This window comes from Streptomyces sp. NPDC037126, assembly GCF_055605965.1.
Map to the genome: position 1 here is coordinate 632,629 of NZ_JBVJTD010000002.1, position 114,365 is coordinate 746,993.

A 114,365-nucleotide genomic window follows, 5' to 3' on the forward strand; every position below is an offset into this window, starting at 1 on the left:
ACGCGAAGGATCGCCCCAGTACGGGCGGTTCACCCGGCGGACCCCCCGTTCACCGAGTGAACTCGCCTGCAAAGAAAGGACTTTGTTTGCTTCAAGCCTTGACGACCGAAGGGCCGGGGAGCACATTGGCGACACCGTGAGAGCGCTCTCAGAACCACGTCGGAGCGCTTGTCGAGGGCTCCCGCACACCCCCGTACCCGAGAGGCCCCCCCATGAGCGAATCCTCCGGCACACCCAGACCCCGCTCGTTGCGGCGCGCGCTCGTCGCGGTCGTCGCCACGCTCGGCCTGGCCGCGGCCGTCGCCACGGCCTCCTCCGCACCCGCGGACGCCTCCGCCCCCGCCCCGCCGTCGGGCTGGTCCCAGGTCTTCCTGGACGACTTCAACGGCGCGGCCGGCTCCGGTGTGAACACCTCCGACTGGCAGTACGACACCGGGACCTCGTACCCGGGCGGGGCCGGCAACTGGGGCACCGGCGAGGTCGAGAGCATGACCTCCAGCACGAACAACGTCGCGCTCGACGGCAGTGGCGACCTGCTCATCACCCCGCGCCGGGACGCCTCCGGCAACTGGACCTCCGGCCGCATCGAGACCACCCGCACCGACTTCCAGCCCCCGGCGGGCGGAAAGCTGCGGGTGGAGGCCCGCATCCAGATGCCCGACGTGACCGGCGACGCCGCCGCCGGGTACTGGCCGGCGTTCTGGATGCTGGGCGCGCCCTTCCGGGGCAACTACCAGAACTGGCCGGGCGTCGGCGAGCTGGACATCATGGAGAACGTCCAGGGCCTGAACAAGACGTGGGCCACCATGCACTGCGGCACCAGCCCCGGCGGCCCGTGCAACGAGACCACGGGCCTCGGCAACTCGACCGCGTGTCCCCACTCGACCTGCCAGTCGGGCTTCCACACCTACACCATGGAGTGGGACCGCTCGGTGAGCCCGGAGGCGATCCGCTTCTACGTCGACGGTGTCAACTACCAGACCGTCACGGCGAACCAGGTGGACGCGGCGACCTGGGCCAACGCCACGAACCACGGCTTCTTCGTGATCCTGAACGTGGCGATGGGCGGCGGCTTCCCGGGCGCGTTCGGCGGCGGTCCGACCAGCGCCACCGAGTCCGGCCACCCGATGGTGGTCGACTACGTGCAGGTGCTCCGGTCCTCGGGTGGCGGGGGCGGCACCACTCCCCCGCCCCCGGGCAACCGCGACGCCTACAGCGCCATCCAGGCCGAGTCCTACGACGGCCAGTCCGGGGTGAGCACCGAGGCGACCACCGACAGCGGCGGCGGGCAGGACGTCGGCCACATCGCCAACGGCGACTGGGCGCTGTACAAGGGCGTCGACTTCGGCTCGACGGCGGCCACCCAGTTCGACGCGCGGGTGGCGAGCGGTGCGGCGTCCGGGGTGAGCGGTCTGGTGGAGGTACGGCTGGACAGCCGCAGCAACGCACCCGTCGGAAGTTTCGCGGTGGGCGACACCGGCGGCTGGCAGTCCTGGCGGACGGTGCCCGCGAACATCGCCTCCGTCACCGGCACGCACGACGTCTACCTCACCTTCACCAGCGGCCAGCCGGCCGACTTCGTGAACGTGAACTGGTTCGACTTCGGCCACTGACCCGGCACCCCCGCGCCCCCGGTGCCCCGTGCCCGGCCGGAACCCACCGGCCGGGCACCGGGCTCTTCGTGCGGGCCGTGCGGCCGGGCAGGCACCGGCTACCGCAGCTCCGCCCTGAACGCCACCGGGGTGTGACCGGTGTGCAGGTGGAAGAACTTGGAGAAGTTGGCCGCGTCGGGGAAGCCGACGGCCGCCCCGACGCGGCCGGTGGGCAGGTCCGTGTGGGCGAGGAGGCGCTTGGCCTCCAGGACGACGCGTTTGTCTATGAAGCCCTTCGGGGTCTCGCCGGTGGCCGCGCGGACGGCGCGGACGAGGGTGCGGCGGGAGTAGCCGAGGGCGTCGGCGTAGGCGCTGACGCTGTGGTTGGCGGGGAAGCCCTGCTCGACCGCTTCCCGGAAGCGGGTGAAGGTGCTGTCCGTCTGCTGCCGGGAGGACTGTGCCGCGCCGGCCGCGAGATGGGCTAGGCGCAGCAGAAACGCCGTCAGGTTGTGGCGGAGGACCGCCGTGTGCAGGCCTAGCGGGAGCGTCGCCGTGTCCTCGTACTCGCGGCGCAGCTGGTCGAGGGCCGCCTGGAGGCCGGTGAGCTGGGCCGGGCCGGGGTGCAGCAGCGGCGGCAGGTCGTAGCGGTACAGGCCGGTGGTCTCCACGGTGGCGCGGGGCAGGAAGCCGGGTTGCATGGTCAGGACGGTTCCGCGGTACACGCACTCCCGGGAGAAGCGGTGGACCTGCCCGGGACGGATCCACAGCAGGTCGCCGGCCGTGGCCACGTACTCGGCGAAGTCGACCATGTGCCGTACCGGGCCGCCGGTGAACAGCATGACCACGTGGAAGTCGATGCGGTGGACGCGGTCCAGCGGGGCGTCGGCGTGCCAGGTGCGGTCGGCGTCCATGGGGCCGATCTGCATCCCCACGCCGCCGACGGCCAGCTCGGCAGGGAAGGGGAACGTTCTGATTCCGTCGCCGTCAGCGCCGGCGCCCCCGGCTTGGGGCCTTGTGTCAGCCATGTCCTTTTCGCGCCGTCCCTGTCCCGCGATCACTGTCCCAGATTCACCACAGACTGACACACCCCGACCTTCCTTCGAAAAAGTCAGACTTTTAAGTTTGAACGCGTCCGGCCAGGAATCACCCACTGAACGAGGACTTCTTGAAGATGAGCACGCAGACCTCCGACGGCTTCGAGTGGACCGACCTCGACCGGCGTGCCGTGGACACCGCCCGCCTGTTGGCCGCCGACGCGGTGCAGAAGGTGGGCAACGGCCACCCGGGCACCGCGATGAGCCTGGCGCCTGCCGCGTACACGATCTTTCAGAAGGTGATGCGACACGACCCGGCGGACCCGGAGTGGGCCGGCCGTGACCGGTTCGTCCTCTCCCCCGGCCACACCTCGCTCACCCTCTACACCCAGCTGTTCCTCGCCGGGTACGAGCTGGAGCTGGACGACCTGAAGGCGTTCCGGACCCACGGCTCCAAGACGCCGGGCCACCCCGAGTACGGGCACACCGCCGGGGTGGAGACCACCACCGGTCCGCTCGGCCAGGGTGTCGCCAACGCGGTGGGCATGGCGATGGCCGCCCGCTACGAGCGTGGCCTGTTCGACCCGGAGGCACCCGTGGGCGCCTCCCCGTTCGACCACATGATCTGGGCGATCGTCTCGGACGGCGACCTGGAGGAGGGCGTCTCCGCCGAGGCCTCCTCGCTCGCCGGCCACCAGAGGCTCGGCAACCTGGTCCTCGTCTACGACGACAACCACATCTCCATCGAGGGCGACACCGCGACCGCCTTCTCCGAGGACGTGCTGAAGCGGTACGAGGCCTACGGCTGGCACACCCAGCGCGTCGAGCCCGCCGACGGCGGCGACATCGACGTACCCGCCCTGCACGCGGCACTGGAGGCGGCGCGGGCCGAGACCGGGCGGCCCTCGATCGTCGCGATGCGCACCGTCATCGCCTGGCCCGCCCCGAACGCCCGGAACACCGAGGCCTCCCACGGCTCGGCGCTCGGCGCCGAGGAGATCGCGGCCACCAAGCGGATCCTCGGCTTCGACCCCGACTTGAGCTTCCAGGTCGAGGACGAGGTGCTCAGGCACGCCCGCCGCGCCCTGGACCGGGGCGCCGAGGCGCACGCGGCCTGGGACAAGAGGATCGCCGAGTGGCGCACGGCCGAGCCGCGGCGGGCCGGGCTGTTCGACCGCATCAGCAAGGACGAGCTGCCGCGGGGCTGGGAGGACGCCCTGCCGGTCTTCGAGGAGGGCAGGTCGGTCGCCACGCGCGCCGCCTCCGGCAAGGTGCTGCAGGCGCTCGGCCCGGTCGTCCCCGAGCTGTGGGGCGGCTCCGCCGACCTCGCCGGGTCGAACAACACCACCATCGACAAGGACAGCTCCTTCCTCCCCGAGGGCAACCCCCTCCCGGAGGCCGACCCGTACGGCCGTACCGTCCACTTCGGCATCCGCGAGTTCTCCATGGCCGCCGAGATGAACGGCATCGCCCTGCACGGCAACACCCGCGTCTACGGCGGCACCTTCCTGGTCTTCTCCGACTACATGCGCAACGCCGTGCGCATGTCGGCCCTGATGCAGCTGCCGGTGACCTACGTGTGGACGCACGACTCCATCGGCCTCGGCGAGGACGGCCCCACCCACCAGCCGGTCGAGCACCTGGCCTCGCTGCGCGCGATCCCGGGTCTGAACGTCGTCCGCCCGGCGGACGCCAACGAGACCGCCGCCGCCTGGGCCGAGATCCTGAAGAGGCACGCCACGAACCCCGCCCCCCACGGGCTCGCGCTCACCCGCCAGGGCGTGCCGGTGTACGCGCCGAACCCGGACGCGGCCAAGGGCGGCTACGTGCTGCGCGAGTCCTCGACGGAGGTCCCGGAGGTGGTCATCATCGCGACGGGCTCCGAGGTGCAGCTGGCCGTGGCCGCGCGCGAGCGGCTGGAGGCCGAGGGCGTCGGCACGCGGGTGGTGTCGATGCCGTCCGTGGAGTGGTTCGAGGAGCAGCCCCGCGAGTACCGCGAGCGGGTGCTGCCCCCGGCCGTGCGGGCCCGGGTCGCCGTCGAGGCCGGCATCGGCCTGACCTGGTACCGCTACGTCGGCGACGCGGGCCGCATCGTCTCCCTGGAGCACTTCGGCGCCTCCGCCGACGCCGGGACCCTGTTCGACGAGTTCGGCTTCACCCCCGAGAACGTCGCCGCGGCGGCCCGCGAGTCGCTCGCCGCCGCGCGCGGCTGATCCGAACGCGACAAGACAACGCGACAGAAACGCGACTAGAAAGATGAGTACCGTGACCGAAGCAATCGCCACCGCCGGAGCCCTCAAGCGCCTCGCCGACGAGGGTGTCTCCGTCTGGCTGGACGACCTGTCGCGGGGGCGGATCGCCTCGGGCAACCTGGCCGACCTGATCGAGAACCGCAACGTCGTCGGCGTGACCACCAACCCGTCGATCTTCCAGGCCGCCATAGGCTCGGGCGAGGGGTACGAGGAGCAGCTCAGGGACCTCGCGGTGCGAGGTGTGACGGTCGACGAGGCCGTACGGATGATGACGACCGCCGACGTGCGTGCGGCCGCCGACGTCCTGGAGCCCGTGTACCGCGCCTCCGGCGGCCGTGACGGACGGGTGTCCATCGAGGTCGACCCCCGTCTGGCCCACCGCACCGCGGCGACCGTCGCCGAGGCCCGGCAGCTCGCCTGGCTGGTGGACCGGCCGGGCGTGATGATCAAGATCCCGGCGACCAGGGCCGGCCTCCCGGCGATCACCGAGGTCATCAGCCTCGGCATCAGCGTCAACGTGACCCTGATCTTCTCCCTGGAGCGCTACCGCGAGGTCATGGCCGCCTACCTGGCCGGCCTGGAGAAGGCGCGCGAGCGCGGCATCGACCTGTCCACCGTCCACTCGGTGGCGTCCTTCTTCGTCTCCCGCGTGGACAGCGAGATCGACAAGCGGCTGACCGCGCTCGGCACCGACGAGGCGCTCGCGCTGAAGGGCCGCGCTGCCCTCGCCAACGCCCGTCTGGCCTACGAGGCGTACGAGGAGGTCTTCGGCTCCGCCCGCTGGCAGGCGCTGGCCGGGGCCAAGGCCAACAGGCAGCGTCCGCTGTGGGCGTCCACCGGCGTGAAGGATCCCGCCTACAAGGACACCCTGTACGTGGACGACCTGGTCGCTCCGGGCACGGTCAACACCATGCCGGAGGCCACCCTGAACGCCGTCGCCGACCACGGCGGGATCACCGGTGACACGGTGACCGGCGGCTACGCGCAGGCCCGCGCCGACCTGGCCGGCGTGGAGCGGCTCGGCATCCCGTACGACGAGGTCGTGCAGCAGCTGGAGGACGAGGGCGTGGCCAAGTTCGAGGCGGCCTGGCAGGACCTGCTGGACGCCGTGGCGAAGTCCCTGGAGAACAAGGGAGTTGACGCGTGATGACCGAGAACGCAAGCCCCGCCCAGGCACCCGAGGAGGTGCGCGTGCCGGTCGTCCCGGCCGCCGACTGGGTGAATCCGCTGCGGGACGCCCGGGACCGCCGGCTGCCCCGTGTCGCGGGCCCCTCCGGGCTGGTCATCTTCGGGGTGACCGGTGACCTGTCCCGCAAGAAGCTGATGCCGGCCGTGTACGACCTGGCCAACCGCGGTCTGCTGCCGCCGGGCTTCTCGCTCGTCGGCTTCGCCCGCCGGGACTGGGAGGACCAGGACTTCGCCGAGGTCGTGCACGACGCGGTGCGCGAGCACTCCCGCACCCCGTTCCGCGAGGAGGTGTGGCAGCAGCTCGCCGAGGGCATGCGCTTCATCCCCGGCGACTTCGACGACGACACGGCCTTCAAGCAGCTGAAGGACGCCGTGGACGAGCTGGACTCCTCCCGGGGCACCGGCGGCAACTTCGCGTTCTACCTCTCGGTGCCGCCGAAGTTCTTCCCGAAGGTCGTGCAGCAGCTGAAGAAGCACGGCCTCGCGAGCCCGCCCGAGGGCGCCTGGCGGCGGGCGGTCATCGAGAAGCCGTTCGGCCACGACCTGGCCAGCGCCCGCGACCTGAACACGATCGTGCACGAGGTGTTCGAGCCGGACCAGGTGTTCCGCATCGACCACTACCTCGGCAAGGAGACCGTCCAGAACATCCTGGCGCTGCGCTTCGCCAACCAGATGTACGAGCCGATCTGGAACCGGTCGTACGTCGACCACGTGCAGATCACCATGGCCGAGGACATCGGCATCGGCGGCCGGGCCGGCTACTACGACGGCATCGGCGCCGCCCGTGACGTCATCCAGAACCACCTGCTCCAGCTGATGGCGCTCACCGCCATGGAGGAGCCCATCGCCTTCGACGCGGAGGCGCTGCTCACCGAGAAGCTGAAGGTGCTGAAGTCGGTGCGGCTGCCGGAGGAGCTCGGCAGGCACACCGTGCGCGGGCAGTACGCGGACGGCTGGCAGGGCGGCGAGAAGGTCGTCGGCTACCTGGAGGAGGACGGCATCGACCCGAAGTCGAAGACCGACACCTTCGCCGCGATCAAGCTGGGCATCGACAACCGCCGCTGGGCCGGCGTGCCCTTCTACCTGCGCGCCGGCAAGCGCCTCGGCCGCCGGGTCACCGAGATCGCGGTGGTCTTCAAGCGGGCCCCGCACTCCCCGTTCGACTCCACCGCCACCGAGGAGCTGGGCCAGAACGCGATCGTCATCCGCGTCCAGCCGGACGAGGGCATGACCGTGCGCTTCGGCTCCAAGGTGCCGGGCACCTCGATGGAGATCCGGGACGTGTCCATGGACTTCGCCTACGGCGAGTCCTTCACGGAGTCGAGCCCCGAGGCGTACGAGCGCCTCATCCTGGACGTGCTGCTCGGCGACGCCAACCTGTTCCCCCGCCTCCAGGAAGTGGAAGAGTCCTGGAAGATCCTCGACCCGATCGAGGAGTACTGGGCGGCGCACGGCAGGCCGGCGCAGTACTCCTCGGGCAGCTGGGGACCGAGGGAAGCCGACGAGATGCTCGCACGAGACGGACGGAGCTGGCGCAGGCCATGAAGATCGACCTGACCGACACCACGGCAAGCAAGATCAACAAGGCGTTGGTGCAGGGCCGCCGCGCCATCGGCACGCCCGCCGTGGGCATGGTCCTGACGATGGTGATCGTCACGGACGAGGAGAACGCCTACGACTCGATCAAGGCCGCCGAGGAGGCCTCGCACGAGCACCCCTCGCGCACCCTGGTCGTCATCAAGCGGCACGCCCGCACCCTGCGCGACCGCACCCACTCGCGCCTCGACGCCGAGGTCCGCGTCGGCTCCGAGGCCGGCACCGGCGAGACGGTCGTGCTGCGCACCTACGGCGAGGTGTCCGACCACGCCGACTCGGTCGTCCTGCCGCTGCTGCTGCCGGACGCGCCGGTCGTCGTGTGGTGGCCGGTGGACGCGCCCGACACCCCGTCGAAGGACCCGCTGGGCGCGCTGGCCCAGCGGCGCATCACCGACCTGTACGCGATGGAGCAGCCGATGGAGGTCCTGGGGACCCGCGCCCGCAACTACGCCCCCGGCGACACCGACCTCGCCTGGACCCGGCTCACGCTGTGGCGCTCCATGCTGGCCGCCGCCCTGGACCAGGGCCGCGCGCGGATCACGTCGGCGGCCGTCGAGGCCGAGGCGGACAACCCCAGCGCCGAGCTGCTGGCCCGCTGGCTGGAGGTCCGCCTGGGGGTGCCCGTGAACCGCGTGGTCACCGCCGGACCGGTCGTCACCGCCGTCCGGCTCGGCACCGACAGCGGCGAGATCGTCATCGACCGGCCCGAGGGCCCCCTCGCGTCGCTGACCCTGCCCGGCCAGCCGCCGCGCACCCTCGCCCTGAAGGTCCGCCCCACCTCCGAACTCATCGCCGAGGAGCTGCGCCGCCTCGACGCCGACGAGATGTACGCCATCGCCCTCAAGGGCGAGGCCGCCAAGGAGAACGCCTGAGATGGCCGACGCAGATTTCCCGAACCTCACCCGCCGGCCGCAGTGGACGGCGCTGGCCGACCACCGTGCCGAGGGGCAGCCGCACCTGCGCGACCTGTTCGCCGCGGACCCGGGCCGCGCCGAGCGGTACGTCGTCGAGGTCGGCGACCTCCACATCGACTACAGCAAGCACCTGATCACCGACGAGACCCTGGCCCTGCTCCAGGAACTCGCCACCGCCACCGGGGTGTTCGCGCTGCGCGACGCCATGTTCCGCGGTGAGAAGATCAACGTCACGGAGCAGCGTGCGGTCCTGCACACCGCGCTGCGCGCCCCGCGCGACGCGGTGGTCGAGGTCGACGGCGAGAACGTGGTGCCGAAGGTGCACGCGGTGCTCGACAAGATGGCCGGCTTCGCCGACCGGGTGCGCTCCGGCGAGTGGACCGGGCACACGGGCAGGCGGATCAGGAACGTCGTCAACATCGGCATCGGCGGCTCCGACCTCGGGCCCGCGATGGCCTACGAGGCGCTGCGCCCGTACACCGCACGCGAGTTGACGTTCCGGTTCGTGTCGAACGTGGACGGCGCCGACCTGCACGAGGCCACCCGCGACCTGGACCCGGCGGAGACCCTGTTCATCGTCGCGTCCAAGACGTTCACCACCATCGAGACGATCACCAACGCCACGTCGGCCCGCTCCTGGCTGCTGGCGGCCTTCGACGGCGACGAGAAGGCGGTCGCCCGGCACTTCGTGGCCCTGTCGACGAACTCCGGTAAGGTCACCGAGTTCGGCATCGACCCGGACAACATGTTCGAGTTCTGGGACTGGGTCGGCGGCCGGTACTCGTACGACTCCGCGATCGGCCTGTCCCTGATGATCGCCGTCGGCCCGGACCGCTTCCGGGAGATGCTCGACGGCTTCCGGCTGGTCGACGACCACTTCCGCACCGCCCCCGCCGAGACCAACGCCCCGCTGCTGATGGGCCTGCTGGGCATCTGGTACGACAACTTCCACGACGCGCAGTCGCACGCCGTGCTGCCGTACAGCCACTACCTCTCCAAGTTCACCGCCTACCTCCAGCAGCTGGACATGGAGTCCAACGGCAAGTCGGTGGACCGGCAGGGCCGCCCGGTGGAGTGGCAGACCGGCCCGGTCGTGTGGGGCACGCCCGGCACCAACGGGCAGCACGCCTACTACCAGTTGATCCACCAGGGCACCAAGCTCATCCCCGCCGACTTCATCGGCTTCGCCCGGCCGGTCGCCGAGCTGAGCGGTGAACTCAAGGCGCAGCACGACCTGCTGATGGCCAACTTCTTCGCGCAGACCCAGGCGCTGGCCTTCGGCAAGACCGCCGAGGAGGTCCGCGCCGAGGGGGTGCCCGAGGAGCAGGTGGCGCACCGCACCTTCCGCGGCGACCACCCCACCACGACGATCCTCGCGCGCGAGCTGACCCCGTCCGTGCTCGGCCAGCTGATCGCCCTCTACGAGCACAAGGTGTTCGTGCAGGGCGCCGTGTGGAACATCGACTCCTTCGACCAGTGGGGCGTGGAGCTGGGCAAGGTCCTCGCCAAGCGCGTCGAGCCCGCCCTCAGCGAGGGCGCGGACGTCCCCGGTCTCGACCCGTCCACCACGGCCCTCGTCGCCGCCTACCGTTCTCTCAGGAAGTGAACTGACAATGCAGCTCGGTCTCATCGGTCTCGGCAAGATGGGCGGCAACATGCGCGAGCGGATCCGCCGCGCCGGCCACACCGTCCTCGGCTACGACCGCAACCCCGAAGTGTCCGACGTCAAGAGCCTCGAAGAGCTGGTCGAGAAGCTGGACGCGCCCCGCACGGTCTGGGTGATGGTCCCGGCCGGCACCGCCACCCAGGGTGTCGTCGACGAACTCAAGGACCTGCTGTCCGAGGGCGACACGGTGGTCGACGGCGGCAACTCTCGCTGGACGGACGACGAGAAGCACGCCGCCGAACTCGGCGTCAAGGGCATCGGCTTCGTCGACGCCGGTGTCTCCGGCGGCGTGTGGGGCCTGCAGAACGGCTACGCGCTCATGGTCGGCGGCGACAAGGAGCACGTGGAGCGGCTGCAGCCGATCTTCGAGGCGCTCAAGCCGGAGGGCCCGTACGGCTACGTGCACGCGGGCCGGGTCGGCGCCGGGCACTTCTCGAAGATGGTCCACAACGGCATCGAGTACGCCATGATGCAGGCCTACGCCGAGGGCTGGGAGCTCCTGGAGAAGGTCAAGTCGGTGGACAACGTCCGGGAGGTGTTCCGCTCCTGGCAGGAGGGCACCGTCATCCGTTCCTGGCTGCTCGACCTCGCGGTCAATGCCCTGGACGACGACGAGCACCTCAACAAGCTGCGCGGCTACGCGGAGGACTCCGGCGAGGGCCGCTGGACCGTCGAGGCGGCCATCGACAACGCGGTGCCGCTCCCGGCGATCACCGCCTCCCTGTTCGCCCGGTTCGCGTCCCGGCAGGACGACTCGCCGCAGATGAAGATGATCGCCGCGCTGCGCAACCAATTCGGCGGCCACGCGGTCGAGAAGAAGGACTGAGCCGCCGTGGGGGACCTCCTGCTGGTCCGCCACGGTGAGACGGAGTGGAGCCGGTCGGGACAGCACACCAGCTGGACCGACCTGCCCCTGACCGAGCGGGGCGAGGAACAGGCCAAGTCGCTCGCCCCGCTCCTCACCGGCCGGACCTACGCGCTCGTCCTGGCCAGCCCGCTGGGCCGTGCGATGCGCACCGCCGAACTGGCGGGCCTGCCCGGGGTCGTGGCCGACCCGGATCTGCACGAGTGGGACTACGGCGGCTACGAGGGCATCACCACCGACGAGATCCACCGCACCCGCCCCGGCTGGGACCTGTGGACCGACGGCGTGGCGCCCGGCCCCGAGAAGCACCCGGGCGAGTCACCGGCCGAGGCCGGCGCCCGCGCCGACCGGGTGCTGGCCCGCATCGACACCGCCCTCACCGAGGCCGAGGACGACGTGGTCCTCGTGGCCCACGGCCACTTCCTGCGGGTGCTGACCGCGCGCCGGCTGGGGCTGCCGCCCGTCGAGGGACGGCTGTTCCAGCTGGCCACCGGCACGGTCGGCCGGCTGTCCACCGAGCACGGCCGGCCCGTGATCGCCGAGTGGAACAGACGGCCGTAGCAGGTGCCTTCGCGGCCCGGGTCACCCTGTGTGGCCCGGGCCGCAGTCGTACAGCAGCCGGATGCGGTCGCCGGGGTCGTACGCGGCCGGCGGGACGGCCGTGCAGTGCGCGGCGGTCCAGCGCAGCAGCGCCCCGGCCGGGGTGCGCGCCCGCAGCGAGCGGTGCGACAGGACGACGTAGCGCAGCCGGCCGGTGGCGACGAGCCGGTGGAAGAGCGCGGGCGCCGGGTACGGGACGCGGCCGGTGAAGCCGCCCATCGGCAGGACGGGCGCGTCGGCGGCGAGGACGTACGGTGCCGCGGACTCCCAGCCGGGCACGGCGGCCAGGTAGCGGGCGCCGTCCCGGTACGCGCTCAGATAGGCGAGCAGCCGCCGCCGCTCGGGGCCGAGGGTGGCGAGCGCGGTGCCGGCGCGGGTGCTGGTGGGGCCGACCCGGCCGAAGCCGCCGGGCTGGTTGTAGCGCGGGGAGAGGGCGGAGGCCGACCAGACCGCCGGGACGAGGAGGACCGCGCCGAGGCCCGCGGCGAGGGCGGCCGGCCTGCGCAGGCCGAGCAGCACCAGAGCGAGCAGGCCCAGGGCCGCGGCGCAGGGCGCCGCCCAGGGGAAGAAGCGCGGGTACCACAGCGTCAGGGCGGCGCACCAGCCGACGCCGGCGGCCAGCACGGCCGGCAGCGCACGGGAGCGGCGGGCCCGGACGACCCCGGCGGCGGCGAGCGCGGACAGGGCCACGGCGACGACGCCCATGTAGTAGGTGTGGCCGGTGACGCTGCCGAACGAGAACACGGCGAAGAACGTCGTGAGCCACCCGCCCCACAGCACGTACCCCGCCAGGTGCCGGTCCGTGCGCGGCACCCGGCGCCGCCGCAGCGCCAGCAGCCCGCCCACGAGGCCGAACGCGGCCAGCGGGTAGAGCCAGCCCGTCTGGGTGGCCAGGCCCGGGCTGAACATCTTCCACATGCCGTCGCCCATGCCGGGCCCGGCGTGTCCGGCCGTGTGCGCCGCGCGGCTCGCGACGATGCTGCCGGTGCCGGCCGCGTCGACGCCGACGGCGTGGAAGCGGGTCAGGAAGTTGTAGCCGACGACCAGCGAGAACGGCGAGTCGTCGGTGGTGCCGTCGAGATAGGGGCGGTCGCCGGCCGGGGTGAGCGCGGCCACCAGCATCCACGACAGCGACACGGTCACGGTCACGGCACCCGCCAGGGCCAGGTGCGTCACGCGGCGGCGCAGCGCGGTGGGCGCGGTGACGACGTAGGTCGCGGCCAGGGCGGGCAGCACGGCCCACGCCTCCAGCATCTTGCACTGGAAGGCCAGGCCCACCCAGACGCCCGCGAGCAGCAGGGGGCGCGGGCGGGCCCGCTCGGCCGCCCGCCAGGTGGCCTCCGCGGCCAGCAGCAGGAGCAGTACGAAGGGGGCGTCCTCGGTGACCGAGCGGCCGAGGCCCACGGTCACCGGGGTCAGCGTCAGGAAGCCGGCCGCCAGCAGCCCCGCAGGGATCCCGGCCCAGCGGCGCACCAGCAGGTGCAGCAGCAGGACACAGGCCACCATCTCCAGTGCCTGGGGCAGCACCAGTGCCCAGGGATGGAAGCCGAACAGCAGCGCGGACAGGGCCTGCGGCCACAGGAACCCGGGCAGCTTGTCCAGGGTGATGGAGCCCGCCGGGTCGAAGGAGCCGTAGAAGAAGGCGGCCGGGCCGCCGGTCATGCTGCGCACCGCGCTCGCGTAGAACGCGTGGTAGGTGCTGCGGTCCAGGCCCCACAGGCACAGTACGGCGGCCAGCGCGGCGATGCCCGCGAGCACCGGGCGTTCGCAGCGCTCGGCACGGCCACGGACGGCGGGGGCGGGGTCGGTCGGGCGTTCGGGGCTCAGCAGCGGACTGCTGGCGGGGCTCGGCATGGACGGCCTTCCGGCGTTCCGGGGGCACCGCGTCCGGGACGCCGGGCGCGTCCAGGACCGGTACGAGGATCAGCCGTTATGACCGGTGGTGGCGGGCGCGGGTTCCGGATCTCACCGAGGTCTCACCGCACGCACACCCCGTGCTTCACCGGGTGCGCCGCCCCGCGTGCCGGGCCGCCGGCCCCGAGGGGGCCGGCTCGCGAAAAGCGTCGTACCGGCCACCGCCGCCTCGTGGCGGAATGCCTGACAGAGCGGCCGTAACCCTTCTCCGGGCAAGGCGTTCGGTGGACCGACCCCCCTGGCCCTTCGGAGGGCTGCTTCTACAATCACCCGCACGCGAACGAGTGCGCCCGCACCCGGCGTGCCACGGCCCGAAGGAACCCGATGACCAGCGTCGAGAAACCGGTACGACCCTCCGGCCGCGTGCGCGACGCTGCCCGCACCCAGGCCGAGATCCTCGACGTGGCCACCCAGGAGTTCGCGCGGGCCGGCTACGACGGCGCCCGGGTGGACGAGATCGCCGCCCGCACCCGCACCACGAAGCGGATGATCTACTACTACTTCGGCGGCAAGGAGCAGCTGTTCACAGCGGTTCTGGAGCGGGCGTACGGCGTGATCCGGGACGCCGAGCAGCAGCTGGACGTGGAGCACCTGGATCCCGTCGCGGCGATCCGGCGCCTCGCCGAGCTGACCTTCGACCACCACGAGCAGCACCCGGACTTCATCCGCCTGGTGAGCATCGAGAACATCCACGGCGCCGAGCACATCGCGGCCTCCGAGCGGCTCGGGAGGATCGGTTCCCCGGTGCTCGACGTGATCCGCCGCATCCTCGCCGCCGGGCAGGAGTCCGGGCTGTTCACGGCCGACGTGGACGCGGTCGACCTGCACGCGATGATCAGCTCGTTCTGCTTCTTCCGGGTCGCCAACCGGGCCACCTTCGGCGCCCTGTTCGGCCGGGACCTGGTGGCCCCGGCCCAGCGCGCGCGCTACCGGACCATGCTGGGCGACATGGTGATCGCGTACCTGACGGCCGAGCGGGCCGAGGACTGACACACCGGCACGACTCCCCCGCGGACGCGCACGGCAAGGCGGCCGGGGACGCGTGCACGCCCTCTTGACACGCAGGAGACGCGGACGCAGCATCCCACCCACTGCCGGGGCCCTCCCCGCTCAGCCCGTGGGGACCACGGCCGCGTCGAGCAACGGTCCGAGTTCGCCGGCGACCGTGGTCAGGGGCCGTACGTCGCGTTCGGCGCGGGCCATCAGGATCGCGCCCTCCAGTGCGCTGATCATCAGCGTGGCCAGGGACTCGGCGCGGGCGGCCGGAACGCCCATGCCGGTGAGGGCCTCTGCGAGCGGGTTCCGCCACGACGTGAAGGCGGCGGCCACGGCCTCGTTGGCCGAGTCTGCCGTGGAGGCGCGGTGGACCGTGGCGGCGGCCACCGGGCAGCCCGCGGCGAAGCCGTCCTTCTCGTACTCGTCGGTCCACTGCGCGACCATCGCGGCGAACAGCGCGCTCGGCGTGGGCTCCGGGAGGCCCGCGCGGAAGCGCCCGATCCGCTTGCCCGCGTACCGTCCGGCCCAGCCCACGGCCTCGTTGACCAGCTGTTCCTTGCCGCCCGGGAAGTAGTGCTGCAGGGAGCCGCGCGGCGCCCCGGCGTGTGCGGCGACCTCGCGCATGCCCGTCGCGGCGACCCCGTCGCGCCGGATGAGCTGGGCCGCGCTGAACACCATCCGCTCACGCGGTCCCCGCTGCGCCTCGGTCATCCTCGCCCTCCTGTCTTCCCCCCAGTCTATGACCGTCGTCATAACGGTCGCTACTATGACGACGGTCATAGTCGATCCACGGAGGAAGGGCGGCCCCCATGCACGTCGGTTTCATCGGCCTGGGAGTGATGGGCCGGCCCATGGCGCTGCGCCTGGCGGCCGCGGGCACCCCGCTGGTGGTGTGGAACCGCACCCCGGAGCGCGCCGAGCCGCTGCGTGCGGCGGGCGCCGAGGTCGCCGCCGGCCCAGGGGAGGTGTTCGCGCGGGCGGACGTGGTGCTGCTGATGCTCGCCGACGAGGCGGCGGTCGACGAGGTGCTCGGCCGGGGCACCCCCGAGCTGGCCCTGCGCGTCGCGGGACGCACGGTCGTGCACATGGGGACGACCTCGCCGGAGTACTCCCAAGCCCTGGAGGCCGACGTCCGGGCCGCGGGCGGCCGCTACGTGGAGGCGCCCGTCTCCGGATCCCGCGTCCCGGCGGAAGAGGGGCAGCTGGTGGCCATGCTCGCGGGCGAGGAGGGCGCCCTCGACGCGGTACGGCCGCTGCTCGCGCCGATGTGCCGCGACACGTTCGGGTGCGGCGCGGTGCCCGGCGCCCTGCTCATGAAGCTGTCCGTGAACCTCTTCCTGATCACCCAGGTGACCGGGCTCACGGAGGCCTTCCACTTCGCCGAACGGCAGGGCCTGGACCGGCGGCTGTTCCTGAGCGTCCTCGACGCGGGCCCCATGGCCAGCGGGGTCTCGCGGATGAAGGCGCCGAAGCTGCGCGAGCGGGACTTCGCGGTGCAGGCCGCCGCGCTCGACGTGCTGAAGAACAACCGGCTCATCGCCGAGGCGGCCCGCAAGGCCCGTCTGGCCTCGCCGCTGCTCGACGTCTGCCACGCGCTGTTCGGGGAGACGGTGGCGCAGGGGCACGGCGGCGAGGACATGGTCGCGGTCCTGCGCGCGATCGAGGCGCGGACCGCCGAGGCCCCCTGAGCCGTCCGGCCGTCAGCGCTTCGGGACGCCGTACACCCGGTCGACGTGCAGCCGTACCACCAGGCGGCGGTCACGCACCATCGCGGCCCGGTAGTCGTCCCAGTCCGGGTGTTCGCCGAGGAGGTCGCGGTAGAGCCCGACGAGTTCCTCGACCGTCTCGTCGTGCGGGTCCTCGGCCACCGGGGACAGCTCGGCCGTGCCCTCCGCGACGGCGTACGCCCAGCGGTCGGCGCTGGTGACGTGGTACGAGGCGCGGGGGTCGCGGCGCAGGTTGCGGGTCTTGGCCCGGTCGTCGGTGACCGAGACACGGATGATCCGCTCGTCGGGGTAGTAGGCGTGGCTGACGTTGGACAGCTGGGGGCGTCCGTCGCGCCGGAGCGTGACCAGCACGCCGCCATGGCTCTCGGAGATCAGCTGGAGCAGCGCGTCCTGCGTGGAGTCCTGGGTCATGACTGGATCAACTGCGCGGAACCGCGGCCGCATTCCCCGCAGGCCAGGAGAGTAGACAGTGTCTACGTCGACTGGTGGACACGGTCTATGACCGATTCCGCCACGAGCCTGCGGGAGATCGCCCGGCGCGCGGGCGTCTCCCACGGGGCGCCGCGCCGCTACTTCCCCACCCATCTGGAGCTGCTGTCGGCCATCGCCCGGCGGGGCTTCGCCGACCTGGCCGGCCGGGTGGAGACGACCCTGGCGACGGCACCGGCCGGCCCCCGCGCACGGGTGGCCGCGCTGGCCCGCGCCTACCTGGAGTTCGCGCTGGACGCTCCCGGGATGTACGAGCTGATGTTCCGTCATGACCTGCTGGAGAGCGGTCGGCTGGGGCTGCGGGACACGAGCCTGCCGCTGTTCGGCCTGCTCGCCGCTCTGATCGGCGAGGTCCGGCCCGGCGCCGACGCCCGGCGGGCGGCGGGCGCGCTGTGGGCGAACCTGCACGGGACGGCCCAGCTGTGGCACTGGCGCAGCCTCCAACTCGCCATCGACAGCGATGACTTCGGCCCACTGCTCGACACGGTGCTGACCGCGCACCTCGGCCCGCCGGCCGACCGGTGAACCGGCGGCCGACGCTGACGAGCAGCATCGCCGGCGCGGTGGTCGTCGCCCTCGACGGCACGGTCCTCACGGTGGCGCAGCCCAGCCTGCAACGGGACCTGCACGCCACGATCGCCGAGGTGCAGTGGACCAGCACGGCGTATCTCGTCGCGGTGGCGGCCGCCCTCATCGGCACCGGCACCGGGCCGGCGCTGACCGTCCTGGCCGCCGTCGCCGCGCTCGGTGTGCCCCTCGCCCGCGCGCTGCCCGGGCCCGCCGGTGTCGCGTCGCTCACCAAAACCCCTGACGGGGCGGTCCCGGCCGGGGCTCCTGCGCGACGATGAGGACGGGTGTGTCCCCTCGGGGCTGTGGGGACACACCGGTGACGACGCGACCGGAGGAGAGCGATGGCACAGCTGCGACAGGAAGTCGACCCGGCCGAGGCGGGGCTGGACCCGAAGGCGCTGGACCGCCTGGACCGGCACTTCGCCCGCCTCGTCGACGAGGGGCGCCTGCCCGGCTACCTGGTGGCCGTCGCCCGCGGCGGCCGTGTCGCCCACCTCACCACCCACGGCCTGCGCGACCTCGCGGCCGGGCTGCCGGTCGAGCCGGACACGCTGTGGCGGATCTACTCGATGACCAAGCCCGTCACCGCGGTCGCGGTGCTGCAACTGGTGGAGGAGGGCGGGCTCGCCCTGGACGACCCGCTCGACCGCCATCTGCCCGAGTTCGCCGACACCCGGGTCTACGACGGGGGTTCGGGCGCGGACCTGCGCACCCGGGCGGCCGCGGGACCGATCCTGATCCGGCATCTGCTCACCCACACCGCGGGGCTGACCTTCGGCTTCTACCACCGTCATCCGGTCGACGCCCGCTACCGCGAGTCCGGACTGGAGTACTCGGTGCCGCCCGGCGCCGACCTGGCCGAGACGGTCGCGGTGTACGCGCGGATGCCACTGCAGTTCGAACCGGGCACGCAGTGGAACTACTCGGTCGCCTCCAATGTGCTGGGGCGGGTCGTCGAGGTGGTCTCCGGGCGGCCGCTGGACGCGTTCTTCGCCGAGCGGATCCTCGGCCCGCTCGGCATGACCGACACCGGCTTCCACATCGGGCCCGGGCAGGCCGGCCGGCTCGCCGAGCTGTACCGGGAGACGGAGGCGGGAGGCATCGAACCGGTGGCCGGACTCCCGGTGCACGGCCGGCCCCGGTTCCTGTCCGGCAGCGGCGGCCTGGTGTCCAGCGCCCACGACTTCCACCGGTTCATGGAAATGCTGCGCCGGGGCGGCGAGTTGGAGGGCACCCGACTGCTGTCCGCCGACACCGTCGCCCTGATGACCCGCAACCGGCTGCCGGGCGGCGCCACCATGCGTGCCTTCGGCGCCCCCGTCCACCAGGAGCCCGGCAACGACGGCCTCGGATTCGGATTCAACGTCTCCGTCGTCGTCGACCCCGCCCGCACCTTCGCCCCGTCGAGCCCCGGCACCTACGGCTGGACCGGCGCGGCTACCACCGCGTTCTGGGTCGACCCGGGCCACGAGCTGACCGTCCAGTTCATGACCCAGGTACGCCCCAGAACCCTGAAGGTCTTCCCCGACCTGCGCCGGCTGGTGTCCGAGGCACTGCCGGCCTGACCGGCCAAGGTCCGCCTCACGAACCGTGCGCGACGGCGTCCAGGTGGGGCAGGTGGTGGTCCATCCGCTCCCGCTTGGTCCGCAGATAGGTGATGTTGCTCTCGCACGGCTCGATCAGCAGCGGCACCTGCTCGGCGACCTCGATGCCGTGCTGCACGAGCGCCTCGCGCTTGCGCGGGTTGTTGGACATCAGCCGTACCGAGCGCACCCCGAGGTCCTGCAGGATCTGGGCGGCGACGCCGTAGTCGCGGGCGTCGACGGGCAGCCCGAGCGCGAGGTTCGCCTCCACGGTGTCCAGGCCCTCCGCCTGCAGGGCCATCGCCCGCAGCTTCGCGAGCAGCCCGATACCGCGGCCCTCATGGCCCCTCAAGTAGACGACGATACCGCTGCCTTGGGCGACGACGGCGCGCATCGCGGCCTCCAGCTGGTCGCCGCACTCGCAGTGCCGGGAGCCGAACGCGTCCCCGGTCAGGCATTCCGAGTGCAGCCGGGTCAGTACGTTCTCGGTGCCGATCTCGCCGTGCACCAGGGCGACTTGCTCGTCGCCGCGGTCGTGGTCCAGGTAGCCGATCGCCTGGAATTTCCCGTACACGGTGGGCAGCGGAGCATTCACGACGCGTTCCGCGCCCGAACGCCGCGGGGACTTCTTGCCGAGTACGCCGATGTTTTCTGTCATGATCTGATTCCTAAGCAGAGACGAAAGGCCGTGAAAAGATGAGTGGTTCGGGCGCGCGTACGGCGGCATACGGGGTGATGCCGGCGGACACTACGGAAGACGTACGGACGCGGGGGGCGGGCGTTTCAACACAGGTCGCGGTCCTTCCCGTCGGGAGCTTCGAACAGCACGGTCCGTTCCTTCCGCTGGCGACCGACACGCTGGTCGCCTGTGCCGTGGCGCGGGAGATCGCCGCGGCGTACCCGGTGCACCTCCTTCCTCCGCTGACCATCGCCTGCTCGCACGAGCACGCCGCCTGGCCGGGGACCGTCAGTATCTCCGCCGTGACGCTCCACGCGGTGGTCCGCGACATCGCCGAGTCGCTGCGTCGTTCGGGGGTCGACGCGCTCGTCGTGGTCAACGGGCACGGCGGCAACTACGTTCTGGGCAACGTGGTCCAGGAGGCCTCGGCGCGCGGGGAGAAGGCGGCGCTGTTCCCGGCCGCCGAGGACTGGGAGGAGGCGCGGGAGCGGGCGGGGGTCGTCACCTCGCTGCTCACCGACATGCACGCGGGGGAAATCGAGACCTCGATTCTGCTGCACGCTCATCCCGAATTCGTCCGCCCTGGTCACGAGTCCGCCGATTTCACCGCTGACGACCGCCGCCATCTGCTCACCGTGGGAATGTCCGCCTATACCGAATCCGGTGTCATCGGCCGTCCTTCCCTGGGCTCGGCGGAAAAGGGGAAGGAACTCCTGGCGAGCCTGGCGGATTCCTTCGAGCCGTATTTCAGGCTGCTCACCTCCACCGGCGTTCGCGCGTAGTCCACCTGGGGGGTACGACCGGGCCCCCGCGAGCCGGCTCCGGCTCGCGGGCCGGATTCCGCGGGGGCAGCCTGGACGCGAACCGCCTCGGATGCCCGCGCCGCCGGTTCCGGGCCGCTCGCCTCCGGCCGGCCCGGCTCGGGCGACTCGGTCGCGTCCGCCGTGGCGGCTCCGGGGCGCAGGCCCGCGTACCAGCGGGCGACGAGGACGACGGCACCGGGCAAACTCGCCACCAGGCTCAGCACGCCGTACACGACGGCGACGGCGACACCCGTGCTCGCGCCGAGCCCGGCCGCGCCGAACGCCCAGGCCGTGACGCCCTCGCGGGGGCCGAAACCGCCGACGTTCAGGGGCAGTCCCATGGCGACCAGGGCGAGGACGGCGAGCGGGACGAGCACCGCCACCGGCGCCGGCGAGCCGGCGACCCGGGCGGCCACGACGAACATCGCCAGGTGCCCGGCCAGCACGACGGCGGAGGACAGTGCGACACCCGGCCCGGCCTGCCGGGACAACAGCCCCTCGCGCGCCTCGCGCAGCGCCTTGCCGAGCGCGCTTCCCCGGCGTGCGGGCGCGCGGTTCATGCGGACGGCGAGTACGACGGCGAGCGCTCCCGCCGCCGCGAGCGCCACCAGCGGGGCGAAACTGCGGGTCTCGGCACGGACCGGCGAGGGCAGGGTCAGCAGCGCCGCGGCGCCGAAGACGGCCAGCGCGATCTGCCCCGCGACCCGCTCCAGTACGACCGCCTTCACCGCCCGCCGCAGGTCACCCGCGCTCTGCCCGTGCCGGACCGCGCGGTGCACGTCGCCGAGGATTCCCCCGGGCAGTGCCGCGTTCAGGAACAGCGCCCGGTAGTAGTCGGCGACGGCGGACCCCAGCGGCAGCCGGATGCGCAGGCCCCGGGCCACCAACTGCCAGCGCCACGCGCTGAGTACGGTGGTGGCCGCCCCGATGCCCAGGGCGGCCACCACCGTCACGGTGTCGATCCGCCTGAGCCCGTCGAGGAGGGCGCCGGTCCCGAGCCGCCATAGGAGCACGGCGACGATGACCACACCGGCGACGGTCCCCAGGTGGGTGCGCAGGGCGCGGGAGTCGAGACGCCGGGACGAGGGCGCGGAGGGCTCCTCCGGCGCCGGGACGAGGACGGCCGTACCGGCACCGGGTGCGGGGACCTGAGCGGCGGGGCGACCCGCGCGCTCCCTGTCCCGGCCCCGCGTTCCCACGGACTCCCCGCCCGTGCCCCGGACCTCCGGAGGCGTCATGCGCGTGTGCTGCCGGACGGCCGTCGCCTCGCCTCCCGCCCCCCGCGCGTTCATGACGTGCGGTCCGCCGGCCGGGGCAGGGCCAGCAGGTCGGTGTGGTGGACGACGGCCCGCAGCTCGCCGGCCGCGCAGGCGGCGAGCCGCGCCCGCAGATAGGGTTCGGCGCTCGCGCGCAGTTCGGGCCGCTGCTCGACGGCCGCGCCCACCCAGCCGCGCAGCCACTGCTCGGTCAGCGCGGACTCCTCGGGACCGAGGCGCCACGCGCTCGGGTGCAGCCGCACGGTGGCCCCGCGCTCGGAGAACGCCTCGCAGGCCACGGTCACCGCGTCGGGCCCGAGCAGCCCCTCGCGCCGCTGGTGGGCGTTGAACGCCTCGGCGATCTCGGCGTCGAGCGGATCGGCGGGGGTGAGTTCGACGCGTCCGGCGACGGAGAGGGTGAGCAGCGCGGAGCAGCCGGCACCGGTGCAGGCGTCGGCGAGGGCGGCGATCTCCTCGCGGGTGAGGACGTCGAGCAGCGCGGAGGCGGTCACCAGCGACGCGCCGGCCAGCGCGTCCGGAGTCAGCCGGGCCACGTCCCCCCGCCGGGTCTCGACGGTGACATGGCTGCCGTCGGCGGCGGAGCGCGGGGAGGCCACGGCGGCGAAGTGCAGGAGGTAGGGGTCGCGGTCGTGCAGGATCCAGTGCTGGGCACCGTCCAGCCGGGGCGCCAGCCAGCGGCCCATGGACCCGGTACCGCAGCCCAGGTCGTGCACGACGAGGCCGCCCGCCGGGCCGGGCCGCTCGGCCAGCCGGACCCGCAGCGCGTCGAGCGGTTCCTCCGCGCGGGCCGCCGCGTCGGCGCCCTCCCGCAGCTGCAGCCACTCCGGCGCGTACCGCGGCGGCTCCTCCGGGTCGCCGTCCCGCAGCCGTACGGTGGCCCGCTCACCGGGACGGGCGACGGGGCCGGCCCCGGCGATGACGGGCGCGGCCGCGTCGTCGTCACCGGGCCGCGGGGCGCCGCCCCCGGCGTCGGCGAGGACGAGCGGGCGGGCACCGCCGGCATCGGCAGCGACGGCCTCCCCCGCACCACCGGCCGGCCGCACGTCCTCATGGCCCCTGACGACTCCGGTCACGCGCTCCACCACCCTCGCTCCGGGCTGTGCCGGAATCGATCCGCTCGCCTCCGACGGTGCCGGAGTCGGTCCGCCGGTCGCGGTCCTCGGGCCGGTCATACCGCACTCCTCGGTGCTTCGGGGAGTCGCTGGAGGACTCCGGCCAGGCTGCGGGCGGTGGCCGCCCAGCCGTCGAGGGCCGCACGGCGGCCCCGGGCCGCGGCCTTCAGGCGGCGGCGCACGTCGGGCTCGCCGAACCAGCCGCGCAGTTCGGCGGCGAGCGCGGCGGGCTCCTCCGGCGGGACGAGAATGCCGGGCACGCCGCCGTCGGGGGCACGGCCGACCGCCTCGGGCAGGCCGCCGACGTCGGTCGCGAGGACCGGGATGCCCCGGGCGAGGGCCTCGGTGACGGCCATGCCGTAGGTCTCGGCGTAGGAGGTGAGGACCATCAGGTCGGCGGACGCGTAGGCGGCGTCCAGGTCGGCGCCGGAGCGCGGGCCGGTGAGCTCCAGCCGGTCGCCGAGGCCGTACCGCGCGATCAGTTCCCGCAGGTGGGCGACGTACTCGGGGTCGTGCCCGAGGCCGCCCACGCAAGCGCAGGTCCACGGCAGGTCCCGTACCGTCGCGAGCGCCTCGACGAGCCGGTGCTGGCCCTTGCGCGGGGTGACGGCGGCCACGCACAGCAGGCGGGAGACGCCGTCGGTGCCCGGCGCGAGGGGCGCGATGTCGGCGCCGGGCGCGGCGACGTGCACCCGTCCGGGGGCGAGGCCGTGGTGGGAGACGAGCCGGCGGACCGCCCAGTCGCTGGTGGCGATCACCGCGCCCGCCGCCCGCAGCACCGCGCGTTCGCGGGTGTCGAGGTCGGCGGCGACGGCCGGTTCGAGGCCGGTCTCGTCGCCGAGCGGCAGATGCACCAGGACGGCGAGCCGCAGCCGTTCGGCCTCGGGGACGACGATCTCGGGGACGCCGCAGGCGACCAGTCCGTCGATCAGGACGGCGCTGTCGTCGGGCAGTTCACGCAGCGTGCGGGCGAGCCCCTCGCGGTCCGCCGTGCCCGGGCGCGGCCAGGTGCCGGCGACGGCGTGCCGGGTGACCTGCCAGCCGAAGCCGGGCAGGTCCAGGCAGACCCGGCGGTCGTAGGCGTTGCCGCCGCTCGGGGCCGCCTGGTCGTCGACGCCGCCCGGCATGAGGAAGTGCACGGTACGCAGGGACATGGGCACGATTCCGGCGTTCTCGGCGGGGACGGGCTGCGCGGGCACGTAGGTCAGCCGCGCCTTCTCGGCCTTCCGCAGGGTCACCTCGGTCACAGGTCACGCTCGTAACTCGCCCAGGCGACGTGCGACTCGTGGAGGGTGACCGCGATACCGGAGAGTCCCTTGGCGCCCTCGCCCAGGGCGCCCTTGTGGACGCGTTCGGCGAGCCGGTCGGCGACGACCTTGGCCAGGAACTCGGTGGAGGTGTTGATGCCGGCGAACTCGGGTTCGTCGTCGAGGTTGCGGTAGTTCAGCTCGGCGGTGATCGCACCCAGTTCCTGAGTGGCGAGGCCGATGTCGACCACGATGTTGTCCTCGTCCAGCTGTGTGCGGCGGAACGTGGCGTCCACGAGGAACGTGGCGCCGTGCAGTCGCTGCGCGGGCCCGAAGACCTCGCCGCGGAAGCTGTGGGCGATCATGATGTGATCGCGGACGGTGATGCTGAACAACGGACGACCCTCCAGGTGCGGCGCGTCTGGTCCCCCTTGCCCTTGCCTGCCGGGGGATGCCGAGTAGTACGGCTCTTCGCTTCCCCGTGTTCAGCCTTCTCTCACTCTTTTCTCAGGTCAGACCGTCGGCGGCGTACCGGATGCGGTGGCACAGCGCGGGGATCTCCCCGGAGGCGAGTTTCGGCATGATTTCAGGGAGTTCGCCGAAGGCGCTCTCCCCGGTGATGAGCGCGTCCAGCGCGGGGTCGGCGAGCAGGTCGAGGGCGAGGGCCATCCGGTCGGCGTAGGTGCGCCCCGGACGGGCGGCCGGGGACACGGTGCCGACCTGGCTGCTGCGCAGACCGAGGCGCCGGGAGTGGAAGGCCTCGCCCAGCGGGAGGCTGACGCGCCGGTCGCCGTACCAGCTGAGTTCCACCACCGTGCCTTCGGGGGCGAGGAGTTGGAGGGCGCGTTCGAGGCCGGCGTCGGTGGCGCTGGCGTGCACCACGAGGTCGCAGTCGCCGAGGGCGTCGGCGGGGGCGGCGAAGTCGACGCCGAGCGCCTCGGCGGTCTTCGCGCGGGCCGGGTCGGCGTCGACGAGTTGCAGCCGTATGCCCGGGAAGCGGGCGAGCAGCGCGGCCACCGAGCAGCCGACCATGCCGCCGCCGACCACCGCGATCCGGTCGCCGATGAGCGGGGCCGCGTCCCACAGGGCGTTCACGGCGGTCTCCACGGTCCCGGCGAGCACGGCCCGTTCGGCGGGCACCCGCTCGGGCACCACGGTCACGGCGCTCACCGGAACGGCGTAACGGCTCTGGTGCGGGTAGAGGCAGAACACCGTACGGCCCCTCAGGGCGGCCGGGCCCTCCTCCACCACGCCGACGTTCAGGTAGCCGTACTTCACCGGTCCCGGGAAGTCGCCCTCCTGGAACGGGGCCCGCATCACGGCGTGTTGGCTCTCCGGCACCCCGCCTCGGAAGACGAGGGTCTCCGTGCCGCGGCTCACCCCGGAGTACAGCGCGCGGACGACGACGTGGTCCTCACCGGGCTCTTCGAGAGTGACGTCGCGCAGCTCGCCGTGGCCGGGTGAGCTGAGCCAGAACGCGCGGGCCGACCGGTTCATCGGCATCCTCCTGAACGATCGGGAAGTTGTTCACGTACCGAGAAGTGCACAGGCCGCGCACAGTACGCGGCGTTGATCGACTCTGTCACTCGGCCGGAGGGTGTGCGGTGGCCCTGAACAACACTTATGACGCGAGGCTCCAGCAGGAGACCGCTGTGGGAGCGGGCGTGCAGATCCTGCTGCTGGCCCTGCTCGGCACGGCGATCGGCATGGGGCCGGCCGGCTGGCTGACGGGGCTGGCCTTCGCGTTCGCCACCTGGGCGGTCCTCTCCCGCGCCCTGCACCGCTCCCGGCTCAGCTCCTTCGGCCCGGCGAACCGGGTCACGCTCGGCCGGGCGACCCTGGTCGGCGGGGTGACCGCGCTGGTCGCGGACTCCTTCGAGAGCGCGCCGCCGGTGACGCTGCTGGTCGCCCTGACCGCCGTGGCGCTGCTGCTGGACGGCGTGGACGGCAAGGTGGCCCGTCGCACGGGCACGTCGAGCGCGCTCGGCGCACGCTTCGACATGGAGGTCGACGCGTTCCTGATCCTGGTGCTGAGCGTGTACGTGTCCATGCAGCTGGGCCCGTGGGTGCTGCTGATCGGCGGGATGCGCTACGGCTTCGTCGCCGCCGCCCGCGTCGCCCCCTGGCTGAACGCGCCGCTGCCGCCGTCCTTCGCCCGCAAGACCGTCGCCGCGATCCAGGGCGTCTGCCTGCTGGTGGCGGGCGCCGGGCTCCTCCCCCATCTGGCGAACCTCGCGATCGTCCTGGTGGCCCTCGGCTCGCTGCTGTGGTCCTTCGGCCGGGACGTGCTGTGGCTGTGGCGCACCTCCCGCACCATGCCCGAGGCCCCGGTGGAGCCCCGGCTGCTGGAGCTGGCGACGCGCTGAGGGCATCGCCGGCGGAGCCCCGGCGGGGGCTCGGACATGGGCAGGGGCCCGGACCGACTGTCGGTCCGGGCCCCTGCCGTCGCGCCCTCGCCCCTGGGCGGGACGAGAGCCTTACTGCTGCCGGCCCCGGCTGCGCACGATCGCGAACGCGGCGGCCGCGAGGCCGAGTACGCCGACGACCAGGCCGGCGATGCCGAGCCCGCGCGCGGTGGAGTCGCTCGCGGCGGCCGTCTTGGTGACGGCGCCGCTCTTGGCGGTGGCGGGGGCCGCGGAGGTGTCGGAACTCTCGGCGGCGGTGAGCTTGAGCACCGGCGCCGGGTTCTCCGGCTCGTCGTCGCCGGAGGCCGGCTCCTCGATCCAGCGGACGACCTTGCCGTCGGAGTAGGTCTGCAGCGTCTTGAACACCAGCTGACCGGTGTTGTCGGGCAGCTGGCCGAAGGCGACGTCGAAGTCCTCGTACTGCCCGGGGCCGATCTTGCCACCGGTGAAGGTGATCTCGGAGGCCGCTTCGGTGATGGTGCCGTCGTCGGTCTTGACCGGCGTCTTGAGCTTGGTGGTGGTGACCTTGGCGGTCCAGCCGTCCTGCGGGTGGACCAGGACGCCGAGGACGGGGTGGTCGGTGGGCAGGAAGACCTGGACCTTGTTGGTGGAGGCGCTGTCCTCCTCGTTGGGGACGCGGAAGGTCAGCACCCCGTCGGTGGCGCCCTTGGCGTAGCTCTCCGGGTGGACGGTGACGTGCGCGGAGGCGGCACCGGCGGCGAGCAGGACCGAGGCGGCGGCGACGGCGGCGACGGTTCCGGCACGGCGCGGCGTGATGCGTGGCATGGACATGAGTGTGTCGATCTCCGTACGAGTGACGTGTGAGGGGTGTCAGAGCGAGTACGGGATCGCGGCGGGAGGCCCGCGCCGGGTGACCGCGTGCCGCAGCGGGGCCCGGCGGGGCACCTCGGGACCGGCCGCCACGCACCGGACCGGGCCGGCGGGAGCGGGCAGCGGGGCGGCCCGCCACCAGGCGACGAGCCCCGGCACGAGCGCGGCGGTACGGCGCAGCAGGGACCAGAGCGCGGCCTCACCGCGCCGCAGCCACCAGGAGGCGACGAGAGCGGCGAGGAGGTGGGCGACGGTGGCGTGGGCGGTCGTGTGGGCATGCATCGCACCAGCGGGCATACCCGGCATGCCGGGCATGCCCGAACCTGACGGGGACACGCTCCGGTGGGCGGCGCCGAAGGCGAGGTGCAGCCCCGCCTGGGTGAGCAGCATGGCCGCCCCGATACCGGGCAGCGACCGCTCCCGCCCGCCGAGTGGCCAGCCCATCGCGAAAACGGCCAGGAAGCCGGCACCATCGGCCCACAGCGGCGGCATGTCGCCCATGGCGAGCCCGTGCCCGGCGGCAGCGAGCAGCACACACACCGCGGCGAACACCGCGGCACGCAAACCTCTCACCGCCGGCGACGCGCTCACGGTGAGCGATCCTCCCATGCTCGGCATATACGTGCGGCGCGGACGTACGGTTCAGTCGCCGTGTGTCGGCCGGTCGCCGGCACCGTGGCCGAGTGGATCACCCGCCTCACGGGCGGGCCGTGAGCGCCGACCTCAGCGCGTCCCTGTCCATGGCCACCCATCGCGGAATCTCCGCGTTCCAGGTGGCGGCCATGTCGTCGAGCGTGCGGGCCACGGATCGGCGGATCCAGCGGCCGGCCACGCCGAGCACGACGGCCGCCAGCGGACGCAGGAGCCCTCGCCCGTGCACGGACACGGTGACCCGTATGTCCCATCCGTCGCCGTCGCCGTCACTGCGCGGATGGGGTACGGCGCGCACCTTCACCCGAGCCCAGCGGTGGTCGACGCATGCCGTGGCCGGAGCGGAGTGCGGGGCCCGTGCGGAGTCCGCCACGGCCCACCAGTCGTCGAGTTGCACGCGCGCCCGCCCCTCCAGCCGGGAGAACCGTGGCGGCACACCGTCGAGCAGCGACCGGCCGCCGACCTCGACGTGGCGGGGGCGGTCGAGGCTCTTCAGGACGGTGTGCAGTTCCGTGTTCCCGCCGTCCGAGGCGACGGCGAGGGCCAGCCGGACGGCGCGTCGGCGGTCCCACTCCTCGATGCGGACAGTCACCGTTTCCCCGGTGCCCTCGCCTTTCGCTTCCTTGCACCCGTCCGAGTGCTCGCCCTTCTCCCCCTTCTCCCCCTTCTCGCCCTCCTCGTCCTCCTCGTCCGAGAGCAGGTATTCGGCCCCCGGCCGCAGGTGCCGTCCACCGGTGAGCCGAACGCCCGGGATCGGCCGTCCGTCCGGCAGTACCAGTCGGGGCCCTTCCGCCCGGCTCTCCTCCACCAGGGTGCGGACCTCGGCGAGGGCGTCGACGAGCCAGGCGAAAGGGACCGCTCGGACGAGCACCGTGTGGTTCATGGACACCATGGGGGCAGCATGCTCGACCGGGGTCCGGCCATCCAGGTCCGGGGACGGCCGAACTGCACGTCAAGGGGTAGCAGGTCGGGGGCACGGGCTCCCGCTCCCGTGCCCCCGGCGTCCGGGCCGGGCTCAGGCGGCCCGGCGTCCTCGGCCGCGGTGGACGCGGACGATGTCCGCGTACCGGTGTCCGCTGCCCTTGATGGTGCGCACCTGGGTGCGGTAGTCGACGTGGACCAGGCCGAAGCGCTTGTCGTAGCCGTACGCCCACTCGAAGTTGTCGAGCAGGGACCAGGCGAAGTAGCCGGCCAGCGGGGCGCCCTTGCGGACGGCCGAGGCGCAGGCGGCGAGGTGGCGCTCCAGGTACTCCTGGCGCTCGGGGTCGTCGATGCTGCCGTCGGGGCGTACGACGTCCGGGAAGGCGGAGCCGTTCTCGGTGACGTAGATCCGCCGGGCTCCGTACTCCTCGGTGAGCCGCAGCAGCAGCGTCTCGATGCCGCCCGCGTCGATCTCCCAGTCCATGCCGGTGCGCGGGACGCCCTCGCGGCGCACGGAACGGGCGTACGGCGCCGGGCCGTCGGGGTCGTCGGCGACGTACGCCGGGAAGTAGTAGTTCAGGCCCAGCCAGTCCAGCGGCGTCGCGATGGTCGCCAAGTCGCCCGTGCGCAACGGGAGTTCCACACCGTAGGTCTCGATCATGTCGGCCGGGAAGCCGCGGCCGTGCACGGGGTCGAGCCACCAGCGGTTGACGTGGCCGTCGTGCCGGCGGGCCGCCGCGGCGTCCTCGGGGCTGCCGGTGGCGGGGTGCACGGTGGAGAGGTTGTTGACGATGCCGACCTGGGCGTCCGGGACGGCGGCGCGTACGGCCTGCGCGGCGAGGCCGTGGCCGAGGAGCAGATGGCAGGAGGCGCGCACGGCGGCGTCGAGGTCCGTCCAGCCGGGCGCCATCTTGCCCTCGTGGTGGCCGATCCAGGCCGAGCAGGACGGCTCGTTGAGCGTCGTCCAGAGCTTGACGCGGTCACCGAGGCGGCCGGCGACGGCGGAGGCGTACTCGGCGAACGCGAAGGCGGTGTCGCGCTCCGGCCAGCCGCCGCGGTCCTGCAGCACCTGCGGCAGGTCCCAGTGGTAGAGGGTGACGGACGGGGTGATGCCCGCCTCCAGGAGGGCGTCCACCAGTTCGTCGTAGAAGGCGAGCCCCTCGGGGTTGACCGGCCCCACGCCGCCGGGCAGCACGCGGGGCCATGCCACGGACAGCCGGTAGGCGTTCAGGCCCAGGCCGCGCATCAGGGCGATGTCCTCGCGCCAGCGGTGGTAGTGGTCGCAGGCGACGTCGCCGTTGTCGTCGTTCGCGATCTTCCCGGGGGTGTGCGAGAAGGTGTCCCAGATCGAGGGCGAGCGGCCGCCCTCGGCGACGGCCCCCTCGATCTGGTACGCCGCTGTCGCCGTGCCCCACAGGAAGTCGTGCGGGAGTGCGGCGAGGTCGATGCGTTCGGACACGGAAGTCCCTTCGGGATACGGGGAGTCGGTCACTTGACGGCGCCCGCCGTCAGTCCGGCGACGAGATAGCGCTGCAGCAGCAGGAAGCCGGCCACCACGGGCACGCTGACGACCAGCGAGGCGGCCATGATCTGGTTCCAGTAGACGTCGTTGAGGGTGGAGTAGCCCTGGAGCCCGACGGCGAGGGTGCGGGTGGCGTCGTTGGTCATCACGGACGCGAAGAGCACCTCGCCCCACGCGGTCATGAAGGCGTAGACGGCGACCGCGACGATGCCGGGGATCGCGGCCGGTACGACGATCCGCAGCAGCGCGCCGAGCGGGCCGCAGCCGTCCACCAGCGCCGCCTCGTCCAGGTCGCGCGGCACCGAGTCGAAGTACCCGATCAGCATCCAGATCGAGAACGGCAGGGAGAAGGTGAGGTAGGTGAGGATCAGGCCGCCGCGGGAGCCGAACAGGGCGATGCCGGTGGCGTTGCCGATGTTGACGTAGATGAGGAAGAGCGGGAGGAGGAAGAGGATGCCGGGGAACATCTGCGTCGACAGCACGGTGACCGTGAAGACGCGCTTGCCCCGGAAGTCGTAGCGGCTGACGGCGTACGCGGCGAACACCGCGATCACCACCGAGCAGACGGTCGCGGACCCGGCCACGACGAGCGAGTTCACGAAGTAGTGGGCCAGGGGGACCGTCGACCAGATGTCGATGTACGGGCGGATCGTCAGGCCGCTCGGCAGCCAGCGGAACTTGCCGGTGACGTCGGCGAGCGGCTTCAGCGAGCTGGAGACCATCACGTACACCGGGATCAGCACGAAACCGGTGAGCAGGGTGAGGAAGACCCGGCGGGACCACAGGAACGAACGGGGCGGTGCCATCGGCGAGTCATGCATCGGTGGCACTCCGTCCGCGCGAGGTGAACAGCAGGTAGCCGCCCGTCACGACGAGCAGGAAGAGCAGCAGCAGGACGGACATGGCGGAGCCGGTGCCGAAGTTCCAGGTGACGAAGGAGGCCTGGTAGATGTGGACCGAGATCAGGTCGGCGGCCTCCGGGGCGGACCTGCCGAACAGGACGTACGGCGTGTTGAAGTCGTTGAACGTCCACAGGAACAGGACCAGGACCAGCACCTGGTTGACCGGGCGCAGCGACGGCAGGGTGATGCGGCGGATCTGCTGCCACATTCCGGCGCCGTCCAGCGCGGCCGCCTCGTACAGCTCCCGTGGGATGTTCTGGAGGCCGGCCATCACGATGAGGAACGCGAACGGCCAGCCCTTCCACACCGACACGGTCAGCAGGGCGTAGAAGCTGTTGTCCCCGATGAGCCAGAAGGACGGCTTGGAGGTGAGGTGCAGCTGGTCGTGCAGGACGTGGTTCACCAGCCCGTTGTCGTGCTGGAACATGAACACCCAGGTGATCACGGCCGTGTAGACGGGCAGCGCGTACGGCACCAGGAAGAGGGCGCGCAGCAGGCCCCGGCCGCGAAAGGCGTCCTGCATGTAGACCGCGGCCGCGGTGCCGACGAGCCAGCACAGGCCGACGGAGAGCAGGGTGAAGCCGACGGTGACGGAGAAGGAGTGCAGCAGGGCCTCGCCGACGGGCGCGTCGAAGTCCACGGACACCTTGTAGTTGCCGAGGCCGGACCAGGGGGCGCTCCCCCAGTCCCGGATGTAGAACTGGGTGAGTTCCTTGAAGCTCATCACGATGCCGATGACCATCGGCACCAGGTGGACGAGGAGTTCGAGGAGCAGGGCGGGCAGGAGCAGCAGGTACGGCAGCGAGACGCGGCGCAGCCGCCCGGTGCGGCGGCGGGGTTCGCGCGCCGTCGCACCGGGAGAGGTCCCGCCGACCGGCTCCTGCTCGCGCAGTGCGGTCGTGGTCATCGGGTTCACGCCGCCGGCATCTGCTGCTGGGCCTTCTGCAGCGCGGCCTTGACCGATTCGGTGGTCACCGGGCGTCCGGCGGCGGCGTCGGCGAACAGGTCCTTCACGGCCGTGCCGACGGTCGTCTCGAACTGCGACTCGGAGGCGACCTGGGGCAGCGCGGCCGCGCTGGTGGCGAGGGTGTTCTTCAGCACGGCGTTGGAGGGCGAGTTGAAGGCCGCGTCCTGCTGGGCGCCCTTGACCGGCGGGATGGAGCTGTACGCCGTGTTGAGGACCTTCTGCTCCGCGTCGGAGGTCATGAACTTCACGAACTTCGTGGCGCCGTCGAGGTTGTGGGTGTTCTTGAAGACGGCGATGTTGATGCCGGCGACCATGGAGTCGACCTGGGTGCCGGTGCCGGGTATGCCGGACTGCACGGGCACGGGGGCGACACCGTAGGCGTCCGGGTTCATGCCCTGGGACTTGAGGTTGGCGGAGGCGGACTGCCACAGCAGCATGGCCTGCTTGCCCTTGGCGAAGTCGCTGACGGACTGGTTCTGCGCGTACTCGGCGTCGCCGGCCGGGATGACCTTGTCCTTGGCCATCAGGTCGACGTAGCCCTTGACCGCGTCGACCACCTTGGGGTTGGTGAAGTCGGGCTTGCCGTCGGGGGTGAAGAAGTCGGCGCCGTGCTGCTTGGCGAAGACGAAGACGTGGTGGATGTTCTCCGACAGGTTCGAACCCTCGGCGCCGAGCGGGGACTTGCCCTTGGCCTGGATCTTCTTGCCGTCGGCGATCAGCTCGTCCCAGGTGGTGGGCGGCTTGGCTATGCCGGCGTCGGCGAAGATCTGCTTGTTGTAGTAGAGCGCGTAGGCCATCGAGTACAGGGGCACCGCGGCGGGGTCCTTGCCCTGGGCGCCGGTGGAGCCGAGCGCGGAGTCGACGAAGCGATCCCTGCCGCCGATCTTGTCGAAGTTCTTCGCGTCCCAGGGGAGCAGCGCGCCGGTGGCCTGCAGCGAGGCGCTCCAGGTGTTGCCGATGTTCAGCACGTCCGGGCCCTGGCCGGAGGTGGTCGCGGTCAGGATCCGGTTGAGCAGGTCGGACCAGGGCACGACCTCCAGCTTCACCTTGATGCCCGTCTGCTTCTGGAACCTGTCGAGTTCGGGCTGGAGGACCTGCTTGTCGACGGCGATGCTGGCGCCCTGGTTGGAGGCCCAGTACGTCAGCGTCTTCGGCGAGTCGTCGGACCCGCCGCCGCTGGACGAACCGCCTCCGCAGGCCGTTGCCGCGAGGGCGAGAGACAGGGTGACGGCGCCGGTGGCCGCGGCTCGGATGCTGCGCATGGCTCCTGGTGTCCCTTTCCGGGAGTCGTGAACCCTTCGGGGCTGCTCAGGAGGGCCGGCGACCGGTCCGACCCGAAGCCCCTCACGGCTTAATTTAGGACGTGAGTTAAACCCCTGAAGACATGCGCGTCAAGGGATCCCGCAGCGGTATCCCCTCCGGTCGGCTCCGGGATGGCCGGAACACGGAGTGCGTTGCCGTGCATTCACGTGCCCGCAGGGCGTGTGACCTGCGGTCGGAGAGCGGGCTCCGGGTTGTACAACGGTTGTGTGTCGGTGGGGGGTTGGGGCGGCCCGGGGCGGGTGACGGCGGCTCGGCCCGGCGCCGGGACCCGAATCCGGCCAAGCGCCGGGCGGAGCCCCCGTCAGCGACGCCCCGGCCGGTCCGGAGCCGAAGCTTCGGACCGGCCGGCCACCCCCCGCTACCGGCCCGGCGCCTGCGCGTAGCCCGTGGGCCGGGTCGTGAAGGTGCCCCGGCCCTGGGTGCGGCTGCGCAAGCGGGTGGCGTAGCCGAACAGTTCGGCCAGGGGAACGGTCGCCGTCACTACGGCCGCGCCGCCGCGCACCTCGGAGCCGGCGACCCGGCCGCGCCGGGCGGACAGGTCACCGAGCACACCGCCGACCGCGTCCTCGGGCACGGTCACCGTGACCTCGGCGACCGGTTCCAGGAGCGCGAGCGCGCAGGCGCGCAGGGCATCCCGGAGCCCGAGCCGGCCGGCGGTGCGGAACGCCGTGTCGGAGGAGTCCTTCACATGGGTGGAACCGTCGGTGAGCGTGACCCGCAGCCCGGTCACCGGGTGCCCGTCGAGCGGCCCCTCGGCGAGGGCGTCCCGGCACCCGGCCTCCACCGCGCGCACGTACTCCTGCGGCACCCGCCCGCCCACCACGGTGGAGCGGAACTCGAAGCCGGTGACCCCGGTCTCGGGGCCGAGCGGCTCCACGTCGAGGACCACATGGGCGAACTGCCCCGCCCCACCGTCCTGCTTGACGTGCCGGAACACGAACCCGCGTACTCCCCCGACGACGGTCTCGCGGTACGAGACCCTCGGCCGGCCCACGCCGACCTCCGGGCCGCCGTCCCGGCGGATCTTCTCCACCGCGACCTCCAGATGGAGTTCGCCCATCCCGGACAGCACGGTCTGCCCGGTCTCGGCGTCGGTGCGCACGACCAGCGAGGGGTCCTCCTCCGCGAGCCGGGCCAGGGCCGTCGCGAGCCGCCCGGTGTCCGTACCGCGCCGGGCCTCGACCGCCACGGACACCACGGGCTCGGCGGCCACGGGCGGTTCCAGGAGCAGCGGGGCGCCGGGGTCGCACAGCGTGGACCCGGTCCGCGCCGACTTCACTCCGGCGAGCGCGACGATGTCACCGGCGACCGCCCGCTCCAACTGCACGTGCAGGTCGGCCATGACGCGCAGGATCCGCGCGGCACGCTCGGTGCGCCCGGTGCCGGGGTCCCACATGGTGTCTCCCTTCTCGATCGTGCCCGAGTAGACGCGCACGTAGGTCAGGCGCCCGGTGGCGCCGGCGTTCACCTTGAACACCAGTCCCGCGAACGGCGCTTCGGGGTCGGCTGCCCGCCGCTCCTCGGCGCCGCCGTGCACTCCGCGTACGGCGGGCACGTCGAGCGGCGAGGGCAGATAGGCCACGACCGCGTCCAGCAGTGGTTCGATGCCGCGGTTGCGGTAGGCGGAACCGCACAGGACGACCACACCGTCCCCGGTGCGGGTGAGGTCGCGCAGGGCCCCGGCGAGCGTGGCGGCGCAGAGCGTCTCCCGTTCGCAGAACTCCTCCAGGGCGGCCGGATGCAGCTCGGCCACCGCCTCCTCCAGTGCCCGGCGCCGTCGTACCGCCTCGGCCGCCAGTGCCTCGGGCACCGGCCCCTCCGACGCGGCACCCTCGCCGTCGGCCCAGGTCAGGGCGCGCATCCGGACCAGGTCCACCACACCGGTGAAGCCGTCCTCGGCGCCGATGGGCAACTGCACGACGAGCGGGGCGGGATGGAGCCGGTCGCGGATGGAGTCGACGGCCCGGTCGAGGTCGGCGCCCGCGCGGTCCAGCTTGTTGACGAACGCGATCCTCGGTACGCCGTGCCGGTCGGCCTGCCGCCACACCGACTCGCTCTGCGGCTCGACCCCGGCGACGGCGTCGAACACGGCGACCGCCCCGTCGAGCACGCGCAGCGAACGCTCGACCTCGTCGGCGAAGTCGACGTGCCCGGGGGTGTCGATGAGGTTGACGCGGTGCCCGTCCCAGGCGCAGCTCACCGCGGCCGCGAAGATGGTGATGCCGCGGTCGCGTTCCTGGGGGTCGAAGTCGGTGACGGTGGTGCCGTCGTGCACCTCGCCCCGCTTGTGGGTGGTGCCCGTCGCGTACAGGATCCGCTCGGTGACGGTGGTCTTGCCGGCGTCGACGTGGGCGAGGATGCCGAGGTTGCGGACGGCGGTGAGGGTGCCGAGAGTGGTGGTGCGCACGGCCCGTGGCCTTTCTGCGGTTCAGAGAAATGGGCAGCGCGATTCCCCGTGCGCCGGGGGGACACGACGGTACGGCGGGGCCGCACGGGCTCCGGGCCGGGTCCGGCAGGAGGGCTTCCGGGAGGGATACCGGGTGTCAGCGGGGCGTCACGGGCGTCCGGTGCCGGCCGCGCAGCGGGCACCGGACGGACGAGGACACCAGGATCACCTCGGACCGCGAAGGGGGAACGACGACGGCGGTACGGTCACGCACGGCCCGCTCCCCTCTGTGTCCTGTGTCTTGACGCGCGCGGCGGTTCGGTCGCGGCGCCCGGTACGCGACGACAGTACGAGAGGCCCGCGGGCGGGGCACGTCATTTTTCGGCTGTGGCGCCCGGGGCACGCCGACGGCCGTGCGCCGGCCCGTGGTCTCTCCCGGCGACCGTCGTCCCGAACGGTCGCTGCCCGCCGATCCGTACCAGCGCCCGGGCGAGCCGGAGCAGCCAGTCCGCCGCCGTTCCCGTCACCCATGGGTGCCGCTCCCGGAACGCGGCCCGGTCCACGTCCCAACGGGCCACCGCCGCCGGGCCGAGGGCGTCCGCCTCCAGGGGCGCCGTGCCGCGGAACACCGCCCGCAGCAGGCGCGGCGGGAGCGCGGCGCCCTTCCCCTCGACCAGGAGTACGCGTCGTACAGGTCCTTGCCCTGTGCCCGGCCGCCGCCGCGGGTGTCGGTGTGCAGCCACAGCAGCTTCCACGCCAGGGACAGCTCCCGGCTCGCGGTGCGCACCGGGGTCGGCGTGCCGCCGTCGCCCCGGGGTATCAGGGTCCACACCGGGGGCTCGGGAAGCCGTTCGTCGCGGGCGAAGTCCAGTCGCACCTCGCCCGGTGGCAGTCCCTCGGCGCGCCCCTCACCGAGGACCACCTGTTCAACCTGGTCGACGCGGCCGCGCCCGTCACCTCCGCCGTCCGCCCGCCCGCACCGGGCCGGCGACTGGTCTGCGTGGGCGGCGGCGTCGTACTCGCCGTGTTCCGCGGTGAGTTGGAGGACCACGAACCCCATGTGGAGCTGGAGCACTGGTCCTTCGCGCCACCGGATCCCGAGGGCGACTGGGAGGCATACGCGGAGGAGCGGCTCACCGTGGAGGGCGGCCGGCTCACCCTCGCCTCGGTGTGAACGCGCTGGCCGTCCCGCCGGGCCCGTACCGGCTCGGGGTCTGGTGCCGGGGCCGCGCCGAGGCGCGCGCCGCCGAACCGGCCGCGATCGGCACCGGCACGCTCCCCCGAGGGGTCGAACGGTGGGTCGTACGGCTCTGGCCCGGCCGGTGACGTGACCCGGACGGGACCCCGGGCCGCCCGCTCAGCCCCGTTGCCCCCAGCGGATCGCCGCCGCGCCCGCGTAGTCCCCGGCGTGGGCGAACCCGGCCAGCACCACGAGGTCGCCCTCCTTGACCTGCTTCGCACGGACGGCGTCGTCGAGGGTGACGGGCATCGCCGCGCCGAAGAGGTTGCCGCACCGGTCGAAGGTGTCCGGGTGGCGATCGGCAGGAACTCCCAGCGCCTCGTGCCAGTTGTGCAGGAAGGTGCGGTTGGGCTGGTTGGTGATCAGGCAGTCGATGTCCCCGGCGTCCGTGCCGACCTGGCGGCACAGCTCCCGCACGACCTCCGGCACGAGCCTGTTGCCCCGCTCCAGCACGTTGGCGACCCCGGACTCGGTGAACCCGATGCGCACCTGCGCGTCGCCCGCCTCCCAGTACTTGCGCCCGTCGTCGCGGACCATCGTCATGTCCCCGGCGTGGTCGGCGACATGACGGCTCACGGTCCCGAGGACGGGGGCGTGCGCGGAGGCCGTCAGATAGGCGACTCCGCACCCGTCGCCCGGGATGGCTGCCTGGGACAGACCGCGCACCTGCGACTGGGTGAACAGCTGGCCGGCGGCGCTCTGGGCGTTGCAGATCAGGGCGGTCCGGGCATCGCCCGCGCTCATGATGCGCCGGGCCAGCTCCAGCATCTGCACGAAGGAGGCGCACCCGGCGTTGGCCACGTCGATCAGCCACCGGGGCGCCAGCCCCAGCCGTCGGGCCACCTCGGTGCCGGCGCCCACGAAGGGCTTGTCCGGCAGCTGGCTGTGCACGAGCAGGACGTCCACGCGGCGGATCTCCGCCCGCCCGTGCCGTTCGATCAGCGGCTCGACGGCCCGCTCGACCATGTCGGCGTTGGTCTCGTCGGGTGCCACGTGGTGGCGGTACGGCGGGACCCTGAACATCGGGCTGTCGCGCAGCCTGTCCTCGGCGGCCGGGTGCTCGGTGAAGTACGCGGCGGGAACGGGGTCGCCGGGCAGATAGGCGGAGACGTCGGTCAGGCTCACCGGCGTCATCGGGCGACCCGCTTCGCCGGGCCGGTGGAGACGGGCAGGCCGTTGCGGTGGCGGTGTTCGAGGATCGTCTTGAGGTTGTGCATCTCCAGCTTGTGCCCGGCGTAGAACAGGTCCCAGTAGTCGCCCACCCAGCGCCGGTCGGGGTGGGGCGCCAGGTCGGGGCGCGGGTTGTCGCGGTAGTACGGGTGACGGCAGTTGGTCCAGGTGATCACCGACCCGGCACGGCCGAGGACGCGCGCGGCCGGGACCACCCGCATCAGGTAGACCATCCACAGCTCGTCGCCCTGGTCCCAGGCGCAGTGGTAGTCGACCGTCATGGGACCGGGGTGGGCCTCGGTCCGGCAGTAGATCCTGGTGCCCTTCTCCAGCAGGTCGTTGCCCACCCACAGCCCCGGTTCGCCGGCGGGCTCGAACCCGCGCAGGCTGCAGGTCCACTCCTCCAGGTGGTGGCCGCGGCTGAGGTATTCGTAGGCCGCCTCCGGCGGACAGTCGACGTACTCCTGGATGGTGCAGTACTCGCCGTAGACCTGCTGGTGCGGGTAGGCCGCGGAGGTCATCTCCAGGCAGCGGGCCGCCAGTTCCTCGGGGCTGGTGTTCTCCACCCGGACGAGGCCCGGGATGTCAGCCAACGTGGATCGCTCGGTCATGCGCGTGCTCCTCGTGTCGGTTCGGGTGGCGGCCGTTCGCGGATGTGCCCGGACCGGTCCGGGAGGACGTCGCGGCGGCCAGGAAGGGCTGGAACGGCGGTGTCTGACGGTGGTCGAGGTCCATGGCGACCAGGGACGGGCCCGCGTGGTCGTTGCTCCGCAGCAGCGCGGTGCGCAGCTGTGCCGCGTCGTCGGCCGCGGCGACGCGCAGCCGCGGGAACATCGCCGCGGCGCCCGCGGCGATGCGGGAGGGGTGGAAGACGTTCTCCGTGCGGGCGCCGCCCTGGAAGATCTCCTCCCGGGTGACGCACATGGCGTGCGCGTTGTTGTTCAGGACGACGAAGGTGACCGGCGCGTCGTACTCGAGGGCGGTGTGCACCTCCATGCCGTGCATGAAGAACGCCCCGTCGCCCGCCACCACATAGGTCCGCCGTCCGGTGGCCAGGGCGGCTCCGATCCCGGCGCCGAAGGTGTAGCCCATGCCGCCCATGCCCACCGCGACGACGAAGCGTCCGTCGCGCGGGGCGGGCAGGCCGTGGATGGCGGTGGCGCCCACGTTCCCCGCGTCCACGAAGACATGGGCGTCCTGCGGCAGCGCCTCGGCGATCGCGGCGACCGCCGAGGTGTGGTCGGTGGCAGGTCCGGAGACGGGCGGTGGGCGCAGCAGGGACGGGGGACGGTGGTCCGGGCAGGCCGGCGGCCGCGGCCGGACGCGGTACCGCAGCGTGCGCAGCGTGCCGGCCACCGCGCCGAGCAGGGCGATGCCGGGCACGAAGGGCGGCTCGGGGTCGGCGCAGACCACGGGCATCCGGCTGAGCAGCGGTTCCATCGTGCCCCGCGCCATGACGGGCAGTCGGGTGCCCACCAGCAGACAGGCGTCGGCGCGGCGCAGGCAGTCCTCGACCTCGGGGTGGCCCATCACCCCCGCCACGCCGACGAACCGGGGGTCGCGGTTGTCGTGGACGTCCTTGGCGTCCGGGGTCACGGCCACACAGGCGCCCAGGTGCCGCGCCAGGCCCTTCAGCTCCGCCCGCGCCCTCGTCCCGGACACGCCCTCCCCGGCGATCACCATGACGCGGGAGGCGCCCTCCAGGACGTCCACGGCCGCGGTCAGGGAGCCGGGATCCGGGTACGGCGGTGCCGGCGGGCGCGGAGCGGCCTCCTTGACCGCATCCGCCGTGAGGCGGCCCTGCTGGACGTCCTTGGGCAGGAGCAGTACGGCGGGTCCGCGGGGCTCGGTCTGCGCCGCGCCGATCGCGCGGGCGAGCAGCTCCGGTATCTCGTCGGGGCCGGTCACCCGGGCGCAGAACCGTGAGACGGGCGCGAAGACGTCCCGGGCGTCGAAGGAGCCCGCCTTGCCGCTGGAGTCCTGGAAGGCGCCCCGGCCCTCCTGGCCGACGGGCGGCTGCCCGACCAGGGCCAGCAGCGGGACGCGGGAGGCGTGCGCCTCGGCCAGCCCCGGCACCAGGTTCATCGCGCCCCCGCCCGAGGTGGCGGCGACGACGCCCAGGCGCCCGGTGGCCCTGGCGTAGCCGTCCGCCATGGTCGCGGCGGAGAACTCGTGCTTGGCGACGACCCCGCTGATCGGGCCGGGGGCGCGGTGCACCGCGTCGTACAGGTCCTCGATGTTGGCGCCGCCGACCCCGAAGACGTATCGGACGCCGAGTCGGTCCAGCTCGGTGGCCACATGGTCCACCAGGCGCATCGGGTGCGTCATGCCGTCCTCCGTTCCGCCCAGGCCGGCTCGGCGAACGGGCCGGGGGGTGTGTGGAGCTGGAAGTGATGCCGGTACTGGGCGGGGGTGAGGCCGAGGTGGGCGCCGAACGCACGAAGGAACGTCTCGACGTTGGTGAACCCGCACCGGCTGGAGATCTGGCCGACCGACAGCTCGGTGACCTCCAGGAGCTGACGGGCCCTTGCGACGCGCAGCCGGCGGACGTACGCACCGGGCGTCATCCCCACCGCGCCGCGGAACACCCTGGCGAAGTGCCGCGGGCTCATGCTGGCCCGCTCGGCGAGTTCGGACACCGGGAGCGCGCGGTGGAGGTTCTCCTGGATCCAGTCCTGCACGGCCCGGATCGGCTCCTGGTCGGACAGCTGCGCGTCCAGGACCATGCTGAACTGCGCCTGCCCGCCCGGGCGTTTGTAGTAGAGCACCAGGAACTTCGCGACCTCCAGGGCGCACTCCGGCCCGTGGTCGCTCTCCACCAGGGCGAGGGCCATGTCGATGCCCGTGGACACGCCCGCCGAGGTGACGTACGGGCCGTCGCGGATGAAGATCGGTTCGGGGTCGACGGTCACCTCGGGGTAGCGGCGGGCCATCAGCTCCCAGAACGCCCAGTGCGTGGTGGCCCGCCGCCCGTCCAGGAGGCCGGCCTCGGCCAGCAGGAACGCCCCGCCGCACACGGACGCCACGCGCCGCGACCGCCCCGCGGCGCGCCGGATCCACGCGACGAAGGAGCGGTCCAGCAGCGCCTGCTTCAGGCCCGGACCGCCCGGAACGAGCAGCGTGTCGATCGCGCCCTCCGCCGCCTCCAGCGGCTCCGCCTGCACCACCAGGCCCGCGGAGGTGGGCACCGACGGGGCGTCGGGCGAGACGCACTGCAGGCGGTAGGCGCCGTCCGGCCCGGCCAGCAGCCGGTTCACGCTGTCGAAGACTTCGAGCGGTCCGCTGACGTCCAGTGCCTGTGCGCCGGGGTAGACCGCGATGACAACACGTCGTTCCTTCACGGTCACAGACTGTTCCCAGCGGAGATCCGTCCACAAGGACAGCCTGTTGACGTTTTCTGCCACGCCCGCGCTCACCGCGCTCACCAGGCAGAAGAATCAGACGAGTTGGGGGTGAGAACGGTCACTTCCGGGGTGACACGTGACTCCGCCTCCCGCTCGCCGTGGCGCCGGCGGGGCCGTGTAGCTCACTTGCCGAAGCCCTCCTTCCGGATGACGTCGAGGATGCCCGGGGTGTCCTGGACGGTGCGCACATCGAGAAAGGCGCGCACGTGCCCGTCGGTGACGGCCTCGCGTACGAGGGCGTGCGCGAGGTCCGCCCGGGAGGTGAACCGGCCGGGCAGCCGGCGGGCGCCGAGCCGGTACTCGCTCACCTCGTCCGTGTCGAAGAGCCCGGCGGGCCGCAGCACGGTCCAGTCGAGGCCGCTCGCGCCCACGATCTCCTCCATGCGGCGCATGTCGTCGTAGACCGTGCGCCCGACGACCCGCGCGAAGAACGGTTCGAGCACCTTCCGGAAGAAGACCCCCTCGCCGGGCGCGGGCACGTCGAAGAGCACGGTGGAGGTCACACAGACCAGGCGCCTCAGGCCGTGGCGGGCCATGGCCCGGGTGATGTGGGTGATGCCCGCCGAGTACACCGTGACGGGGGCCCGGCCGTACGGGACGCCGAGCGCGGAGACCACCGCGTCGTGACCGGCGACGACGCGCTCCACCGCCGTACCGTCCAGGACGTCGGCCTCCTCGACCCGCAACCGGGCGTGTTCCAGCGGGAATGCGTCGGGGTGCCGGGTCACCGCGGTGACGGTGTGACCCGCGGCGGTCGCCTGCGCGGCGGCCTGCCGGCCGGTCGGACCGTTCGCGCCGAAGACGACGAGTCGCATGTGTTCTCTCCTTCGCTGCCTGGTGCTGCTGCCTCGGACCGGGAGGAGGCGTGCGGCGGTGGGTGTGACAGCGCGGGGGCGGGGTGAGACGTACGGCACACTCCGGGGGCTCGATGTCACACTCCGGGGGTCCGGGTCCCTCTGGGTGGTGAGCCGTCGTGAGGAGATGCCATGGCCGACCATCGGACGCCCGCGGGGACGGACACCGCCACCCGGGCGTTCCTCGACCACCGCGAGCTGCTGTTCGCGGTGGCGTACAACATGCTCGGCACCGTCGCCGACACCGAGGACGTGCTCCAGGAGACGTGGCTGGCCTGGGCGGGGCGCACCGGTGCCGGGGAGGCGGGCCGGGCACCGGCGGTCGAGCATCCTCGGGCCTACCTGGTACGGATCACCGTGCGGCAGGCGCTCGCGCGGCGGGCGCGGATCGCACGGCGGCGCGAGACGTACGTCGGACCGTGGCTGCCCGAGCCCCTGCTCACGGACGCCCTGCCCGGCCCGGCGGACGCCGGGGACTCCGCCGAGCACGCCGTGCGCGCCGAGTCGGTGTCACTCGCGCTGCTCGTCGTCCTGGAGACCCTCACCCCGCTGGAGCGGGCGGTGTTCGTCCTGCACGAGGTGTTCGGCTACGCGCACCCCGAGATCGCGGACATCCTCGGCCGCAGCCCCGCCGCCGTACGACAGCTCGCCCGTCGCGCCCGTACCCACGTCCGGGCCCGGCGTCCCCGCTACGAAGCGCACCCGCGGGTCCGCCGGCAGGCGACGGAACGGTTCGTCGCCGCGACCCTCGGCGGCGATCTCGGAGCGCTGCTGGAGATCCTGGCCCCGGAGGCCGTTCTCTGGACCGACGGCGGCGGCAAGGCGCAGGCGGCACCGCGGCCGGTCCGCGGCCGGGACAAGGTGGCGCGGACGCTCACCGGCTACGCCGCACGCTCGGCCGCCGGCCTGGAATTCCAGCACCGGGACGTCAACGGCGACGCGGCCGTCGTGGTCTTCGAGGACGGCTCCCCGCACGCGGTGATGGTCATGGACCTCGACCCGGACGGCGAGCGGGTCCACGCGGTGTACCTCGTCACGAACCCGGACAAGCTCTCGACGGTGGAGCGGGACGGAACGGCATGACCGCTCCGGGCCCGCGTCTTCGCGGTGATCGTGATAGGCAGGGCGGATGCTCGGCAGACTTCCGCTCACCGAACAGCTCGACGGCCTGCGGTCCGTGCTCTCCCGGAACGAGGTCCTGACGGACGTGCTGACCGGGGCGGCGGCACTCGACCTGCCCGGCTGGTACGTGACGGCGGGCTGTCTGTTCCAGACGGTGTGGAACGTGGTCACCGGCAGGCCCCCGGCCAACGGCATCAAGGACTACGACGTCTTCTACTTCGACGACCGCGACCTCTCCTGGGAGGCGGAGGACGCGGTGATCGAGGCGGGCCGGGAGCTGTTCGCCGGACTGCCCGCCGAGGTGGAGATCCGCAACGAGGCACGCGTGCACCTCTGGTACGAGCGGAAGTTCGGGGTGCCCTGCCCGCCGCACGAGTCGACCGAGTCCGCCATCGACTGCTTCGCCGCGACGACGTGCTGTCTCGGCGTACGCCTCGAACCCGACGGAACGTGGCGCGTCTACGCGCCGCACGGACTCTCCGACGTGTTCGGTCTCGTCCTCCGGCCCAATCCTCGTCTGGCTCCGCGGGAGGTCTACGAGACGAAGGCGGCGCGGTGGAAGGAGGAGTGGCCGGAGCTGACGGTCCTGCCGTGGCCGGGCTGAGCCGCGCGCGCCAACTCCTTCTCGCGCACATCCGGTCCGGCTTCTCACACAAGTCGGGCCCGGCCGTCCCGGCCGGGCCCGACTCATGTGCGCCTGGATGAAAGCCGGCGCCTACCAGCGATACCAGCGGCCCTTGCGGCCGCCGCTGCCCGCGGGCCGGATGACGAAGCCCAGGATCCACACCACGAGCACGATCACCGCGATCCACCACAGGGCCTTCAGCGCGAAGCCGGCACCGAAGAGGATCAGGGCCAGAAGAAGAACCAGAAGCAAGGGAACCATTGTCATCAACCTCCTGGCCACCGAATGCCCTTGCCGCTTCACCGCAAGCACACGGGATGCGAGTTATTTCCGCGCGATGAAGGGCATTCGCGTCTCCCGCGCCATTCCCCCGCTTTCGCGTCTCACGCACCGCGACCCGGTAATGCGGAACGCCCGCCGAGTCGTATTGCCCGTACGTTTACGGGTGGCGTGAGCGGTCATGCGCACGGCCCGCACCTGATACCGGCACCCGAGGAAGGTGAACACCATGGCCGTCGGCGAGAAGGCCCGGGCCAGGCTCGAACAGGCAGTCGGCAAGGCCGCCCAGGCAGCCGGGCACGCCCTGAACAACCACGAGCTCATCGCCAAGGGCCGCGCCGCCCAGGCGGCGGGCGAGGCCCGGGAGTCCAAGGAGTCCCTCAAGGACACGGGACGCCGTTGACGGGCGCGGGGGCACCGACGCAGTGCCCCCGCGGCTCGGCTCGAAAGCGCTCGGACTAGGCTTCGGCCATGGTCAACCAGCACCAGTCAGCGGCCTCCGTCGAAGACGAGTTGTCGGCCATCGACACCTTGTCCGCACTCCCCTTTCCCGAGCAGGAGACCAGGCCCGGGAGGGGCGGCAGATGGGGCGGGCCCGGATTCCACCTGGCGGTGCTCCGCGAGAGCCGGGACTTCTGGGACGACCGGAGCGAGGACGCCGTCGAGGCGGCCGAACAGCAGCTGAACGCGGACCTGGCCGCGTTGGCCGCCATCCTGGCCGGCCGTTGGGGAGAGCACGAGACGGTCGACCTGTCGCGCTACCTCGAATCCGGCGCCACCGGCGGCGACTTCGACGTCCCGGAGCCGCTCGCCTTCCTGTCCGGTGTCGCCGGCAGCATGCGCGTGTGGCGGCTGCCGGACTCCGGGCGCTGGATCGCGCTGACGATCGGCCAGGCCGACCCGGAGTGGCCGCTGCAGTTGCTCGTCGCGATCAGTGAGGCACGGGTTCACTCGTAGTGCCGCGCGGCGCAGAGCGCGCGGGCGAAGAACGTCCAGTCACCCTCGGCCGGCAGAAGCTGCTCGTGACGGGCGTACCAGCCCGGCGCGTCCGACACCCAGGCCTCCAACGCTTCCAGGAAGGCCCCCAGCGTCCCGTTCTCCCACCGGTCGCCCCCCCTCTCGTCGAACTCGGCCCGCAGACGCCCCAGAAAGGCGCACATGGCCTCACGATCGCCCGATCATTTCAGGTGGCCGTGGTTCGGAGGCGTGTCTCGCTGGCCTGAATTCGACTGTTCGTGGGATCAAGGCAGGCCATAACTCCCCTTACCCGTGGGGAAAATGAGAACCTGAGGGTTCGGTACGCCCACCGGGCGTGCGGGCACGGCACGGGGGAAGAGCACATGGGCGAGGTGCGGATCAGTCCGGGGAGCGCCGCGGGCGCCGGCTCGCTGGCCGGATGGCTGCGGCGCGACCCCGCGGTGTCCCGGTCCGGCGTGGAGATCGTCGCGGCCGCGGCAGCGCACCCCACGGGCGCGATGGGCACCGTCGACACGGTCACCGCTCTGGTCGACAGCACCGTCGGCCTGTGCGGCCTCTTGGTCTCCGTCGCCGCCTGGCGGCGCCCGCACGGCACGCCTCCCCCCGGCGTGCGGGTCACCGAGAGCGACGGAACCCTGCTGGAGGGCACCGCCGAGGACGTCCTCAGGGTGCTCCGGGCACGCCAGGAGCAAGCCCTGATGCCGGGCCGGGACCCGGACAGGGAGCCGGCGCCCGAGCACGGTGACGCATGACCACACGGCTGTCCGATCCGGCCGCGTCCCGGGCGGTGCTGATCGGCGTCCACAGCTACGCCCCGGACTCCGCGCTCGCCCAACTGCCCGCGGTACAGCGGAACGTCACGGCCCTGCGGGAAGCGTTGTGCGACGAGGCGGTGTGGGGCCTGGCGGAGCCGGACTGCAGGGTACTCGGCCCGGAGGCCGACCTCGGCACCGTCATGACGGCGATCGACAGCGCCGTGCACCAGGCCACGGACACACTGCTGGTCTACTTCGCGGGACACGGACTGCTGCATCCCGACCGGCCGACCGAACTGCACCTCGCCCTGCACGACTCCAACGACCACCAGATGTGGCGCTCCCTGCCGTACGCACACATCCGCGACGAGGTGCGGGCGGCACACCGTCGGCGTGGCCTTAAATGTGCCGTCGTCCTGGACTGCTGCTTCAGCGGTGCCGCCCTGGAGGGTGCCATGGGCCGGCACGACGCGGTGCTCCAGCAGGTCTCCGACATCGACGGCGTCTGCGTGCTCACGTCGAGCGCGGCCACCGAACTCGCCTTCTCGCTGCCCGGCGAGGAACTGTCCGAGTTCACGGGCGCGCTGTTCGGCCTGCTCCGCACGGGCCTGCCGGACGCCGGCCCCGTGCTCGACTTCGGCACCCTGCACGGCCGGCTGCGGCGGGACCTGGGCTCGCGCGAGCAGCCCCAGCACCCGCAGCTCGGTGCGCACAACTCGGGTGAGCGCATCGCCATCTTCCGCAATCCCGCGTACGTACCCCTCGCGCCGCCCGCCGAGCGGCACGGTCCGGCCGTACCGTCGCCGCCCGAGCGGCTGTTCGGCCGCGAACGCGAGCTGCGGGACCTGGCCGCCGAAGCGGCGCGTGGTCCCGGCGCGCTGATCGTCCACGGGCCGCCGGGCGTGGGCAAGTCGACGCTGGCGGCGGAACTGTACCGGCGGCTCATGGCCGACCCGGCCTTCGGCCCCGCCGAGGGCGCCGTCGGTCACCGCCCTCCTTCCGGCGCGCCTGTGGTGCTGCTCGACGACATCACCGACGCCGGGGAGGTCGCGCGGGCGGTCGCGGCCGCGCCGCACGCGCTGGTCGTGGTCACCAGCCGCACCTCCCTCACCGAGGCCGTGGGCCGCCGGCACGCCCTGGCTCCACTCGACCTCGGTCACGCGGTGGCCATGCTGCGGGACCTCAGCGGGCTCACGGGGCACGACGCGGAACTCGGCGAGATCGCCCGGCTGCTCAGCTGCTTCCCGCTCGCCCTGCGCCCCATCGCCGCCCGGCTCCGCCGCACCCCGCCCGACCTGCTGCTGGAGGCGATGCGCGAGTCCGAACGGCCGTTGCAGCACCTGCACTCCGACGACGACCGGGTGCGTACGGCCTTCACGGTGTCGTACAACGCGCTCACCGAACGCCAGAAGCAGGTGCTCGACGACTGCGCCAGCCATCCCGGCCCCGACTTCGACCGCCACTCGGCCGCCGCGATCAGCCAGATGTCGCCGGGCATCTGCGGGCTGATGCTGGAGGAACTGGTGGACGCGGGGCTGCTGCAACGCGCCGCCGGCCGTTACGCCTTCCACGCCCTCTACCGCAGCTACTCGCACACCAGGGCGGACACGAAGGCCACCCGGCGCTCCCTGCTCTATCTGCACCTTCGCCGTGCCCTGCGGGACGCGCGCGAGGGGGGAGCCGCCCGCAGGTCATGGCGGTCGGCCGCGCTGGCCGAGCTGCGCGCGGCGGGCCGGGCCTCCCGCGAGGACGGCTGGCGTCTGGCGACCGACCTGAGCTGCGAGATCGCCGACGCCCTGCGCGAGGAGCAGCAGCTCGCGCAGGCGAAGGAGGAAGCGGACGCCGCCTACCGGCACGCGACGGCCCTGCGGGACGGCCGCGCGATCGCACGGGCCCGCGGCTGCCTGGCCCTGCTGGGCGACGCGACCGGCCCCGGGCAGCCCCCGCCCGACCTCGACGTACCCGCCGCACGCAAGGAACTGGCCGAGGAACTGGAGCGGACCGCCCGGACGGCCCGCACGTCGTCCGAGCACACGGCCGAACGCGGGCGCCGGCTGACGTCCCTGGCCGAACGCGCCCTCGCCGCGGGCCTCGTCGAAGAGGCCATGCAGTACCAGGCCGACGCCCACGCCTGCCTGGAGGAGGCCGGCGACACGGGGCTGCTGGCCGAGTGCCTGGTCGGGCAGGCCGCGCTGCACATGTACGTCGCTCAGTACCCGGAGGCGTCGGAACTCGCCCGGAGGGCGGCCGCGCTCCTTGACGAGCAGGGTGACCGGGAAGGCGCCGCGCACGCGTACGCGGCCGCCGCCGAGGCCCTGCGCAAGTCCGGCGAGCTGGACCCGGCCGCGCACCACGCCCGTCTGGCCCTCGACCGCTTCGCCGCCCTCGACGACCCCGCCGCCCTCGGCTACGCCCACCGCCTCGCGGCCAAGATCGCCTGGGCGCAGGGAAACGACGCCCAGGCACATCGCCTGATGGGACAGGCCCAGGAACTGCACCGCATGTCCCGTGCCGAGGAAGGCCCCTCCACCCGCGCCATCGCCCACCCGTCGCGCTCCCTGCGCCCGGATCCCCAGGCGGGCCAGGAGCCGAGATCGATTGTCAGTGGTGCGTGAGACGGTGAGGACATCGGTCGGAAACAGGGGGAGCTGGTCATGTCCGGAAGCCAGAACTACATCAACCACGTCGCTCTCGTGCTGGACGCCAGTTCGTCCATGTCGCACCTGAGCCGCAAGGTCGTCGAGGTCGCCGACCAGCAGATCGCCTATCTCGCCCGCCGGTCGAGGGAACTGGACCAGGAGACCCGGGTCACGGTGTACGTCTTCGCGGACAAGGTGGAGTGTGTCATCTACGACAAGGACGTGCTGCGGATGCCGTCGCTGCAGCAGCTGTACCGGGTCGGTGGCATGACGGCCCTGCTCGCGGCCGCGCTGAAGTCGCAGCGGGAGCTGGCCCGGACGGCTCAGCTGTACGGCGACCACAGCTTCCTGACGTTCGTACTCACCGACGGGCAGGAGAACGCGAGCCATCGCTGCCCCGACGCCCCGACCAGGGAACCCCGTGAACTGGTCGCGGCTGTCGCCGAGATGATCGAGACACAGGACGACAACTGGACGCTGGCCGTTCTCGTGCCGGACCAGGTGGGCAAGCGCGAGGCCATGCGGTGCGGGTTCCCGAAGGACAACATCGCCATCTGGGACGCCACGAGCACACGGGGACTGGAGGAGGCCGGGCAGGTCATCCGCGAGGCCACCGAGAAGTTCATGGTGGGCCGCACCCAGGGCATCCGCGGCTCCCGGGCGGTGTTCTCCATGGGTGCCGAGGCGGTCAACAGGGACACCATCGAGGCGGCCGGTCTCACCCCGGCGGACCCGTCCCGGTACCAGCTGATCCCGGTGACCCGTGACGCGGCGATACGGGAGTGGGTCGTCGAGTGCGGGCACACCTACCGCACGGGCGGGGCGTTCTACCAGCTGAGCAAGTCGGAGAAGATCCAGGCGCGGAAGCAGGTCGCCGTGCTGGAGAAGAAGACCGACCGGGTCTACACGGGCCCCGAGGCCCGCGCCCTGCTCGGCCTTCCCGACACGGAGGTCCGCGTCAAGCCGGACCACAACGACGACTTCACGATCTTCGTCCAGAGCACCAGCGTGAACCGCAGACTCGTCCCCAACACCCGCCTCCTGCTCATGTCCTGAGGCCTTCCCGGCCGATCCCGGTGCATCGGCCGGTCACCTTGATCCAGGCGACGCAGTGCAGGGCGACGAGGACCTCGACCGTGCGGTCGAGGTCCTCTCGCTGTGGTGCCGTGGGCCGTGTGGCCGCCGTTTCACGCCTCGTCGCGCAGGCGGGTCGCCAGGGAGGTCAGTGGCTTGGCCTCTTCGGTGTGGCCGAGGGGGGTGAGGCGGGCGACCGCTTCGTCGAGGCGGGTGAGGGCGGGGGCGGGGCGTTCCAGGTAGATGCCCTCCACGGCGGCGGCGAGGCGGACGCATTCCGCCCACTCGCCGGCGAGGTCCTCGTCGGGGCCCGGTTCGCCGAGGAGGGTGAGGGCCTTGTCCAGGGCGGCCAGGGCGGCCTCGTACTCGCCGCCGTAGGCGTTGACCCGTCCCTGTTCGTAGGCCAGGGCGCTGTCCAGGGAGCGGCCGCGGGCCTCGTACCCCGCGGCGCGGGCCTCGTCGGCGACCTTCTCGGCGTCGGCGAGTACGGCGAGGGCGTCGGCCAGACCCTCGGTGCCCTCCTGCTGCGCCTGGAGGCGGGCGAGTTCACGCAGGCAACCGCTGAGCTGCTCGAAGCGCGGGGACCGCGCGTGGGCGGCGAGCGCCTGGTTCGCGGCCTCGCGGGCCCGGCCGAACTCGCCTGACTCGGCGAGGATCACGGCGGTCTCCGCGGCGATCATGGCGTGGCTCCCCGGGTCGTCGTCCCAGTCGCCCGACTCGGCGGCGAGGGCGGCGAACTCCGCGGTGGCGGCCTTGAGGTCCTCCCCCGCGTGCAGTGCGCGGGCCCGGGTCAGCCGCAGCTGGGCGACCAGCCGGTCGTCCCTCTCCCCGGCGGCCACGTCCGGTTCGGCCAGGAGGGAGTCGAGCAGAGCGATGCAGTCCTCGACGCGGCCCAGTTCGAGGCTGAGTTGGGCGGCTCGGCTGTAGACGCAGAACGCGTCCGTCCTGCTGCCCCGGCGCAGTTCCAGTTCCGCGGAGCGCGTCAGGTGCCGAAGTGCCTCTTCGGGGTGGTCCAGGTGCATGGCGGCGTCGGCCAGATCGCCGTGGAGGCGGGCGGTGTCGACCGTGTCGGACGGCCAGTCGGCCGCCAGTCGCAGGGCCTCCGTCAGGTCCGCGTGCGCTGCCCGCGCGTCCTTGAGGCCGAGCTTGATCCGGCCGCGCAGGCCGAGCGTGCGGGGCAGGTGCCAGGCGGGGCCGTGCGCCGTCAGCCGGTCGACGAGGGCGTCGATCTCCGTGACCGCCGCGGGCAGATCGCCGGAGAGGGCGTACGTGCTGGCCCGCAGCGTGTGGGCGCCGGAGACCTGTCCGGCGATGTCGTGCCGGGTGGCGAAGGCGAGCAGCAGGTCGACCTCGGCGAGGACCGGCGCGACGTGCTCCTCGTTCCGCGTCGCCTGCAGACGCAGGCCGAGCGTGGTCGCCCGCAGCCGTAGCAGACGGGCCTCCTCGTACGGGGCGAGGCCGGGCGTCTCCTCGTGCAGCCGGACGAGGGCCGCGTGGGCGTCGGTCAGCGCGGCGGCCTTCGCCTCGGCTCCGTCGTCGTCGCGGTCGCCGTCGGGGAACTCGGCCGCGGAGAACACGGCGCAGCCGCGGGCCACCGCCGCACGCCCCGGCGCTCCGGCCTCGTCGTACAGGCTCGCGGCCTCCTCGTGCAGGGCGACCGCACGCTCGAACTCGTGCTTCTGGCCCAGCCGGCTCGCGTCGTCGCCCAGCAGATCCGCGCGCAGTCGTGCCGGCGGTCCCACGGCCGGGTCGTCGGGGTGGACGTAGCCGGGGGCGTCGACGAGCGTGCGCAGCCGTGCCCAGCAGGCCGCCGCGTCCGGATGCCCCTCGTCGTCCAGCGTCCGTGCGCGGGCGATGAGTTCGGGCAGGGACTCGGGTACGGCCGGGGCCGTGCGGGCGGCGGGCGCGGCCTTCGGGGCGGCGGGGGCCAGGTCGTCGAGACCGCGCGTGCGCAGGGTCAGTTCCAGTGCGTCCAGGAGGGGAGCACGGTCGAGGCGGGCCCTGCGCCGGTCGGTGTGGGCCGTGGTTCCGTTGCGGGCGTCGAAGCGGGCGGCCAGGTCGTCGGCGCGGCCGCGCACCTCGGCGCGCAGGCCGGCCACCGTCCAGGTGCGGCCCGCGTGTCCGGCGGCGGGCAGTTCGCCGTGGCCGAGGAGTTCGACGCGCTCGAGGAGGACCTCCACACCGGTGAGGAAGCCGAGCAGGTCGAGCGGCGAATCGACCTCGTCGAACAGGTTCCGGTTCTCGGCGAGCAGTTCCAGGCCGCGTGCCTCGTTGCCGGTGAGGGCGCAGAACTCCAGGTGCCGGCCGATCTCCGCGGACATGGAGGGATTGCGGCGGCAGCCGCGGTAGCCGGCCAGATGCAGCTCGCGGGCCTGTTCGGTGCGGCCGGTGCGCAGCAGGGGAAGCAGCGCGTACGAGATCGTGCGGGCGGGCTCCTCCTGGCAGGACTCCTTGCCGGCCAGGACGGGTTCCCAGGTGCTCAGCGCCCGCTCGTCGTCGCCCGCCGCGAGATGGTACAGAGCACGCTCGCAGATCTCACAGGCCTCGCAGTCGCTGAGCCCGGTGCGGCTGCGGCCCGCCCACAGCTCGTAGGCGAGGGCGGTGTCCTCGCCCACGTGGGCGGCGAGCTGGTACGCCTGTCCGTAGTAGGGCTGGAGGCCGAGGCCCGCCTTCTCGTACCGGTCGCGCATCTCCGTCAGCCACTGGCGGAGGGCGGCCAGCGGTACCTCGGGCAGCGCGAGCAGGGCGTGGGCCACCCACTTGAACCGCCAGAACAGCGCGTGGCGCAGGGGTTCGTCGAAGACGTCGGGCTGCTCGTCGAAGAGGTTGAGCAGGCGGGCGAAGACGACGGGCGACTTCCTGGGTTCGGAGCCGTAGTTGTACGCCTTCTGGAGTTCGAGGAGTGCGCGCACGAGCAGGTCGGGCTCCGTGAACTGCTCGGCCGCGTCGACCAGTTCCTCGGCGGTGACGGTGCGGGTGCGCCCGTAGGAGCGCCGGGCGTTCTCCTGGAGCGCCTGGTACAGCTCGTCGGTGGTCTGGGGTGCGGTCGGCATCTCAGCTGTCCTTGCGGAGGGCGTGGGCGAGGAGGTCGAGGAAGGAGCGGTTGATGAGGCTCGATTCGGCGGGCCTGAGCGGACGCCTGGACAGCATCGCGGCCTGCCCGTAGAGGGCTTCGGCGCTGGTGCGGGCGAGTTCGGGTTCGTCGATGGTGACGGCCGTACGGACCAGTGGATTGAGCTGGTTGAGGATCAGCTGGGCCCGTGGGGCCTCCTGCCGCAGGTGGCCGAGGATGTCGCCCCACAGACCGCCCTGCTGCTCGCGGGCGAGCTGGGAACGGGTGCGCTCGTGCCGGGCCTCGCGGCTGTCGAGGAGGAGGGCGGGCGCGGAGGCGGGCTGGAAGGTGCGCAGCGCGACGTCGCAGTCGAAGAGGGCGAGGGCGTCGCGGGCCAGGGTGAGGTAGGCCGCGGCGGCCAGTTCCGTCTCCCGGTCGACGGGGTCGAGGTGGGCGGTGAGCGTCGCGGGGTCGAGGTCGGCGACACCGACCTCCGGCCTGATCTCCGGCAGCCGGTGCACCAGTTCACGGTCGTACGTGTAGCCGCCGTTGACGACGCCGAGCCCGGCGGCCGAGGCGATCGCGGCGACCTGCCGGAACTCCTCCACGCTGGACGTCACGAGCACGGTGCGGTGGGTGCGCGCGAACTCGTCCAGCGTGGCGTGTCCGTCGGTGGTCTCGAACGGCAGCCACGGCAGCAGCATCCGCAGGATCTCGTCGTCGTGCACCGCCAGCGACTTCACTGCCAGGTGGTGGGCCTGGAGGAAGCGGCCGAGGAGGTCCGGGTCGCTGGCGGCGGTCCGGGCGATCCACGCGCGCAGGCGCTCCGCGAGGGCGTCGCGGACCGCGGCGAGGGTGTCGTCCTCGTACAGGGACTCGCGGGAGGCCGTCGGCCGAAGGCTCTCGGCGTCCACGACGCAGCGGACGAAGAACGCCCACTCCGGCAGGATCTCCTCGGCCTGCTCGGACAGCAGCATGCCCTTGACGTGCACGCGGTGGCCGTGGCGGCGCCCGGCCGGTACCGCCTCGGGCAGCACGCACGCGATGCCCTTCAGGCCCACGGCCGGCAGGTCCAGCTCGATGGTGTCGAGCGGCGTGAATCCGAAGGTCTCCTCGCCGTACGCGGCGAGCGCGCGGGAGCGTGCTCCCGGCGTGGGGTAGGTGCGTACCCAGGGCGCGGGCTCGGGGTTGACGGATGCGCCGCGGCCGCCCGTGCCGTCGTCGAAGGTCACGGGGTGGCGCAGCAGGGAGCCGAAGTGACGGGCCAGCGCGTGGACCTGGGCCGGCCGGGTCCACTCGCCCGTGTCGACGCGGGGCGTCAGGGTGACGGTGGTGCCGGGCCGGGGGCGGGCGGAGGCGGGGAGGGTGCGGAGGGTGTAGCTGCCGTCGCCGCGTCCCCGCCATTCCACGACGGGGGCGTCGGGGGTGCGGGCGGAACGGCTCAGGACGTGGATCTCGTCCGCGACCAGAAAGCAGGAGAGCAGTCCGATGCCGAACTGGCCGATGAAGTCGCCGCGTTGCTCGGCGATCTTGTCGGCGCGCTTGCTGCTGCGGCCGATCGTAGCGAGGAAGGTGTGCACGTCGGCGTCGGTGAGGCCGACGCCGTCGTCCTCGACACGTACCACCGAGCCGTCGGCGTACAGGCGGATGCCGAAGGCCCCGGCGGGGGCGGACGGTTCGAGGCCGTGCCGCGCGGTCAGCGCGTCCACCGCGTTCTGCAGGAGTTCGCGCAGGTAGACGCGGGGGCTGGAGTAGAGGTGGTGGGAGAGGAGGTCGACGAGGCCGCGCAGATCCACCTGGAAGGTGCGGTCGGCGCCGGCCGGACTCGAAGGGGTGTCGGGCAGAGTCATCGGGCAGTCCGGGGTGGGGTGGTCGACGGGTGGCGGGGGGGGTGGCGGGTTCAGGCGTTGCGCCGGGCGCGGGCGTACATCTGCTCCGGCTGCGCCATGTACCTCCACGGCCATGTGGTGTAGGCGCCTTGGAGCTCGTGGAAGACGCGCGGCAGCGCGATGCGCTCGGAGGCCAGCGACAGGGCCATGGCGAACGTGTTGAAGTCCTCCTGCCAGCCCGGGCGTCGCTCGTAGGCGGGGTGGAGGACGCTGTGCTCGGCCGCCTCCAGCAACTCGTCCTGGATCTCGGGGGTGATGAGGCAGTTCTTGTTGTCGGACTCGACCCAGTCCTCGATGTGCGCGACGGCAATGACGCAGCCGAGGCGATGGCCCTCGGGCGCACCGGCGAACGCCTCCCGGGCGAACGCCAGTGCCTGGCCCGGCTCACCGCTCCAGCGGGGCTGCAGCTGCGACACCCACTCGACATGGGTCTCCAGGTCCAGCGGGTCGCGGCGCAGGGCGGCGTCGAGCCGGGCCTCGTTGACGGCGGGGCCCAGCGACATGCCGCGGCCGGAGGTGAGCAGGCGGCGCCAGGGGGTGACCCATTCCGGCCGCGACTCGGCGGCCTCCAGCAGTTGTTCCTCGGCGACGTGCAGCCGCTCGTGGAACACCTTCCACTGCTCCCGCGTGACGTCCGCGGCACGCGCGCGGGTGCGCGCCTCCCAGCCCCAGATGACGTGGCGCGCCCCGGATATCAGCAGGGCCGTCGCCCGGTGCTCCTTGTCCTCCTCGACGGCACGGCCGATCCAGTCCTGCACACCGTCCAGGTCGGACAGCTCGGCGAGGACCTGGTGGTCGCGGCCGAGATCGAAGGGGGCGAGCGCCGACCTGACCGCCGCCCAGTCACCCGTGCCGGCCGCCTCCACCAGCGCGAGCACCCGCGCGTCTCCGAGGGCGCGCAGCGTGTACATCCCGTTCTTCTGCCTGCGGGGGACGGGGAGGGCGTGCGGATCCGCCTCCGGTCTCCTCGCCCCTCTGCCGAACAGCTTGTCGAACATGCCGCGCCCTCCCCAGGTCCCGCGTGATCGTCCGGTGCAGCATAAGTGGCCCCACCGACACCACTTCCACAGGGTTTCCGCCGGTGATCTCCACTCACCCGGGGGCGGGACGCGGGCGGTCCTCACCGAAAGGAACCAAGTGATCCCTGGGGACGTTCTTTGACTGTCGAGATCTTGACCGGACGAGAGGATGGCCTTGGACTCCGTGCGAAAGTCCCCGTCCCGGCGCAGGGTGCTCACTTCGGGAGCCGGCGCCGCCGTGGCCACTGTCCTGCCTGCGAGCGGGAGTGCCTACGCCTCGCCGCCCGATGGCGGCGGCGAGACCGTGCGCCGGCTGAAGGAGCTGGAACAGCGGTATTCCGTCCGCCTGGGTGTCTGTGCCGGGGACACCGCCACCGGCCGGATCGCGCGGTACCGGGCGAGCGAACGCTTCCCCATCTGCTCGGTCTTCAAGACGCTGACCGCCGCGGCCGTGCTGCGCGACCTCGACCGCGACGGGGAGTTCCTGGCCAGACGTATCCGGTACTCCGAGAAGGACGTCACGGACTCGGGCTACGCACCGATCACCGGCAAGCCGGAGAACCTCGCCGACGGCATGACCGTGGCGGAACTCTGCGCCGCCTCGATCCGCTACAGCGACAACGCCGCGGAGAACCTCCTGCTGCGGGAGTCGGGAGGACCGCGGGCGATCACGCGGTTCTGCCGCTCGATCGGGGACAGGACGACGCGGATCGACCGCTGGGAGCCGGACCTCAACTCGGCCGAGCCGTGGCGTGTGACCGATACGACGAGCCCGGGCGCCATCGGGCGGACCTATGCGCGCCTGGCGCTCGGCTCCGCCCTCGACCCCGAGGACCGTGAGCGGCTCACCGGCTGGCTGCTGGCCAACACCACGGGCGGTGAGAAGCTGCGCGCCGGGCTGCCCTCCGGCTGGACCGTCGCGGACAAGACGGGGAGCGGGAAGTACGGGACCAGCCATGACGTGGGCATCGTCTGGCCCCCGGGGCGCGCGCCCCTCGTGATGGCGGTCCTCACGACGAAACACGAGCCCGACGCCTCGTCCGACGACGCCCTGATCGCCGAGACCGCCAGACTGCTGGCGGGAGCGCTCACCTGACCCTGGATCGGGCGATGACTCGCGCTCCTCGGCGGCCGCACGCTCAGGGGCGTTGCGGGTGTGGGCCGTGGGCCGCCTGGGCGGGGGCGGTTCGCGTGCGGAAGGTGCGCCGGTAGGTGTCCGGGGGCACGCCGACCGTGCGGTTGAAGTGCCGGCGCAGTGTCGTGGCGGTGCCCATCCCGGTGGCCTCGGCGATGATGTCGACACTGTCGTCGGTGGTCTCCAGCAACTGCTGGGCGTGGCGAATCCGTTGGGTCAGCAGCCATTGGAGCGGGGTGGTTCCGGTGACCGACTTGAAGTGGCGTCCCAGGTGGCGCGAACTCATCCGTGCCTGGCGGGCCAGGTCCTCCACGGTCAGCGGCTGGTCCAGGCGTTCCAGCACCCAGGGGAACAGGCCGGCGAGCGGGTGGTTGCCGGGGGCGGGCACCGGGGTGGTGACGAACTGGGCCTGGCCGCCGTCGCGGTGCGGTGGCACGACCAGGCGGCGGGCGACGGAGTTCGCGACGGACGCGCCGCGATCGACGCGGACCAGGTGCAGGCACAGGTCCATGGCGGCCGCCTTGCCGGCCGAGGTGAGGACGCTGCCGTTGTCCACGTACAGGACGTCCGGGTCCACCGTCACCTTGGGGTAGCGGGTGGCGAGTGCCCGGGTGTGCGCCCAGTGCGTGGTCGCCCGCAGGCCGTCGAGCAGGCCCGCGGCGGCCAGCACGAACGCGCCCGTGCACAGGGAGGCCACGCGTGCGCCGGCCTCGTGGGCCGCTCGTACCGCGTCGACCAGGTCGGCGGGAGGTTCCTCGTCGACATCGGCCCAGCCCGGGACGATCACGGTGTCGGCGCCCGGGAGCCGGTCCAGGCCGTGGTCGGGCACCAGTCCGAACCGGCCGGCCCGCACCACGCCGGGCCCGCAGACGGCGAGGTCGTACCAGGGCCCTGCCACGTCGACCGGGCCGGATCCGAAGACCTCGTGGGCGATGGACAGTTCGAAGTGCAGCATCCCGTCGGTGACGGCCAGCGCGACAGTGGTCATGTCCGGAATTGTATGGGGCATGTCGTTCCGGACACTCGTGCACGCCGGTCGCCCTCGGCAGGATGGTCCGCAGACAGGTCGACGGAAGATCGACGCGGATCATTCGAGTACGGGGGCGGACCCATGGGATCAGGACTCGAGGTGGCGGTGTTCGGCGCGTACGGGCACACCGGGCGCTTCGTGGTGGCCGAGCTGCTGGACCGGGGGTACGTCCCGGTGCTCTCCGGGCGCGACGCCGAGAAGCTCGACGTGCTCGCGGCATCCGGATCCGGACTGGAGGCCCGCCCGGCCTCGGTCGACGACCCGGCCTCGCTCAACCGCGCACTGGCCGGCACGGTCGCCGTGGTCAACTGCGCCGGGCCCTTCGCCACGACGGCCGCCCCCGTGATCGAGGCGGCACTGCGCGCCGGAATCCCGTACGTGGACGTGGCGGCCGAGATCGAGGCCAACGTCGACACGTTCGCGCACTTCGGCGACCGCGCCCGGGCGGCGGGAGTGGTGGTCGTCCCCGCGATGGCCTTCTACGGCGGCCTCGGCGACCTGCTGACCACCGCGGCGCTGGGTGACTGGACGACGGCCGACGAGGCGCACATCGCGTACGCGCTGAGCAGTTGGCACCCCACGGCCGGGACGCGCGCGGCGGGCGTGGTCTCCCGGCAGCGGCGCGGCGGCAGCCGTGTCCGGTACGCGAACGGGCAGTTGGAGTACCGCCACGACGAACCGCCGACCCTTCGGTGGCCGTTCCCCGAGCCGATGGGTCCCCGGCCCGTCATCGGTGAGTTCACGATGGCGGACGTCGTCACCGTTCCCAGCCACCTGGCCATCCCCGAAGTGCGCACCTACATGACGACCGAGGCGGCCCGGGAGGTCTCGGCCCCGGACGTGCCGGCCCCGTCCGCGGTGGACGAGCGCGGCCGGTCCGCGCAGACCTTCCTCATCGACGTCGTCGTGCGCTCCGGCGGCGGCGAACGGCGCGTCGTGGCGAAGGGGCAGGACATCTACGCCGTCACCGCGCCGCTCGTCGTGGAAGCGGTGGACCGCATCCTCACGGGACGGACCACGACGGTCGGTGTCGCCTCCGCCGGAGCACTCTTCGACGCGTCGGACTTCCTGCGCGCGTTGTCCCCGCACATCTCCATGGAGGTGCACGCGTAGCGGGCGGCCGGCCCACCGTGCCCGCAGCACGGGCGGGCCGGCGCCGAACCGTGGAACCTCGCGGACCGTTCGGCGGTGAACGGTGATTGACTGGCTCCGGCAACCGCAGCAGCGACCCACAGGAGAACCCCGCAGCCATGAGCCAGCCCTACGCGTACGAGTACAAGGTCGTCACCTTCCGGGAGTCGCTGATCGGCGACGCCCTCGACAGCGACAAGCTGGAGAAGGTTCTCAACAAGCACGCCGAGGACGGCTGGGGACTGAAGGCGATAACGTCCGCCGACGTCAAGGGCCGCATCGGGCCCGGCGCGGTCGAGGGACTGCTGCTCACCTTCGAGCGACCGCGCCGATAGCGGCCGAGCTCCCCCGCCGCCCCGGGAGACTGCCTCCACGGGGCGGCGGGGGCACGCCGGGTGCCTCCGCCCGTCTCACGAGGTCCGCTTCAGGGTCGCCGTCAGCTCGCTCCGGCGTCGTATGCCCAGCTTCTTGTACGTGCTGGTGAGGTGGGTCTCCACGGTCCGGCGTGCCAGGTGCAGGAGTTCGGTGATCTCCGCGTTCGTGCGGCCCTCGGCCGCCAGCTCGGCGATGCGGCGTTCACTGGTGGTGAGGGCGGCCGAGCCGGTCCGGGGCGTGGCGGTGCGGCGGGCCCCGGTCGCGCGCAGGGCGTCGTCCGCCCGGGCCCGCAGCCGGCGGGCGCCGAGGCGCTCGGCGACGTCGGCGGCCTCGCGCAGGGCCTCCCGGGCGCGGCCGCGGTCGCCGCCGGAGGCCAGCCGGCGGCCGTGGGCGATCAGGGCGGCCGTCAGATCGCGTTCGGTGCCCGGCGGCCCGTCGCGCAGGAGCCGTACGGCCTCCTCGGTGAGGTCGAGACCGCGGTTGCCGCCGGTCGCGGTGCCGAGGACGCGCAGGGCGCGGGCCACCGTGCGGGGGGTGTTCCAGACGCGGGCCAGGCGGAGTTCCTCCTCGGCGAGCGCGAGCGCCTCGCGGGGCAGGCCTAGGGCGAGCCGGCACTCGGCGGCGGCGGTGCGCCAGGGAGTGACGACGGGGCTGACGACCTCGCGCGCGGACTGGCGGCGTCCGCACTCCAGGAAGTCGTGCAGGGCACCGGTCGGGTCGCCGGTCGCCGCGCGCAGCACGCCCCGGGCGTACAGGAAGCGGTTCAGTTCCCAGTTGTCGGGCGCCTCGCTCAGGTCGAAACCGTCCGCGAGGCGTCTGGCCTCCCCCTGCCGGCCGGCCTCGACGAGCGCGATCACGGCGTGGGCGTGCGCGTTGGTGGGGGCGGCACCCGACGGCAGGGACGCGGACAGCAGGGCCGCGTGATCGCCGCGGGCCCCCGCGACGTCGGCGCGGGTGTTGCGCAGGGCGTCGTACATGGGGTGCAGCAGGCCGGGGCGCTGACCGGCCAGGCCCCGCTCCACCAGGCGTTCGGCGTCGGCGAGTTCGTCGGCCCACTGGGCGACCGCGGCGGCCGTGCCGACCAGGAACGGCTCGCTGAGCGGGTCGGCCGGCTCGGCGAGGAGGGCACGGATCCGCCGCATCGCCTCCTCGGCCGACGTCAGCCCGGCCGAGGAGGCGTAGCGGACCAGCAGGGCCTGGCCCGCCGTGCCGACCAGGCCGGGAGAGCGTTCGGCGGTGTCGCTCAGCCAGCGGTAGACCTCGCGGCGGACCGCCGGGTCCTGGTCGGACAGGAGCGCGGAGGCCGTCTGGAGGGTGCGGACCAGGTCGGGCCGGTCCTTCAACTGGCCGTCCATGGCACGCAGTACGTCCATCGCGGCCCGTGTCCTGCCGCGGCCGGCCAGGGCGGTGCCGAGCGCGACGGCCGTACGGACGCGGTCCTGCGCGGGACCGGGCAGGCGCAGTGCCTCGTAGAGGTGGCCGATGCTCCAGGCGGACTGGTGGTCGGCGTACTCGAGGGAGCCCAGCTCGGTGAGCATCCGCTGGCGGCGCTCGTCGGGCAGCGGCTCGTCCAGGGCCCGGCGCAGCAGGGCGACGGCCTCCTTGCGGCGGTCGTCGCGCAGGGCGAGCAGCACGGCGTCCTGCAGGACGGCCGGGGCCCAGGGCCGGCCGACGGGGCCGGTCAGCAGCAACTGACGGGCCACCGCCTCGGTGGGCGCGCCGCTGTGCAGCATCGCCTCGGCGGCCTGCCGGTGCGCGGCGCTGCGCCGTTCCGCGGGCACGCCGATGAGCATGGCGTCCCGCAACAGCGGGTGGGCGTAACGCGGACGCCCCTCCCGGTCGGGCCGCAGCACGCCGAGCCCCGTCATCGCGGTGAGCCACCCCGCCACCCGCGGGGCGTCCGCCCCGGCCAGCTCGGCGAGCAGCGCCGCCGGTCCCTCGTGCGAGCAGACTCCGCCGCCCGCGGCCACCACGGGCACGCCGACCACGGCGCCCGACACGACGGCCGTGTCCGGTCCTACGGCCGAGGGCGCACCGTACGGTCCGGCGGCGCCCCTGCGGGACGACTCGCGGACACCGGGCACCGGGCCCGACGCGGAGCCCCGCGGCGCCAGGCCGGACGCGGCGGCGGCAACGGCTGGAGTCTCGCGAGCTCCCGCCAGGGGCGCTACGGCGATCTGGCGGGAGCCGTAGGGCTCCGCGGGTCCGGTGCCCGGGAGAGCGGGCGAGGCGAGTGTCCCGGCGGGTCCGGGGATGTGCGGCGAGCCGGCCGGCAGGCGGGCGTTCGACGCCCGCCCCGGCCGGCCCCCCGCGGCGGCCCGGGCCGTGAACCGGTCCTTCTCCTCCCAGCCCTCGTCCAGTACGGCCAGGGCCCGGGCGACCTCCGCCGTCGTCGGGCCGGCGCTGTCCAGCCACCACGAGACGGCCGCCGGGTAGGCGCCCGGGTACAGCGCGGCCGTCGACGCGGGCACGGTCGCGTGCGGCCCGGCGCCGAGGTCGTCGAGGAGGGCGCGCAGGAGCAGGGGGTTGCCGGCGGCGGCCCGTACGCAGGAGTCCACCCAGGGCGCGGGCGCGTCCGGGAACACCGAACGCACCCGGCGCGCGGCGGACTCGTCGGTCAGCGGCACCAGGGTGTGGGTGCGCACGAGAGCGGGCGAGAGGGTGTGGGTGAAGCCCGGGGCGGGCGCGTCGATGTCGTACTGGCTGCGTTCGGTGACGGCCAGCAGTACCGGCAGCGCTAATCGGCCCACGTGCCGTGCGGACTCCACCAGCCAGCGGTGCGAGGGCGCGTCGGCGAGATGGACATCGTCCACGGCGACCAGCAGAGGTGATTGTTCCGCGTGCGCACGCAGGCGCTGCCACAGCCGGGCGGCCTGTTCCCGCTCGCTACCCGCGGACGCGTCGAACTCCTCGTCCGGACCGAGGAGTTGCAGTGCCGCGGCGAACGGCGCCCCGGTGTCGCCGCGCGAGCAGCGGGCCCGCAGCACGCTCATGCCGTGTGCGGCCGCGTCCTCGGCGGCGGCCTCCAGGACCGTGGTGCGCCCCGTTCCGGTGGCCCCCCGCAGCACGACCAGCCGGCCCTCGCCCGACCGGGCGCGGCCGGCCTCCGCCGCCAGCAGCGCCAGTGCGTCGTGGTGTTCCGGCGTTCGGGACATGTCTGCCTCCCCAGGCTGTTCGCTCGCCCGTTGAGATGCCCGTATGTGCCTTGCGGGTTCTGTCGGGGTGGTCACGGGTGACCTCCGTGGTCGTGGTTCGGCCGATCTCGTGGTGCTGCTCGTGGTCCTCCACGATTGCCCGCACCACACCCGCCCCGGGAGTGTGGACAGCACACGCCCGTCAGCGACCCCACAGAGGTGACGGGCACGTGGACATGGGGGAATCGATTGCTCAGCTCACTGCGGACCCCGCACCCCGGCACGGCCGGCTCCGGGAAGCGGATACCGGTGGCGGTGCACGCCGCCGACCCGATCTCGCGGGAGGGCGCGCTCAGCCAGCTGCGCCGGTATCCGGAGATCGACCTGCGCGACGAGGCCGGCACCGGCCCGGGCACGGTTGCGCTGCTCCTCGACGACGCGCTCGACGAGGCGGGGCTGACCCGGTTGCGCCGGGTGGTGCGCAGCGAGGGCGCGCGGGCCGTGCTGGTGGTGGGCACCCTCAGGGAGTCCGAACTGCTCGACGTCATCGAGTGCGGGGTCGGTGCGATCGTGTGGCGCCGTGAGGCGACCGCGACCCGTCTGGTGCAGGCCGTGATCGCCGCGGCGCGCGGGGACGGTGACCTGCCCGCCGATTTGCTCGGCAGACTCATCAGCCAGGTGGGGACGATGCACCGCAGCACCACCGGCCGTCCTGGTGCGCCCGCGTCGGGCCTCACGGCACGCGAGGTCGATGTCCTGCGGCTGGTCGCCGAGGGACTCGACACCGGGGAGATCGCCGGCAAGCTGTCCTACTCCGAACGCACGGTCAAGAACGTCATGCACGGCCTGACGACACGACTCCATCTTCGCAATCGCGCACATGCTGTGGCCCATGCCCTCCGGGAAGGCTACATCTGACCGAACAGGCATGATCAACCGCCCCCTCGGGCAACCTCCGGTGCCCTCCGCACGTCCCCGGCGCGCCTGTCCGGCGGCCGGGCGGGGCGGGGACGATGGACGGCAGGCAGAACCGAGCACGGCAGGGCGGGAGCGCAAGGGTGATCCACGAGGTGGACGAGGTGCTCAAGCGCCTCCTCACCGGCGGCGCGCTCGCCGGCTCCGGTATCGACATCTCCTTCGACGCGCCGACCCGCGACTGGGCCGCCCGGCGCAACGCACCCGCGGTCAACGCCTATCTCTACGACATCCGCGAGGACGTCCAGCGCCGTCAGCGGGGGCACATGCCGGTGCGGGACGAACGCGACGCGATCGTGAAGCTCCGGCAGCCGCCGCGCTGGTTCCGGCTGTCGTACCTGGTGACGGCCTGGACGAAGCAGCCGCAGGACGAACACCGGCTGATCTCGGCGGTGCTGGCGACGCTGATCCCCAAGGAAGTGCTGCCCGCGAGCGAACTCCCCGGCTCGCTGGGCGCCCTGGGCATGTCGGTGCCGGTGTCGGTGGCGGGCATCCAGACCGAGTCGCGCTCGCTGGCCGAGATCTGGTCGGCGCTCGGCGGGGAACTGAAGCCGTCCCTCGACGTCGTGGTGACGGCGCCCTTCCCGGCCTACCCCGAGTACGACGCGGGTCCCCCGGTCACCGAGGGTGCCGCGATCCGCGTCCGCAACCTGGACGGCGCCCCGGAGGAGCCCGAGGAGCGCGCGCACCGGCCGCGACAGGTGGCGGCGGCCAAGGAGGCCCGCCGGGCGGCGGCCCGTGCCCGCGGGGCGGGGCCGGCACGGTGACGGCGGACACCACGGCGAACGCACCGGCGGCGCAGGAGACACCGGACGGCGACCGGGACCGCGGCGCGTCACACGCCGGCACCGGCGCGGCCGACGACGCGCACGCCGCCCGCATGCTCGGCCGTCTCGCCGTGCTGCGCGACCGGACCGCCGCGCTGGTGGCGCACCGGTCCGCCGAGGACCCCACGGCCGGGGACCCGTTGCGCGGGCTGTACCTCTCCGAGGAGGCGGTACGGCATCTGCTGCGCCCGGTGGAACAGGCGAACGCGTTCCGCACGGCGCGTGGCGGGACCGCCGAGGACCGGCTGGCGGCGCTGGCGGCCCGGCTCCGGCTGACCGAACTGGACGCCACCCTCCTGCTGATCGCCCTCGCCCCCGACGTCGACCGCGCCTTCGAGCCGCTGTACGGCTACCTCAACGACGACGTCAGCCGGCGCAGGGCCACCGTCGGCCTCGCCCTGGACCTGTGCGGCACACCGGCGCACGTGGCCGGCGCGCGGGCCCGCTTCCACCCGGCGGCGCCGCTGACCGAGCTCGGGCTGCTGACCGTCGAGGAGCCCGAACGTCCGTTCCTGGGCCGGTCGTTGCGGGTGCCCGACCGGCTGGTGGCCCATCTGCTCGGCGACGACTCCCCCGACGTGGCGCTGGCGGGACTGGTGCGGCCGATGTCCTACGAGGGCGACGCCCCGGACCACGGCGAGGACGACGGCGACGAGTTCGGCGCCTTCGTGCGCCGGCTGGCCACGCTGCTCGACGCCGGTCCGCCGCTCGCCGTGCACCTGCGGGAACGCCGGGAGGGCGACGGGCTGGCCTGCGTCGCGGCCGCGCTGCGTGCCTCGGGGCTGCCGGCCCTGCGCTTCTCCGGGCCCGCCGAACGCGTCCCTGACCTGCTGCGGGAGGCACGGCTGAGCGGCCGGGCCGTGGTGATCCGTGACCTTCCCGAACAACCGGCCGACCTGGTACGGGCGTTGACTGCCTCCCCGGACGTGCCGGTGCTGATCACCTCCCCGCGCCCCTACGACCCCCACTGGTCGGACCGCGACCCGCTGGTCCTGGAGGCGCCCGCGCACCGGGCGGGCGCGGTCGGGGCCTGGGCGCGGGCGCTGGGCGTCGAGGAGGACGAGCCCGGACTCGAACTGGCCGCGACCGTCGCCCCGTACCACCTGGCCGGTCACCGCATCGACCGCGCCGCGCGTGCCGCGCGGGCGCTCGCCGGGTTCGACGGCACCCCGCTCACCGCCGCCCACGTACGGCTGGCCGCGCGCCAGCAGTCGGCGTCCGGGCTCGAACGGCACGCACGCCGGATCAGGCCGGCCGTGGACTGGCGGGACCTGGTGCTGCCCGAGGCACCCCTGACGCAGCTGCGTGAACTCGCCCTGCGCGCCCGGCACCGCGACCGCGTCCTCGGCGACTGGCGGCTCAGTGCGGGCGGCGGCCGGGGCCGCGGGGTACTCGGCCTGTTCGCGGGCGAGTCCGGTACGGGCAAGACCTTGTCCGCGGAGGTGGTGGCCGCCGAACTCGGCCTGGACCTCTACGTGGTGCAGCTGTCGTCCGTGGTCGACAAGTACGTCGGCGAGACCGAGAAGAACCTCGAACGCATCTTCACCGAGGCCGACCGCACCGACGCGGTGCTCCTGTTCGACGAGGCCGACGCGGTGTTCGGCAGACGGTCGGAGGTGAAGGACTCGCACGACCGGTACGCCAACATGGAGAGCGCCTATCTGCTCCAGCGCCTGGAGTCCTTCGACGGCATCGCGCTGCTGACCACCAATCTGCGCGCCAACATCGACGAGGCCTTCACCCGCCGGCTGGACCTGGTGGTCGACTTCCCGTTCCCGGAGCCGGCCCAGCGGCTCGCGCTGTGGCGGCACGGGCTGTCCCACGTCCCGGCCGCCGACGGGGTGGAACTCATTTCCCTGGCCGAGCAGTTCGAGCTGGCGGGCGGTTCGATCCGCAGCGCCGTCGTGACCGCCGCGTACCTGGCCGCGGGCCGCGGTGAACCCGTCACCGCGGCCGATCTGCTGGAGGGCGCCCGGCGCGAGTACCGCAAGGCGGGACGCCTGGTGCCCGGCGAGGGCACCTGGTGACCGCGGGTGCCCGTCAGCCCTCGGAGGGGTGCACGACCTCCCACTCCTGGTCGTCCGTGTTGGTGCAGTTGAACAGGGTGAGGTTGGTGCCGTCGCCGCCCGTGCTGTCACCCGCGACGTCGAGGCACTTGTTGTCGCTGGCGTAGTTGCGGATCCAGTAGGCGCCGCTCGCCTGCTTGTCGATCCACCACAGCTGGTTGTCGGCGGTCGTGCCGTCGCAGGCGTACTCGGTGATGGGGCTCTGCAGGGGCGCGGCGCCGTAGTCCGGCAGGTCCATGCAGAGCTGGTCCTTGACGTTGCGGATCTGGAAGAGGGCGCTGCCGCCGGGACCCTGCTTGGGGTACTTCACCTCGAGGTTCCACAGCTGGTTGTCGTTCGAGGTCCCGTCACACGTGTACTCCTGCACGGGTCCGTTCGACGAGCCCTGGTCGTACCCGGGGATGTCCGCGCACTTCTTGGTGGTCGTGTTGCGCAGCAGGATGCTGCTGGCCGGGACGACCGGCTTGGGTCCCTTCTTCTTCGGCTGTACGTCCCCGCCGCCCCCGCCGTCCCCGCCACCACCGGGTGCCGGCTGCTGGGGCTGGGACGGGCTCGGTGGCGGCACGTTGGCGCTCAGCGACGGTGAGGGGGCCGGGGTCAGGGCGGTGCCGGCCTCGGCGACCTTCTCGTTGGCCCCTGTGTTGACGGCGGGTTTGTAGGCCATCCACAGCATGAGGAAGGTGAAGCCGAGGGCGAGCATGGCGCCGAAGAAGGTGGCGAGCCAGCGCGGCAGGAAGCCCCGCTGGATGTAGGTGCCCTCGACGGCCAGCGGGTCGGCACCCGAACGCTGCACGGCGAGGGTGTACGGCCGCTGCTGCTTGGGCCCGAACCAGATGATGCGACGCGGCTTGAGCGTGGTCCTGATGAAGGCCGCGCGGCCGGGTTCGATCTGGACGTTGGCGGGGTTCAGGTCGTAGGCGAGGTTGTCCCCGTTGTCGGATCCGTTCAACGACGCGGTGAGCCTGGTGTTGCCTAGGTTGTCGACGGCGAGCCGCGGCCTCCCCCGGAACCGCCCCTTCACGGTGACGGGCACGAGTTCGGCCCGTACCTCCGTGAAGGGGGTGATCGTCAGGTTCCCCTCCGGCACGGTGGTGGCCTCGGGGTGCTCGGTGGGCGTGATACGGACGGCGTACGGGTTCGGTCCCGCGGTGGCGTCGGGGGTGCGGGGCGGGGCGAAGGTCAGCTCGACGGTTCCGGTCGTGCCTGGATAGAGCCGTAGGGAGGGTGGCTCGACCGTCGTCCAGGGGGCCACCGGGCCCACCGGTTCGAAACGGTACTCGTCGACGACGTCGCCGGTGTTGCGCAGCCGCAGCCGCACGCGGGTGCTGCTGCCGGGGTCGACGGTCGCGGAGGCGGGTTCGAGAGAGGTCCACAGGCTCACACGCCGACGCTAGCCGCAGGACTTCGCGGGCACACGGGCCGCTGGGGCACAGCCTGCTGCCCGAGATGTCAGACGGTGGTGTCCATCGGTTCCGACTGCTCGTGGTCGCTGGAGGGGGCCGACGAGTCGGAGGAGGTGTCCGCCTCCCAGTCGACGGTGTGCTTCTCGTCGCAGACGACGGAGACGAAGGTACCGCCCGCGGCGATGATCGCGTTGTGCATGCGGGTGGCCAGCTGCGTCGCGTGCTCGACCGTGTAGTCCGCGAACTCGGCGTTCGCGGAGGCGCTCGCCCAGGCCGGCCCGGGATGGCGGCCCGAGCCCTGGTAGATGTCCAGGAAGCAGCTGACGCAGGGGCGTTTGATGCCGGCGAGGTCGTGGTGTCCGATGCTGCCCTCGGGGGCGGCATCCTTGATGGTGCGCTCGGCGTGCTTGCCCTCCGTCGTCGGGACCGGCACCTCCAGCGTCCCGGACAGGGCCCGTACGATGGGCCAGAAGTCCTGGTGGTGCACCTCCTCCTCGGCCTCCTTCGCGAGCAGTGCGCGCAGTTTCTTCTCGTGCCGCTTCTCGCGCGGGCTGTTCGGGACCATCTTCTCCAGCAGGCCGGTCAGATAGGTCGCGGCGGCGTCCTCACCCGCCTCGCCGCGCACGATGGCGTTCACCCGGGTGTGGTTGCTGGAGACGTACAGCTTGAACGTCTCCTCCTCCTCTTCCCGCATCGTGGCCATGCCGGCCTGCACCTCCGTGGGCTTGTGACCGGATTTGATCAGGCAGCGGTTGACGACCGTGGAGATCCAGCGCAGCACCTGCTTGGTGCGGTCGCCGTCGTAGCTGCGCTTGCCCATGACGTTGGCCGAGCCGCCGTAGAACCTCGCCGCCTGCTTGGGGTCGACGACGGCTCCCTCCTGCCCTTCCTGCGGGGCCTGCGGCAGGTGCAGGGTGAGGCTCTGGTTCGCCCCGTGGCGTTCCCAGCCCAGCGCGATCAGGGCGTCCTTGACCGCTTCGGCCGGCGAGGGCCCCTTCGCCTTGGCCTTGCCGCGCCCCTTGTTCTTGGTGACCCGGCCGCTGCCGGTCGCGGGGGCGCGCTGGACGACGGCGCCGACGCGGCCCGTGGCACCGGCGGCCTCCCCCGACGCGGCCCGCTGCACGGCCGGCGCCGGTCCGCTCATCACGCTGCGGGCGACGTCCCGCGCCTCGACCTCCGCCCAGTCGTCGTAGTCGGAGATCCGCAGGCCGGAGCCGTTGTCCGTACCCGGCACGTCACCCCTCGCCTGCTGGCGGGTGTGATGCAGCTCCTCGGCGAGCACGGTCTTGTCCCGGCCGTCCCAGACGATGTGCGTGCCCGAGGCGTACGCGGCCGCCCCGATCTGCGCCGCCGAGTCCAGCGCCGCCCGGTCCGTGTGCTGCCGGATGCCGCTGAAGTCCTCGCCGTCGAACCGGCTCTCCATCTCCTGCCTGAGCGGCTCGGCCAACGGCTGCCCCGGCAGGCTCAGTACGTCGTGCACGGCCGACCGCTGCACCGACGGGCCGTGCCCGCAGTGCGCATCGTGCACATGCCGGTCCTCCGCCACGGCACGGGCCACGGCGGCATTGCCCGCCGCCCGCTGGAGTGCCAGGATCCGCTGCGCGGGCGTGCTCGGCGCCGCCGCGGGACGGGGCCCCTCCCGTCCGCTGTCCCGCTCGTCCCTCGTCCCCTGTGCGCGCACGGCACTTCCCTTCGCCTCCGGCCGGCTGACCCTCCAGCCCTACCGGAACCCGGCGGCCGGCGGGATGTCCGAAAGGGCAGGACCAGGGGCAGGACCAGGGGCAGGACCCGCGGCGCCGGGGACGACGGGCCGAGCGGACTGTCCGCGGGGGCATGTGGTTGCCCCCGCCACGGCACCGAAGGCCGTTCCGGCGGGCGCGCTGTGGGCGGGAAGGTGTGAAGCGTTCCTGTCTCGTACCCCGAGGAGAGCCTGGCATGCCGTCCTACCTGTCGCCCGGCGTCTATGTCGAGGAGGTGGCCAGCGGCTCGCGCCCGATCGAGGGAGTGGGCACTTCGGTGGCGGCCTTCGTCGGACTTGCGCCGAGCGGACCGCTGAACGAACCGACCCTGGTGACCAACTGGACGCAGTACGTCGCGACGTTCGGTGAGTTCACCGACGGGTACTACCTCGCGCACTCCGTCTACGGCTTCTTCAACAACGGCGGCTCGGCCGCCTACGTCGTCCGCGTCGGAGGCGCCCCGGACGGGGCCGGCGCCGACGCCGCCTCCCCGGCGGCCGTGGGCGGTCCCGCGACACCGGCCGCGCTGCCCGCCGGTGAGGCCCGGCAGCTCGGCACCTTCAGTGTCAGCGCGGTGGCCCCCGGCGACCTGGCCGTCGAGGTCGCCGACCCGGAGGGCGAGGGACCGGCCGAACGCTTCAGGCTGCTCGTCAAGGACGGCGGCAAGACCGTCGAAACCTTCGACGTGACCGCCAAGAAGGGCGGCCGCAACTACGTCGTCACCCAGGTCAAGGAGCGTTCCAGGCTCATCACCGTGACCGAGGCCGCGCCCGCCGCGCAGCTGGCCCGTCCGGAGAACCAGACGGTGGCCCTCGCGGCCCCCGCCCCTGCCCCGGCGTCCGCTCCCCCCGTAGCGGACGCCGGTTCCCACCCCGGGCCGGCCGAGTACCTCGGCGACTCCGCGGACCGTACCGGCTTCGGCGGTCTGGAGGCCGTCGACGAGGTCTCGATGGTCGCGGTGCCCGACCTGATGGCCGCCTACCAGCGCGGTGCCATCGACCTCGAGTCCGTCAAGGCCGTGCAGCTGGGCCTGATCGCGCACTGCGAGCTGATGGGCGACCGTGTCGCCGTCATCGACCCGCCGCCCGGCATGAACGCCCGTCAGATCCGGGTGTGGCGGCAGGAGACGGCCGGTTACGACTCCAAGTACGCAGCCCTGTACTACCCCTGGATCAAGGCCTTCGACCCGGGGACCGGCCAGACGCGGATGGTGCCGCCGTCCGGCCACATCGCCGGCGTCTGGGCCCGCAGCGACTCCGAGCGCGGTGTGCACAAGGCGCCCGCCAACGAGGTCGTACGCGGCGCCGTGGACCTGGAGTACCAGGTCACCCGGGGTGAGCAGGACCTGCTCAACCCCATCGGGGTCAACTGCATCCGCGCCTTCCCGGGCCGCGGCGTACGGGTGTGGGGCGCGCGGACGCTGTCCTCCGACCCGGCGTGGCGCTACCTGAACATCCGCCGGTACTTCAACTACCTGGAGGAGTCCATCCTCATCGGCACCCAGTGGGTGGTGTTCGAGCCGAACGACCACAACCTGTGGGCCCGCATCCGGCGCAACATCTCCGCGTTCCTGGTCAACGAGTGGCGCAGCGGCGCCCTGTTCGGGCAGCGGCCGGAGGACGCGTACTACGTCAAGTGCGACGAGGAGACCAACCCGCCGGAGTCGGTGGACGTCGGCCGGGTCATCTGCGAGATCGGCATCGCGCCGGTCAAGCCCGCCGAGTTCGTGATCTTCCGCCTGGCCCAGTTCTCCAGCGGCAGCGGGGAGCTGGAGGAATAGCAGCCGGCCCCGAGCTCCTCCGGCACCACCCCGTCAACACCCTTAGAAGGACAGCGAATCCATGAGTCTCCAGCCGGGTGACAGCCTCACATCGCACAATTTCGGCCTGCAGATCGACGGTGTCATGGTCGAGTACCTCGCCGAGGTCAGCGGCCTGTCGATGGAGCAGGACGTCATCACGTACACGCAGAACAGCCAGAACGGCCAGAACTCGGTCAAGAACCTGCCGGGTACGAAGAAGAACGGGTCCTGCACGGTCGTCCGCGGTATGACCCAGTCCGACTCGTTCACCCAGTGGATCAACGAGTCCATCGCGGGCCAGATGTCCACCGCCCGCAAGAACGCCACGATCATCATGATGGACTACATGAGCAACCCGGTGAAGCGGTACAACCTGCGCAACGCCTGGTGCAGCAAGATCGACGCGAGCAGCGTGAAGGCGGGCGAGGCCACCGCGCTCACCGAGACCGTGACCATCGTGTTCGAAGAACTGGTCATCGAGTAATGCGTCGTTCGGCTGCCAGGGCGGGGGCCGCCACCACGTTCCCCGGTGCGGACGCCACGGCGCCCGCACCGGAGGCGCCCGCGGCGGCGGCCCCCGCCGCCCCCGCCGCGGACCAGCAGCCCTACCAGCAACAGCAGTTGCGGACGGAGTTCCCGTTCCAGCTGCCGCGCGGGTACGTCGACGAGCAGGGCACCGTCCACCGGGACGGCACCATGCGCCTTTCGACGGCCCGCGACGAGCTGATCCCGCTGCGGGACGTGCGCGTCCAGGAGAACCCGGCGTACCTGTCGGTGGTGCTGCTGGGCCGGGTGATCTCCCGGCTCGGCACGCTGCCGATGGTCCACGACGGGATCGTGGAGAACATGTTCGCCTCCGACCTGGCGTTCCTGCAGGACTTCTACCGCCAGATCAACGCGGAGGGCCACACCCGCGCCGCGGTGCAGTGCCCGCACTGCTCCGAGCCCTTCGAGGTGGAACTCGGCGGGAGCCGCCTGGGGGAATCGTGACGTACGCGACCGACCGGCTGCACGAAGAGATCGCGTACGTCGCCTACCACTTCCACTGGAGCCTCGACGACATCCTGGACCTGGAACACCACGACCGGCGCCGCTACGCGAACGAGATCGCGTCCATGGTGACGCGGGCGGAAGCGGGGGGCTGAGGCGTGGCATTCCTGGATCGGTTGCGGGGACGTGCGGCGTCCGCGGGGCCGGCGGACGAGACGGATTCGACGGATTCGACCGTGCCGGCGGACGGGATCGGGCCGGCGGACGCTGCGGGTACGGCCGTCGTCGGGAACGGTGCGGATACGGGGCGGGCCGCGGTGGCCGCATGGCCGGGGCTGCCGCCGATCCAGCGTGCCCTCGCGCCGCGTACGGCGACGGGTGGAGCGGCCGTCGCGGACGCGGGGTTCGCCGGGCGCCTGCCGACCTGGCAGGACCCGTCGTTCGTGAGCTCCCGTTCGCACGCGGTCCTCGACGGGACGGCGGGCGGCATGCTCGGCGGCTCCCTCGCGGCGTCGGCGGCTCCCCGTACGGGTCTCGAAGGTCCCTCCGGCGCACTGCCGTTGGGGCCCGCACCCGGCACGGCTCCGAGCACGGGTCCGCAGGCACCGTCGGTACAACGGCTGCCCGTGGTGCCGCTGCGGTCGGTTTCCCCGAACGGGCCCGGCGCGAGGCCGTCCACGGTGGCTGGGTCTGCCGTGGGTGGATCTGCCGTGGCTCGATCTGCCGCGGGTGGATCCGCGTCTGGTGGGTCCGCTTCAGGTGGGTCGGCTGTGGCCCGGTCCGCGCCGGGTGGACCGGCGGTGACCGGTTCCGGACGGTCGAGCGGGCGGGCCGGAACGCCGGCCGCGGCCGACCGGGGATCGGGTGCGCCTGTCGTGCAGACCTCGCCGGTGATCGGCGGGGGTGGCCGCGGGGGCCGGACGGCTCCGCAGGCGCCGCCCGCCGGTTCCGCAGCCACTTCAACGACCGCCTCTGCGGCGGCCGGTACGGCTTCCGGGGCGGTGTCCATGGCCCCGGCAGGCGGAACGGGTGTTCCCATCACACCGGTCGTAGCGGTGCAGCGGGTGCCGGCCGCCTCAGTCGGCGTCCCGGTCGCGCGTCCGGCTCGCGGTGTCCAGGTGACAGCGGCGACCGCCGGGACGTCCCGGCCGCCGGCCCTGACACGGGCTCCGGCCGCGCCGACGACCGCGCGTCACAGGGTGCTGCCGGCCGCACCGGCGGACACCACGGCCTCCGGTGCGCACACCCCGAGCCGCACGGACGCCGGGTCCCACTGGGCCGGGTCGTCAACGGGCGCCGGGCCGACGGGAGTCGGGCGGACCGGCTCCCCCGCCGTGCTCCCCGGTTCCGGTACGACGGGAACCGCCGACCTCCCGGTGCAGCGGGCCGCCGCCACGCCCCGTACCGCGCCGGGCCCGGGAGGCGAGCGGAAGTCCGCCGCCGTCCGGTCCGCGGATCACTCGACGGACAACGCCCCCTCGGGCACGCCCGCCGGACCACCACCGGCGACGTCGACCGGCACGATCGCCGGCCAAACACCCCTCCAGCGCCCGGCCGTCGGCCCCGGGCGCCCATCGGCGTCCGGCCCCGACCGTACGGCGCCCACCCAAGGCGACGGCCGTACCGCGCCCGCGTCCACCGCCGGCGCCGGACAGGCTCCCTCCGCCCCCGCGTCCTTGCCGATCCAGACCGCCCGCGCCCTGCCGACCCCCGTCGACACCGGACACACACCCCCGCCGTCCGCGTCCACGCCCGAATCCACCACCGGCACCGGACACGCACCCTCCGCCTCCGCCCTGCCGACCCCCGACCACACCGGACACACACCCCCGCCGCCCCCGACCGCGACCACGCCCGGGCCCACCACGAGCGCCAAGCAAGTGCCCTCCACCCCTGCGGCGTTGCCGATCCAGACCGCCCGCGCCCTGCCGACCCCCGTCGACACCGGACACACACCCGCGCCGCCCCCGACCGCAACCACGTCCGAGTCCGCCGCCGGCGCCGGTTCCCGATCCCCCGGCGGGCAGGGCTCGGGGTCCGCTCCGGCATCGCCCACCGGCGAGGGTCCCGCGGTCCCGGCGGGTCGGCCTGCGCGCAACGCGACTCCGTCCGGCGCACGGCGTCCGGTCAAGGAGGTGCAGCGGGCGGCGCTGCCCGGCACCGGGAGCACCACCGCCGCCACGCCCGCCGGCCCCGGGTCGCCGGTGTCCCACGTCCGAAGTGATGAGCCCCGTACGCCGATCACCGGCCCCGGCACGCAGGACACGGTTCCTCGTGCTCAGGTCGCGGGATCCGGGCCGCAGAACTCCGATTCCCGTGCGTCCGCGGCCGGTTCCCCCCGGCACGGAGCCGATACACCCGGCGTGACGCCCGCTCCGGAGTCCACCGCGCCGAAACCGGCGGTGTCCCTTCAGCGGTCGGCCACGGCGAACGCCGCGAGTGCCCCGCTGCCCATCCAGCGGGCGGCAGCGGCGCCGTCCTCGGCGACGCGGACGGACGACCCGGCTCGCTCGCCCGCCTCGGCCACGACCTCGGCGGAGCCGTCCGGCACGGCCGTCACCACCCCACCCCCCTCGGGCTTCCCGGCGCCCCCCGACCGGCGCGCGACCGGCGCTCCCACCAGGCCCGCGCCTGCCACGAGCACCGGACCCTCCGTCCAGCGCACCCCCTCTGCGACACCGCACCGGCTGGGTCTCGGCGCGCCCCTGTCGCCGTCCGCCGGGCCTCCGGCGCCGGGTCCCGGCACGGACACCGGCCGGCCGACCGCCGCCCCCGCGTCAGGCGCGCGCGGGGGCGAGACGCGTCCCCCGGCCCCGAACAGGCCCGATACGCCCCGGCGCACCTCCCCCCTCGCCGCTCCTCTCGCCGCCGTACCGGCGGACTCCGTGCCCCTGGGGAGCGGTCCCTCCACTCCCACGATCCAGCGCCACGCCGGGCCGAAGTCCCCAGCGGCCGCTCCCCCGCCCACCCCGCCGGCCGAGCCGCCGTCCTCCTACTCGTCGCTCCCCGTCCCGCCGCCCGCGCCCCCGGCACACCCTTCGTCATCCCCTGCACCGCCCTTCCCGGCGCAGAGCACACCCCCGGCGACCACTCCCGTACCGCCCCTCCCGGTGCAGCGCGCCACGCCCCCGGCCGCCGCTCGCCCAGCGGCTGTCTCGTCGGCCCGTGCCGAGGCGGTCCCGTTGGACCGCTCCGCCCCGGCCGCCGTCGGCTCCCCGCTCGCCCTGGCACGACTGGCCCCGCCCCGGACGGACGCCCCGCCCGCACCGTCGCTCCCGGTCGTCCAGCGCACCCCCGCAGCCTTCCGGGCCACCGGTGCGCTCGCCGCGTCGGCCGCCGCCACGGTCGCGTCGACCCTGGGCCGGATGCGTCCCGGCCGGAGCGAGACCACCGCCGCCTCCGGCGGCACGCCGGCCGTCACCGCGGCCCACGATGCGCCGCCCCCCTACTCGCCGAACCCCGCGGGCGGCGCCCCGCCCCCCTACTCGGCGATCCAGGCCGGCGGCGCCCCGCCCCCGTACTCCCCGAGCCCCCTCGGCGGCGCGCCGCCCGAGTACTCGGCGGTCCAGGGGAACGGGTTCGACCCCAGGGCGCTCACCGACTTCCAGCTCGACGAGCTGGTGCACCGGATCATCGGGCGCATCACCCGCCTGATCCGTGCCGAACTGCGCCTGGACCGCGAGCGGATCGGCAGACTCCGCGATCCCAGGCACTGACGGCCGGGACACCGGGCGAGAAGACAGCTCACCGAAGACGACGTTCGAGAAAGGCCCCGCCTCTGATGGTCCAAAAGGATCCGGGCTCCACCATCTGGTTCACCCTCAGCATCGACGGCGAGAGCCTCGGCTACTTCAACGGCTGCGAGGGGCTGTCGTCGCAGGTGGAGATCGAGCACCGCCAGGAGGGCGGGAACAACGGGTTCGTGTGGCAGCTGCCGACGCGCGTCACGTTCTCCACGATCCGGCTGACCCGGCCGCTCACCCCGGACACCACCAAGGTCGCCAAGTGGATCTCCTCCGTGCAGACGGGGATCAAGCGGCCCACCGCGCAGATCAGGGCGCTGCGGGCGGACGGGTCCGAGGTGGCCAGCTGGGGGCTGATCGACGTGCTGCCGGTCAGCTGGCAGGGCCCCTCCCTCGACCCGGCCAGCCCGGCCGTCGCCACCGAGGTCCTGGAGATCACCCACCACGGCTTCACGGACTGACCGGACAAGGAGAACCCCACGACATGCCCACCAGCAAGGGCGCCGGCAGCAGCCTCGTGCGTGCCAGTCTGGCGATCCACCAACCCCCGCTCGGTGGCGGCACCACCCCCGGCGGCCTCATCAGGACGTTCGACTTCGACTTCAACCCGTCGCAGGTGGAGATGAGCCGCCGCGCCCAGTGGAAGGTCACCCCCGTCCAGCTCGAACGGGATGGTGCCACACCGCAGTTCATGGGTGTGGAGCCGATGGAGATGAGTCTGGAGATCTTCCTGGACTCCTCCGACCGGCCGACCGAGAACACCGTGCTGAAGAACGTCGAGTCGCTGCTCGAGTGCCTGGAGGTGACGGAGGCGTCCATCGACGCGAACAAGCCGTCGCCGCCGTGGGTGGTCCTCCAGTGGGGTTCGTTCTCCACCGCGCGCTTCACGGCGTACGTGTCCTCCATGTCCACGTCGTACCTCCTGTTCGGGACGAGCGGTGTGCCCATCCGGGCCAGCTGCCGGCTGCAGCTCAACGAGATACCGAGCCGGACCAGGAACCAGAACCCGACCTCGGGCGCGCTGAACGCGCAGCGCGTGCACCGGGTCGTCGCCGGGGACTCCCTGCAGTCGCTGGCCTGGCGGGAGTACGGCGACGCGACCGCGTGGCGGGCCATCGCGGAGGCCAACGACATCGACGACCCGGCCCGGCTGCCCTCGGGCACCGAACTGCTGCTGCCCGCGGCCGAGGAGGTGCTGCGCTGATGGTCCGTCAGGCGACGTCCGCCGTCATGCAGGTCCGCATCGGCGGCGGGAAGCTGCCCGCCGACGCGGTGCACGCGCTCGTCGACGGCTGGGTCGACCAGGGCGCCGGCGTCCCCGCCGCCTTCCAGCTGACGTTCCGGGACCCGTACCGGATCATGATCAGCCGGCTGGGCGCCACCTTCGGCACCCCGGTCACCATCGCCACCGTGGCCGACGGACAGGGCGCCGGGGACACGCTGCTGACCGGCGAGATCACCGGTTTCGAGGCCGACTACGACGGCACGGGCACGTTCACGGTCGTCCGGGGCTACGACTTCGGGCACCGGCTGATGCGCCGGCGCCGGGTGGCCGCGTACACGAACCAGTCCGCCTCCGACATCGCCGCTGGGCTGGCCGCGCTGGACGGGGTTCCGATCGGCCGGATCCAGCCGACGAAGACCGTGTACGACTTCATCAGCCAGTCCAACGTCACCGACTGGGAGTTCCTCGCGCGGCTCGCCGACGAGAACGAGATGGTCATGTCCATCGACGCCAAGGGCTTGTTCCGGTTCGTCGAGCCGAAGCCCGCCTCGGGGGCGCCCTCGCCGCGGACCGACGGCGACAAGAGCCCGCTGGTCCTCCAGGCGGGGCACGACATCCTGCGGCTGCGGGCCGCGGTGTCCGCCGCCGACCAGGTGGGCGAGGTGGAGGCGCGTGGCTGGGACGTCATGCAGAAGAAGGAGCTCAGCTCGGTCTCGCCCGCCACCGCCAACCCGGGCTTCGACATCGGCAGCACGCCCGGCCGGGCCGCCGCGGCCTTCAAGCCGGGCAGGCTGGTGGAGACGTCGATCCCCTACGACAGGTCGACCGAGGTGAAGTTCGCCTCCGACGCCCTCGCCGACGACGTCACCGGCTCCTTCGCGGAGGTCGAGGTCGTGGCGTGGGGGAACCCGAAGCTGCGGCCCGGCGTGCCGGTGGCGCTCTCGGACACCGGCGCGCCCTTCGAGGGCAAGTACACGGTCACGTCCGTACGGCACTCCTTCGGCGACGGCAGGCACTACGAGGCCTTGGTGACCGTCAGCGGACGGCAGTGGCGTTCGCTGTTCGGGCTCTCCTCCGGCGGGGGCGGCACGGGCTCCGGTGCCGGCACCGGCTCCAGGCTGCCGAGCGTGGCCAACGCGCTGGTCACGGACGTGAACGACCCGCTCAAGCAGGGCCGGGTCAAGCTGCGGTTCCCGTGGCTGGACGACACCTACGTCAGCGACTGGACGCGGACGGTGCAGATGGGCGGCCAACGCGGCGGCGGGGTGTTCCCCTTCGACGTGGACGACGAGGTGCTCGTCGCCTTCGACCGGGGCGCCCTCGACCACCCGTTCGTCGTCGGCGGCCTCTACAACGGCAAGGACCGGCCCACCGAGGTGCCCGAACCGCTGCACGACGCGACGAAGAAGCGGGCCGTCCGGCACACCATCTCCGACCGGGACGCCAACCGGCTGGACCTGCTCAGCCAGACGAACGGCACCCGCAAGAGGGGTGTCCGGCTGTCCACCGGCGACGACAGGCTGGTCATCAACATGGACCGGACGAAGACCGAGATCACCGTGGACAGCAGCGGCTCGGTCACGATCAAGGGCAACCGTTCCGTGACCGTCCAGGCCGGCACCGACCTCACGCTGAGCGCCCGGCGCAATCTGACCATCAAGAGCGGCGGCTCCGTCAGCATCGAGGGCGCCGGAATGGTCAACGTGAAGGCGGCGGGCGAGATCTCGCTGAGCGCGCTGGGCGCGCTGGCCATGAACGCCGTGGGCCTCGCCTCTCTCAGCGGCGAGGGCTCGGTGCAGATCAGCTCGATCGCCAACACCACGATCAAGGCCGCGTCCACGCTGGTCGGGACCGAGGCGTTCCTCGTCAGCACCATCCCCGTGATCGCGCCGATCCCGTGAGGGGCGGCGACCGCAGTGTCCGTGACCGTGTCTGTCGAAGGTGGATGTGGATCTGATGGCCGAACAGTTCGTCGGCTCCGGCTGGTCGTTCCCGCTGCGCATCGGGCCGACCGGGGGCATCGCCCTGGTCAGCGGCGAGCGGGAGATCGAGGAGGCGATCAGGCTCGTGCTGTCGACCGCGCCGGGCGAGCGGCCCATGCGGCCCGAGTACGGCTGCGCCATCCACGACCTGGTGTTCGCCCCCGTCAACGAGCAGACCGCGGGCCGCATCCAGTACGAGGTGCACGCGAGCCTGGACCGCTGGGAGCCGCGCATCGAGGTCACCGACGTGGAGGTCACCGCGGGCACCGACCGCAGCGTGCTCTACATCGACGTCCGCTACCGAATCCGCGGCACCAGCAACCCGCGCAGTCTCGTCTTCCCGTTCTACGTCATCCCCTCCCACGAGGAGGACGGCGCCGGCGGCGGTCCGTTCGGCGACGGCCCCGGCAACTCCCCCGAAAGCGACCGCTGATGGCTCTGCCCTCCCCCAACCTCGACGACCGCCGCTTCCAGCAGTTCGTCGACGACGCCAAGCGCTACATCCAGCAGCGCGCCCCGGAGTGGACGGACCACAACGTCTCCGACCCGGGCGTCACCCTCGTCGAGACGGTCGCGCACATGGCCGACCAGATCGTCTACCGGCTCAACCGCGTGCCGGAGAGGAACCACCTGGCCTTCCTCGACCTGGTCGGCATCACTCTCTTCCCGCCGGCGGCGGCCCGCACGGACGTGACGTTCTGGCTGTCGGCACCGCAGGACGGCGTCGTGTCGGTGCCGGTCGGCACCGAGGTCGCCACACTGCGCACCGAGAGCCAGGAGGCGGTGGTCTTCGCCACCGAGCGCGAGTTGGCGGTCGTATCGTGCGAGCTGCGGTTCCTGATGAGGCAGCAGCGGGGCGAGCCGGCCGCCGACCTGACCGCCGACCTGGCCGAGGCGAAGGACCTGCTGTGCTTCGCGGAGGCCCCGAACCCCGGTGACTGCATGCTGGTGGGCCTGTCCGCGGCCGTCCCGCACTGCGCGGTCGTCCTCGACCTGGACAGCAGGGTGGACGGCGTCGGTGTCGACCCCCGCCAACCGCCGCTGGTGTGGGAGGCGTGGACCGCGGACGGCTGGCGGCCCTGCGAGGTCGACAGGGACGGCACCGGCGGCCTGAACCGGCCCGGCGAGGTCGTCCTGCACGTCCCCGGCGGGCACCTGCTGTCGCGCAACGGCGGCCAGGAGGCCGGCTGGCTGCGCTGCCGGGTCACCGAACCCCTCGCCCGGCAGCCCTTCTACACCACCTCCCCCACGGTCCGCGCCGCCGAGGCCTTCACCATGGGCGGCACGACGTCCGCCGTGCACGCGGAGACGGTGTACGACGAGGCGCTCGGCGAGTCCACCGGGCTGCCGGGCCAGCGGCTCAGGCTGGCGCACGCGCCCGTCGTCGGCGACGACCCGCCGCTGCTGCTGCAGACCGCCGAGCACGAGGGCTGGGTGGACTGGCGGGTCGTCCCGCACTTCGCCGCCTCCGGGCCGTACGACCGGCACATCACGCTGGACGCGACGACCGGCGAGGTCGCCTTCGGCCCCGCGGTCCGCGAACCCGACGGCTCCCTGCGCCAGTACGGCGCGGTGGCCGCCAAGGGCTCCGTCGTCCGCGCTCGCCGCTACCGCACCGGCGGCGGCCGGGCCGGGAACGTGGCCCGCGGAGCCGTGCAGATGCTGCGCACCTCCATCCCGTACGTCTCCGAGGTCGTCAACCGCGAGGCCGCGCGCGGCGGTGTGGACGGCGAGACGGTGACGGAGGCGAAGGTGCGCGCGCCGATCACGCTGCGTGCGCAGGAGCGCGCGGTGACCCTGCGGGACTACGAGGAACTGGCGCGCAGGGCCGCCCCCGAGACCGCCCGGATCACCTGCCTGGAGGGCGCCGAGGGCGAGCACGGGGCCTATGCGGTACGGGTGCTGGTGGTACCGCAGGCGGTGCCGGACTCCGGCGGCCGGCTGCGCTTCGAGCAACTCGTGCCCGGTGACTCGCTGTTGGCCCGCATCACCCGTCATCTGGACGAACGGCGCCTGATCGGCACCAGGTTGGCGGTGGGGCCGCCCTTCTACCAGGGCGTCACGGTGGTCGCCACGGTGCACGCCTTCCGCGGTGTCGACGCCGACCGTGTGCGCCGCGAGGCCCACGACGCCCTCTACCGCCACATCGACCCGCTCACCGGCGGGGCGGACGGCAAAGGGTGGCCGTTCGGGCGCCCGGTGCAGGCGGGCGAGGTGTTCGCGGTGCTCCAGCGGGTGCCGGGGGTGGAGCTGGTCGACCAGGTCGTGCTGCATCCGGCCGACCCGCTGACCGGCAAGCGGGGCGACGCGACCGACCGCATCGACCTGGACGCGCCGTCGCTGGTGTTCTCCTTCGACCACCGGGTGCGCGTGATCGGAGACGCGTCGTGAACCGCTCTGAGGGGAGGGCCCGTTGAGAGGCTCGATCGACGGTCTCGGCTCCTCCGCGCCGATCGGCATGATGCTGCCCGCGGTGTTCGCCGACGACGATCTCGCGCAGCGGTTCGTCGCCGGGCTCGACGAGGTGCTGGCGCCCGTCCTGAACGTGCTCGACTGCATGGACACCTACTACCGGCCGTCCCTCGCGCCGCTGGACTTCACGCAGTGGCTCGGCACCTGGGTCGGCGCCGAGACCGACGGCACCGAACCGGCGGCGCGGCTGCGGGCGGCCGTGGCCGCGGCCGCCCACCTGCACCGGATCCGCGGCACCCGGCGGGGGCTGGCGGAGGCGGTGCGGCTCGCGTTCGGCGTCGAACCGGAGATCACCGAGAGCGGCGCCGCCGACTGGAGCGCACGGCCGCTGGGCCCGGTGCCCGGCGAACGCCGCCCGCGGCTCCACGTCCGTCTGCGCCTGCCCCACCCGACCCCGGTGGACGAGCACCGCCTCGCCGCCCTCGTGGCCGCCGCCCGGCCCGCCCACATGCCCTACACGGTCCAGGTGACCGCCGCGACCGCTCCGCTCGAAAGGACCCCGGAACCATGACGACCACCCAGAACTGCGCCGAATGCGGCACCCGCGCGGAACCGGGCCAGTCGTTCTGCGACGCCTGCGGTGCCGTGCTGAGCTGGACGGACCGGGCGGCCCCGCGCAGGACGCCGGAGCGCGCCGCATCGGAGTCGGCCTCCTCCGGCCGCACGGGCGACGACGCGCCCCCGGGCGCGGGCACGGCCGTGAGCACGGACACGGGACGACCGGCGAGGGCCGCGGCGAACAACACGGACGGACCCGGCACGGGACGGCCGACGCCGCCCCGGACGAACCCGGACGGACCCGCTGGCGGTCGGCCCGCGACGGTCGCGACGAACACCACGGGTGAACCCGGTACGGGACGGCCCGCGACGGGGACCGGCGGTGTCGTGGACGGTGGCGCCACGGCGCCCGGCGCCGGCGGCCCGGGCCGGGACGCCTCGGGTCAGGTCGGTGGCGCGCGTGCGCCGTGGGATCTGCCCGGCGCGCAGGCCCAGGGTCCGGCACCGGCGGCCGGCGGCCACGGACGCGCCGGCGACCGGAACGCGCAGGCGGCCGGCGGCGGTACGGACGCCCCCGCGACGACCGCCGCCCCGGCCCCCGGCGGCGAGACGCACGGAACCTACGGAACCCACGACGCGGCGCACGGGGCCGACGCGGCGCACCGGACCGACGGTACGGCCCCCACCGAGCCCCTGCCCGCGGCGCACGGCGCACCCGGCGCCCCGCCCGCCCTCGGCGACACCATGAACCACCGCGCCCGGCAACTCCTCGTCCCCGTGAACGATCCCGAGCAGCGGCCGGCCGCGGAACCCTCCGTCGCACCGGTGCTCCCCGGGCGGCCGGCGCCGCAGCGGCCGCAGGTGGTGCGCGCGCCCGGTGAGGAACTCGGCGCCGGCGGCGGGACGCCGTGCCCCTGGTGCGCCACGCCCAACCGGCCGGACCGGCACTTCTGTGCCCGCTGCGCGATGCCGATGACCAGGGAGGAGCAGGCCGGTGTGCGGCGCCCGTGGTGGCGTCGGATGCTGGACTTCCGCAACCGGGAGACGCCCTGGGCCGGGGAGCGGCCCCGACTGCGCCGCGCCTTCGACCGCGTCCTGGGCTGGCTGGGCGCCGCGGTCGTGCTGGTCCTCCTGGTCGTCCTGGCGTTCAACATCCCCACGGCCGTCGACGCGGCCAAGGACCACTTCGCCAAGCGCGCCTCGGTCGCCCCGGACCGTGTCGCAGCGTCCCGCTCCTACGCGGGCCACCCGGCCAAACTGGCCTTCGACAAGTGGAACAACACCTGGTGGGGGCCGGGTGTCTCGGGGTCCGGCGAGGGCCAGTGGATCGAGGCCAGGTTCGACCAGCCGACCCGGCTGCTGGACCTGATCATCACCCCGGGCGTCTCCACCCACGCCGACCAGCTCCAGAAGGAGGCGCTGCCGCACCGGCTCAAGGCCACCGTCACCGACGACAAGGGCAAGATCTCCACGCGCGAACTCACCCTCGACCAGAGCGCCGGCGGCCAGCGCGTCCCCTTCCGCGTCGGCGCGGTGACCAGCGTTCGCTTCACCCTGGAGTCCGCCTACTTCACCGCCGAGAAGAAGCAGGTCGCCATCGCCGAGATCGAGTTCTTCGGCCCGTCCAGCAACAGCTGACACGCGGGCACCCGGCTACGACGAGGTGGCGAGGACCGCAACCGCAAGGCCCAGGTCCTCACCCCCTCCCCGCCGTGTCTGCGCTGTTTGGCGGTGCGTCACTCGCCCTTTCGGGTGGCGGGCCTGGCGGGTGGGACGGCGGCGGGGGCGGCAGCGGCCGACGATCAGCGAACTGGTCGACAGGATCGCAGGTGAGCCTGCGAGCGCTGCGTGAGGGTAGGTCACTGTGATCGACAGGCGGGACGTGCTGCGGGCAGGCGTGTTGGGTACCGCTGCCGGGGCGCTGGCGCTCCAGGTGCCGGAGAGTGCGGCTGCGGTGCCCGAGACGGCGAGGCCGGTCGGCGACCGGGACTGGAGGCGGCTGGCCAACGCGCTGTCCCCCGGGGCCACCCTGTACCGGCCGTACGACTCCGGGTACCCGTCGCTGGCCCTGCCGTTCAACCACAGGTACGACGCGATCCGGCCCGCCGGCATCGTCGCCTGCGCGACCACCGGGGACGTGTCCGCATGCGTCCGCTGGGCTCGTGAGGTGGGGCTGCCCGCCGTGCCGCGCACCGGCCTCGGACACAACTACGCGGGCTATTCCACCACCACGGGCCTGCTGCTGAACATGGCCCGCATGAAGAGCATCGTCTCCACGCCGAACCCGGGCGCCCGTTCCCGGGTCTACGGGCCGATGAAGGTCGTACACGACGCCGGCACCGTCACCGTCGGGGCCGGCGTCACCAACGGCGACCTGCATCCGCTGCTGGAGAACCACGGCATGTTCGTGCCGACCGGTCGTTGCCCCAGCGTCGGGGTCGCGGGGCTGGTGCTGGGCGGGGGCATCGGCTTCAGCGACAAGATGTTCGGCCTGACCTGCGACCGGCTCGTCTCCACGACCGTCGTGCTCGCCGACGGACGCGTGGTCAAGGCCGGCAAGGACGCGCACCCCGACCTGTACTGGGGCTGCCGCGGCGGAGCCGGCAACAACTTCGGCGTCAACACCTCGTTCACCTTCCAGTACGAGCAGTTCCAGGGAACCGTGGGGTTCTACCAGTTCCGCTGGAGCCTGGACTCCGTACTGCCGGCGGTCGCCGTCGCGCAGCACATCGCCCAGGACGAGGCGGGCGACAAGCGGTTCCACCTGCGTCTGGGCATCGGGACCAGCGGGACGACCAGGACGCAGATCCACGCGAACGCCAACGTCAACGCCATCGGCCAGTTCTACGGCACCGTCCAGGAGCTGCGTGCCATCCTCGAACCGCTGCTGGGGATCGGCACGGCCGAGGAACGCGCCCGCAACAGCGCGTCCGTCCGTCAGGTCACCCCCGGTGAGGCGAGCGAACTGCTGAGCGCCACCACGCCGATCGACCGCTTCGCCACCAAGTCGGCGATGCTGGACTCCCGCACGCTCCTGACCGAGCAGCAGGTCGGCGCGGCCGCCGAGCGCCTGCTGGAGTGGCCCGGCAGCGGCAACGAGGACGGGGCCGGGTTCGCGATGTTCGCCCTCGGCGGCGAGATCAACCGGGTGCCGGCGAACGCGACCGCGTTCGTCCACCGGAACGACCTCTTCGTCTTCGCCGCCGAGACCTCGTGGGCGGACTACGACCGCCCCAGCGTCGCCGACGCCAACCTGCACTGGCTCAAGGAGTTCTACGACGACATCTTCGCCGGCAGGATGCCCGAACACGCGTACCAGAACTTCCCGGACCCGACCCTGAAGAACTGGCAGCGGGCCTACTACGGCTCGAACTACCCCCGTCTGGTCGAGGTGAAGCGGAAGTACGACCCGACGGGCTTCTTCGACTACCCGCAGGCGATCGGCAGGCGCTGAGCGAGGCCCGCCAGAACCGCCGACCCGCTCTGCTGACAGGCGACGATCAGGAGTGAGGATGCTCGCTGCCCCCGCCCCGCACCCGTCCGGCGGCGACCGGCACCCCCCGTTGCGACAGCGGTGGCGCCAGGTGCTCGACGATCACACCGGCCCCACCCAGCGCTCGCTCATGGCGGCCTGGCTCGGCTTCGGCTGCACCTTCGGCGCGGCGCGGCTGATCACGCACGGCATCCGGGGCGGCTGGCTGCCCTGGGGCAACATCACCGCCGGCAGCACCCACCTGCACCACTACAACATCGGCATCGCCACCCTGGCGGGCGTCGGCCTCGTGGCGGTGCGCGGCGACCAGGTCTACGTCGGGCATCCCGGGGTCGGCGCCCTGTACGGCGCGGGCTCGGCGCTGATCGCCGACGAGTTCGCCCTGCTCCTGGACCTGAAGGACGTCTACTGGGCCAAGGAGGGACGCATCAGCGTGGACGTGTCCCTGGGCATCCTGAGCGCGCTGGGGCTCTACCTGACCGCGGCGCCGTTCTGGCACGAGATCACCAAGGTCACCGGCACCCACGTCCGCCGGCGCCTCGCCTCCTGACCGCCGCGGAATCTCTATACGAAGATTTTCATAGGGTACCTATATAGGAGAGTGATACTTAAAGAGTGTGGATCACTTCTCCGAGGACTCGGACGCCCGGCAGACCGCGCGGGCGCTGGCGGAGACCGCCTCGTCCGTGATCAGGGTCGTGGCGGATCGCCGCGGCATGAGCTTCACGGCCGCCTCCACCCTGGCCCGGCTCGAACGCGAGGGCCCTCTCCGGCTCACTCTCCTGGCGGCGGCGGAGGGCGTGACCCAGCCGTCGATGACCCAGTTGGTGCAGCGGCTGGAGCGCCAGGGCCTGGCCCTGCGCGTCGGAGACGAGGTCGACGGGCGAGTGACCCTCGTCGCGATCAGCGACACCGGGCGAGAGGTGCTCGCCGAGCGCCGGCAGGCGCGGGACGCCGGTCTGGCCGAGTTGGTGGCCGCACTGCCGGACGAGGACCGTCGGGCACTGGGCGCGGCGATGCGCGTCGTCGCCCCGCTCGTCCAGCGCATGCTCGGAGACGGCCCACGGCCGGCTTCCCCGCCCGGACGGCGAGACAACGGGAGCGATGAATGACGACCAGGGAGACCGGCCACATACCCGGTGCCGCCGGCCGGACGGGGCGCCGTCGCGGGCTGATCGGCTCGGACCACCCCCGCTACAAGTGGGTGGCGCTGACCAACACCACGGTGGGCATGCTCCTCGCCACCATCAACAGCTCGATCGTCCTGATCTCGCTGCCCGGCATCTTCACCGGCATCCACCTCGACCCGCTGGAGCCCGCCAACGTCAGCTACCTGCTGTGGATGCTGATGGGCTACATGCTCGTCACCGCCGTCCTGGTCGTCGCGCTCGGCAGGCTCGGCGACATGATGGGCAGGGTCCGCATCTACAACGCGGGCTTCCTGATCTTCACGCTCACCTCGGTGGTCCTCTCGCTCGACCCCTTCCACGGCGGTGCCGGGGCCCTGTGGCTGATCGGCTGGCGCATCGTCCAGGCCGTCGGCGGTTCGATGCTGATGGCCAACTCCGCGGCGATCCTCACCGACGCCTTCCCCATGCGGCAGCGCGGCATGGCCCTGGGGGTCAACATGGTGGCGGGCATCGCCGGCTCGTTCCTCGGACTGGTGCTCGGCGGAGTCCTCGTCACCTGGAACTGGCGCTCGATCTTCTGGGTCAACGTCCCCATCGGCCTGATCGGCACGGTGTGGGCGTACAAGTCCCTGCACGAGACCGGTGTGCGCAGGCCGGGGCGGATGGACTGGTGGGGCAACATCACCTTCGCCGTCGGCCTGACCGCGCTGCTCGCCGGGATCACCTACGGCATCCAGCCGTACGGCGGCCACACGATGGGCTGGACCAGCCCGTGGGTGCTGGCCGGGCTGGTCGGAGGGGCCGCGATGCTCGCGGTCTTCTGCGTCGTGGAGATGAAGGTCGCCGAGCCGATGTTCCCGCTGCGCCTGTTCCGCAACGCGGCCTTCGCCGGGGGCAACGCCGCCACCCTGCTGGGCGCCGTCGCACGGGGCGGTCTGCAGTTCATGCTCATCATCTGGCTCCAGGGCATCTGGCTGCCGCTGCACGGTTACGACTACGCCGACACGCCTCTGTGGGCGGGCATCTACATGCTCCCGCTGACCATCGGCTTCCTGCTCGCCGGGCCCCTCTCCGGTGCGCTGTCGGACAAGTTCGGCGCACGGCTGTTCGCCGCTTCCGGCTTCCTGGTGATGGCGCTGTCCTTCGCCGGGCTGCTCGTCCTGCCGAGCGACTTCTCCTACGGGGTGTTCGCCGCCCTGATCCTGCTCAACGGCCTCGGCGGCGGCCTGTTCGCCGCTCCCAACACGGCGATCATCATGTCGAACGTGCCGGCCGACGCCCGCGGTGCCGCCTCCGGCATGCGCGCGACCTTCCAGAACGCCGGCATGGTGCTGTCCATGGGCGTGTTCTTCTCGCTCATGGTGGCCGGGCTCTCCGGCACCCTGTCCGGCACCCTCTCGTCCGGGCTGACCGCCCAGGGCGTCCCCGCCGGCGCCGCCCACAACGTCGCGCAGCTGCCACCCGTGGGCGTCCTGTTCGCCGCGTTCCTCGGCTACAACCCGATCCAGCACCTGCTGGGTCCGTCGATCCTCGCCCACCTGTCGCCCTCGGCCACGGCGCACCTCACCGGACGCGAGTTCTTCCCCCATCTGATCTCGCAGCCCTTCCACGACGGCCTGGTCGTGGTCTTCTCCCTCGCCATCGCCATGTCCCTGGCCGCCGCGCTCGCCTCACTGATCAAGGGCCGCACGGCGGACACGGCGAGCGAGAGCCCCTCGCCGGAGCCGGCTGCGGCTGCGGTGCCTGCCCCGGAACCGGTCGTGGAGGGCCCGTCGGGCGGGGTGCAGGCGGGCGGTTCGGCGGGGGTGCTGCGCGGCCGGGTGCGCGACAGCGCGGGACAGCCCGTCGCCCACGCGGCCCTCACCCTCGTCGACGGGTCCGGCCGGCAGAGGGCGCTCGCCAGGACCGGAGATGACGGCACCTACACGCTGACGGCGACGGAGCCCTCCTCGTCGTACACGCTGGTCGTGTCGGCCGAGGGACACCAGCCCGGCGCCGTGCGCGTGGGCTCCGGAACCGAACGGGCCGTCCCGGACGTCACGCTGGCCGGGCTGGGCGGCGTGCACGGGACCGTGCGTCACCGGCACACCGGCCTCCCCGTGGCCGACGCGCGCGTCACCCTGCTGGACACCTCGGGCGAGGTGGTGGCCTCGGCGCTGACGGTCGCCGACGGCACGTACACCCTGCGCAACCTGGCCCCGGGCGCCTACACCGTCGTCACCTCCGGTTACGCGCCGGTGGCCACGGACGTGGCGCTGGGGGACGGGGACGACCGGCAGGTGGATCTCCGCCTGGGGCACGACGGCGTCGGCTGACAGACGCCGCCCGTCCTGAACGACCAAGCCCTACAGGGCCGTTGGACGGGACCGGCGCCGGTACTCGGATCCACGTCGTCAACGACGGCGGCGAGGGCCCTTTACGACATCCGCGCCGAGATCGGCCGGATCCACCCCCGGGTCGCCCCGGTCGAGGGCGAGGCCACCGTGGTGAAGGGCGCCCCGAACGCGTTCCTCGACACCGGCCTCGGCGAGCTGGCCGCCGCCTGCGCCACCCGCACCCTGAGGACCGCCGTCGCCGAAGTCCCGGCCGAACAGCTCCACCACAGCGCGCTCGCCACCATCGAGGACCTGTACGGCATCGTCGTCCCCACCACAACCGACCTCCCCTAAGCCCCCTCTCGGGCCCCCCGAGCCACGCCCAGAACCCCACCCCATCCGACCCCCGAGGGGAACCTCGACCGCCTGAGGCGGGGGTGGTGTGTTCGTCGAGGTTCATCGGAGGTCCCTCGTGCGGTGGAACGTGCTTCGCGGCGCCGTTGACGCCCTGCTCCACGGCAGGGCGCCGTCGCGTCGGCGGATGTCCGGGCAGGAGCGAGCGTCCACTCGGGGTTCCGTCGCGGTGCTCGCGGTCTACCACTTCGGCTCGGTGTCGGGAAGGCCGCCGGCATGGTTCCCGCACATTTCTGCCGCGCATCGTCCCACTTCGCTAGGCTGGCCGACAGGCCGAACAGCGAGGGGAACAGCGTGCCGGAACAGGAGCGCAACGAGCGGCGAATCGGTTCGGACGGCCCCAGCCGGGCGGGCGCGCCTCTGTACGAGCGTGACGACGAAGTCGCCGCCGCGCGGGAGGCGGTGGAGGCGCTCTGCGCGCGCTCGGCGGACAGCGGTGGCCGACGTGGCGGCCTGCTCTTCCTGAGCGGCGCCGCGGGACTGGGCAAGACGACCTTGCTAGCCGAGATCCGCGGCATGGCCGCCGCCCGAGGGTGCACGGTCCTGTCCGCGCGCGGCAGCGAGCAGGAGCACACGGTTCCCTTCCACGTCGTCCGGCAACTCCTGCAACCCGTCCTGGCATCCTGCGACGAGGCCGAGCGCCGCGAGATCTTCGGGGGCTGGTACGAGATCGCGGGGCCGGCCGTCGGCCTCTTCGCCCAGCAGGCCGGTACCTCCATGCCCGATCCGCAGGGCGTACGGGACGGCCTGGACTGGGTCCTCACCCAGCTCGCCGTGCGCAAGGCACCGATCGTCATGGTCGTCGACGACGCGCACTGGGGTGACGCGGAGTCCCTCGCCTGGCTCGCCGCATTCGCCGTGCGGGTGCAGGAACTTCCCGTCCTGATCGTCCTGGGGTACCGCCCGGACGAACTGCCCGCCGAGGCCACGGCGTTCCGTGAGCTCGTCGGCGGCCGCGGCTCGCACCCGATCAACCTGCGCGCCCTCAGCCCCGACTCCGTGGCGAAGCTCGTCCGCAGCGCACTCGGACCGGACGCGGACGACGCCTTCTGCCGTGAGTGCTGGGCGGTCACCGGCGGCAACCCCTACGAGAGCGTCGAACTCGTCGCCAAGGTCCAGGACCGGGGCCTGTCCCCCACCGAGGAATCGGCCCACCTGCTGCGGAACCTCGGCGCGTCGTCCCGCGGCACCGGACTGGTCAAGCGGCTGGAGAGGCTCGGCAACGGCGCCGTGCGGCTCGCCTGGTCGGCGGCGGTGCTCGGTACCGAGATCTCCCCCGAACTGGCGGCCTCGGTGGCCGGGCTGCCGCCGGCCGAGGCCCAGGACGCCACGGACAGACTGCGCGTCGCCCGTATCCTGACCGGCACCAGGACGCTCGAGTTCGTCCACCCCCTCATCGCCACCGCCGTGTACCGCGCCATCCCCCCGGCGATGCGCACCGCCATACACGGACAGGCCGCCTCCGCGGTGACCGACGCGGGCCTGAACATCACGGTCGCCGCCCGGCACCTGCTGGAGACCCATCCGAGCAACGACCCGCAGACCGTCGAGCAGTTGCGCGCCGCCGCGCGGGAGAACCTCCGCCAGGGCGCTCCGGACGCCGCCCGCCGCTGCCTGGAGCGCGCGCTGCGCGAACCGCCCCCGGCCGAGGAGCGCGCGGCGGTGCTCTACGAGCTCGGCTGCTCCGCCCTGCTCACCTCCCCGGCCACCACGGTCAACCACCTCTCGGCGGCCCTGGAGCTCCCCGACCTCGATCCCACGCTCAGGGAGGACGCCACTTTCCGGTTGGCGCAGGCCCTCGCCCACAACGACCAACTCGGCGAGGCGGCCGCCGTGGTGGGCGCGGAGGCCGCCCACGCGCGGTCGTACGGGGCGCGGCTGCGGCTGCAGGCCGCGCACCACCTGTGGCTGGTCTTCGACACGCACGAGGCGGAGGCCTCTGTCCGCTCGCGACGGCTCGCGCGGCTCGCCGAGCACCTGTCCGGGCAGAACGCGGGCGAGAAGGCCCTGCTGTGCCTGCGTACCTGGGACGCCACCCTGCGCGGTGAGCCGGCCGAAAGCGCGCTGGCGGTCGCCGCACACGCCGTGGGGCTCGGCTACACCGACCCTGACTGGGGTTTCGAGCTGCCCAGCATCACCGCACTCGGCTACATGTACGCCGACCAGTGCGACCGCGCGGAGGAACTGTTCAGCTCCGCCATCGCCGAGTGCCAGCAGGTCGGGTGGAGCGGCGCGCACCTCTCCTTCGGCTTCAGCCTCCTCGGTCTGGTCCACTTCCGGCGCGGGATGCTCGCCGAGGCCGAGCGCTGCGGGCGTGAGGCGGTCCGGCTGGCCGACCGCGTCGGCCCCAGGCTGCCCGCCAAGTGGTACGCCGTCGGCCTGCTGCTCGACGTCCTCCTGTCCCGCGGCCACACCGAGGAGGCGCTGAGCGTCGCCGAGTTGCACGACTTCGCGCCTCCCTTCCCCAACGCGGTCGTCTTCCCGGACCCCCAGGCGCTGTACGGGCGTCTGCTGCTCGTCCGTGGCCGTCGTACGGAGGCCATCGCCCAACTCACCGCCGCCGGGGAACGGCTGGAGGCCAAGGGCATTCTCAATCCGACCTGGTGCCCCTGGGCGGGACACCTGGCCCTCGCCCTCGCCCCGGAGGACCCCGCGGGCGCCCGCGCTCTCGCGGCGCGGACACTGCACCGCGCGGAGCGCTACGACACGCCCACCGCCGTGGGCGAGGCACTGCGCTTCAGCGCGGCGGTGGCCGAGGACGGGGAAGCCCTGGCGCTGCTGGAGCGCGCGGTGGAGACGCTCGGCAAGTCCCCGAACCAGCACCTGTACGCCGAGGCACAGGTCGACCTCGCCATCGCCCTCAGGCGCTCGGGCCAGGTCCACCGGGCTTCGGAACTGCTCTTCGAGGGCTCCGGCTTGGCGGAGAGATGCGGCGCGGAGCAGCTCGCGGCGCGGGCGCACTCGGAGATCGGCGCGGCCGGCCTCCACCCGAACGAACCGCGCCCTCCTGCGCACTGGGAAGAGCGGACCCCGGAATCCGAGGGGCGAGTGAGGCGCTGACGACACGGCCGGCCGGCGCCGGGGACGCTACTGGTGTTCCCGGCCCGCGATCCGGCGCAGCGTCAGGGCGGTGCCGAAGAGCTGGACACCGCGGGCGGTGCGGGGGTCGACGCCGGTCAACTCCGCGATGCGGACCAGGCGGTTGTCGACCGTGTTGGGGTGCACGTCGAGTGCGTGAGCCGCACGGCGCCGGTCGAAGTCGCAGTCGAGGAAGACGGCCACCGTCGCGGTCAGGCCGGGATGCCGGTCCAGCGACTCCAGGAGGGCGTCCAGTTCGGGTGCGCTGTCCGGGGCCCCCGACAGGTGGTAGTCGAGCAGCACGTCCCGCACCCGGTACACGCCGGGTGCGTCCGCGACGGCTGCGACCCGGCGGGCCCGTTCGGCCGCGGCGGGGACCTCCCCCGCGGTGTCCGCGGTGGCGGCGCCGACGATAGGCGCCGTCGGGGGACAGGAGGCGAGCCGGTCGGCGACGGCGTCGAGCGCGGTCGACGCGGGCAGCAGGACCCAGCCACCGAAGTCGTCCGGAAGGCCGAGCACGCGGCCCTCGGCCGGCGGGGCGAGCCGGGCGAGGGCTCGGCGCAGCAGCCTGCGTGCCGCCACCGGCGTCCCCGGCCCCGGGGCCCGCACGCTGAGCACCAGGTAGCCGGGTTCCAGGGACATTCCGAGACGGGTGGCGACCGCCTCGGGCTCCTCACCACGGATGAGCGCCCGGGCCAGCTCCCGTGTCGCCGCCTGCCGGTCGGCCAGGCTCGCGAGGTACGCCTCCGTGACGTTCTCGACGGTGGCCTGCAGCGCCCGCAGCTCCATCCGGGTCAGCAACTGCAGCGCCGCCTCCTCGCCGGGACGGGCCAACTCGCCCAGCACGTCCAGCAGTACCTCGGCGCCGACGTGGTACCCCCTGAGCAACTGCACCAGGGGAAGCCCTTCTTCGGCGCGCTCGGCGGCGCGCTCCCGAAACACCCCCGTGTCGATGTCGGGCAGGCCGCGCACATGCCGGAGGAACCCACGTATCGCAAGGCGGGCCGTCGCCGCGATCTCCACGTCCCGCAGCTCCGCGGGCAGGAGGTCGAAGCCGGGCACCTCGGCCCGCTGACGTTCCACGATGGCCCTGGCCAGCCAGTTGACCCGCGGTTCGAGGCGCGCGGCCAGCCGGATCGCGCCGTCCCGTGCAGCGTCTGGTTGTGACATGTCACAACCGTAGGCAGCCGTCGGTGGCCCCGGGGCCGATTGCCGCGCACACCCGTCCACGGTGGCATGGGCACCATGGACTTCTCCCTCACCGACTACGCAGACCAGGTCTGGCAGGGTGCCGTCGACGACAGCATCGTCCGTGCCGGGCAGGCGGGTTCCGGCGTCATCGAGGTGGTCGACGGCGTCGGCTGGTACCCCGGCTTCGGCAACGTCGTCACCTTCCGCACGAACGGCGAGGTCATCCTGTTCGACACCGGCAACCCGCTGGCCGCCGCCGGGCTCCACCAGGCCGTCCGTGCCTGGAGCCGGGACAGGGTGAGCACCGCCGTCTTCTCCCACGGTCACATCGACCATGTCTTCGGGATGGGTCCCTTCGACGCGGAGGACGCGCCACGCCCGACCGTGTTCGCCCACGAGAGGGTCGGGGAAAGGTTCGACCGCTACCTCCTGACGGGCGGCTACAACACCCTCGTCAACCAACGGCAGTTCCAGGCGCCGGACCTGTCCTGGCCGACCCGGTACCGCAGGCCCGACGTGACCTACCGGGACGGGCTCACCCTGACGCGCGGTGAACTGACCTTCGAGCTCTTCCACGTGGAGGGCGAGACCGACGACGCGACCGTCGCCTGGATACCCGAACACCGTGTCCTGTGTCCCGGCGACATGTTCATCTGGGTGTCTCCCAACTGCGGCAACCCCCAGAAGGTGCAACGCCACCCGCGCGAGTGGGCGCTCGCGCTGCGCCGCATGGCGGCCCTGGGCGCGGAGATCATGCTGCCCTCGCACGGAGCACCGGTCTTCGGCGCCGACCGGATCCGCCTGGCGCTCACCGAGACCGCGGAATGGCTGGAGAGCCTGGTCCAGCAGACACTGGACGGGCTCAACGCCGGGGCCCGGCTCGACGAACTCATCCACACCGTACGGCCACCCGCCCGTCTCGCCGACCGGGTCTACCTGCAAGCCAAGTACGACGAACCGGAGTTCATCGTGCGCAACCTGTGGCGGCGCTACGCCGGCTGGTACGACGGCAACCCCGCCAACCTCAAACCGGCCCCTGACGGGCGGCTCGCCACCGCCCTGGCGGACCTCGCGGGCGGTGCGGCCGCGCTGTCGGACGCGGCCCGGCGCTACGCCGACGCGGGCGAGCTGAGGATCGCCGGCCACCTCGCGGAGTTCGCGGTACAGGCCGCCCCCGACGACGCCGCCGTGCACGCCGTGCGCGCCGACGTCAACCAGGCGCGTGCCGAGTCCGAGGCCTCCCTGATGGCCCAGGGCATCTTCACCTGGGCCGCCGCCGAGTCACGAGAACGGTCAGCCAAGCCCTGACCGCGCGCGGACGACGGCGATCCCGCCTCCCTGCCCGGATCGCGCCGCGCGCGACTCCCCCGGACGTAAGGAGTTCCGATGCCCTCCGCTCGAACGGACGCCCGTTCATGGCGCCGCAGAACCTGTGCTCTGGCCGCCACCGTGCTGCTCGCCCTGGCCTCGCCGCTGGCCGCCACGACGCCCGGCCACGCCGCCGCGGTCGAAGCGGCGGCGGACACATCGGCCTTCGACGCCCTTCCCCTGGACCAGATCTCCGCGTCCGGACTGCACAACGCGTACGACAAGAGCAAGTCCAAGTCGATCACCGCAGGCCTCGACCTCGGAGCACACCTGCTGGAGATCGACACGTACACCACCTACGGCGATCCCGGCGGCTGGGTCGTCAGCCATTCCGACCCCTTGGTCAACGACAACAACTGCACCTACACCACGGGATCCGGCGTCTTCAGGACCACCTGGGAGAACGGCAGCCTCAGGACCTGCCTCGACGATCTCAGGGCCTGGAGCGACGCGCACCCCGGTCACGACCCCGTCTACGTCAAGCTCGAACTCAAGTGGGGCTTCCGGTCCGATGCCGGAATGGGGCCGGCCCAGCTGGACCGGCTGGTGGCCGGACACCTCGGCGCCGGGAACCTCTTCACACCCGCGGCCATGCTCGGGACCACCTACCCGACCCTCGACGCGGCGGCGAAGGCCGGTGCCTGGCCCACCTGGAGCCGGCTCCGGGGAAAGTTCATCGTCTTCCCGATCACCGGCACCATCGAGAACAAGCTCGCGGGCTACAAGCTGGACAACCTGTCCACCGAACAGGAATATGCCCAGCACCTGGCCGACCTGTCGACAGCGGGCAGGCTCGGCGAGGCCTCGATGTGGCCGGCCATGACCAAGCCGAGCCCGAGCGGCGACCCCCGCCTCGTCTACGGTGCCGACCTGCGCCCGTGGTTCGTCCTCTTCGACACCCAGGCCACCCGCTGGCTGAACGACGGGTACGCCATGTCGTGGTACTGCCGCAGTCACTACCTCACCGTCGAGGGCTCGGCCGAGAGCGTCGCCCCCACGCTGGACGACACCGACCCCGATCCCGCCGCCGCGGCCCAACGCGTCCAGTACCTCGCCCAGCAGGGCCACTCCAGCGTCACCACCTTCGACTGGATGCACGCGCCCGGCGCGTTCACCCTCTGGCCCCGAAGCTGCTGAGAGGCCCGGACATGTCACAATCCTTCGCCGAACGGCAGGAACCGGTCCCGGACAGCGACTGGCGCGAGACGAGCCGTCGCAACGCGCGCTCCGTGCAGACGACCGTCGGGTGGATCTTCTGGGACCCCGGGGCAGTGGCACGGTTCGGGGCTCGCGGCCTCCCGGGACCGCTCGGCTACATCGCCTCCCGGGGGGCGCCACTCGCGCCCGCCGGGCCCGAGGCCCTGACCGCCGCGTTCGGCACCATCAGCGCGGCCGGCATCGCCCTCGCCTTCGACCTCCTGAAGGGGGACGCGACCGCCTTCCGCGAGTTCTGGCACATGCGGGACGAGGCGGTCGCCGAGGGGCTGGCCCGCCATGCGCCCGGCATCGTCGAGCCGCTGGCCGAGATGGGGCCCACGCTGTGGTCCGCGGTCGACCGCCTCCCGGGGCTGGGGCGCGTGCTGTTCGCCGCGACCGCGTCCATGCCCCGGCCGCGGGATCCTCTGCTGTCGGGCTGGCACGCGGTGAACGCGCTCCGCGAATGGCGGGGGGACACGCACTGGGCCCTGCTGGCGTCGGCCGGTCTGACGCCCTCGGAGGCCTCGATCGTCCACAACGAGTGGCTGGGGTACGAGGACGACTGGCTGTGCAGATCCCGGGGCCGGACGGAACAGGAGATCGACGAGGGCTGGGAGACGCTCTCGCGGAAGGGACTCGCGGAGGAGCACAGGCTCCTTCCTTCCGGGCTCCGGCTGCGCCAGCGGTTGGAGGACCTCACCGACGAACTGACCTCCCTTCCCTGGCGGTTGCTCGGACCGGAGTTCTCCACTGAGTTCGCGGAGCGTCTCGAACCCCCCTGTGAGCTGCTGCTCGCCCGCGTGGACGAAACCGCGGGACCGAACTACCAGCCCGCTTCGCGGTTGCGGGAGCGGTACGTCGCACCCGACGAGGGCATCGGGCCCGAACTGCCCTGAGAGTACGTGCGGTTGGCCAGGGGGACGTCCGGTGAACGCGAGGGTTCCGGAGCCTTGACTGTATTGGTCCAGTCCAATAGCGTCACCCCCGCACAGAACCCCACACGGAACAACATTCCCCCGGGAGGGCCCCTGTGGTTTCCCGACGTTCCTTCCTGGCCGCAGCCGGTGCCGCCACCGCCGCGGCGCTCAGCCCCTTCTCACCGCTGGCCTCCCCAGCCGCGGCGGCGGGAGTCTCGCTCCCCGTGAAGCTGGCGAACAACTCTGGCCACGACACCGTCTACGCCTACATCTCCGGCACCGACAGCAGCGGCTGGCCGGTCTTCGTCTCGGCGAACGGCGCCCTGAACCGGCTGCCCAGTCCGTCGTCCCCGGTGACCCCCATCGCCGACTACTCCATCGCGCTGGGCGTCTCCGGCTCGGCCGCCAGAACCGTCACCCTGACCGACCACGTCATCGGCGGGCGGGTCTGGTTCTCGGTCGGGCAGAAGCTCCAGTTCTTCGTCAACCCGGGCGCCGTGCCCGGCGTGGTCCAGCCCGCCCTGGTCAGCTCCGACCCCAACTGGGCCACCAACTGGACGTTCTGCGAGTTCACCTTCAACAGCGCCAACCTCTACGCCAACATCTCGTACGTCGACATGGTCGCGCTGCCGCTCTCGATGGCCAGCACCGGCAGCGGAGGCAACCAGTCGGTCAGTCCGCTGCCTTCCGGCGCCCTCGCCTCCATCGCCTCCGGTCTCCAGGCACAGCACGCCTCCGACGGGGCCCCCTGGGACAGGCTGGTGGTCACCGACTCCTCCGGTGCGGTGCTGCGCGTCATGTCGCCCTCGCACTCGCCGGTGGACTTCGGCGGCTACTGGGACGACTACCTGAACCGGGTCTGGAGCCACTACGCCTCCACCCCGCTGACCATCAACGGCCAGGGCAGCATCGGTTCCTACACCGGTACCGTCTCCGGCAACGCCATCGTCTTCTCCGGTCTCGACACCGACGGCGTGCCGTTCACCAGGCCGAGCGCCTCCGACATCTTCGGCTGCGCGTCCGGGCCCCTCTACAACTCCGGCGCGGACGCCCGCGGGGCGATAGCCGCCCGGCTCGCCGCCGCGCTCAACCGCAGCTCGCTCCTGGTCCCCGGCGGGAACAACCAGCCCGACGGCGTGGCACCTTCGCGGTACTACACGGACTCGATCACCAACCACTACGCGCGGCTGGTCCACAAGTACGCCGGCATTGGCTACGCCTTCCCCTACGACGACGTCGGCCCGACGGGCTCGGCCCCCGTCGACGGGCACATCCAGGACGGGGCACCCACCTCCTGGAGCATCACCCTGGGCGCCGGCGGCTCCGGTGGAGGATCGGGGGGCGGCTCAAGCACCGTCAGCGCCTACGGCACCATCCAGGCGGAGTCGTACGCGGCGCAGAGCGGGACCACCACCGAGAGCTGCTCCGACACCGGCGGCGGCAGCGACGTGGGCTACATCTCCAACGGCGACTGGCTGAAGTTCTCCTCCGTCGACTTCGGTCCGGCCTCCCCGGCCCAGTTCGAGGCCCGGCTCGCCTCGGGCGCCGCCGCCGGTGTCAGCGGTGCCGTCCAGGTGCGGCTCGACAGCACCACCGGCACGAAGATCGCCGAGATCGACTTCGCCAACAACGGCGGCTGGCAGAACTGGCAGACCGTTCCGGCGAACATCGTCGCCTCCGCCACCGGTGTCCACGACGTCTATCTGGTCTTCTCGGGCAGCAGCTCGGACTTCACCAACGTCAACTGGTTCACCTTCACCCGCTGACCCCGGTGGGACGCGTCGCCGGCTCGCACGCCACGTCTTCGGGCGGCCTGCCGGCGGTCCGCACCCGGGTACCAGTGCCGGTCAGCGGCTGACGTCGGGGGCGGGTGGACGGGCGGGGCTCTACCCCTGACGAGGTGTGCCGGGAGACAGGGTGACCCGCAGGAGGGCGTGACGTGGCACCTGGCTGCCGGGCGAGGGGGTCTGCTCGCACACCCGGCCGGCGGGCGTGCCGGGGTGGGGACACGGCCGGTGCCGGACGGGCTGGACGCGCGCACCGGCGGCCTGGGCGCTCGACCGGGCCTCCCCCATCGTGTCGCCGATCAGCGAGGGCGCCACGATCCGGGGACGAGCGGGGGCGTGGGATCCGGTGACCAGGTAGGTGCACACGGCCGCCAGCAGCACCGCCGTCGCCTGGAGCGAACGGCGCACGCCCCGTCGGCGCACAGGGCGTTCCTCGTGGGGATCGCGGGGTGGCGGCGGCTGGGTGTGCCGGCCCGGCGCGGGTGGCTCCGGCGGCGGCGGGGCGGCCACCGCCGTGGCACGGTCCGCCAGTACCTCCTCGATGGCTGCGCGCATCTCCTCGGCGGTCTGGTACCGGTCCGCCCGGTCCTTGGCCAGCGCGCGCAGCACCAGGGTGTCGTAGGCGGCGGGCAGCCGCGGGGCGTGCGCGGAGGGAGGCGCCGGTGGTTCCGAGAGGTGCTTCATCGCCACGGCCAGCGGCGTGTCACCGGTGAACGGGGGGCGGCGGGTGAGCAGTTCGTAGAGCAGGCAGCCGGTCGAGTACAGGTCGGTGCGGACGTCCACCTGCTCGCCGCGGGCCTGTTCGGGCGAGAGGTACTCGGCGGTGCCCACGACCACCGAGGTGCGGGTGAGGGTCGCGCCGGCCCGGTCCACCGAGCGCGCGATGCCGAAGTCCGCCACTTTCACGGTGCCCTCGTGGGAGAGCATGACGTTCGCCGGTTTGATGTCCCGGTGGACGATGCCGTGGCGGTGGGCGTGATCGAGCGCCTCCAGCACGCCCGCGGTGAGTTCCAGGGCCTGCTCGGGTCCAGCGATCCGCGCCTCGCGCACGAACTGGAGCAGCGTGGTCCCCTTGACGTACTCCATCACGAGGTACGGGACGAGGTGCCCGTCGATCGTGTCCTCGCCCGCGTCGTAGACGGCGACGACGGACGGGTGGCCCAACAGGGCCGTCGAGACGACCTCACGACGGAAACGCGCCCAGTGCTCGGCGTCGGCCGCCAGTTCCGGCCGGAGCGCCTTCACCGCGACCGGGCGGAACAGCAGCAGGTCCTGTGCCAGCCATACTTCGGCCATCCCCCCTTGGCCCAGGACCTGTTCCAGACGGTAACGGCCGCCCAGACGACGTGTGCGATCCACGGTGCTCCCCCTCGCTGCCGGCTTCCGCGGAGGCACCGTAGGGGCGCTTCTTGTGGGATCTCTGTGATCCGGTCCGGCGCTGTGGCTCGTCCCGCCGGCGGTCGGGGGGCACGTCCCGCGCGCCGGACCCGGTGAGACGCGACCGCTGCCGCACCGGGGGTCCGGGAGAGTGCGCTAAGATCGATCCAGAGCCGGTCGCCAGAACTCGGGGCAACCGGCACTGCGTTGGTGGTCCAAGGAAAGACGCCCCGCTTCCTGCGGGGAAATGCAGGTGCAAGGCCTGCCCGGCGCTCGTGACGACGTGAGGCCGGCTCCATGCGTGCATGGAGCCGGCCTCACGTCGTTTCCGCTCGCACCGATGTCGGCGGCGGTGCGTGGAAGTCGCGTCATTGCCCGGACATGAACAGCGAGTCAGGCTCCACGAGGGTGTCCCCGAGGACGCCCCTGCTCGCGATCAGATAGCCCAGCTGGGCGCGGCTGGTGCTGCCGAGCCGACGGGAGAGCCGGCTGGTGTGGTCGGCGACGGTCCGGCGGCTCATGCCCAGGTCCCGGGCGATCTTCTCCTCGGTGTAGCCGGTGATGAGCATCCGCGCGAGGGCGCGTTCGAGGTCTGAGGCCACCAGCTTGGGGCGCCGGTCGCGGGCGGGGGTCGCCGGGATACCGCGTGCCCAGGCGTGGTCGAAGACGTTCGACAGGAAGCGCACCACGGCGGGCTCCCTGATCTCCAGGGCCTCGTTCGCGTACTCCGAACTGGTGGGGATGAACGCTACGTTGCGGTCGCAGATGATCAGCCGGTCGAACATCTCGTCCAGCGTGCGCACCTCGCCGCCGGCTTCCACGATCCGGGATATGTACTCGAAGGTAGGTTGGTGCATTCGAACCGCGTGCTGGTAGAGCGTGCGCTGGCGCACTCCGCGCTCGATCAGCTCGACATTCCGCTGGAGCGAAGTCTCCAGGAGTTCCGCCGGGCGTCCGCCGCCGGGCTGCGCGGTCACGAGTTCGGTCGTGCACTCGCTGACCGCCTTGTCGATCGTGGCGGAAATCACATCGGCGCCGCGCAGCAGGGTGAAGCGGGGCAGCCTCGCTTCGGTCGCCTCGCCGTACGCGTGCTCCACCACGTCGAATATCTCGGTCAGTTCTTCCATGAGGCGCGTTCTGGCCGCCATCTCCTCGCGGTGCGGTCTCAGAGCGAGAGATGAGGCCACCGATGCGGGGACCGGCACCATCACATCACTGTCGGCGGCGAAGACGAGAAGGCCCAGTCGCAGGAGACACGGTGGAACCGCAGGTCCGGTCGTCTGGCCCTCGACCACTGCCTGCTGATACAGGCTCAGGCCCTGTTCACACGGACCGCGTCTGCCACAGTCGTCTGTTTCGCACACATACGACATGGTTTACCCCCTCACATGAGTGTGCGTTGCGCAGTCATGCTAGGACGCTCGGTTGCGTTGCCGGATGCCTCCTGTGAGACTTTCGAACAGCAAAAGCGGAGAGCGGAAACCGGCAACGAGAAGGAGCGGCCTCGGTTCCGGGAATTCAAAAGAGAATTCCGTAATTCTACGGATATTCGCTCGCGCGCCGCCGACTGCGACTTTCGCACAACCACGGTTCGCCACCAGAAACGTATGACCAGGGGGAAAGTGATGAAGAGGCGTTCGATGGCCTTGCTTCGCCAGGCGGGTGTCGGTGTGGTGTCGACGGCGGCCGCGCTGTTCGCCGTGGCAATGGCTCCCGCACCCGCTCCCGAGGCCGTCGGAAAGGTGACGGCCCAGGACCATGGCTGGGGCCCGGTCGCCCCACAGGACGCCGACACGGCGCGCGCACTTGTCTGACGCCCCCGCGGACGGCGAGGGGTACGCGGGGCTGGCCTACAACGACCCGCCGAGGATCCGGCCTCCCGGGGCCGGCCCCTCGACACCCTCGGCCGATGCGTGGCTCCTCCCGCTGTGGCGCGACCGCTGCCCGGTCCGGGAGGGGCGGCACCGGCTGCCGGTCTCGGACCCGGCCGGGCAGGCAGTCCTGGCCGCCGCGGACCGGACGGTCCTGCTCTCCGGCGCCGCGGGCGAGGAGCTCTGGGCGGCCGACCTCACCTCGCTCACCGAGGACCGGGCCGTCGCCGTGGCCGGCGCCGGTGAGAGCCTCGGTGTGCGCGCCCTGGTGGGCCGGCTGCCCGCTGCCGACAGCGCCCAACTCGCCCGTGCGGCGGGGCTGCTGTACTGGCACCGGACCCAGCGCTTCTGCGGGACCTGCGGTGCCGCCACCGAGGCCGGGGCGCAAGGGGCGTACCGCCTCTGCGCCGGCCCCGGCTGCGGAAAGGAGCTGTACCCGCGGCTGGAACCGGCCGTCATCGTCCTCGTGGAGGCCCCCGGCCCCGAACCCGCCTGTCTGCTCGCCCGGCACCGGGGAGCGGACGCCGACCACTACACACTGATCGCCGGCTTCGTCGAGGTCGGGGACAGCCTGGAAGGCGCGGTCCGCCGCGAACTCGCCGAGGAGGCGGGGGTCGTGGTGGATGCCGTCACCTATCAGGCCTCCCAGGCATGGCCGTTCCCCGCCGGGATCATGGTCGGCTTCCGCGCCGTGGCGCGCACCACCGACATCGAGGTCGACGGCAGCGAGCTCATCGACGCCCGCTGGTTCGGCCGTGCCGAGGTGGAGCGGCGAGCCGTGTCCGGCCCCGGTCTCGGTCCCGCCGACTCCATCGGACACGCCCTCCTCACCGCCTGGCTGGCCGACCGCCGCTGAGGTTCCTCGCCGGCGCCGGCGGCCGTCCCCGGCTCCGCACCGCACTTCGTCGCCATCCGCGTCCGTGCCCGCGTGCACGCGGTGTGCACCCACGCCCTGATCGCCTGCCCGCCAGGCGTCCCCCACCCGTGCGTCCGCCTGCCCTCGTGCCGGCGAACGTGCCCCATGCCCGATGCAACCCGTATGCCCGCAGCGAGAGTTGAGTCCAGTGGAAACCATTCTGATCGTCGGCGGACGTCCCGAGACGCTGGTCAAGGCCAAGGCGCTCGGCTTGCGCGTCCTCTTCCTCCAGCACCGCGACCGGATGATGCCCGGTCATGTCGAGGCCGCGGACGCCCTCTTCATGGTCGACTACACCGACTGGGAGCTCACGCGCCCGATCGTCGACGCCATCCACGACGTCTACAAGTTCACCAAGGTGATGTCGCTCGGTGAGCAGGCCATGGAGACCGTGGGCCGTATCAACGACCGGTTCGGCCTGGGCGGTACCCCGGAGGCAGTGTCCACCCTCTACAAGGACAAGCTGCTGATGCGGCGCCACCTGGCGGACAAGGGCGTGCCGAGCGTGCAGGCCGTCGAGGTCACCGACGCCGCTGCCATCGGCGAGTTCGGCCGGGAGCACGGCTACCCGGTGGTGCTCAAGCCCATCGACAACACCGCCAGCCGTGGTGTCGTCGTCATCGAGCGGGCCGAGGACGTCGACCGCGTCTGGGCGGAGGCGGTCGGTCTGCGCGAACGCGACGACCTCGTACTGGGCCAGTTCTTCCCCGTCGGCCGCTACCTGGTCGAGGAGTACCTGGACGGCCCCGAGTACAGCGTGGAGAGCTTCTCCTTCGACGGCCTGCACTCCGTCGTCGCCATCACGGAGAAGTACACCATCGGCGTGGTCGAGTCGGCGCACGCGCTGCCGGCCCGGCTGGCCCCCGGGACGGACGCCGGGATCGCCGACTACGTCCGGTCCTTCCACACGGCCATGGGTCTGCGCGACGGCGTCGCCCACACCGAGATCAAGCTCACCTCGAAGGGGCCGCGCGTCATCGAGTCCCACGACCGGCTGCCCGGCGAGCGCATCCCCGACCTGGTGATCAACGCGTACGGGATCGATCTGGAGCAGTACGCCTGTGGCGCGCCCTTCGGACTGCTGCCGGTCCTGCCCGAGCGCCCGACCGCGAACCGGGCCGCCGCCACCACCTTCCTGCGGGCCGTACCGGGCGTGGTGACCGGGTTCGCGGGTACCGACGAGGTGCTCGACGACCCCGACCTCATCGAACTCGACCTGTTCGTGCGCCCCGGCGACCGCGTGGTCGAGGTCGTCGACAACTTCGACCGCAGCGGCCAGGTGCTCGTCACCGGCCCCGACACCGCGACCGCCGCCGCGACCGCGGACAGGCTCGCCGCCCTGATAACCGTCGAGACCACCCCGGAGCCGCGCCCGTGAGCTCCCACGTGGTCTTCGTCGAGTGCAACCTGAGCGGCTCGGGTTTCGAGGCGCTGGCCGCCGCCAAGCGGCTGGGCCACCGCGTCTCCTTCCTCACCCGCGATCTGGCGTCCTACCTCGGTGCGGTCGGCGAGGGTCTCGACCTGGCCCTCATCGACCGGGTGGTGCACTGCGACACGGACGACACCGACGCCGTGGTGGCCGCGGCGCGCGAGGCGGGACGCGAGCGGTCCCTCGACGCGATCCTGACGATGAGCGAATGGCACGTCCAGGTCACGTCGGAGGCCGCGCGCCGGCTGGGTCTGGCCGGGTCCGAACCGGAGGCGGTCGCCGCGGCCCGGGACAAGTCCCGCACCCGCCGGCTCTGCCGGGCGGCCGGGGTGCCGATCCCGGCGTTCCGCCGGGTGGAGCACGGCGAACCCCTCGGCGACGCCGACATCCCCGTACCGTGCATCGTCAAGCCGGTCGACGAACTCCTCAGCATCGGGGTCAAGCTGTGCGCGACCACCGCCGAGGCACGGGCGCACGTCCGCCACCTGCTGGAGGAGCGCAGCCAGACCTACCGCGGCCGGCCGCGCACCCGCGCCGTGCTCGTCGAGGAGTACCTGGACGGCCCCGAGTACAGCGTCGAGACGCTGACGTACCGGGGCAGCACCCAGGTGCTGGCGGTCACCCGCAAGCTGCTCTCGCCCCCGCCGGCCTTCGTGGAGACCGGCCACGCGGTCCCCGCCCCGCTGGACCCCGACGTACGGGCGGCCTGCGAACACGTCGCCGTCCAGGCGCTCGCGGCGATCGGCTACACCTTCGGCTCGGCCCACGTCGAACTGCGGGTCACCGCGTCCGGGCCCAGGCTGATCGAGGTCAACTGCCGCCCCGGCGGCGACCGCATCACCCGGCTCGTCGCCCTGGCCACCGGCGTCGACATGGTCTCCGAGCAGATCGGCATGCACCTCGGCCGCCGGCCCGACCTGTCCGGCCGCGCCGGCCGCGCCGACCGGGGTGCCGCGATCGTCTTCCTGCCCAGCACCGCCGGGCGCATCGACGAGATCACCGGCGTCGCGGGGGCCCGCGCGCAGGAGGGCGTCGTCGACGTCCAGCTCTACGTCGAGCCCGGTACCGAGACCGGAACCAGCGGCGACAACACCGACCGGTTCGGACACGTCATCGCGGTCGGTCCGACCAGTACGGCCGCCCTGGAACGCGCCGAAGCCGCCGCCAGGTCGCTCACCTTCACACTCGCCGAGGCCGCGGACGCGTACGCCGTCTGAAGCGCCCCGCCCCCGAACAGGAACACCATGACTCCCACGTTCGTCATGCTCGAAATGCTCAACCCGATGCTGGAGGTCGCCCGCGCGGCCAAGGCCCGGGGCCTGCGGCTCGTCGTGATCAACAGCACTCCGCTCCAGACCGAGGGCCCCTACGCGGTTCCCGAGGGCTTCGTCGACGAGCTGATCAGTGTCGACTCCTGGGCCGATCCGCTGGAGATCGAGAAGGTCCTGCTGGAGGTGCACGACCAGAACCAGGTGGTCGGCACCTACGCGGGCTTCGAGCCGGTCCTGCCGTACGACGCGATGCTGCGCGAGCTGGCCGGCCTGCCGAACTCCGGCGCGGACAACCTGCGCGCCCTCCTCGACAAGAACCAGGTCCGCGACCGGCTGCGCGAACACGGCCTCACCACGCTCGGTTCGGCCACTCTGGAAGAGGCCCTCACCTGGACCGAGTGGCCCTGGGCCGGACGGGCCGTCCTCAAGCCCGCCAACGGCACGGGCAGCGCGCTGTGCTTCATCGTCGCGGACCTCGACGAACTGAGGGCGGCCGTCGCCGGCTTCGGTGAGGTCGACATCGCCAACCCGCTGATGCGCGAGTACATCACGAACACCCGTGGCTACGTCCTGGAGGAGGAGGCCAAGGGCGAGCTGCTGTCGGTGGAGTCCCTGGTCTGCCGGGGCGAGGTGCATCCGGTCGGTCTGATGGGCCGCTACGTGCTGGCCAAGGACCCGGTCGTGGAGATGGGCTTCCAGTTCCCCTACCACCACCCGCGTCTCGCCGAGGTCTTCGAGAAGGCCAAGGAGATCCACCGGGTGATGGGCTTCCACAACGGCGCCACGCAGATCGAGATGATGGTGCCCGAGGAAGGCCCCGTCGAGCTGATCGACTTCAACCCCCGGCTGGCCGGCACCGCTTCGATGGTGCTGTTCGGGGAGGCGTACGGGATCCCGTACGCGGAGCTCCTGGCCGCGCTCGGCCTCGGAGAGGAGGTCGACTTCGGCTTCGTCGGGAACACCGTCCGCTACGGCTCGGAGATGATCCTGCTCCCGCCGCCCGGGCTCACCCGCTTCGAGTCGGTCGAGTTCCCCGATCCCACCTTCTGCCACCGCCGCCCCCGCAAGCCCGGCGACCGGCTCTCCGGCCGGGCCGACCAGCTCGACGGTGTCGGCATGTTCGTCATCACCGCGGACACCGCCGCCGAGTTGCACACCGCGGCTCTGCGGGCACGGCGCGAGACGCGGGTCAACGGCGAGCCCCTCGGCGACAACGAGAACAACGTGCTGGCCGCCTCCGCGTACATCGGCCGGGACCTCGCCTGACCCTCCCTGGAGCAATCACCATGAAGACCGCAGTCATCCTGTCCGCCCGCGGCATGCCGATGTTCCGGCCGGACCTGATCGAGGACCAGGCCGGCAAGCGCCTCGTCCTGATCGTCTCCGAGACCGAGTGGGCGGCCACCCCCGACTCCGTGCGGACCCATTTCGACCAGGTGTTCGTCGAGCCGTGCGCGTACGACGACCCGCCGCCCCTGCTCACCTCGGCCGTCGAGCCGGGCGCCGTCCGCCGGGCGCTGAAGGAGATCGTCGCCCCCGTCGGCCCCGACGCCGTCACCCTGCACTGCTACGACGAGCTGTTCATGATGTTCGCGGCCGAGCTGCGCGCCGAGTTCGGGCTCGGCGGCCCGCACCCGGCGGACATGCTCCCGTACCGCGACAAGTGCGTGATGAAGGAGCGGCTGGTCGGCTCCGGAGTGCGCTTCCCCCGCTTCCACCGCTTCGACAAGGAGCGCTACACGCGGGACCGGTCCGGCTGCTTCACCTGGATCGTGGCCGAGGTGGGCCTGCCGTTCATCCTCAAGCCGGTCGACTCGGCCGGCAGCGAGGGAGTCCACCGGGTCGACACGCTCGCCGACTTCGTGGCGCTGCCGGACTCCTTCGAGGGCGAGTTCGAGGTCGAGGAGTTCGTCACCGGCACCATGTACAGCGTCAACCTCGTGACGGAGGGCGGCCGGACCGTCTTCGCCGGGGTGACCGAGTACCTGGTCAACACGCTCGAAGTGGTCCAGGGCCGGGTGAACGCCGACATCAACCTGCGGGACGACGACCCCCGGGTGCCCCGCATGGTCGCCTTCGCCGAACGGGCACTGGACGCCCTCGGCCGGCTGGACGGGTCCACTCACCTGGAGCTGTTCCTCACCCCGCGCGACGAACTCGTCTTCCTGGAGGTCGGCGCCCGGTTCAAGGGCCTGGCGGGGCTTGCCGCGATGCAGCGCAACTACGCCGCCGCCATCGTCAACATGACGCTCCAGGCCGAGTCCGGCATCGTCAGCCGTCCCTACCCGCACTCCCCCGAGTTCTGCTTCGACGCGGTGATCCCCAAGCGAGCCGGGTTCGTGGAGCGGCTCAACGAGCCGCGGATCGACAGCCCCTTCGAGATCAACTGGAAGGTCCGGGAGGGCGACGAACTCGCCTCGACCGACTCGCTGTTCACCGCCGGCGGCACCTTCCTGGTCTGGAACCAGGACTACGAGGCCCTCTACCGCGACTTCTACGCGCTCGCGGACTACCAGCCGATCACCTACCGCCAGCCGGAGGACGAGCCCGCGTGACCATCGCCCCGACCGAGACCCCCCAGGGCAGGGACCTGCTCCCCACCGCAACACGGGAACACCTCACATCGGAGAACACCCGCGCCGTGCTGCGCATCCAGCAGCGCATCCTCGCGGCGACCCGGGAACTGCTGACCGGCGACGGCTTCGCCGAACTGCTGCCGCCCGTGATCGGACCGGTGACCGACCCCGGCGCCCGTGGTGCCAAGCAGGTCGACATCGACTTCTACGGCCACCGCTGGAAGCTGATGACCAGCGGCATCCTCTACAAGCAGGCGTCCCTGCTCACCTTCGACAAGATCTTCAACGTCGCGCCCAACGTGCGCCTGGAGCCGCTGGAGACCGCCACCACCCACCGTCACCTGGTGGAGTTCCACCAGATCGACGTCGAGATCGCCGGGGCGAGCCGCGAGCAGGCCATGGCCGTCGCCGAGAAGGTCGTCTCCGGCGCCGCGGCCGCCGTCCTCGCGGACCTGCCCGGCGAGCTCGCGCTCCTGGGCCGCGACACCGACGCGCTGCGGCGCACCGCCGAGGGCGCCTTCGACCGCATCGGCCACGACGAGGCCGCCGCACGGCTGCACCGCCTCGGTCACCCGCAGGACGAGGGCGCCGAACTCGACTGGGTCGGCGAGGAACTGCTGTCCCGTCACGCGGAGCGCGGGTTCTTCGTCGTCGACTACCCGAAGGGCTCCCGCGGCTTCTACGACCGGGAGGACTCCGAACGGCCCGGGGTGCTGCGCAACTTCGACCTCGTGCTCCCCGAGGGCTTCGGCGAGGTCATCAGCGGCAGCGAACGCGAGGCCGACTATGTGCGGCTGCTCACCCGGATCCGGGAGACCGGCGAGAACCCGGCGAAGTACAAGTGGTACCTCGACCTCGCCCGGGAGGGCCTGCCCGCCAGCGCCGGCTTCGGCATCGGCCTGGAGCGGCTGACCCGCTACATCGCCGGCCTGGACGCCGTGTGGCAGGCCACCGCCTTCCCGAAGCTCCCCGGCGTGGTGTCCCCGTGACCGGCCTGACCGCGCCCGGCTGGGCCGAGGACCGGATCCGCGACCGCGCCCGCACCGGCGAGGCGGCCGTGTTCCCCGACCGGGCCGGCTACGGCAGCGTGCTGTTCGGCGCGGGCTGCGGGGAAGGCGCCGCCGCCGGGTCCGGGGACCAGCTGGACGCCCTGCGGCTGGTGCCGCCGGTGTTCGTGCCGCACCGGCTGGAGCGGATGATGGAGCTCGGCGAGGAGCCGGGTCCCCAACACGTAGAACTGGAGCGCGAGTTCGGCGGCTTCCGTGTTCCGCTCCCGGTGTACGTGAGCGCGTTCGGTTCCACCCGGGTGGCCGCCTCCGACCTGGGCGTCGCGGTCAGCCGGCAGGCGGGCCGGCTCGGCATCCCGATGGTCGTCGGCGAGAACGTGGTGCCGGTCGGCGGATACGGCAGGCGGTCCGGGGACAGCGGGCGGGGCTCGCTGCTGTCCCGGATCACCGCTTACCAGGAGGCGGGCGGGTCGGCCGGCGGCGTGGTCGTCCAGCAGTCCACCCAGGACGCCGACGCCGAGGTGTGGAACCTGGTCTACAGCGACCCGACCGCCTCCCGCCTGCTGGACGAGGGCCGGCTGGCCTTCGAACTGAAGGTCGGCCAGGGCGCGAAGCCCGGCCTGGGCGGACTGACCCTGATCGACCGGGAGGCCGCGGCCCGGCTGGCCGGCCAGTACCGGACCGAGGACGTCTACGGGGAGCAGGCCGGCACCGTGCTCCGCTACGGCACTCCCGGCACCTTCACCGAGGAGATCCTGCGCCAGCAGGTCCGGCTGATGCGCAACAACTACCCGCGCGCCCGCGTGTGGGTGAAGCTGCCGCCGGGCCGCGACGTCGCCGCCGCCGCCCGGACCGCCTGGGCGGCGGGCGCGGACGCGGTCACCGTCGACGGGGCCGAGGGCGGCAGCGGCTGGGCACCGTCGGCCTTCTTCGACCAGGTCGGCCTTCCCCTGGGGGAGTGCCTGTCCCGGATCTCGGCAGGGGGCCGCGATCTGCTGGCCTCCGGCCGGATCTGGGAGGGCGGCCGGGCCGTGAAGTGCCTGGCCCTCGGCGCGAGTGCCGTCGGCCTGGGCCGGGCGGCCCTGCTCGCCGCGGACGAGGACCCGCAGGAGGGTCTGGTCCGCCTCGTCGCCGCGCTCCGGCTGGAGCTGCGGCTGCTCCTGAGCGCACTCGGCAAGTACCGCCCGCAGGACCTTTCGAGCGAGGACGTCTGGCTGCCGCAGCCGCTGTTCCTCCCCTCCACGCCCCCTCCCCTCACCGCACCGACGACGCATCCGGGCCGGACGGCGCAGTCGACGACCGGCCCCCTGACATCCGGAGCCACTTCATGACCTCCCTCAGCACCGAACAGTCCTCGACGACGGAGCGGGTGAGCGCCCGGTCCCTCGGCACGCTCCTCGACGAGCACCTGCGTGGGCACTACTCCGCCGCCGACCGCGAGCGGCTGCGCGAGCAGTTCCGTAGCGAGCACCTGGTCCCGCTGCGCGGCTTCCTGTCCCCCGAACTCCTCGACGCCATGCGGGCCGAGGCCTTCGGGATCATGGACGGGCACGGCGTGCAGCGCGACCTGACGCTCGAGATCACCGACGGGACCCCGCGCCACATGCGGACCGTGGGCCAGCCGGTCATCAAGGAGCACGGGCCGCTGATCGACGCGTTCTACTTCTCGCCCAGCACCAAGGACTTCATGTCCGGGATCGTCGGGGAGGAGGTCTTCACCTGCCCCTACGCCGGCGAGCACTACGTGATCAGCCGGCTGGACCGCTCCGGCGACACGCACGGCTGGCACTGGGACGACTACACGTACGGCTTCATCCTCGTCCTGGAGGCCCCCGACTACCGCGACGGCGGCTTCATCCAGGGCGTGCCGCACACGTCCTGGGACAAGGAGAACCCCGATGTGTACGGGGCGCTGCTGAAGAGCCGGGTGCACTCGTACCACATGGCCGCGGGTGACGCGTACATCGTCAAGACGGACACCACGATGCACCGCGTGCACCCGATCCGGGGCGAGGCCCGCCGCACGATCGTGAACATGACCTGGGTCTCGGCGGAGGACCTCACCACACCCCGCACCCATGAGACCAACGACATCCTCTTCGGCGGGGCCGGAGCGGACCCCGTCTCCCAGAAGTGAGCACGGTGAGAAGGGCGAAGCACGACATGACGACGCACGACATGACGACACAGCCGGACACCCAGCCGCGGACGATCTCCCCGCGCGAGACCATGAGGGGCTTCCCGGCCTTCTTCCAGCCCTACCTGACCTGGGTGACCGGGACCCCGCTGGACGGCGGCAGGCAGATCATCAGCTGGAGCCCCAACAAGGCCGGTGTGCTGGGCCTGTTCCAGATCGCCGGCGGGATCGCGCTGGGCGCATGGGCCCTGCACCCCTTCACCGGCTGGTCGCTTCCGCTGCTGGTCCTGGCCACGCTGCTGACCACCGGCGGCATGCGCCGCCTCGACGTGGTGATCGTCCACCAGACCCTGCACCGCATGTTCGCCAGGTCCCACACGGTCAACCGGGTCGTCGGCGAGCTGATCACCACGGTGTTCTGGCGCTCCCCGTACGACGAGAACCGGCGTGAGCACCTGCTCCACCACCAGTTCCCCTGCTCGATGAAGGACGCCGACACCCGCTACCTGCTGAGCACCGGCATGCGCCCGGGCATGTCGCGTGCGGAGTACCGGCGTTACCTGTGGGGGACGCTGTTCTCGCCCAGGCACCACTGGAACTTCTCCTCGGGCCGGATCAGGTCCAACTTCGCCGGTCCCCTGCCCCGCTACCGGCTCGTGATGTCGCTGGTGTGGCTGGCCGCGAGCGTCGCCTTCGTGGCGCTGACCGGATGGTGGCTCGAGTACCTGGTGCTGTGGATCCTGCCGCTGTCGGTGTGCTTCCAGGGGGCGACGTTCCTCTACACCCACACCGAGCACCGCTGGTGGATCTTCTCCAACGCGGAGAAGCTCACCAAGCGGGAGCGGGACCTGCTGACCTTCGGCCGCATGTGCGGCGAGCCGGTGCCGGGACCGGAGGTCCGCGGCGCGGCCCGGCGGGCCGGCGCCTGGACCAACTGGTGGTTCCGGATCCTCGTCGTGCACCCCGCGTACCGGATGTTCGTGCTGGTCGGCGACACCGTGCAGCACGATCTGCACCACATCCACCCGAACTGCGACTGGGCGAACTCCGCCTACGTGCGCAACCAGGACATCGCCGAGGGCTCCGACCGCTACAGCGACGTGTGGGGTTCGCTGGCGGACCACCTGTACGAGGCCGGCATGGTCGACCAGTCGCTGGACCGGTTGCTGACTCCCGAGCGGACGAGTGACCAACGGTGACACAAGCCAGGGAGCACATCATGGGGGAGCGCCGGATCCTGGTACTGGACGGCACCGGCCGCGGCCACGCCGTCTGCGAGTTGTTCACCCGCACCGACCCCGACGTCGTCGTGTACTACGCACCGGGCTGCGACGTCATCGAGCACGAGCGGATCATCCCGGTGGGCACGCTGCCGCTCACCAACCCGCGGCCGACGATCGAGTTCCTGGAACGGCACCAGGTCGAGTTCGTCTTCGTCTCCAACATCGACGCCCTGTCCCGCGGCTTCGTGGAGGTCCTGCGTGCCTTCGGGCACCGGGTGATCGGCCCGACCTCCGAGGCGGCCGAACTGGAGTCCAGCAAGGAGCGCGGCAAGCGCTTCTGCCTGGACCACGGGATCCCGATCGCGCCGTACCGGTCCTTCACCGATCCCGAGGCGGCCAAGGAGTACATCCGCTCGCTGCCCTACGCGTGCGTGGTCAAGATCGACGTACTCACCCCCGACGGGGACGGTGCGGTGGTCTGCGACAACGAGGGGGAGGCGACCGCGGCCGTGGACGCGTTCGCCCGCGCGTACGGCGGCCGGTTCAAGGTCGTCGTCGAGCAGCGGCTCACCGGGCAGGAACTCTCCGTGTTCGCCCTGCTCGACGGGGAGAGCGCGCTGCTCTTCCCCACCGCGCTGGACTACAAGCGCACGCTGGAGCAGAACGCCGGCGGCAACTGCGACGGCATGGGCTCGATCGCGCCGCACCCGGCCGCGAGCGAGGCGCTGCAGCAGGAGATCCGCACGGTGCTGCTGGAGCCGCTGATGCGGGGAATCGCACGGGACGGCCTGGACTTCACCGGGTTCGTCTACCTCGGCACCATGATCACCGAGGAGGGGCTGCGGGTCATCGAGATCAACGCCCGTTTCGGTGACTCCGAGGCCGAGGCGGTCCTGCCCGGCGTGCGGAGCTCGTTCACCGCACTGTGCGAGGCCGTGCTGGAGCGCCGGCTGCACCTCCAGGAGCTCAGGACGGACGGCCTCGCCCGCTGCTCGGTGGCGCTCACCCAGGGCTGCCTGGACGTCATGGA

At 72.6% G+C, this 114,365-nt stretch carries 96 protein-coding genes and 3 pseudogenes (1 of these 99 running past the window's edge); 62 read left to right on the top strand and 37 right to left on the bottom strand.

Annotated features, from left to right (window positions below; genetic code table 11):
- Positions 1-212 precede the first annotated feature (212 nt).
- Positions 213-1,613 carry a glycoside hydrolase family 16 protein gene (locus tag ACZ7FF_RS07885; protein WP_470810367.1) on the top strand — a complete coding sequence of 467 codons (1,401 nt, stop codon included), beginning with the start codon at positions 213-215 and terminating at the stop codon, positions 1,611-1,613.
- Positions 1,614-1,711: 98 nt separating this feature from the next.
- On the opposite strand, the gene ACZ7FF_RS07890 is transcribed toward ACZ7FF_RS07885, so the two are convergent.
- Positions 1,712-2,617: a helix-turn-helix domain-containing protein gene (locus tag ACZ7FF_RS07890; RefSeq protein ID WP_470810368.1), complete on the bottom strand. Its 906-nt coding sequence runs from the start codon at positions 2,615-2,617 to the stop codon at positions 1,712-1,714.
- Between the two features lie 146 nt (positions 2,618-2,763).
- Here ACZ7FF_RS07890 and tkt point away from each other — a divergent pair, with 146 nt between their 5' ends.
- From tkt to ACZ7FF_RS07925, 7 genes are read left to right on the top strand one after another with little or no spacing between them, the layout of a single operon-like run.
- On the top strand, positions 2,764-4,839 hold the full coding sequence (gene tkt / locus ACZ7FF_RS07895; RefSeq protein WP_470810369.1) for a transketolase: 2,076 nt from the start codon (positions 2,764-2,766) through the stop codon (positions 4,837-4,839).
- Positions 4,840-4,882: 43 nt separating this feature from the next.
- Entirely contained in the window at positions 4,883-6,025 is a 1,143-nt protein-coding gene (gene tal, locus ACZ7FF_RS07900) for a transaldolase (protein WP_470810370.1), read from the top strand.
- Entirely contained in the window at positions 6,025-7,611 is a 1,587-nt protein-coding gene (zwf, locus tag ACZ7FF_RS07905; RefSeq protein ID WP_470810371.1) for a glucose-6-phosphate dehydrogenase, read from the top strand. Before tal ends, zwf begins: the two co-directional genes overlap by 1 nt.
- Positions 7,608-8,534 (top strand): glucose-6-phosphate dehydrogenase assembly protein OpcA, encoded by a 927-nt coding sequence (gene opcA / locus ACZ7FF_RS07910; RefSeq protein ID WP_470810372.1) that lies wholly within the window; start codon positions 7,608-7,610, stop codon positions 8,532-8,534. The genes zwf and opcA overlap by 4 nt, the downstream gene beginning before the upstream one ends.
- Position 8,535: 1 nt before the next feature.
- The gene (gene pgi / locus ACZ7FF_RS07915) at positions 8,536-10,182 is read left to right on the top strand and encodes a glucose-6-phosphate isomerase (protein WP_470810373.1); all 1,647 of its coding nucleotides are present in this window, start codon (positions 8,536-8,538) and stop codon (positions 10,180-10,182) included.
- Positions 10,183-10,189: 7 nt separating this feature from the next.
- A complete protein-coding gene (gene gnd / locus ACZ7FF_RS07920) occupies positions 10,190-11,068 on the top strand; it encodes a phosphogluconate dehydrogenase (NAD(+)-dependent, decarboxylating) (protein ID WP_470810374.1) in 879 nt (292 codons plus the stop codon).
- A 6-nt stretch (positions 11,069-11,074) separates the two neighbouring features.
- Entirely contained in the window at positions 11,075-11,668 is a 594-nt protein-coding gene (locus tag ACZ7FF_RS07925) for a histidine phosphatase family protein (RefSeq protein WP_470810375.1), read from the top strand.
- Between the two features lie 21 nt (positions 11,669-11,689).
- Here ACZ7FF_RS07925 and ACZ7FF_RS07930 read toward each other — a convergent pair whose 3' ends face one another.
- Positions 11,690-13,561, bottom strand: a complete 1,872-nt coding sequence (locus ACZ7FF_RS07930; RefSeq protein ID WP_470810376.1) for an ArnT family glycosyltransferase — start codon at positions 13,559-13,561, stop codon at positions 11,690-11,692.
- Between the two features lie 384 nt (positions 13,562-13,945).
- Between ACZ7FF_RS07930 and ACZ7FF_RS07935 the strand changes: the two genes are divergently transcribed.
- Positions 13,946-14,611 carry a TetR/AcrR family transcriptional regulator gene (locus ACZ7FF_RS07935; protein ID WP_470810377.1) on the top strand — a complete coding sequence of 222 codons (666 nt, stop codon included), beginning with the start codon at positions 13,946-13,948 and terminating at the stop codon, positions 14,609-14,611.
- 120 nt (positions 14,612-14,731) lie between these two features.
- Here ACZ7FF_RS07935 and ACZ7FF_RS07940 read toward each other — a convergent pair whose 3' ends face one another.
- Positions 14,732-15,328: a TetR/AcrR family transcriptional regulator gene (locus ACZ7FF_RS07940; RefSeq protein WP_470810379.1), complete on the bottom strand. Its 597-nt coding sequence runs from the start codon at positions 15,326-15,328 to the stop codon at positions 14,732-14,734.
- Between the two features lie 98 nt (positions 15,329-15,426).
- On the opposite strand from ACZ7FF_RS07940, the gene ACZ7FF_RS07945 reads away from it, so the two are divergent.
- On the top strand, positions 15,427-16,305 hold the full coding sequence (locus ACZ7FF_RS07945) for an NAD(P)-dependent oxidoreductase (protein ID WP_470810380.1): 879 nt from the start codon (positions 15,427-15,429) through the stop codon (positions 16,303-16,305).
- Positions 16,306-16,317: 12 nt separating this feature from the next.
- Here the strand turns inward: ACZ7FF_RS07945 and ACZ7FF_RS07950 are convergent, their stop codons facing one another.
- Positions 16,318-16,755, bottom strand: coding sequence for a PPOX class F420-dependent oxidoreductase (locus tag ACZ7FF_RS07950; protein ID WP_470810381.1), 438 nt, complete (start codon positions 16,753-16,755; stop codon positions 16,318-16,320).
- Positions 16,756-16,842: 87 nt separating this feature from the next.
- Between ACZ7FF_RS07950 and ACZ7FF_RS07955 the strand changes: the two genes are divergently transcribed.
- From ACZ7FF_RS07955 to ACZ7FF_RS07965, 3 genes and pseudogenes are all read left to right on the top strand, one after another.
- On the top strand, positions 16,843-17,358 hold the full coding sequence (locus ACZ7FF_RS07955) for a TetR/AcrR family transcriptional regulator (RefSeq protein WP_470810383.1): 516 nt from the start codon (positions 16,843-16,845) through the stop codon (positions 17,356-17,358).
- Positions 17,355-17,537: pseudogene (locus tag ACZ7FF_RS07960) on the top strand (MFS transporter); the annotation flags it as partial. The gene ACZ7FF_RS07955 and the pseudogene ACZ7FF_RS07960, both read left to right, overlap by 4 nt.
- 207 nt (positions 17,538-17,744) lie before the next feature.
- Positions 17,745-18,968, top strand: coding sequence for a serine hydrolase domain-containing protein (locus tag ACZ7FF_RS07965; RefSeq protein WP_470810384.1), 1,224 nt, complete (start codon positions 17,745-17,747; stop codon positions 18,966-18,968).
- 16 nt (positions 18,969-18,984) lie between these two features.
- On the opposite strand, the gene ribA is transcribed toward ACZ7FF_RS07965, so the two are convergent.
- Entirely contained in the window at positions 18,985-19,644 is a 660-nt protein-coding gene (gene ribA, locus ACZ7FF_RS07970) for a GTP cyclohydrolase II (protein WP_470810385.1), read from the bottom strand.
- A gap of 38 nt (positions 19,645-19,682) precedes the next feature.
- On the opposite strand from ribA, the pseudogene ACZ7FF_RS07975 reads away from it, so the two are divergent.
- A pseudogene (locus tag ACZ7FF_RS07975) lies at positions 19,683-20,429 on the top strand (creatininase family protein); the annotation flags it as partial.
- On the opposite strand, the gene ACZ7FF_RS07980 reads toward ACZ7FF_RS07975, so the two are convergent.
- The 5 genes from ACZ7FF_RS07980 to ACZ7FF_RS08000 form a co-directional block, all read right to left on the bottom strand.
- A complete protein-coding gene (locus ACZ7FF_RS07980; RefSeq protein WP_470810386.1) occupies positions 20,315-21,706 on the bottom strand; it encodes a lysylphosphatidylglycerol synthase transmembrane domain-containing protein in 1,392 nt (463 codons plus the stop codon). The pseudogene ACZ7FF_RS07975 and the gene ACZ7FF_RS07980 sit on opposite strands and share 115 nt — an antisense overlap.
- A gap of 50 nt (positions 21,707-21,756) precedes the next feature.
- Positions 21,757-22,662 carry a class I SAM-dependent methyltransferase gene (locus ACZ7FF_RS07985; protein ID WP_470810602.1) on the bottom strand — a complete coding sequence of 302 codons (906 nt, stop codon included), beginning with the start codon at positions 22,660-22,662 and terminating at the stop codon, positions 21,757-21,759.
- Between the two features lie 251 nt (positions 22,663-22,913).
- On the bottom strand, positions 22,914-24,104 hold the full coding sequence (locus ACZ7FF_RS07990) for a glycosyltransferase family 4 protein (RefSeq protein ID WP_470810388.1): 1,191 nt from the start codon (positions 24,102-24,104) through the stop codon (positions 22,914-22,916).
- Positions 24,101-24,499: a 6-pyruvoyl trahydropterin synthase family protein gene (locus ACZ7FF_RS07995; protein WP_470810389.1), complete on the bottom strand. Its 399-nt coding sequence runs from the start codon at positions 24,497-24,499 to the stop codon at positions 24,101-24,103. The genes ACZ7FF_RS07990 and ACZ7FF_RS07995 overlap by 4 nt, the downstream gene beginning before the upstream one ends.
- A 112-nt stretch (positions 24,500-24,611) precedes the next feature.
- A complete protein-coding gene (locus ACZ7FF_RS08000) occupies positions 24,612-25,601 on the bottom strand; it encodes a zinc-dependent alcohol dehydrogenase (protein ID WP_470810391.1) in 990 nt (329 codons plus the stop codon).
- Positions 25,602-25,708: 107 nt separating this feature from the next.
- Here ACZ7FF_RS08000 and ACZ7FF_RS08005 point away from each other — a divergent pair, with 107 nt between their 5' ends.
- On the top strand, positions 25,709-26,470 hold the full coding sequence (locus ACZ7FF_RS08005) for a CDP-alcohol phosphatidyltransferase family protein (RefSeq protein ID WP_470810392.1): 762 nt from the start codon (positions 25,709-25,711) through the stop codon (positions 26,468-26,470).
- A gap of 111 nt (positions 26,471-26,581) precedes the next feature.
- Here the strand turns inward: ACZ7FF_RS08005 and ACZ7FF_RS08010 are convergent, their stop codons facing one another.
- From ACZ7FF_RS08010 to ACZ7FF_RS08050, 9 genes are all read right to left on the bottom strand, one after another.
- Positions 26,582-27,301 carry a YcnI family protein gene (locus ACZ7FF_RS08010; RefSeq protein WP_470810393.1) on the bottom strand — a complete coding sequence of 240 codons (720 nt, stop codon included), beginning with the start codon at positions 27,299-27,301 and terminating at the stop codon, positions 26,582-26,584.
- A 39-nt stretch (positions 27,302-27,340) separates the two neighbouring features.
- The gene (locus tag ACZ7FF_RS08015) at positions 27,341-27,931 is read right to left on the bottom strand and encodes a hypothetical protein (protein WP_470810395.1); all 591 of its coding nucleotides are present in this window, start codon (positions 27,929-27,931) and stop codon (positions 27,341-27,343) included.
- A gap of 106 nt (positions 27,932-28,037) precedes the next feature.
- Positions 28,038-28,883: a hypothetical protein gene (locus tag ACZ7FF_RS08020; RefSeq protein ID WP_470810396.1), complete on the bottom strand. Its 846-nt coding sequence runs from the start codon at positions 28,881-28,883 to the stop codon at positions 28,038-28,040.
- Positions 28,884-29,006: 123 nt separating this feature from the next.
- Positions 29,007-30,371 carry a GH1 family beta-glucosidase gene (locus tag ACZ7FF_RS08025; protein ID WP_470810397.1) on the bottom strand — a complete coding sequence of 455 codons (1,365 nt, stop codon included), beginning with the start codon at positions 30,369-30,371 and terminating at the stop codon, positions 29,007-29,009.
- A 29-nt stretch (positions 30,372-30,400) separates the two neighbouring features.
- A complete protein-coding gene (locus ACZ7FF_RS08030) occupies positions 30,401-31,240 on the bottom strand; it encodes a carbohydrate ABC transporter permease (RefSeq protein WP_470810399.1) in 840 nt (279 codons plus the stop codon).
- Positions 31,241-31,247: 7 nt separating this feature from the next.
- Positions 31,248-32,243: a carbohydrate ABC transporter permease gene (locus ACZ7FF_RS08035; RefSeq protein WP_470810400.1), complete on the bottom strand. Its 996-nt coding sequence runs from the start codon at positions 32,241-32,243 to the stop codon at positions 31,248-31,250.
- 5 nt (positions 32,244-32,248) lie between these two features.
- On the bottom strand, positions 32,249-33,565 hold the full coding sequence (locus tag ACZ7FF_RS08040; RefSeq protein WP_470810401.1) for an ABC transporter substrate-binding protein: 1,317 nt from the start codon (positions 33,563-33,565) through the stop codon (positions 32,249-32,251).
- Between the two features lie 419 nt (positions 33,566-33,984).
- A complete protein-coding gene (gene fusA / locus ACZ7FF_RS08045) occupies positions 33,985-36,033 on the bottom strand; it encodes an elongation factor G (RefSeq protein WP_470810402.1) in 2,049 nt (682 codons plus the stop codon).
- A 502-nt stretch (positions 36,034-36,535) separates the two neighbouring features.
- Positions 36,536-37,072 (bottom strand): nucleotidyl transferase AbiEii/AbiGii toxin family protein, encoded by a 537-nt coding sequence (locus tag ACZ7FF_RS08050; protein WP_470810603.1) that lies wholly within the window; start codon positions 37,070-37,072, stop codon positions 36,536-36,538.
- A 110-nt stretch (positions 37,073-37,182) separates the two neighbouring features.
- On the opposite strand from ACZ7FF_RS08050, the gene ACZ7FF_RS08055 reads away from it, so the two are divergent.
- On the top strand, positions 37,183-37,338 hold the full coding sequence (locus ACZ7FF_RS08055) for a hypothetical protein (RefSeq protein WP_470810403.1): 156 nt from the start codon (positions 37,183-37,185) through the stop codon (positions 37,336-37,338).
- A 31-nt stretch (positions 37,339-37,369) separates the two neighbouring features.
- Here ACZ7FF_RS08055 and ACZ7FF_RS08060 read toward each other — a convergent pair whose 3' ends face one another.
- From ACZ7FF_RS08060 to ACZ7FF_RS08080, 5 genes are all read right to left on the bottom strand, one after another.
- Positions 37,370-38,386 (bottom strand): 3-oxoacyl-ACP synthase III family protein, encoded by a 1,017-nt coding sequence (locus tag ACZ7FF_RS08060; protein WP_470810405.1) that lies wholly within the window; start codon positions 38,384-38,386, stop codon positions 37,370-37,372.
- Positions 38,383-39,033 (bottom strand): SRPBCC family protein, encoded by a 651-nt coding sequence (locus ACZ7FF_RS08065; RefSeq protein ID WP_470810406.1) that lies wholly within the window; start codon positions 39,031-39,033, stop codon positions 38,383-38,385. Before ACZ7FF_RS08065 ends, ACZ7FF_RS08060 begins: the two co-directional genes overlap by 4 nt.
- A complete protein-coding gene (locus tag ACZ7FF_RS08070; RefSeq protein ID WP_470810407.1) occupies positions 39,008-40,750 on the bottom strand; it encodes a thiamine pyrophosphate-binding protein in 1,743 nt (580 codons plus the stop codon). Before ACZ7FF_RS08070 ends, ACZ7FF_RS08065 begins: the two co-directional genes overlap by 26 nt.
- Positions 40,747-41,763: a GlxA family transcriptional regulator gene (locus ACZ7FF_RS08075; protein WP_470810408.1), complete on the bottom strand. Its 1,017-nt coding sequence runs from the start codon at positions 41,761-41,763 to the stop codon at positions 40,747-40,749. The genes ACZ7FF_RS08070 and ACZ7FF_RS08075 overlap by 4 nt, the downstream gene beginning before the upstream one ends.
- A 185-nt stretch (positions 41,764-41,948) precedes the next feature.
- Positions 41,949-42,641 carry an NAD(P)-dependent oxidoreductase gene (locus ACZ7FF_RS08080; RefSeq protein WP_470810409.1) on the bottom strand — a complete coding sequence of 231 codons (693 nt, stop codon included), beginning with the start codon at positions 42,639-42,641 and terminating at the stop codon, positions 41,949-41,951.
- Between the two features lie 171 nt (positions 42,642-42,812).
- On the opposite strand from ACZ7FF_RS08080, the gene sigJ reads away from it, so the two are divergent.
- The gene (sigJ, locus tag ACZ7FF_RS08085; RefSeq protein WP_470810411.1) at positions 42,813-43,763 is read left to right on the top strand and encodes an RNA polymerase sigma factor SigJ; all 951 of its coding nucleotides are present in this window, start codon (positions 42,813-42,815) and stop codon (positions 43,761-43,763) included.
- A gap of 46 nt (positions 43,764-43,809) precedes the next feature.
- Complete coding sequence (locus tag ACZ7FF_RS08090; protein ID WP_470810413.1) at positions 43,810-44,406, top strand: nucleotidyltransferase family protein; 597 nt, start codon at positions 43,810-43,812, stop codon at positions 44,404-44,406.
- Positions 44,407-44,517: 111 nt separating this feature from the next.
- Here ACZ7FF_RS08090 and ACZ7FF_RS08095 read toward each other — a convergent pair whose 3' ends face one another.
- Complete coding sequence (locus ACZ7FF_RS08095) at positions 44,518-44,688, bottom strand: hydrophobic protein (protein WP_470810415.1); 171 nt, start codon at positions 44,686-44,688, stop codon at positions 44,518-44,520.
- A gap of 247 nt (positions 44,689-44,935) precedes the next feature.
- Here ACZ7FF_RS08095 and ACZ7FF_RS08100 point away from each other — a divergent pair, with 247 nt between their 5' ends.
- Positions 44,936-45,109 (top strand): CsbD family protein, encoded by a 174-nt coding sequence (locus ACZ7FF_RS08100; RefSeq protein ID WP_470810416.1) that lies wholly within the window; start codon positions 44,936-44,938, stop codon positions 45,107-45,109.
- Positions 45,110-45,177: 68 nt separating this feature from the next.
- Complete coding sequence (locus tag ACZ7FF_RS08105) at positions 45,178-45,663, top strand: hypothetical protein (protein WP_470810418.1); 486 nt, start codon at positions 45,178-45,180, stop codon at positions 45,661-45,663.
- Here ACZ7FF_RS08105 and ACZ7FF_RS08110 read toward each other — a convergent pair.
- On the bottom strand, positions 45,654-45,866 hold the full coding sequence (locus ACZ7FF_RS08110; protein ID WP_470810419.1) for a DUF7660 family protein: 213 nt from the start codon (positions 45,864-45,866) through the stop codon (positions 45,654-45,656). The genes ACZ7FF_RS08105 and ACZ7FF_RS08110 overlap by 10 nt on opposite strands.
- A 180-nt stretch (positions 45,867-46,046) precedes the next feature.
- On the opposite strand from ACZ7FF_RS08110, the gene ACZ7FF_RS08115 reads away from it, so the two are divergent.
- The 3 genes from ACZ7FF_RS08115 to ACZ7FF_RS08125 are packed head-to-tail and all read left to right on the top strand — an operon-like array spanning position 46,047 to position 50,134.
- Complete coding sequence (locus ACZ7FF_RS08115) at positions 46,047-46,436, top strand: effector-associated constant component EACC1 (RefSeq protein ID WP_470810421.1); 390 nt, start codon at positions 46,047-46,049, stop codon at positions 46,434-46,436.
- Positions 46,433-49,054, top strand: coding sequence for a caspase, EACC1-associated type (locus ACZ7FF_RS08120; RefSeq protein ID WP_470810423.1), 2,622 nt, complete (start codon positions 46,433-46,435; stop codon positions 49,052-49,054). Before ACZ7FF_RS08115 ends, ACZ7FF_RS08120 begins: the two co-directional genes overlap by 4 nt.
- A 39-nt stretch (positions 49,055-49,093) precedes the next feature.
- Positions 49,094-50,134, top strand: a complete 1,041-nt coding sequence (locus ACZ7FF_RS08125) for a vWA domain-containing protein (protein ID WP_470810424.1) — start codon at positions 49,094-49,096, stop codon at positions 50,132-50,134.
- 131 nt (positions 50,135-50,265) lie between these two features.
- On the opposite strand, the gene ACZ7FF_RS08130 is transcribed toward ACZ7FF_RS08125, so the two are convergent.
- From ACZ7FF_RS08130 to ACZ7FF_RS08140, 3 genes are read right to left on the bottom strand one after another with little or no spacing between them, the layout of a single operon-like run.
- Entirely contained in the window at positions 50,266-53,205 is a 2,940-nt protein-coding gene (locus tag ACZ7FF_RS08130; RefSeq protein WP_470810425.1) for a hypothetical protein, read from the bottom strand.
- Position 53,206: 1 nt separating this feature from the next.
- The gene (locus ACZ7FF_RS08135; RefSeq protein ID WP_470810427.1) at positions 53,207-55,054 is read right to left on the bottom strand and encodes an HSP90 family protein; all 1,848 of its coding nucleotides are present in this window, start codon (positions 55,052-55,054) and stop codon (positions 53,207-53,209) included.
- 50 nt (positions 55,055-55,104) lie between these two features.
- Complete coding sequence (locus ACZ7FF_RS08140) at positions 55,105-56,091, bottom strand: hypothetical protein (RefSeq protein ID WP_470810428.1); 987 nt, start codon at positions 56,089-56,091, stop codon at positions 55,105-55,107.
- 190 nt (positions 56,092-56,281) lie between these two features.
- Here ACZ7FF_RS08140 and bla point away from each other — a divergent pair, with 190 nt between their 5' ends.
- Positions 56,282-57,208 carry a class A beta-lactamase gene (gene bla, locus ACZ7FF_RS08145; protein WP_470810430.1) on the top strand — a complete coding sequence of 309 codons (927 nt, stop codon included), beginning with the start codon at positions 56,282-56,284 and terminating at the stop codon, positions 57,206-57,208.
- 43 nt (positions 57,209-57,251) lie between these two features.
- Here bla and ACZ7FF_RS08150 read toward each other — a convergent pair whose 3' ends face one another.
- Entirely contained in the window at positions 57,252-58,235 is a 984-nt protein-coding gene (locus ACZ7FF_RS08150; RefSeq protein ID WP_470810431.1) for a helix-turn-helix domain-containing protein, read from the bottom strand.
- 123 nt (positions 58,236-58,358) lie between these two features.
- Between ACZ7FF_RS08150 and ACZ7FF_RS08155 the strand changes: the two genes are divergently transcribed.
- On the top strand, positions 58,359-59,390 hold the full coding sequence (locus ACZ7FF_RS08155; protein WP_470810433.1) for a saccharopine dehydrogenase family protein: 1,032 nt from the start codon (positions 58,359-58,361) through the stop codon (positions 59,388-59,390).
- 137 nt (positions 59,391-59,527) lie between these two features.
- The gene (locus ACZ7FF_RS08160) at positions 59,528-59,743 is read left to right on the top strand and encodes a DUF4177 domain-containing protein (RefSeq protein ID WP_470810434.1); all 216 of its coding nucleotides are present in this window, start codon (positions 59,528-59,530) and stop codon (positions 59,741-59,743) included.
- Between the two features lie 75 nt (positions 59,744-59,818).
- Here the strand turns inward: ACZ7FF_RS08160 and ACZ7FF_RS08165 are convergent, their stop codons facing one another.
- Complete coding sequence (locus ACZ7FF_RS08165) at positions 59,819-62,938, bottom strand: helix-turn-helix transcriptional regulator (RefSeq protein ID WP_470810436.1); 3,120 nt, start codon at positions 62,936-62,938, stop codon at positions 59,819-59,821.
- A 228-nt stretch (positions 62,939-63,166) separates the two neighbouring features.
- Between ACZ7FF_RS08165 and ACZ7FF_RS08170 the strand changes: the two genes are divergently transcribed.
- The 3 genes from ACZ7FF_RS08170 (at position 63,167) to ACZ7FF_RS08180 (ending at position 66,746) form a co-directional block, all read left to right on the top strand.
- On the top strand, positions 63,167-63,835 hold the full coding sequence (locus tag ACZ7FF_RS08170; protein WP_470810437.1) for a helix-turn-helix transcriptional regulator: 669 nt from the start codon (positions 63,167-63,169) through the stop codon (positions 63,833-63,835).
- A 140-nt stretch (positions 63,836-63,975) separates the two neighbouring features.
- Entirely contained in the window at positions 63,976-64,659 is a 684-nt protein-coding gene (locus ACZ7FF_RS08175) for a Pvc16 family protein (protein WP_470810438.1), read from the top strand.
- Between the two features lie 113 nt (positions 64,660-64,772).
- Positions 64,773-66,746 carry an ATP-binding protein gene (locus ACZ7FF_RS08180; RefSeq protein ID WP_470810604.1) on the top strand — a complete coding sequence of 658 codons (1,974 nt, stop codon included), beginning with the start codon at positions 64,773-64,775 and terminating at the stop codon, positions 66,744-66,746.
- A 13-nt stretch (positions 66,747-66,759) separates the two neighbouring features.
- Here ACZ7FF_RS08180 and ACZ7FF_RS08185 read toward each other — a convergent pair whose 3' ends face one another.
- Positions 66,760-68,166 carry an RICIN domain-containing protein gene (locus ACZ7FF_RS08185; protein ID WP_470810440.1) on the bottom strand — a complete coding sequence of 469 codons (1,407 nt, stop codon included), beginning with the start codon at positions 68,164-68,166 and terminating at the stop codon, positions 66,760-66,762.
- Positions 68,167-68,234: 68 nt separating this feature from the next.
- On the bottom strand, positions 68,235-69,869 hold the full coding sequence (locus ACZ7FF_RS08190) for an eCIS core domain-containing protein (protein WP_470810442.1): 1,635 nt from the start codon (positions 69,867-69,869) through the stop codon (positions 68,235-68,237).
- 254 nt (positions 69,870-70,123) lie between these two features.
- Between ACZ7FF_RS08190 and ACZ7FF_RS08195 the strand changes: the two genes are divergently transcribed.
- The 4 genes from ACZ7FF_RS08195 (at position 70,124) to ACZ7FF_RS08210 (ending at position 72,873) form a co-directional block, all read left to right on the top strand.
- Positions 70,124-71,707 (top strand): phage tail sheath family protein, encoded by a 1,584-nt coding sequence (locus ACZ7FF_RS08195; RefSeq protein WP_470810444.1) that lies wholly within the window; start codon positions 70,124-70,126, stop codon positions 71,705-71,707.
- Positions 71,708-71,768: 61 nt separating this feature from the next.
- Positions 71,769-72,212, top strand: a complete 444-nt coding sequence (locus ACZ7FF_RS08200) for a phage tail protein (protein ID WP_470810446.1) — start codon at positions 71,769-71,771, stop codon at positions 72,210-72,212.
- Positions 72,212-72,718: a hypothetical protein gene (locus tag ACZ7FF_RS08205; protein WP_470810447.1), complete on the top strand. Its 507-nt coding sequence runs from the start codon at positions 72,212-72,214 to the stop codon at positions 72,716-72,718. The genes ACZ7FF_RS08200 and ACZ7FF_RS08205 overlap by 1 nt, the downstream gene beginning before the upstream one ends.
- Entirely contained in the window at positions 72,715-72,873 is a 159-nt protein-coding gene (locus ACZ7FF_RS08210; protein WP_470810449.1) for a DUF6760 family protein, read from the top strand. The genes ACZ7FF_RS08205 and ACZ7FF_RS08210 overlap by 4 nt, the downstream gene beginning before the upstream one ends.
- A 2,255-nt stretch (positions 72,874-75,128) precedes the next feature.
- On the opposite strand, the gene ACZ7FF_RS08215 is transcribed toward ACZ7FF_RS08210, so the two are convergent.
- Positions 75,129-75,362 carry a hypothetical protein gene (locus ACZ7FF_RS08215; RefSeq protein ID WP_470810451.1) on the bottom strand — a complete coding sequence of 78 codons (234 nt, stop codon included), beginning with the start codon at positions 75,360-75,362 and terminating at the stop codon, positions 75,129-75,131.
- Positions 75,363-75,900: 538 nt separating this feature from the next.
- On the opposite strand from ACZ7FF_RS08215, the gene ACZ7FF_RS08220 reads away from it, so the two are divergent.
- The 14 genes and pseudogenes from ACZ7FF_RS08220 (at position 75,901) to ACZ7FF_RS08285 (ending at position 93,050) form a co-directional block, all read left to right on the top strand.
- The gene (locus ACZ7FF_RS08220) at positions 75,901-76,434 is read left to right on the top strand and encodes an extensin (RefSeq protein ID WP_470810452.1); all 534 of its coding nucleotides are present in this window, start codon (positions 75,901-75,903) and stop codon (positions 76,432-76,434) included.
- Between the two features lie 65 nt (positions 76,435-76,499).
- Positions 76,500-76,922: a phage tail protein gene (locus tag ACZ7FF_RS08225; RefSeq protein ID WP_470810454.1), complete on the top strand. Its 423-nt coding sequence runs from the start codon at positions 76,500-76,502 to the stop codon at positions 76,920-76,922.
- A 23-nt stretch (positions 76,923-76,945) separates the two neighbouring features.
- Positions 76,946-77,665, top strand: coding sequence for a CIS tube protein (locus tag ACZ7FF_RS08230; protein WP_470810456.1), 720 nt, complete (start codon positions 76,946-76,948; stop codon positions 77,663-77,665).
- Positions 77,665-79,587: a VgrG-related protein gene (locus ACZ7FF_RS08235; RefSeq protein WP_470810458.1), complete on the top strand. Its 1,923-nt coding sequence runs from the start codon at positions 77,665-77,667 to the stop codon at positions 79,585-79,587. The genes ACZ7FF_RS08230 and ACZ7FF_RS08235 overlap by 1 nt, the downstream gene beginning before the upstream one ends.
- A gap of 55 nt (positions 79,588-79,642) precedes the next feature.
- The gene (locus tag ACZ7FF_RS08240) at positions 79,643-80,101 is read left to right on the top strand and encodes a GPW/gp25 family protein (protein WP_470810459.1); all 459 of its coding nucleotides are present in this window, start codon (positions 79,643-79,645) and stop codon (positions 80,099-80,101) included.
- Positions 80,101-82,059, top strand: a complete 1,959-nt coding sequence (locus tag ACZ7FF_RS08245) for a putative baseplate assembly protein (protein ID WP_470810461.1) — start codon at positions 80,101-80,103, stop codon at positions 82,057-82,059. Before ACZ7FF_RS08240 ends, ACZ7FF_RS08245 begins: the two co-directional genes overlap by 1 nt.
- A gap of 22 nt (positions 82,060-82,081) precedes the next feature.
- The gene (locus tag ACZ7FF_RS08250) at positions 82,082-82,651 is read left to right on the top strand and encodes a phage tail protein (RefSeq protein ID WP_470810463.1); all 570 of its coding nucleotides are present in this window, start codon (positions 82,082-82,084) and stop codon (positions 82,649-82,651) included.
- Positions 82,648-84,276 carry an NADase-type glycan-binding domain-containing protein gene (locus ACZ7FF_RS08255; RefSeq protein ID WP_470810464.1) on the top strand — a complete coding sequence of 543 codons (1,629 nt, stop codon included), beginning with the start codon at positions 82,648-82,650 and terminating at the stop codon, positions 84,274-84,276. The genes ACZ7FF_RS08250 and ACZ7FF_RS08255 overlap by 4 nt, the downstream gene beginning before the upstream one ends.
- Before the next feature lie 226 nt (positions 84,277-84,502).
- Positions 84,503-86,092, top strand: coding sequence for an FAD-binding oxidoreductase (locus ACZ7FF_RS08260; protein WP_470810466.1), 1,590 nt, complete (start codon positions 84,503-84,505; stop codon positions 86,090-86,092).
- Between the two features lie 58 nt (positions 86,093-86,150).
- Positions 86,151-86,681: a hypothetical protein gene (locus ACZ7FF_RS08265; protein WP_470810468.1), complete on the top strand. Its 531-nt coding sequence runs from the start codon at positions 86,151-86,153 to the stop codon at positions 86,679-86,681.
- 67 nt (positions 86,682-86,748) lie between these two features.
- Positions 86,749-87,243 (top strand): MarR family winged helix-turn-helix transcriptional regulator, encoded by a 495-nt coding sequence (locus tag ACZ7FF_RS08270; RefSeq protein WP_470810470.1) that lies wholly within the window; start codon positions 86,749-86,751, stop codon positions 87,241-87,243.
- 119 nt (positions 87,244-87,362) lie between these two features.
- Positions 87,363-89,576 (top strand): MFS transporter, encoded by a 2,214-nt coding sequence (locus ACZ7FF_RS08275; protein WP_470810606.1) that lies wholly within the window; start codon positions 87,363-87,365, stop codon positions 89,574-89,576.
- Between the two features lie 56 nt (positions 89,577-89,632).
- Positions 89,633-89,930, top strand: a pseudogene (locus ACZ7FF_RS08280) (cysteine hydrolase family protein); the annotation flags it as partial.
- Between the two features lie 354 nt (positions 89,931-90,284).
- The gene (locus ACZ7FF_RS08285; RefSeq protein ID WP_470810471.1) at positions 90,285-93,050 is read left to right on the top strand and encodes an ATP-binding protein; all 2,766 of its coding nucleotides are present in this window, start codon (positions 90,285-90,287) and stop codon (positions 93,048-93,050) included.
- Between the two features lie 27 nt (positions 93,051-93,077).
- Here ACZ7FF_RS08285 and ACZ7FF_RS08290 read toward each other — a convergent pair whose 3' ends face one another.
- Positions 93,078-94,238 (bottom strand): PucR family transcriptional regulator, encoded by a 1,161-nt coding sequence (locus ACZ7FF_RS08290; RefSeq protein ID WP_470810472.1) that lies wholly within the window; start codon positions 94,236-94,238, stop codon positions 93,078-93,080.
- A gap of 66 nt (positions 94,239-94,304) precedes the next feature.
- Here ACZ7FF_RS08290 and ACZ7FF_RS08295 point away from each other — a divergent pair, with 66 nt between their 5' ends.
- From ACZ7FF_RS08295 to ACZ7FF_RS08310, 4 genes are all read left to right on the top strand, one after another.
- Entirely contained in the window at positions 94,305-95,567 is a 1,263-nt protein-coding gene (locus ACZ7FF_RS08295) for an alkyl sulfatase dimerization domain-containing protein (RefSeq protein ID WP_470810473.1), read from the top strand.
- Between the two features lie 78 nt (positions 95,568-95,645).
- On the top strand, positions 95,646-96,764 hold the full coding sequence (locus tag ACZ7FF_RS08300; RefSeq protein ID WP_470810475.1) for a Ca2+-dependent phosphoinositide-specific phospholipase C: 1,119 nt from the start codon (positions 95,646-95,648) through the stop codon (positions 96,762-96,764).
- Positions 96,765-96,775: 11 nt separating this feature from the next.
- Positions 96,776-97,720: an SCO6745 family protein gene (locus ACZ7FF_RS08305; protein ID WP_470810476.1), complete on the top strand. Its 945-nt coding sequence runs from the start codon at positions 96,776-96,778 to the stop codon at positions 97,718-97,720.
- Positions 97,721-97,854: 134 nt separating this feature from the next.
- Positions 97,855-99,507: a beta-1,3-glucanase family protein gene (locus ACZ7FF_RS08310; RefSeq protein WP_470810478.1), complete on the top strand. Its 1,653-nt coding sequence runs from the start codon at positions 97,855-97,857 to the stop codon at positions 99,505-99,507.
- A gap of 120 nt (positions 99,508-99,627) precedes the next feature.
- On the opposite strand, the gene ACZ7FF_RS08315 is transcribed toward ACZ7FF_RS08310, so the two are convergent.
- Together ACZ7FF_RS08315 and ACZ7FF_RS08320 are read right to left on the bottom strand one after the other, a co-directional pair.
- The gene (locus ACZ7FF_RS08315; RefSeq protein WP_470810480.1) at positions 99,628-100,887 is read right to left on the bottom strand and encodes a protein kinase domain-containing protein; all 1,260 of its coding nucleotides are present in this window, start codon (positions 100,885-100,887) and stop codon (positions 99,628-99,630) included.
- Between the two features lie 386 nt (positions 100,888-101,273).
- On the bottom strand, positions 101,274-102,032 hold the full coding sequence (locus ACZ7FF_RS08320; protein WP_470810481.1) for a LuxR C-terminal-related transcriptional regulator: 759 nt from the start codon (positions 102,030-102,032) through the stop codon (positions 101,274-101,276).
- 513 nt (positions 102,033-102,545) lie between these two features.
- Here ACZ7FF_RS08320 and ACZ7FF_RS08325 point away from each other — a divergent pair.
- From ACZ7FF_RS08325 to purD, 11 genes are all read left to right on the top strand, one after another.
- Positions 102,546-102,719, top strand: a complete 174-nt coding sequence (locus ACZ7FF_RS08325; protein WP_470810483.1) for a hypothetical protein — start codon at positions 102,546-102,548, stop codon at positions 102,717-102,719.
- A complete protein-coding gene (gene nudC, locus ACZ7FF_RS08330) occupies positions 102,712-103,632 on the top strand; it encodes an NAD(+) diphosphatase (protein WP_470810484.1) in 921 nt (306 codons plus the stop codon). Before ACZ7FF_RS08325 ends, nudC begins: the two co-directional genes overlap by 8 nt.
- Positions 103,633-103,840: 208 nt before the next feature.
- Positions 103,841-105,070: an ATP-grasp domain-containing protein gene (locus tag ACZ7FF_RS08335; RefSeq protein WP_470810486.1), complete on the top strand. Its 1,230-nt coding sequence runs from the start codon at positions 103,841-103,843 to the stop codon at positions 105,068-105,070.
- Positions 105,067-106,338 (top strand): ATP-grasp domain-containing protein, encoded by a 1,272-nt coding sequence (locus ACZ7FF_RS08340; protein WP_470810488.1) that lies wholly within the window; start codon positions 105,067-105,069, stop codon positions 106,336-106,338. The genes ACZ7FF_RS08335 and ACZ7FF_RS08340 overlap by 4 nt, the downstream gene beginning before the upstream one ends.
- Before the next feature lie 27 nt (positions 106,339-106,365).
- Complete coding sequence (locus ACZ7FF_RS08345; protein WP_470810489.1) at positions 106,366-107,658, top strand: ATP-grasp domain-containing protein; 1,293 nt, start codon at positions 106,366-106,368, stop codon at positions 107,656-107,658.
- A gap of 20 nt (positions 107,659-107,678) precedes the next feature.
- Positions 107,679-108,947: an ATP-grasp domain-containing protein gene (locus ACZ7FF_RS08350; protein WP_470810491.1), complete on the top strand. Its 1,269-nt coding sequence runs from the start codon at positions 107,679-107,681 to the stop codon at positions 108,945-108,947.
- Positions 108,944-109,957: an asparagine synthetase A gene (locus tag ACZ7FF_RS08355; RefSeq protein WP_470810493.1), complete on the top strand. Its 1,014-nt coding sequence runs from the start codon at positions 108,944-108,946 to the stop codon at positions 109,955-109,957. The genes ACZ7FF_RS08350 and ACZ7FF_RS08355 overlap by 4 nt, the downstream gene beginning before the upstream one ends.
- Positions 109,954-111,306: a glutamate synthase-related protein gene (locus ACZ7FF_RS08360; protein WP_470810495.1), complete on the top strand. Its 1,353-nt coding sequence runs from the start codon at positions 109,954-109,956 to the stop codon at positions 111,304-111,306. The genes ACZ7FF_RS08355 and ACZ7FF_RS08360 overlap by 4 nt, the downstream gene beginning before the upstream one ends.
- Positions 111,303-112,112: a HalD/BesD family halogenase gene (locus ACZ7FF_RS08365; protein WP_470810496.1), complete on the top strand. Its 810-nt coding sequence runs from the start codon at positions 111,303-111,305 to the stop codon at positions 112,110-112,112. Before ACZ7FF_RS08360 ends, ACZ7FF_RS08365 begins: the two co-directional genes overlap by 4 nt.
- A gap of 26 nt (positions 112,113-112,138) precedes the next feature.
- Entirely contained in the window at positions 112,139-113,311 is a 1,173-nt protein-coding gene (locus ACZ7FF_RS08370; protein ID WP_470810498.1) for a fatty acid desaturase, read from the top strand.
- A gap of 20 nt (positions 113,312-113,331) precedes the next feature.
- On the top strand, positions 113,332-114,365 hold the 5' portion of the coding sequence (purD, locus tag ACZ7FF_RS08375; RefSeq protein ID WP_470810499.1) for a phosphoribosylamine--glycine ligase. Its footprint extends 292 nt past the window's final position; only the first 1,034 of its 1,326 coding nucleotides appear in the window; it begins with the start codon at positions 113,332-113,334; the stop codon falls past the right edge of the window.

Bases quoted from the DNA above. Each gene is read 5' to 3' on its own strand.
- ACZ7FF_RS08100 (WP_470810416.1), top strand. From the start codon at position 44,936: ATGGCCGTCGGCGAGAAGGCCCGGGCCAGGCTCGAACAGGCAGTCGGC.
- zwf (WP_470810371.1), top strand. From the start codon at position 6,025: ATGACCGAGAACGCAAGCCCCGCCCAGGCACCCGAGGAGGTGCGCGTG.
- ACZ7FF_RS08115 (WP_470810421.1), top strand. From the start codon at position 46,047: ATGGGCGAGGTGCGGATCAGTCCGGGGAGCGCCGCGGGCGCCGGCTCG.
- ACZ7FF_RS08180 (WP_470810604.1), top strand. From the start codon at position 64,773: ATGCTCGGCCGTCTCGCCGTGCTGCGCGACCGGACCGCCGCGCTGGTG.
- ACZ7FF_RS08225 (WP_470810454.1), top strand. From the start codon at position 76,500: ATGGTCCAAAAGGATCCGGGCTCCACCATCTGGTTCACCCTCAGCATC.
- ACZ7FF_RS08135 (WP_470810427.1), bottom strand. From the start codon at position 55,054: ATGACTCTGCCCGACACCCCTTCGAGTCCGGCCGGCGCCGACCGCACC.
- ribA (WP_470810385.1), bottom strand. From the start codon at position 19,644: ATGACAGAAAACATCGGCGTACTCGGCAAGAAGTCCCCGCGGCGTTCG.
- ACZ7FF_RS07930 (WP_470810376.1), bottom strand. From the start codon at position 13,561: ATGCCGAGCCCCGCCAGCAGTCCGCTGCTGAGCCCCGAACGCCCGACC.
- ACZ7FF_RS08010 (WP_470810393.1), bottom strand. From the start codon at position 27,301: ATGTCCATGCCACGCATCACGCCGCGCCGTGCCGGAACCGTCGCCGCC.
- ACZ7FF_RS08255 (WP_470810464.1), top strand. From the start codon at position 82,648: ATGACGACCACCCAGAACTGCGCCGAATGCGGCACCCGCGCGGAACCG.
- sigJ (WP_470810411.1), top strand. From the start codon at position 42,813: ATGGCCGACCATCGGACGCCCGCGGGGACGGACACCGCCACCCGGGCG.
- ACZ7FF_RS08120 (WP_470810423.1), top strand. From the start codon at position 46,433: ATGACCACACGGCTGTCCGATCCGGCCGCGTCCCGGGCGGTGCTGATC.
- tal (WP_470810370.1), top strand. From the start codon at position 4,883: ATGAGTACCGTGACCGAAGCAATCGCCACCGCCGGAGCCCTCAAGCGC.
- ACZ7FF_RS07885 (WP_470810367.1), top strand. From the start codon at position 213: ATGAGCGAATCCTCCGGCACACCCAGACCCCGCTCGTTGCGGCGCGCG.
- ACZ7FF_RS08130 (WP_470810425.1), bottom strand. From the start codon at position 53,205: ATGCCGACCGCACCCCAGACCACCGACGAGCTGTACCAGGCGCTCCAG.
- ACZ7FF_RS08165 (WP_470810436.1), bottom strand. From the start codon at position 62,938: ATGTCCCGAACGCCGGAACACCACGACGCACTGGCGCTGCTGGCGGCG.
- ACZ7FF_RS08200 (WP_470810446.1), top strand. From the start codon at position 71,769: ATGAGTCTCCAGCCGGGTGACAGCCTCACATCGCACAATTTCGGCCTG.
- ACZ7FF_RS08020 (WP_470810396.1), bottom strand. From the start codon at position 28,883: ATGGTGTCCATGAACCACACGGTGCTCGTCCGAGCGGTCCCTTTCGCC.
- ACZ7FF_RS08235 (WP_470810458.1), top strand. From the start codon at position 77,665: ATGGTCCGTCAGGCGACGTCCGCCGTCATGCAGGTCCGCATCGGCGGC.
- ACZ7FF_RS08275 (WP_470810606.1), top strand. From the start codon at position 87,363: ATGCTCCTCGCCACCATCAACAGCTCGATCGTCCTGATCTCGCTGCCC.
- ACZ7FF_RS07965 (WP_470810384.1), top strand. From the start codon at position 17,745: ATGGCACAGCTGCGACAGGAAGTCGACCCGGCCGAGGCGGGGCTGGAC.
- ACZ7FF_RS07945 (WP_470810380.1), top strand. From the start codon at position 15,427: ATGCACGTCGGTTTCATCGGCCTGGGAGTGATGGGCCGGCCCATGGCG.
- ACZ7FF_RS08090 (WP_470810413.1), top strand. From the start codon at position 43,810: ATGCTCGGCAGACTTCCGCTCACCGAACAGCTCGACGGCCTGCGGTCC.
- ACZ7FF_RS07950 (WP_470810381.1), bottom strand. From the start codon at position 16,755: ATGACCCAGGACTCCACGCAGGACGCGCTGCTCCAGCTGATCTCCGAG.
- ACZ7FF_RS08230 (WP_470810456.1), top strand. From the start codon at position 76,946: ATGCCCACCAGCAAGGGCGCCGGCAGCAGCCTCGTGCGTGCCAGTCTG.
- ACZ7FF_RS08305 (WP_470810476.1), top strand. From the start codon at position 96,776: ATGTCACAATCCTTCGCCGAACGGCAGGAACCGGTCCCGGACAGCGAC.
- ACZ7FF_RS08240 (WP_470810459.1), top strand. From the start codon at position 79,643: ATGGCCGAACAGTTCGTCGGCTCCGGCTGGTCGTTCCCGCTGCGCATC.
- ACZ7FF_RS08110 (WP_470810419.1), bottom strand. From the start codon at position 45,866: ATGTGCGCCTTTCTGGGGCGTCTGCGGGCCGAGTTCGACGAGAGGGGG.
- ACZ7FF_RS08245 (WP_470810461.1), top strand. From the start codon at position 80,101: ATGGCTCTGCCCTCCCCCAACCTCGACGACCGCCGCTTCCAGCAGTTC.
- ACZ7FF_RS08195 (WP_470810444.1), top strand. From the start codon at position 70,124: ATGCCGTCCTACCTGTCGCCCGGCGTCTATGTCGAGGAGGTGGCCAGC.
- ACZ7FF_RS07935 (WP_470810377.1), top strand. From the start codon at position 13,946: ATGACCAGCGTCGAGAAACCGGTACGACCCTCCGGCCGCGTGCGCGAC.
- ACZ7FF_RS08000 (WP_470810391.1), bottom strand. From the start codon at position 25,601: ATGAACCGGTCGGCCCGCGCGTTCTGGCTCAGCTCACCCGGCCACGGC.
- ACZ7FF_RS08345 (WP_470810489.1), top strand. From the start codon at position 106,366: ATGACTCCCACGTTCGTCATGCTCGAAATGCTCAACCCGATGCTGGAG.
- pgi (WP_470810373.1), top strand. From the start codon at position 8,536: ATGGCCGACGCAGATTTCCCGAACCTCACCCGCCGGCCGCAGTGGACG.
- ACZ7FF_RS07980 (WP_470810386.1), bottom strand. From the start codon at position 21,706: ATGACGCCTCCGGAGGTCCGGGGCACGGGCGGGGAGTCCGTGGGAACG.
- ACZ7FF_RS08105 (WP_470810418.1), top strand. From the start codon at position 45,178: ATGGTCAACCAGCACCAGTCAGCGGCCTCCGTCGAAGACGAGTTGTCG.
- tkt (WP_470810369.1), top strand. From the start codon at position 2,764: ATGAGCACGCAGACCTCCGACGGCTTCGAGTGGACCGACCTCGACCGG.
- ACZ7FF_RS08140 (WP_470810428.1), bottom strand. From the start codon at position 56,091: ATGTTCGACAAGCTGTTCGGCAGAGGGGCGAGGAGACCGGAGGCGGAT.
- gnd (WP_470810374.1), top strand. From the start codon at position 10,190: ATGCAGCTCGGTCTCATCGGTCTCGGCAAGATGGGCGGCAACATGCGC.
- ACZ7FF_RS08320 (WP_470810481.1), bottom strand. From the start codon at position 102,032: ATGGAAGAACTGACCGAGATATTCGACGTGGTGGAGCACGCGTACGGC.
- ACZ7FF_RS08095 (WP_470810415.1), bottom strand. From the start codon at position 44,688: ATGGTTCCCTTGCTTCTGGTTCTTCTTCTGGCCCTGATCCTCTTCGGT.
- ACZ7FF_RS08300 (WP_470810475.1), top strand. From the start codon at position 95,646: ATGCCCTCCGCTCGAACGGACGCCCGTTCATGGCGCCGCAGAACCTGT.
- ACZ7FF_RS07890 (WP_470810368.1), bottom strand. From the start codon at position 2,617: ATGGCTGACACAAGGCCCCAAGCCGGGGGCGCCGGCGCTGACGGCGAC.
- ACZ7FF_RS08265 (WP_470810468.1), top strand. From the start codon at position 86,151: ATGCTCGCTGCCCCCGCCCCGCACCCGTCCGGCGGCGACCGGCACCCC.
- ACZ7FF_RS08350 (WP_470810491.1), top strand. From the start codon at position 107,679: ATGAAGACCGCAGTCATCCTGTCCGCCCGCGGCATGCCGATGTTCCGG.
- ACZ7FF_RS08290 (WP_470810472.1), bottom strand. From the start codon at position 94,238: ATGTCACAACCAGACGCTGCACGGGACGGCGCGATCCGGCTGGCCGCG.
- ACZ7FF_RS08155 (WP_470810433.1), top strand. From the start codon at position 58,359: ATGGGATCAGGACTCGAGGTGGCGGTGTTCGGCGCGTACGGGCACACC.
- ACZ7FF_RS08370 (WP_470810498.1), top strand. From the start codon at position 112,139: ATGACGACGCACGACATGACGACACAGCCGGACACCCAGCCGCGGACG.
- ACZ7FF_RS08070 (WP_470810407.1), bottom strand. From the start codon at position 40,750: ATGACGCACCCGATGCGCCTGGTGGACCATGTGGCCACCGAGCTGGAC.
- ACZ7FF_RS08060 (WP_470810405.1), bottom strand. From the start codon at position 38,386: ATGACGCCGGTGAGCCTGACCGACGTCTCCGCCTATCTGCCCGGCGAC.
- ACZ7FF_RS08040 (WP_470810401.1), bottom strand. From the start codon at position 33,565: ATGCGCAGCATCCGAGCCGCGGCCACCGGCGCCGTCACCCTGTCTCTC.
- ACZ7FF_RS08125 (WP_470810424.1), top strand. From the start codon at position 49,094: ATGTCCGGAAGCCAGAACTACATCAACCACGTCGCTCTCGTGCTGGAC.
- bla (WP_470810430.1), top strand. From the start codon at position 56,282: ATGGCCTTGGACTCCGTGCGAAAGTCCCCGTCCCGGCGCAGGGTGCTC.
- ACZ7FF_RS08030 (WP_470810399.1), bottom strand. From the start codon at position 31,240: ATGGCACCGCCCCGTTCGTTCCTGTGGTCCCGCCGGGTCTTCCTCACC.
- ACZ7FF_RS08050 (WP_470810603.1), bottom strand. From the start codon at position 37,072: ATGGGGTTCGTGGTCCTCCAACTCACCGCGGAACACGGCGAGTACGAC.
- ACZ7FF_RS07955 (WP_470810383.1), top strand. From the start codon at position 16,843: ATGACCGATTCCGCCACGAGCCTGCGGGAGATCGCCCGGCGCGCGGGC.
- ACZ7FF_RS08080 (WP_470810409.1), bottom strand. From the start codon at position 42,641: ATGCGACTCGTCGTCTTCGGCGCGAACGGTCCGACCGGCCGGCAGGCC.
- ACZ7FF_RS08205 (WP_470810447.1), top strand. From the start codon at position 72,212: ATGCGTCGTTCGGCTGCCAGGGCGGGGGCCGCCACCACGTTCCCCGGT.
- ACZ7FF_RS07940 (WP_470810379.1), bottom strand. From the start codon at position 15,328: ATGACCGAGGCGCAGCGGGGACCGCGTGAGCGGATGGTGTTCAGCGCG.
- opcA (WP_470810372.1), top strand. From the start codon at position 7,608: ATGAAGATCGACCTGACCGACACCACGGCAAGCAAGATCAACAAGGCG.
- ACZ7FF_RS08160 (WP_470810434.1), top strand. From the start codon at position 59,528: ATGAGCCAGCCCTACGCGTACGAGTACAAGGTCGTCACCTTCCGGGAG.
- ACZ7FF_RS08150 (WP_470810431.1), bottom strand. From the start codon at position 58,235: ATGACCACTGTCGCGCTGGCCGTCACCGACGGGATGCTGCACTTCGAA.
- ACZ7FF_RS08065 (WP_470810406.1), bottom strand. From the start codon at position 39,033: ATGACCGAGCGATCCACGTTGGCTGACATCCCGGGCCTCGTCCGGGTG.
- ACZ7FF_RS08035 (WP_470810400.1), bottom strand. From the start codon at position 32,243: ATGACCACGACCGCACTGCGCGAGCAGGAGCCGGTCGGCGGGACCTCT.
- ACZ7FF_RS08325 (WP_470810483.1), top strand. From the start codon at position 102,546: ATGGCCTTGCTTCGCCAGGCGGGTGTCGGTGTGGTGTCGACGGCGGCC.
- ACZ7FF_RS08365 (WP_470810496.1), top strand. From the start codon at position 111,303: ATGACCTCCCTCAGCACCGAACAGTCCTCGACGACGGAGCGGGTGAGC.
- ACZ7FF_RS08295 (WP_470810473.1), top strand. From the start codon at position 94,305: ATGGGCACCATGGACTTCTCCCTCACCGACTACGCAGACCAGGTCTGG.